This window comes from Thiothrix litoralis, assembly GCF_017901135.1.
GTDB classification, from domain to species: domain Bacteria; phylum Pseudomonadota; class Gammaproteobacteria; order Thiotrichales; family Thiotrichaceae; genus Thiothrix; species Thiothrix litoralis.
The window spans coordinates 284,473-399,815 of the sequence record NZ_CP072801.1 but is presented as its reverse complement, the minus strand read 5'-3'; the positions used below and the strand labels follow the sequence as shown (position 1 = coordinate 399,815).

At 53.2% G+C, this 115,343-nt stretch carries 96 protein-coding genes, 1 tRNA gene, 1 other RNA gene, 2 pseudogenes and 1 riboswitch (2 of these 101 only partly in view); of the genes and pseudogenes, 29 read left to right on the top strand and 71 right to left on the bottom strand.

Annotated elements, in window-relative coordinates:
• The 5 genes from J9253_RS01940 to J9253_RS01920 form a co-directional block, all read right to left on the bottom strand.
• Positions 1 to 112: the 5' portion of a hypothetical protein gene (locus tag J9253_RS01940; RefSeq protein WP_210223062.1), read on the bottom strand. The gene continues 35 nt to the left of window position 1, outside the view; only the first 112 of its 147 coding nucleotides appear in the window; its start codon is at positions 110 to 112; its stop codon lies beyond the left edge, outside the window.
• Positions 113 to 261: 149 nt separating this feature from the next.
• Positions 262 to 2,043, bottom strand: a complete 1,782-nt coding sequence (locus J9253_RS01935; protein WP_210223061.1) for a hypothetical protein — start codon at positions 2,041 to 2,043, stop codon at positions 262 to 264.
• Positions 2,044 to 2,186: 143 nt separating this feature from the next.
• Positions 2,187 to 3,323 carry an ABC transporter permease gene (locus J9253_RS01930; RefSeq protein WP_210223060.1) on the bottom strand — a complete coding sequence of 379 codons (1,137 nt, stop codon included), beginning with the start codon at positions 3,321 to 3,323 and terminating at the stop codon, positions 2,187 to 2,189.
• Positions 3,320 to 4,249, bottom strand: coding sequence for an ABC transporter ATP-binding protein (locus J9253_RS01925; protein WP_210223059.1), 930 nt, complete (start codon positions 4,247 to 4,249; stop codon positions 3,320 to 3,322). Before J9253_RS01925 ends, J9253_RS01930 begins: the two co-directional genes overlap by 4 nt.
• Positions 4,246 to 5,193: an HlyD family secretion protein gene (locus tag J9253_RS01920; protein ID WP_210223058.1), complete on the bottom strand. Its 948-nt coding sequence runs from the start codon at positions 5,191 to 5,193 to the stop codon at positions 4,246 to 4,248. Before J9253_RS01920 ends, J9253_RS01925 begins: the two co-directional genes overlap by 4 nt.
• A 90-nt stretch (positions 5,194 to 5,283) precedes the next feature.
• Here J9253_RS01920 and corA point away from each other — a divergent pair, with 90 nt between their 5' ends.
• Positions 5,284 to 6,339: a magnesium/cobalt transporter CorA gene (gene corA / locus J9253_RS01915; RefSeq protein ID WP_210223057.1), complete on the top strand. Its 1,056-nt coding sequence runs from the start codon at positions 5,284 to 5,286 to the stop codon at positions 6,337 to 6,339.
• 9 nt (positions 6,340 to 6,348) lie between these two features.
• Here the strand turns inward: corA and J9253_RS01910 are convergent, their stop codons facing one another.
• The 7 genes from J9253_RS01910 to aroC all read right to left on the bottom strand — a co-directional run bounded on the left by J9253_RS01910 (position 6,349) and on the right by aroC (position 11,689).
• Positions 6,349 to 6,765, bottom strand: coding sequence for a lysozyme inhibitor LprI family protein (locus J9253_RS01910; RefSeq protein WP_210223056.1), 417 nt, complete (start codon positions 6,763 to 6,765; stop codon positions 6,349 to 6,351).
• Positions 6,766 to 6,786: 21 nt separating this feature from the next.
• Entirely contained in the window at positions 6,787 to 7,137 is a 351-nt protein-coding gene (locus J9253_RS01905) for a hypothetical protein (protein WP_210223055.1), read from the bottom strand.
• Positions 7,138 to 7,251: 114 nt separating this feature from the next.
• The gene (locus J9253_RS01900) at positions 7,252 to 7,896 is read right to left on the bottom strand and encodes an SPOR domain-containing protein (RefSeq protein ID WP_210223054.1); all 645 of its coding nucleotides are present in this window, start codon (positions 7,894 to 7,896) and stop codon (positions 7,252 to 7,254) included.
• Entirely contained in the window at positions 7,881 to 8,639 is a 759-nt protein-coding gene (locus tag J9253_RS01895) for a type III pantothenate kinase (RefSeq protein ID WP_210223053.1), read from the bottom strand. The genes J9253_RS01900 and J9253_RS01895 overlap by 16 nt, the downstream gene beginning before the upstream one ends.
• Positions 8,639 to 9,424 (bottom strand): biotin--[acetyl-CoA-carboxylase] ligase, encoded by a 786-nt coding sequence (locus J9253_RS01890; RefSeq protein WP_210223052.1) that lies wholly within the window; start codon positions 9,422 to 9,424, stop codon positions 8,639 to 8,641. Before J9253_RS01890 ends, J9253_RS01895 begins: the two co-directional genes overlap by 1 nt.
• Positions 9,408 to 10,595 carry an MFS transporter gene (locus tag J9253_RS01885; protein WP_210223051.1) on the bottom strand — a complete coding sequence of 396 codons (1,188 nt, stop codon included), beginning with the start codon at positions 10,593 to 10,595 and terminating at the stop codon, positions 9,408 to 9,410. Before J9253_RS01885 ends, J9253_RS01890 begins: the two co-directional genes overlap by 17 nt.
• A complete protein-coding gene (aroC, locus tag J9253_RS01880; RefSeq protein WP_028490321.1) occupies positions 10,592 to 11,689 on the bottom strand; it encodes a chorismate synthase in 1,098 nt (365 codons plus the stop codon). The genes J9253_RS01885 and aroC overlap by 4 nt, the downstream gene beginning before the upstream one ends.
• 395 nt (positions 11,690 to 12,084) lie before the next feature.
• On the opposite strand from aroC, the gene J9253_RS01875 reads away from it, so the two are divergent.
• The gene (locus J9253_RS01875) at positions 12,085 to 12,693 is read left to right on the top strand and encodes a metal-dependent hydrolase (protein WP_210223050.1); all 609 of its coding nucleotides are present in this window, start codon (positions 12,085 to 12,087) and stop codon (positions 12,691 to 12,693) included.
• A gap of 85 nt (positions 12,694 to 12,778) precedes the next feature.
• On the opposite strand, the gene J9253_RS01870 is transcribed toward J9253_RS01875, so the two are convergent.
• The 14 genes from J9253_RS01870 to ffh form a co-directional block, all read right to left on the bottom strand.
• The gene (locus J9253_RS01870) at positions 12,779 to 31,903 is read right to left on the bottom strand and encodes an IPTL-CTERM sorting domain-containing protein (RefSeq protein WP_210223049.1); all 19,125 of its coding nucleotides are present in this window, start codon (positions 31,901 to 31,903) and stop codon (positions 12,779 to 12,781) included.
• Between the two features lie 146 nt (positions 31,904 to 32,049).
• On the bottom strand, positions 32,050 to 32,433 hold the full coding sequence (trxA, locus tag J9253_RS01865) for a thioredoxin (RefSeq protein ID WP_210223048.1): 384 nt from the start codon (positions 32,431 to 32,433) through the stop codon (positions 32,050 to 32,052).
• A gap of 35 nt (positions 32,434 to 32,468) precedes the next feature.
• A complete protein-coding gene (locus J9253_RS01860) occupies positions 32,469 to 33,080 on the bottom strand; it encodes a flavin prenyltransferase UbiX (RefSeq protein WP_028490318.1) in 612 nt (203 codons plus the stop codon).
• A gap of 12 nt (positions 33,081 to 33,092) precedes the next feature.
• Positions 33,093 to 34,388 carry a UDP-N-acetylmuramate:L-alanyl-gamma-D-glutamyl-meso-diaminopimelate ligase gene (mpl, locus tag J9253_RS01855; RefSeq protein ID WP_210223047.1) on the bottom strand — a complete coding sequence of 432 codons (1,296 nt, stop codon included), beginning with the start codon at positions 34,386 to 34,388 and terminating at the stop codon, positions 33,093 to 33,095.
• Between the two features lie 16 nt (positions 34,389 to 34,404).
• Positions 34,405 to 36,219: a putative bifunctional diguanylate cyclase/phosphodiesterase gene (locus J9253_RS01850; protein WP_210223046.1), complete on the bottom strand. Its 1,815-nt coding sequence runs from the start codon at positions 36,217 to 36,219 to the stop codon at positions 34,405 to 34,407.
• Between the two features lie 197 nt (positions 36,220 to 36,416).
• Positions 36,417 to 36,761, bottom strand: coding sequence for a 50S ribosomal protein L19 (gene rplS / locus J9253_RS01845; RefSeq protein WP_266097368.1), 345 nt, complete (start codon positions 36,759 to 36,761; stop codon positions 36,417 to 36,419).
• A 9-nt stretch (positions 36,762 to 36,770) separates the two neighbouring features.
• Entirely contained in the window at positions 36,771 to 37,520 is a 750-nt protein-coding gene (trmD, locus tag J9253_RS01840) for a tRNA (guanosine(37)-N1)-methyltransferase TrmD (RefSeq protein WP_210224504.1), read from the bottom strand.
• A gap of 5 nt (positions 37,521 to 37,525) precedes the next feature.
• Entirely contained in the window at positions 37,526 to 38,017 is a 492-nt protein-coding gene (gene rimM, locus J9253_RS01835; RefSeq protein ID WP_407701793.1) for a ribosome maturation factor RimM, read from the bottom strand.
• 21 nt (positions 38,018 to 38,038) lie between these two features.
• Positions 38,039 to 38,293, bottom strand: a complete 255-nt coding sequence (gene rpsP, locus J9253_RS01830; RefSeq protein WP_028490312.1) for a 30S ribosomal protein S16 — start codon at positions 38,291 to 38,293, stop codon at positions 38,039 to 38,041.
• A 201-nt stretch (positions 38,294 to 38,494) separates the two neighbouring features.
• Positions 38,495 to 39,187: a DUF1287 domain-containing protein gene (locus J9253_RS01825; RefSeq protein ID WP_210223044.1), complete on the bottom strand. Its 693-nt coding sequence runs from the start codon at positions 39,185 to 39,187 to the stop codon at positions 38,495 to 38,497.
• Positions 39,188 to 39,313: 126 nt separating this feature from the next.
• Positions 39,314 to 40,549 carry a hypothetical protein gene (locus J9253_RS01820; RefSeq protein WP_210223043.1) on the bottom strand — a complete coding sequence of 412 codons (1,236 nt, stop codon included), beginning with the start codon at positions 40,547 to 40,549 and terminating at the stop codon, positions 39,314 to 39,316.
• 238 nt (positions 40,550 to 40,787) lie between these two features.
• Positions 40,788 to 41,159, bottom strand: a complete 372-nt coding sequence (locus tag J9253_RS01815) for a hypothetical protein (RefSeq protein ID WP_210223042.1) — start codon at positions 41,157 to 41,159, stop codon at positions 40,788 to 40,790.
• Between the two features lie 337 nt (positions 41,160 to 41,496).
• Positions 41,497 to 41,778 carry a hypothetical protein gene (locus tag J9253_RS01810; protein WP_210223041.1) on the bottom strand — a complete coding sequence of 94 codons (282 nt, stop codon included), beginning with the start codon at positions 41,776 to 41,778 and terminating at the stop codon, positions 41,497 to 41,499.
• 197 nt (positions 41,779 to 41,975) lie between these two features.
• On the bottom strand, positions 41,976 to 43,358 hold the full coding sequence (gene ffh, locus J9253_RS01805; RefSeq protein WP_210223040.1) for a signal recognition particle protein: 1,383 nt from the start codon (positions 43,356 to 43,358) through the stop codon (positions 41,976 to 41,978).
• A 131-nt stretch (positions 43,359 to 43,489) separates the two neighbouring features.
• On the opposite strand from ffh, the gene J9253_RS01800 reads away from it, so the two are divergent.
• The 5 genes from J9253_RS01800 to J9253_RS01780 all read left to right on the top strand — a co-directional run bounded on the left by J9253_RS01800 (position 43,490) and on the right by J9253_RS01780 (position 48,968).
• Positions 43,490 to 44,293 (top strand): cytochrome C assembly family protein, encoded by an 804-nt coding sequence (locus J9253_RS01800; protein WP_210223039.1) that lies wholly within the window; start codon positions 43,490 to 43,492, stop codon positions 44,291 to 44,293.
• Between the two features lie 2 nt (positions 44,294 to 44,295).
• Positions 44,296 to 45,585: an HlyC/CorC family transporter gene (locus J9253_RS01795; protein WP_210223038.1), complete on the top strand. Its 1,290-nt coding sequence runs from the start codon at positions 44,296 to 44,298 to the stop codon at positions 45,583 to 45,585.
• Positions 45,578 to 46,942 carry a DNA repair protein RadA gene (radA, locus tag J9253_RS01790; RefSeq protein WP_210223037.1) on the top strand — a complete coding sequence of 455 codons (1,365 nt, stop codon included), beginning with the start codon at positions 45,578 to 45,580 and terminating at the stop codon, positions 46,940 to 46,942. The genes J9253_RS01795 and radA overlap by 8 nt, the downstream gene beginning before the upstream one ends.
• A gap of 201 nt (positions 46,943 to 47,143) precedes the next feature.
• Entirely contained in the window at positions 47,144 to 48,757 is a 1,614-nt protein-coding gene (locus J9253_RS01785) for a DEAD/DEAH box helicase (RefSeq protein ID WP_210223036.1), read from the top strand.
• A 7-nt stretch (positions 48,758 to 48,764) separates the two neighbouring features.
• Positions 48,765 to 48,968, top strand: a complete 204-nt coding sequence (locus J9253_RS01780) for a YdcH family protein (RefSeq protein WP_210223035.1) — start codon at positions 48,765 to 48,767, stop codon at positions 48,966 to 48,968.
• 8 nt (positions 48,969 to 48,976) lie between these two features.
• Here the strand turns inward: J9253_RS01780 and J9253_RS01775 are convergent, their stop codons facing one another.
• The 4 genes from J9253_RS01775 to J9253_RS01760 form a co-directional block, all read right to left on the bottom strand.
• On the bottom strand, positions 48,977 to 49,936 hold the full coding sequence (locus tag J9253_RS01775) for a Nudix family hydrolase (RefSeq protein ID WP_210223034.1): 960 nt from the start codon (positions 49,934 to 49,936) through the stop codon (positions 48,977 to 48,979).
• Complete coding sequence (gene argJ, locus J9253_RS01770; RefSeq protein ID WP_210223033.1) at positions 49,917 to 51,125, bottom strand: bifunctional glutamate N-acetyltransferase/amino-acid acetyltransferase ArgJ; 1,209 nt, start codon at positions 51,123 to 51,125, stop codon at positions 49,917 to 49,919. The genes J9253_RS01775 and argJ overlap by 20 nt, the downstream gene beginning before the upstream one ends.
• A gap of 35 nt (positions 51,126 to 51,160) precedes the next feature.
• Entirely contained in the window at positions 51,161 to 53,866 is a 2,706-nt protein-coding gene (gene secA / locus J9253_RS01765; protein WP_210223032.1) for a preprotein translocase subunit SecA, read from the bottom strand.
• A gap of 118 nt (positions 53,867 to 53,984) precedes the next feature.
• A complete protein-coding gene (locus J9253_RS01760; protein ID WP_210223031.1) occupies positions 53,985 to 54,941 on the bottom strand; it encodes a M23 family metallopeptidase in 957 nt (318 codons plus the stop codon).
• A 93-nt stretch (positions 54,942 to 55,034) separates the two neighbouring features.
• On the opposite strand from J9253_RS01760, the gene J9253_RS01755 reads away from it, so the two are divergent.
• Complete coding sequence (locus J9253_RS01755) at positions 55,035 to 55,454, top strand: hypothetical protein (protein WP_210223030.1); 420 nt, start codon at positions 55,035 to 55,037, stop codon at positions 55,452 to 55,454.
• Here J9253_RS01755 and lpxC read toward each other — a convergent pair.
• The 18 genes from lpxC to J9253_RS01665 all read right to left on the bottom strand — a co-directional run bounded on the left by lpxC (position 55,451) and on the right by J9253_RS01665 (position 74,310).
• A complete protein-coding gene (gene lpxC / locus J9253_RS01750; protein ID WP_210223029.1) occupies positions 55,451 to 56,368 on the bottom strand; it encodes a UDP-3-O-acyl-N-acetylglucosamine deacetylase in 918 nt (305 codons plus the stop codon). The two genes, J9253_RS01755 and lpxC, sit on opposite strands and share 4 nt — an antisense overlap.
• A 233-nt stretch (positions 56,369 to 56,601) precedes the next feature.
• A complete protein-coding gene (gene ftsZ / locus J9253_RS01745) occupies positions 56,602 to 57,822 on the bottom strand; it encodes a cell division protein FtsZ (protein WP_210223028.1) in 1,221 nt (406 codons plus the stop codon).
• 18 nt (positions 57,823 to 57,840) lie between these two features.
• Positions 57,841 to 59,091 (bottom strand): cell division protein FtsA, encoded by a 1,251-nt coding sequence (gene ftsA, locus J9253_RS01740; RefSeq protein ID WP_210223027.1) that lies wholly within the window; start codon positions 59,089 to 59,091, stop codon positions 57,841 to 57,843.
• Entirely contained in the window at positions 59,072 to 59,899 is an 828-nt protein-coding gene (locus J9253_RS01735; RefSeq protein ID WP_210223026.1) for a cell division protein FtsQ/DivIB, read from the bottom strand. The genes ftsA and J9253_RS01735 overlap by 20 nt, the downstream gene beginning before the upstream one ends.
• Positions 59,899 to 60,819, bottom strand: coding sequence for a D-alanine--D-alanine ligase (locus J9253_RS01730; RefSeq protein ID WP_210223025.1), 921 nt, complete (start codon positions 60,817 to 60,819; stop codon positions 59,899 to 59,901). The genes J9253_RS01735 and J9253_RS01730 overlap by 1 nt, the downstream gene beginning before the upstream one ends.
• Complete coding sequence (murC, locus tag J9253_RS01725) at positions 60,816 to 62,249, bottom strand: UDP-N-acetylmuramate--L-alanine ligase (protein ID WP_210223024.1); 1,434 nt, start codon at positions 62,247 to 62,249, stop codon at positions 60,816 to 60,818. Before murC ends, J9253_RS01730 begins: the two co-directional genes overlap by 4 nt.
• Complete coding sequence (murG, locus tag J9253_RS01720) at positions 62,246 to 63,376, bottom strand: undecaprenyldiphospho-muramoylpentapeptide beta-N-acetylglucosaminyltransferase (protein ID WP_323128862.1); 1,131 nt, start codon at positions 63,374 to 63,376, stop codon at positions 62,246 to 62,248. Before murG ends, murC begins: the two co-directional genes overlap by 4 nt.
• Positions 63,369 to 64,598 carry a putative lipid II flippase FtsW gene (gene ftsW / locus J9253_RS01715; protein ID WP_210223023.1) on the bottom strand — a complete coding sequence of 410 codons (1,230 nt, stop codon included), beginning with the start codon at positions 64,596 to 64,598 and terminating at the stop codon, positions 63,369 to 63,371. Before ftsW ends, murG begins: the two co-directional genes overlap by 8 nt.
• Complete coding sequence (gene murD, locus J9253_RS01710) at positions 64,595 to 65,944, bottom strand: UDP-N-acetylmuramoyl-L-alanine--D-glutamate ligase (protein ID WP_210223022.1); 1,350 nt, start codon at positions 65,942 to 65,944, stop codon at positions 64,595 to 64,597. The genes ftsW and murD overlap by 4 nt, the downstream gene beginning before the upstream one ends.
• Positions 65,945 to 65,963: 19 nt before the next feature.
• Positions 65,964 to 67,046, bottom strand: a complete 1,083-nt coding sequence (mraY, locus tag J9253_RS01705; RefSeq protein WP_210223021.1) for a phospho-N-acetylmuramoyl-pentapeptide-transferase — start codon at positions 67,044 to 67,046, stop codon at positions 65,964 to 65,966.
• Entirely contained in the window at positions 67,046 to 68,407 is a 1,362-nt protein-coding gene (locus J9253_RS01700) for a UDP-N-acetylmuramoyl-tripeptide--D-alanyl-D-alanine ligase (RefSeq protein WP_210223020.1), read from the bottom strand. Before J9253_RS01700 ends, mraY begins: the two co-directional genes overlap by 1 nt.
• Positions 68,404 to 69,912 carry a UDP-N-acetylmuramoyl-L-alanyl-D-glutamate--2,6-diaminopimelate ligase gene (locus tag J9253_RS01695; protein WP_210223019.1) on the bottom strand — a complete coding sequence of 503 codons (1,509 nt, stop codon included), beginning with the start codon at positions 69,910 to 69,912 and terminating at the stop codon, positions 68,404 to 68,406. Before J9253_RS01695 ends, J9253_RS01700 begins: the two co-directional genes overlap by 4 nt.
• Positions 69,909 to 71,768, bottom strand: a complete 1,860-nt coding sequence (locus J9253_RS01690; protein ID WP_228291475.1) for a peptidoglycan D,D-transpeptidase FtsI family protein — start codon at positions 71,766 to 71,768, stop codon at positions 69,909 to 69,911. The genes J9253_RS01695 and J9253_RS01690 overlap by 4 nt, the downstream gene beginning before the upstream one ends.
• Complete coding sequence (ftsL, locus tag J9253_RS01685; protein WP_210223018.1) at positions 71,765 to 72,037, bottom strand: cell division protein FtsL; 273 nt, start codon at positions 72,035 to 72,037, stop codon at positions 71,765 to 71,767. The genes J9253_RS01690 and ftsL overlap by 4 nt, the downstream gene beginning before the upstream one ends.
• Positions 72,034 to 72,972: a 16S rRNA (cytosine(1402)-N(4))-methyltransferase RsmH gene (gene rsmH, locus J9253_RS01680; protein ID WP_210223017.1), complete on the bottom strand. Its 939-nt coding sequence runs from the start codon at positions 72,970 to 72,972 to the stop codon at positions 72,034 to 72,036. The genes ftsL and rsmH overlap by 4 nt, the downstream gene beginning before the upstream one ends.
• A gap of 14 nt (positions 72,973 to 72,986) precedes the next feature.
• Entirely contained in the window at positions 72,987 to 73,439 is a 453-nt protein-coding gene (mraZ, locus tag J9253_RS01675; RefSeq protein ID WP_210223016.1) for a division/cell wall cluster transcriptional repressor MraZ, read from the bottom strand.
• Between the two features lie 291 nt (positions 73,440 to 73,730).
• Positions 73,731 to 74,085, bottom strand: an RNA gene (gene rnpB, locus J9253_RS01670) — RNase P RNA component class A.
• Positions 74,086 to 74,109: 24 nt separating this feature from the next.
• Positions 74,110 to 74,310, bottom strand: a complete 201-nt coding sequence (locus tag J9253_RS01665) for a hypothetical protein (protein ID WP_210223015.1) — start codon at positions 74,308 to 74,310, stop codon at positions 74,110 to 74,112.
• Between the two features lie 125 nt (positions 74,311 to 74,435).
• On the opposite strand from J9253_RS01665, the gene J9253_RS01660 reads away from it, so the two are divergent.
• The 3 genes from J9253_RS01660 (at position 74,436) to J9253_RS01650 (ending at position 76,164) form a co-directional block, all read left to right on the top strand.
• The gene (locus tag J9253_RS01660; RefSeq protein WP_210223014.1) at positions 74,436 to 74,888 is read left to right on the top strand and encodes a universal stress protein; all 453 of its coding nucleotides are present in this window, start codon (positions 74,436 to 74,438) and stop codon (positions 74,886 to 74,888) included.
• A 171-nt stretch (positions 74,889 to 75,059) separates the two neighbouring features.
• On the top strand, positions 75,060 to 75,266 hold the full coding sequence (locus J9253_RS01655; protein WP_210223013.1) for a hypothetical protein: 207 nt from the start codon (positions 75,060 to 75,062) through the stop codon (positions 75,264 to 75,266).
• Positions 75,238 to 76,164, top strand: a complete 927-nt coding sequence (locus J9253_RS01650) for an RNA-guided endonuclease InsQ/TnpB family protein (RefSeq protein WP_210223012.1) — start codon at positions 75,238 to 75,240, stop codon at positions 76,162 to 76,164. The genes J9253_RS01655 and J9253_RS01650 overlap by 29 nt, the downstream gene beginning before the upstream one ends.
• Before the next feature lie 167 nt (positions 76,165 to 76,331).
• Here J9253_RS01650 and J9253_RS01645 read toward each other — a convergent pair.
• Positions 76,332 to 77,828, bottom strand: a pseudogene (locus J9253_RS01645) (ISNCY family transposase).
• Between the two features lie 287 nt (positions 77,829 to 78,115).
• A riboswitch (TPP riboswitch) is annotated at positions 78,116 to 78,207 on the top strand.
• Between the two features lie 37 nt (positions 78,208 to 78,244).
• Between J9253_RS01645 and thiC the strand changes: the two are divergent.
• Entirely contained in the window at positions 78,245 to 80,107 is a 1,863-nt protein-coding gene (thiC, locus tag J9253_RS01640) for a phosphomethylpyrimidine synthase ThiC (RefSeq protein ID WP_228291474.1), read from the top strand.
• Between the two features lie 54 nt (positions 80,108 to 80,161).
• Here thiC and J9253_RS01635 read toward each other — a convergent pair whose 3' ends face one another.
• Positions 80,162 to 81,178, bottom strand: coding sequence for an esterase-like activity of phytase family protein (locus tag J9253_RS01635; RefSeq protein WP_228291473.1), 1,017 nt, complete (start codon positions 81,176 to 81,178; stop codon positions 80,162 to 80,164).
• Between the two features lie 133 nt (positions 81,179 to 81,311).
• Here J9253_RS01635 and J9253_RS01630 point away from each other — a divergent pair, with 133 nt between their 5' ends.
• The 6 genes from J9253_RS01630 to J9253_RS01605 all read left to right on the top strand — a co-directional run bounded on the left by J9253_RS01630 (position 81,312) and on the right by J9253_RS01605 (position 84,275).
• A complete protein-coding gene (locus tag J9253_RS01630; protein ID WP_210223011.1) occupies positions 81,312 to 81,578 on the top strand; it encodes a GlsB/YeaQ/YmgE family stress response membrane protein in 267 nt (88 codons plus the stop codon).
• A gap of 121 nt (positions 81,579 to 81,699) precedes the next feature.
• Entirely contained in the window at positions 81,700 to 82,623 is a 924-nt protein-coding gene (locus tag J9253_RS01625; RefSeq protein ID WP_210223010.1) for a restriction endonuclease, read from the top strand.
• 76 nt (positions 82,624 to 82,699) lie between these two features.
• Positions 82,700 to 83,035, top strand: a complete 336-nt coding sequence (locus J9253_RS01620; protein ID WP_210223009.1) for a type II toxin-antitoxin system RelE/ParE family toxin — start codon at positions 82,700 to 82,702, stop codon at positions 83,033 to 83,035.
• Positions 83,032 to 83,319: a helix-turn-helix domain-containing protein gene (locus J9253_RS01615; RefSeq protein WP_210223008.1), complete on the top strand. Its 288-nt coding sequence runs from the start codon at positions 83,032 to 83,034 to the stop codon at positions 83,317 to 83,319. The genes J9253_RS01620 and J9253_RS01615 overlap by 4 nt, the downstream gene beginning before the upstream one ends.
• The gene (gene nadS / locus J9253_RS01610) at positions 83,316 to 83,597 is read left to right on the top strand and encodes a NadS family protein (protein WP_210223007.1); all 282 of its coding nucleotides are present in this window, start codon (positions 83,316 to 83,318) and stop codon (positions 83,595 to 83,597) included. Before J9253_RS01615 ends, nadS begins: the two co-directional genes overlap by 4 nt.
• Before the next feature lie 96 nt (positions 83,598 to 83,693).
• Complete coding sequence (locus J9253_RS01605; RefSeq protein ID WP_210223006.1) at positions 83,694 to 84,275, top strand: hypothetical protein; 582 nt, start codon at positions 83,694 to 83,696, stop codon at positions 84,273 to 84,275.
• 54 nt (positions 84,276 to 84,329) lie between these two features.
• Here J9253_RS01605 and clpB read toward each other — a convergent pair whose 3' ends face one another.
• Entirely contained in the window at positions 84,330 to 86,939 is a 2,610-nt protein-coding gene (gene clpB / locus J9253_RS01600) for an ATP-dependent chaperone ClpB (protein ID WP_210223005.1), read from the bottom strand.
• 172 nt (positions 86,940 to 87,111) lie between these two features.
• Between clpB and ung the strand changes: the two genes are divergently transcribed.
• Positions 87,112 to 87,783 carry a uracil-DNA glycosylase gene (gene ung, locus J9253_RS01595; RefSeq protein WP_210223004.1) on the top strand — a complete coding sequence of 224 codons (672 nt, stop codon included), beginning with the start codon at positions 87,112 to 87,114 and terminating at the stop codon, positions 87,781 to 87,783.
• A gap of 122 nt (positions 87,784 to 87,905) precedes the next feature.
• On the opposite strand, the gene J9253_RS01590 is transcribed toward ung, so the two are convergent.
• From J9253_RS01590 to J9253_RS01580, 3 genes are all read right to left on the bottom strand, one after another.
• Positions 87,906 to 87,981: transfer RNA gene (locus J9253_RS01590), tRNA-Thr, on the bottom strand.
• Between the two features lie 132 nt (positions 87,982 to 88,113).
• Complete coding sequence (locus tag J9253_RS01585; RefSeq protein ID WP_210223003.1) at positions 88,114 to 90,150, bottom strand: NHL repeat-containing protein; 2,037 nt, start codon at positions 90,148 to 90,150, stop codon at positions 88,114 to 88,116.
• Positions 90,151 to 90,199: 49 nt separating this feature from the next.
• Positions 90,200 to 90,859 (bottom strand): HAD family hydrolase, encoded by a 660-nt coding sequence (locus tag J9253_RS01580; RefSeq protein ID WP_210223002.1) that lies wholly within the window; start codon positions 90,857 to 90,859, stop codon positions 90,200 to 90,202.
• A gap of 77 nt (positions 90,860 to 90,936) precedes the next feature.
• Between J9253_RS01580 and J9253_RS01575 the strand changes: the two genes are divergently transcribed.
• The gene (locus tag J9253_RS01575) at positions 90,937 to 93,714 is read left to right on the top strand and encodes a toll/interleukin-1 receptor domain-containing protein (RefSeq protein ID WP_210223001.1); all 2,778 of its coding nucleotides are present in this window, start codon (positions 90,937 to 90,939) and stop codon (positions 93,712 to 93,714) included.
• Positions 93,715 to 93,716: 2 nt separating this feature from the next.
• Here J9253_RS01575 and J9253_RS01570 read toward each other — a convergent pair whose 3' ends face one another.
• From J9253_RS01570 to J9253_RS01560, 3 genes are read right to left on the bottom strand one after another with little or no spacing between them, the layout of a single operon-like run.
• Complete coding sequence (locus J9253_RS01570; protein WP_210223000.1) at positions 93,717 to 93,929, bottom strand: hypothetical protein; 213 nt, start codon at positions 93,927 to 93,929, stop codon at positions 93,717 to 93,719.
• A complete protein-coding gene (locus J9253_RS01565; RefSeq protein WP_210222999.1) occupies positions 93,929 to 95,650 on the bottom strand; it encodes a nickel-dependent hydrogenase large subunit in 1,722 nt (573 codons plus the stop codon). The genes J9253_RS01570 and J9253_RS01565 overlap by 1 nt, the downstream gene beginning before the upstream one ends.
• A gap of 10 nt (positions 95,651 to 95,660) precedes the next feature.
• The gene (locus J9253_RS01560; RefSeq protein ID WP_210222998.1) at positions 95,661 to 96,104 is read right to left on the bottom strand and encodes a hypothetical protein; all 444 of its coding nucleotides are present in this window, start codon (positions 96,102 to 96,104) and stop codon (positions 95,661 to 95,663) included.
• A 141-nt stretch (positions 96,105 to 96,245) separates the two neighbouring features.
• Between J9253_RS01560 and J9253_RS01555 the strand changes: the two genes are divergently transcribed.
• Positions 96,246 to 97,397 carry an RNA-guided endonuclease InsQ/TnpB family protein gene (locus J9253_RS01555; protein ID WP_210221241.1) on the top strand — a complete coding sequence of 384 codons (1,152 nt, stop codon included), beginning with the start codon at positions 96,246 to 96,248 and terminating at the stop codon, positions 97,395 to 97,397.
• 41 nt (positions 97,398 to 97,438) lie between these two features.
• On the opposite strand, the gene J9253_RS01550 is transcribed toward J9253_RS01555, so the two are convergent.
• From J9253_RS01550 to J9253_RS01525, 6 genes are all read right to left on the bottom strand, one after another.
• Positions 97,439 to 98,722 (bottom strand): (Fe-S)-binding protein, encoded by a 1,284-nt coding sequence (locus J9253_RS01550; RefSeq protein ID WP_210222997.1) that lies wholly within the window; start codon positions 98,720 to 98,722, stop codon positions 97,439 to 97,441.
• Positions 98,719 to 99,381 (bottom strand): hypothetical protein, encoded by a 663-nt coding sequence (locus tag J9253_RS01545; RefSeq protein ID WP_028490334.1) that lies wholly within the window; start codon positions 99,379 to 99,381, stop codon positions 98,719 to 98,721. The genes J9253_RS01550 and J9253_RS01545 overlap by 4 nt, the downstream gene beginning before the upstream one ends.
• Positions 99,378 to 100,490 carry a hydrogenase small subunit gene (locus J9253_RS01540; protein WP_228291472.1) on the bottom strand — a complete coding sequence of 371 codons (1,113 nt, stop codon included), beginning with the start codon at positions 100,488 to 100,490 and terminating at the stop codon, positions 99,378 to 99,380. The genes J9253_RS01545 and J9253_RS01540 overlap by 4 nt, the downstream gene beginning before the upstream one ends.
• Positions 100,471 to 100,896 carry a hydrogenase expression/formation C-terminal domain-containing protein gene (locus J9253_RS01535; protein WP_051543536.1) on the bottom strand — a complete coding sequence of 142 codons (426 nt, stop codon included), beginning with the start codon at positions 100,894 to 100,896 and terminating at the stop codon, positions 100,471 to 100,473. Before J9253_RS01535 ends, J9253_RS01540 begins: the two co-directional genes overlap by 20 nt.
• On the bottom strand, positions 100,893 to 101,408 hold the full coding sequence (locus J9253_RS01530) for a HyaD/HybD family hydrogenase maturation endopeptidase (RefSeq protein ID WP_210222995.1): 516 nt from the start codon (positions 101,406 to 101,408) through the stop codon (positions 100,893 to 100,895). Before J9253_RS01530 ends, J9253_RS01535 begins: the two co-directional genes overlap by 4 nt.
• 90 nt (positions 101,409 to 101,498) lie before the next feature.
• Complete coding sequence (locus tag J9253_RS01525) at positions 101,499 to 102,764, bottom strand: AI-2E family transporter (protein ID WP_210222994.1); 1,266 nt, start codon at positions 102,762 to 102,764, stop codon at positions 101,499 to 101,501.
• A 94-nt stretch (positions 102,765 to 102,858) separates the two neighbouring features.
• Here J9253_RS01525 and J9253_RS01520 point away from each other — a divergent pair, with 94 nt between their 5' ends.
• Positions 102,859 to 102,999: a hypothetical protein gene (locus J9253_RS01520; RefSeq protein ID WP_210222993.1), complete on the top strand. Its 141-nt coding sequence runs from the start codon at positions 102,859 to 102,861 to the stop codon at positions 102,997 to 102,999.
• A gap of 34 nt (positions 103,000 to 103,033) precedes the next feature.
• Here the strand turns inward: J9253_RS01520 and tnpA are convergent.
• Positions 103,034 to 103,331: pseudogene (tnpA, locus tag J9253_RS01515) on the bottom strand (IS200/IS605 family transposase); the annotation flags it as partial.
• Between tnpA and J9253_RS01510 the strand changes: the two are divergent.
• Positions 103,260 to 103,406 carry a hypothetical protein gene (locus J9253_RS01510; protein WP_210222992.1) on the top strand — a complete coding sequence of 49 codons (147 nt, stop codon included), beginning with the start codon at positions 103,260 to 103,262 and terminating at the stop codon, positions 103,404 to 103,406. The pseudogene tnpA and the gene J9253_RS01510 sit on opposite strands and share 72 nt — an antisense overlap.
• 75 nt (positions 103,407 to 103,481) lie before the next feature.
• Here the strand turns inward: J9253_RS01510 and J9253_RS01505 are convergent, their stop codons facing one another.
• Both J9253_RS01505 and J9253_RS01500 read right to left on the bottom strand, forming a co-directional pair.
• The gene (locus tag J9253_RS01505; protein WP_210222991.1) at positions 103,482 to 104,123 is read right to left on the bottom strand and encodes a hypothetical protein; all 642 of its coding nucleotides are present in this window, start codon (positions 104,121 to 104,123) and stop codon (positions 103,482 to 103,484) included.
• A 336-nt stretch (positions 104,124 to 104,459) separates the two neighbouring features.
• Positions 104,460 to 104,891, bottom strand: coding sequence for a hypothetical protein (locus tag J9253_RS01500; RefSeq protein ID WP_210222990.1), 432 nt, complete (start codon positions 104,889 to 104,891; stop codon positions 104,460 to 104,462).
• A gap of 86 nt (positions 104,892 to 104,977) precedes the next feature.
• Between J9253_RS01500 and J9253_RS01495 the strand changes: the two genes are divergently transcribed.
• A complete protein-coding gene (locus J9253_RS01495) occupies positions 104,978 to 105,436 on the top strand; it encodes a hypothetical protein (protein ID WP_210222989.1) in 459 nt (152 codons plus the stop codon).
• 338 nt (positions 105,437 to 105,774) lie between these two features.
• Here the strand turns inward: J9253_RS01495 and bioA are convergent, their stop codons facing one another.
• Positions 105,775 to 107,088, bottom strand: coding sequence for an adenosylmethionine--8-amino-7-oxononanoate transaminase (gene bioA, locus J9253_RS01490; protein WP_210222988.1), 1,314 nt, complete (start codon positions 107,086 to 107,088; stop codon positions 105,775 to 105,777).
• A 144-nt stretch (positions 107,089 to 107,232) separates the two neighbouring features.
• Here bioA and J9253_RS01485 point away from each other — a divergent pair, with 144 nt between their 5' ends.
• Entirely contained in the window at positions 107,233 to 107,469 is a 237-nt protein-coding gene (locus tag J9253_RS01485; RefSeq protein WP_210222987.1) for a helix-turn-helix domain-containing protein, read from the top strand.
• Complete coding sequence (locus tag J9253_RS01480) at positions 107,453 to 108,121, top strand: RNA-guided endonuclease TnpB family protein (RefSeq protein WP_210222986.1); 669 nt, start codon at positions 107,453 to 107,455, stop codon at positions 108,119 to 108,121. Before J9253_RS01485 ends, J9253_RS01480 begins: the two co-directional genes overlap by 17 nt.
• Positions 108,122 to 108,239: 118 nt before the next feature.
• Here J9253_RS01480 and J9253_RS01475 read toward each other — a convergent pair whose 3' ends face one another.
• A complete protein-coding gene (locus tag J9253_RS01475) occupies positions 108,240 to 111,860 on the bottom strand; it encodes a class I SAM-dependent DNA methyltransferase (protein ID WP_210222985.1) in 3,621 nt (1,206 codons plus the stop codon).
• A 162-nt stretch (positions 111,861 to 112,022) separates the two neighbouring features.
• On the opposite strand from J9253_RS01475, the gene J9253_RS01470 reads away from it, so the two are divergent.
• Both J9253_RS01470 and J9253_RS01465 read left to right on the top strand, forming a co-directional pair.
• Positions 112,023 to 112,226, top strand: a complete 204-nt coding sequence (locus J9253_RS01470; protein WP_028490234.1) for a type II toxin-antitoxin system VapB family antitoxin — start codon at positions 112,023 to 112,025, stop codon at positions 112,224 to 112,226.
• The gene (locus J9253_RS01465) at positions 112,223 to 112,594 is read left to right on the top strand and encodes a type II toxin-antitoxin system VapC family toxin (protein WP_210222984.1); all 372 of its coding nucleotides are present in this window, start codon (positions 112,223 to 112,225) and stop codon (positions 112,592 to 112,594) included. Before J9253_RS01470 ends, J9253_RS01465 begins: the two co-directional genes overlap by 4 nt.
• 8 nt (positions 112,595 to 112,602) lie before the next feature.
• Here J9253_RS01465 and J9253_RS01460 read toward each other — a convergent pair whose 3' ends face one another.
• Positions 112,603 to 113,835: a DUF1615 family protein gene (locus J9253_RS01460; RefSeq protein WP_038141898.1), complete on the bottom strand. Its 1,233-nt coding sequence runs from the start codon at positions 113,833 to 113,835 to the stop codon at positions 112,603 to 112,605.
• Between the two features lie 4 nt (positions 113,836 to 113,839).
• Positions 113,840 to 114,469: a phosphoribosylanthranilate isomerase gene (locus J9253_RS01455; RefSeq protein ID WP_210222983.1), complete on the bottom strand. Its 630-nt coding sequence runs from the start codon at positions 114,467 to 114,469 to the stop codon at positions 113,840 to 113,842.
• 48 nt (positions 114,470 to 114,517) lie between these two features.
• Between J9253_RS01455 and J9253_RS01450 the strand changes: the two genes are divergently transcribed.
• Positions 114,518 to 115,300: a formylglycine-generating enzyme family protein gene (locus tag J9253_RS01450; protein ID WP_210222982.1), complete on the top strand. Its 783-nt coding sequence runs from the start codon at positions 114,518 to 114,520 to the stop codon at positions 115,298 to 115,300.
• Positions 115,301 to 115,303: 3 nt separating this feature from the next.
• On the opposite strand, the gene J9253_RS01445 is transcribed toward J9253_RS01450, so the two are convergent.
• A protein-coding gene (locus J9253_RS01445; protein WP_210222981.1) for a dienelactone hydrolase family protein crosses the window boundary here: on the bottom strand, positions 115,304 to 115,343 show its 3' end. Its footprint extends 743 nt past the window's final position; only the last 40 of its 783 coding nucleotides appear in the window; its start codon lies off the right edge, out of view — the gene reads right to left on this strand; it ends in the stop codon at positions 115,304 to 115,306.

The window sequence follows — 115,343 nt, the reverse complement described above, 5'->3', positions numbered from 1 at the left end:
CTTCCTTCAGGGAGGGGAGGATGTCAACCACATACAGGTAGCCCTCTTCGCGAATGTCGGCAAAGTCCTGAATGCCAATCGGCAACTTGAGAGGTCTGCTGTGCTGGGTCATGGTTCTGGCTATTGCTCACGTTGGTTTTCCCCAGAGTATAACAATTCCCAGTGCTGATTTTTGGCAGAAAATATTGCAGCCGCCTTGTTTGGCAACGCAGTCATGCCCTGACTCATCGCCAGGGCATGTTTCCCAATACCCTCAAGCCATCAATCTTGGCACAGGTTGATCACAAAGCACTTCTCTACCTCAACATGGTGGAGGATGGAGAAGCAAATGCCATCGAAGGACAAACGGTAGTCCTGCCCTATTGCCCCGCGTGTGTACAACACCAACTCCCTTGACACGCAACTGGGTTGGTTCGGACTTTTGCAAGGGCCGAGGCTCCCGAAACAAATGGGGCCAGACGGGAAGATTTGCACGGAAGGTGTACCATCCGGCAACAGCGGCACAGGGTTCCCCGCCATGTCCGTCACGCCGATATGCCCGATCGAGAGGCTGTTAAACGTTACATTGGAATAACAGTTACAGACCGTAACGCATAAAACCTCAACGTCGTTTGTCTCCAGACGGTCGCAACGGCTGTCACCCCATTTGACGGAGATACACGGCACCAGCTCAGGCAGCGTGACCGGCGTACAGTCGCAATGGCAATCATCAGGAGGCAGAGGTTCCGCATCTGGACAATCGCAATGGATGGATGGCAGCAGATTGTATTTACCCGCGCACTGCTTGTGCAGGTAAGCTTCCTGCTCGTGCCTTATATCCATACAGCTTTTGCAGGCAATCTGATAATCATTGTTTTTGCCGACATCAATACCGTCTGGCGCAGCACCGACCAGCATGGTTCCCAAAGAGGTACTGCCGATAGCAAAATGCCCCGTCGCGACAAAATCAAAGCCGCCCAGACTGGCATTCATCCCCGCCAACAATACAGGCGTAATGGCGAAGCAATAGGAGGTTCCGCTAGTCAGCACGCCACTGCTCAGGTTTCCTACCACGACGCCATTCTGGTAAAGATCAAGCGTGATGGTAACACTGCCAGTCAGCTTGTTGACGGTAGGCAGTTCATAATCGAAACACACTTGACCCGAGCCACAATGTGTACTGTTCTCACAGTCGTAAGTGAGATTCCATGAACCGCAACAGTCTCCGCAGAAATTATCAAGGTAGGCATAACCCCAGTGCGCACCATAGCCACAATCGGCGGTGATGAACTCAACCGTCACGACTTGTCCGATCTGGCTTGTCAGGTTGATTTGGGCGCAACTCCAATCCTTATAGACAATCTTCTCGGAACCCACCGTGGTTGTCTGGAAGAACGGGTTGGTGCTATCGGCAATCAGGGTATCCGAGCCGCCACCAAAGTCAAACGCACCTGGTACTACACTGCCACCGGCAGTCACCCTTACCTGAAAGAAAGGCTGGTCACTGGGTGGATGACCGGCGGGATTCTGAAGCACGACCGCATACCAAAAGTTGATCGTGCTGACAGCAGGAGTCACCACGAAGGTTTTGGATAGCAGTTCACAGCCAAACCCCGCGACAGCATTACCAATCCGTACTGCACCTGGAGAACCCTGTGCGGTGGTGGATATGCCAACATTAGGGTCTGTGCCCGCACTGACCCAGGTTTGATGTGAGTTAGGAGCGGTAATTGCTCCGCCCATAATCCCTGCGGTGAGACTGTTAATATTCAGTGGCAATGAGCCATACGCCCCATGCCATTGCGTCACGTCGAGGGCTTTCTCGAAATCGCCGTTGCCGCACGGTGTCATTGCCCCGCACTTCGGCTTGTATTGCAATTCAGGGTTATGTTCCAACGCTTGTTGACGCTGGAATTCGGCTGTTTCATGCGCCAGATAACGCTCGAAACTTACATCCGCGTGTTTGAGTTTGCCGAATTTCTCTTTGGATTTTCCATGAAAATCATCAGGTAGTATGACAGGCTCTGAATGCCCGTCGGGTTTTCCCCATTCTTCATTAGCCATGTTCCTTCTCCAGGGTTGGTATCAGATTAAGCTCACGACCATCAGGTGTTATATATTTAATGAGAATGAAAGCCGCTTATCTATAAATATAGACCATTTATCGTAAAAAACATGACATTTGTCTTTTTTTATTAAAATAAATCTTAATCCAACGTGCGTTTGTAGAATTTTGCACCAAGCGCCACGATCACCAGCGTAAACAGCAATATCGGCCATACATGCGGCCACATTTCATACATATTGTTGCCCTTGAGCAGAATCCCGCGCACCAGCCGCAGGAAATGCGTCAGCGGCAGCACATTGCCAATGACCTGCGCCCATTCTGGCATCCCCCGAAATGGGAACATAAATCCCGACAGTAAAATCGACGGCAGGAAGAAAAAGAAGGTCATCTGCATCGCCTGCAACTGGTTACGCGCAATGGTAGAAAACGTCATCCCCAGCGTCAGGTTGGCGGCGATGAACAGCAGCGACACCGCGTACAGCAGCACCAGACTGCCCTGAAATGGCACGGCGAAAATGAACTTGGCTGCCAGCAAAATCAGCGTCATTTGCACCAGCCCGATCATGATGTAAGGCACAATCTTGCCCACCATCACCTCCAACGGTTTCGCCGGAGTCGCCAGCAAATTCTCGAAAGTGCCGCGTTCGCGCTCGCGGGTCATCGCCAACCCGGTCATCAGCACCATCGTCATGGTCAGGATCACCCCCATCAGCCCCGGCACGATATTGTACTGAGTAACGCCTTCCGGGTTGTAACGGCGGTGGACGCGCACCTCAAACGGCGCATCGGTGGGGCGCAATTTCGCCAACGACCCGCTCAGGTCGCGGTTGAGCACTGATTGCCCCACCGTCACTAACGAAGCCAATGCATTGCTGGTCGCTGCTGGGTCAGTCGCATCCGCTTCCAGCAGGATCGCCGGGCGTTCGCCGCGTACCAGTTGGTGCGAGAAATCGGGCGGGATATTGACCACGAACTGTACTTTGCCTTCTGCCAACAGCCGATCAGCTTCCGCTTCGCTGTGCACTTGCTGCACGATCTGGAAATAGCCCGTGTTTTCCAGACTACGGATAAAAGTGCGGCTAAACACGCTGTTGTCCTGCACATTGATCGCAGTCGGCAGGTGTTTGGGGTCAGAGTTAATCGCGAAACCGAACAGCAGCAATTGCATGATGGGAATGCCGACGATCATGCCAAAAGTTAGCCGGTCACGGCTCAACTGGATGAGCTCCTTCAGGGCGATGCCCCACAGACGGGCGAAAGATGCGCCAAACGTCATGCGGCCTCCTGCTGGCGGATGTTCCTCTCCATCAGGCTGATAAACACGTCTTCCAGCCCGGCGTCGATCTTTTCCCACTGGAAACCGGCTTGCTGGCGGAAGGGCTGTAAGGCTGCTGCCAGCGCCGTCGCGTCGTTGCCGATAATGTGCAGGCGGCTGCCAAAGGCGGTGACTTGCTCCACTGCGGGCAAGGCGCGTAATTGTTCGGCGAGGTCTTGCAAGCCGTTGTCACCGCTGACCTCCCACGCCACCAGTTGCTGGCTGGCAATCACTTCCTTGATCGTGCCAGTAATCAGCAGTTTGCCTCGGGCGATGTAGGCAAGTTTGTGGCAGCGTTCGGCTTCGTCCATGTAGTGGGTGGAAACCAGTACCGAGATGCCTTGTGCGGCGAGTTGGTGGATTTCATCCCAGAAATCGCGGCGGGCGGCGGGGTCGACGCCTGCGGTGGGTTCGTCGAGCAGCAGCAGTTGCGGTTCGTGCATCATGCAGGCGGCGAGGGCGAGGCGTTGTTTCCACCCCCCGGAGAGTGCGCCTGCGAGCTGGTTGCGGCGTTCTTCCAGACCCAGTTTGACCAGCACCTCGTTGACGGCCTGCTTGCGGTTTTTCATGCCGTACATGCGGGCGATGAAATCGAGGTTTTCGCGAATGGTGAGGTCTTCCCACAGCGAAAAGCGTTGGGTCATGTAGCCGACGCGGCGCTTGATGGCGGCGGTTTCGCGGATCACGTCGTAGCCGAGGCATTGGCCTTCGCCGCTATCAGGGGTGAGCAGGCCGCACAACATGCGGATAGAGGTGGTTTTGCCGCTGCCGTTGGGGCCGAGGAAGCCGAAGATTTCACCTTGTTTGACTTGCAGCGAAAGGTCCTGCACGACGTGTTTGTCGCCGAAGTGTTTGTTTAGGCCACGCACGTCAATGGCGAGGGTCATGGGGTTACATCCACTGGCTGCCCAACCTTTAAGCGGGTTGCATCTGCTGCATTCGGCACGGCTTCCACCATCACGACCAGTTTTTCACGCGAATCCTTGCTGTAGATGACGGGTGGGGTGTATTCGGCTTGCGGGGAAATGTAGCTAATTTTCATGGGAATGGAGTCGCCGCAACCGTCGCAACTAACTTGTACGGTTTGGCCGGTTTGCAGGCTGCCAAGTTGTGGTTCGGGGATGAAAAAGCGCACTTTGCGGTTTTCGGGCGGCAGGATGCTGAGCACCGGGCTGCCAGCAGGAACCCATTCGCCCTGCTGGTAATAGGTGTCGTTGACCAAACCATTGCGGGTAGCGGTGACGGTTTTCTGTGCAAGTTGCCAGTCGGCTTGTTGCAGGGTAGCGCGGGCGGCAGCGACATTGGCTTCGGCGACTTTCAACGCATCCGGGCGGGCGGCGAGTTCGGCGACACTCAATTGTGCCTGTAATTCGGTGATTTTGGCCTGATTAAGCTTGTCGTTGGTGCGGGCGGTGTCGAGCTGGTCACTGGAAATGAAACGGCCTTTGACCAGACGTTCGACGCGCTGTAATTCGGTCGCGGAAAGCTGTGCGGCGGCTTGTGCCTGTGTGAGTTGGGCGCGAATCACTTGCAGTTCCTGCGGGCGTTTGCCGGATTGCAGATCGGCAAGTTGCGCTTCGGCAGCGTGCAAGCGGTCGGTGGCGCCTTGGCGGGCGGCGGTTTCGTTCTGCTGTTCGAGGGTAAAGGCGGGGTCGCCCTGTTTGACTTGCGCCCCGCGTTGTACGGCGAGGGTTTGCAGCGTTCCGGCAAATGGAGCGGCGAGGTGTACGTATTCGCCTTCGACGTAGCCTTGCAGGGTATTGGTAGTGCTTTCCTGACAAGCTGGCAACAGCGGCAGGCAGGCGAGCAGCAAGAGGATGGGGACTTTCATGAGGAACTCCGTAAACATACTTAGCATTGTAGCCCTTGCGTGCAATTGCGCTATGATCCCCGTCATAAATCAGCATTCACAGGGAATCACATGGAAACTTTCGGCAAACGTTACCACCCACCGGGCACACCACCGGGAACCCTGTCCCGTCATGGTGCTGAAACCGCTAATGCCACCCGCATTTCCCTACTGGAATACAGCGATAGTCAGTTCAGCGAAACCCTGTCGCCTACCCCGGAACAATGCCGCATCGCGCAACAAAACGCATACGTTGACTGGCTGGATGTCACAGGTGTGAATGACCCCACAGCTATCCGCGAGCTGGGCGAAACTTTCGGCCTGCATCCACTCGCGCTGGAAGATGTGCTCAACAGCGGGCAGCGCCCCAAGATCGACTTTACCGAGCACCATGCTTTTCTGATCCTCAACCTGCCGCATCTGGTAGGCGATGAAATCCTGCTGGAACAAGTCAGCCTGTTCGTCGGTAAAGGACACTTGCTGAGCTTTTGCAGCGGTGATGGCAAGGCGTTTGAGCCAGTGCGGGAACGCTTGCGACAAGGTTTCGGGCGCATCCGTAGCCGTGGGGTGGAATATTTGCTGTATACGCTGGTGGATGTGGTGATCGACTCCGGCTTTCCTCTGCTGGAAGACCTTGGTGAGCAAATCGAAGATCTGGAAGAGCGGGTACTGGAAAACCCTGACAAACGCATCCTCAACACTTTGCACCAGCTCAAGCGCGATTTGTTACTGTTGCGCCGCGCACTGTGGCCGCAGCGAGAGGTCATCAGCCGCCTGATCCAGCACGACGGGGAACTGGTCGATGAAACCCTGCGCCCGTATTTCAGTGACTGTTACGACCATGCGGTGCAAATCATTGACCTGATCGAAACTTACCGCGAAATGCTTAGCGGAATGTTGGACATTTACCTTTCTAGCCTCAGCAACCGTATGAATGACATCATGCGCGTCTTGACGGTGATTGCGACGATTTTCATCCCGTTAACCTTTATCGTCGGGGTATACGGGATGAATTTCACCCATATGCCAGAGTTGCACTGGCAATACGGCTATTTCGGCGTATGGGGCATCATGATCGCGCTCGCTATCGGCATGTTGATTGCGTTCAAACGGCGCAAATGGCTGTAAGCCAATGCCTTAGCGCCCGCCCTCTACCATCAGGTCAATATAGGCTTGCAAGGCTTCCGCCCGTGCTTTAACAACATCGTTGCGTTTACTGGCCATCACCGCGATCCACATCGTCCCATCCATTTGCCCGTGGATGGCATTGATCAGCTCGAATTCCTTGTCACGTTGCGTTATCCACGCCCGTTGCGCCTGTTTCAGCGCATCCTGCCCTGCCGGTTTGAGTTTGCTTTGCAACGCCTTGTAAACACGGTTGAGTTCGGTATCCCACTCCTGTTCTGCACGGGTGAAACATTCCAGCATCCCGGCGGTGGAATCGTTGGTATTGAGGCAACTCTCAGTACTCAGGTCGATGGTATTTTTCACATCCTTGGCTTGCACGGGCAATATCAACGCGAAAGCGAAGGCAAACAGTATGAACTGACGCATGATGATTTCTCCCGAAAAGAGCTACAGATACAGGTTAAGTTTTGCATAAGCATAGACACAACCCAGCAAGGCTGCCAGTGGAATACCCGCTGCCCCCAATACTAACCATGCCACCAAACGCCTAAATGAAGATTCATGAAACCAGTAACGGGTCAAGGTATAAATCCCGATCAGCAACAACTCAATCAGTGCCGTGCCCATGATCAGCACCAGCACCAAATCCACGGTTTCGTTGTAACCACTTAACACCAACGAACCCACCAGCGAAAACCCGTAGCTGATGAAATAACCCGGTATCAGCAATGACAGCCAACCCACCCAGAACAACACCTGTTGCCACGATTTATAGCTTGACGCTTCAACTTTGACCATAAAACACCCCACCTCACGCAAGGAAAACACTACCCAAGGCATTTATATAGGTGAGAAATAGCGGTATTGCTTGGGATTATCACGCCCGGTCAAATTTTTCTGACGAAGCGGAGATTAGCGGCAGGAACGGGGAATCCGTTGTACTTCAGACGTGGCATCGACAGCGGCACTCCACGCCTGCACCGGGGTATTGCTGCCGAAAGGTTCGTCATAATCGACCCAGAAAACTTCACGGGGCGCTTGTTGTTCCGTGTAACGAGCGTCATAGCCAAGGTAGCGGATGTATTCGGCGTGGCGTTTCGCCTTGTTCAAGTTATTGAAAAACCCCAAGGCAATCGCGTTTTGATAAGGGCCATCAGGGATAATTTTCACATCCTGCACATCATTTTGAGCAATATCCCGCGCCATTTTTTCAGCCTGAACATACTCAGTCGCAGGCGGGATGTAGACAAAAAAGTTCAGTGTTTCCATGCTTTTCATGTGACGAATATTAACCGCCAACCCAAAGCCCCGCACCTTGCCCGCCACCTGTTGTGCGGCTTTTTCGCTATTATAAGGGCCAATGGTATAACAACTGCTTTGCGTCTTGGAGGACGTGCTGCGGTAAACCACTTCATCCACATCCTGACGCAATTCCAGCGCCGGAATCGTGGGTTCCACCAGTACAGGCTGAAATGCCTGTTTAGACGGGGCTAATACCGCCGTCCAGGTCAGTGCCGACACATTCAGGAACAGCAGCGCAATCAACAACTGGTACATGCTGTCTGCTCCGTAATGTAACTTAGCCCGTGCATCAACAAATCAGGCTGCACCTGATAATCACCCTGCAACCACGGGCGCAGATGTTCCGCATCACCACCCGTCAATACCCGCACCAACGGGGCAGACATGCGGTGCTGCATCCGGGCGCAAATCCCCTCGATCGCCCCCACTATCCCAAACAGGCAACCGCTGCCAATGGCTCTGTCGGTGCTATCCGCAAAAATACCGGGGTGTTCAAAGGACAAGCTCAAGCGGCCTTGCGCTCGGGCAATCAGGGCATCGGCGGATAGTTGCAAACCGGGCAGGATCAGCCCACCCAAATGCCGCCCGTCGCTTTCCACCGCATCCACCGTAATCGCGGTGCCGCAATCAATCACAATGCTGGCGAATCCATTAGCCTGATGATGCGCAGCCACCAGACCCACAAAACGGTCAGCACCCAAGGCTGCGGGGTTTTGATAGCCATTGGTAATGCCGTAAGCCCGCGCTACCGAGCGCACGCTATGCAACTGAATGCCACGCTGATCACAGGCTTCCTGCACACTATCGGCAAAGAGCTGAGTCAAAACATGCACGAGGGTAATATGCCCGACAGTCGGGTAAGCATCCAGCAAGTCGATAACGCTGGCCAGCGCGGGGCGATCCCCATAGGCGAGCGCCTGCTGGGCAGAAGGATTACCCGCAGCACCAAGCTCCGACCATTTCAGGCGTGAGTTGCCTGCATCTACCAGCAAAACCATTACATCCGTACCGATACATCCGCTGACGACAGATTTTTTATTGATCCATCATTAAATTCAATTATTAATTGTCCCTGATTGTTGATGCCTGACGCAAGCCCTAGCAACACTTCTGTCCCACTTAAGGCTTGCACTTGACGCCCCAACAGCACATCACGTTGCTGCCAATCTGTCTGGAATTGTGCCATATCCAGCCGGGAAAAACCCCTCAAGCGTTTGAGTAAGCGTTGCAATACAGCAGACACCAATACATTACGCTCCACAGGTTTACCGGCAATCTGTTGCAGGCTCGTCCACGGCTGGTCAATCTCCGCCCCGGCTTCCGGCAACATATTAACGTTCAGGCCAATACCAATCACCACCTGCTCCAGTGAACCGACGGCTTCCAGCAAGATACCACCGAGCTTCTTTCCATCATAGTACACATCGTTCGGCCATTTCAGGCCATGGCCGTGAATCGCACAATCTTCGAGTGCCTCCGCCACAGCCAAGCCTGTTACCAAACTCAACAGCGGTAAATGTTCCGGCACAGGGGTGAAACACCAACGCACGGACAGGTACACATTCACACCGGACGGTGATTGCCATTGCCGCCCACGTCTGCCCCGCCCGGCGCTTTGCTGTTCCGCCAGACACACATCACCGCATACACCTTGCTGCAAAGCCCAACGGTTGGTGGAGTCCAATTCCGGGAATACGTGGATATCGTTCAAGGCCAGCAGCGTCGCGCTATCCAATTGACGGCGAATTTCGCTAGCCTGCAACGGCTCAGTGATGGGTAACATGGGTATCCTCCCGCACGTAAATCAAAGCCAGTATCCAGCCCACACCCACAATCAGGGTTGCTATATAAAACGTATCCGCCGCCCCCCAGTATTCCCAAGCATAACCACTCAGCAAGCTACCAACTGCGCCGCCTGCCCCGTAACTCAGGCCGGAATACAAGGCTTGCCCCCTGCCCTGCAATTTCCCCGGAAACTGGTAGTGGATCAAGTGAATTGCCGAAGCATGAAACAGCCCGTAAGTCGCCGCATGAAACAACTGTGACAGCATCAGGATGGGCATATTATCCACCCACGTCCCCAGCACCAGCCAGCGCACCCCGGTCAAAAACATCGCCAGCACAAACAACCGCGCCGCCCCGAAACGCTCAATCAAACCGTGCATCATCCAGAACAAGGCCACTTCAGCCATCACGCCCAGCGCCCACATCCAGCCGGTGAAGTTACGCGAATAACCGTGATCTTCCAGATAAATGCTGAAAAAGGTGTAATACGCCCCGTGGCTGGCCTGTTGCAAGGCACACGCCAGCAGCAATACCCACACCGTCGGTTGGCGCAATACCTCACGCAAACGGCTGGATTGTACCGTGTGTGTCGCGTGGGGTTTGTCCTGCACCAACCATGTCGTCAGCCAAATCCCCATGAACAGCAGCAAAATCGCATCCACTGCCAGCGCAATACCGTAACGTTCCAGCACGTTGGGCAAACTTGCCACCATCACGATGAAACCAACTGAACCCCACAGCCGAATCCGGCTATAACGCCCAATATCGCGCCCCAAATGATTCAAGGTCAGCGCTTCAAATTGCGGCAATGACGCATTCCAGAAAAACCCAAAACCCGCCATCACCAAAGCCATCCAGCCAAAACTTTGCTGCCAATACACCCCGGCGAAACACACCACCGCCAGCAGGCTTGCCACCCGGATAATGCGTAAACGTTCCCCGGTATGATCCGCCAACCACCCCCAAATGAACGGTGCAACGATTTTGGTTGCCATGAACACCGCCATCAACTCACCGATCTGGGCAGGCGAAAACCCGGCAACCTTTTTCAGGTATACCGTCCAATACGGCACGAACACGCCCAAGGCGGCAAAATAGACGAAGTAGAAAACCGAAAGCCGCCCATAAGGCGGCTTCGTGGCAACAGTATCAGCAGACGTTAGTTTCAAGGCGACGCAGGAATATCCGGTAAATCGGTCGTGACATCCGCATTTTGCGCCCGATGCCGCAACGCATGATCCATCAGCGTAATCGCCAGCATGGCTTCGCAAATCGGTGTCGCCCGAATGCCAACGCAGGGGTCATGGCGGCCTTTGGTAATCACTTCCACCGCTTCGCCGTCCAGATTCACCGTGCGCCCCGGCAGACGCATACTCGAAGTGGGTTTGAAGGCGGTATGCACGATGACTTCCTGCCCCGAAGAAATCCCACCCAGAATCCCGCCCGCATGATTGCTCAAGAAACCTTGCATGGTGATTTCATCACGGTGCTCCGTGCCTTTTTGCGCCACGCAGTCGAAACCGGCACCGATTTCCACACCTTTGGCGGCATTGATCGACATCATCGCATGGGCAATGTCCGCATCCAGCCGGTCGAAAATTGGCTCGCCCCAACCCGGCGGCACATGGGACGCTACCGTGGTAATTTTCGCCCCGACGGAATTGCCTTCCTTGCGCAAGGCATCCATGTAATCTTCCATCGGCTGTACTTTGCTGGCATCCGGGCAGAAGAATGGGTTATTGGCGATTTCATCCCAATCCAGCGTTTCCGCGACGATGGGGCCAAGTTGCGAGAGGTAGCCGCGAATCACGACGCCGTAACGCTCAAATAACCACTTCTTGGCAATCGACCCGGCCGCGACTCGCATCGCGGTTTCCCGCGCCGAGGAACGCCCACCACCACGGTAATCGCGGAAGCCGTATTTTTTGTAATACGTGTAATCGGCATGACCGGGGCGGAAGCGATCCATGATGTCGCCGTAATCCTTGGAGCGCTGATCGGTGTTATGGATGATCAGCGCAATGGTCGTGCCCGTGGTTTTACCCTCGAACACGCCAGAAAGGATTTGCACCTCATCGGCTTCGCGCCGTTGAGTGGTGTGGCGACTCTGCCCCGGCTTACGCCGATCCAGGTCAATTTGAATATCGGCTTCCGTGAGGGCGAGTCCGGGCGGGCAGCCATCTACGATGCAACCGATTGCGGGTCCATGACTCTCACCGAAGGAGGTCACGGTAAACAGTTTTCCAAAGCTATTTCCTGACATGGGTGTGATTGTAGCGCTATTCAAAAACCCTTGCAGCCCTTTTCATGTTGATCATTTATCTCCCATTCAGCTTGGTTGTTATAAGATTAATCAACATTATCATAAAAATTATAGTGTCAACCCGACGCAAAAGCCCGAATGGGGGAGCTCGTCTCCCCCTCTTTTTTCGCGGGCATCACTAAGTCACCTGAAAGAATCAATCGCTAGGAGAAAGGTGCGCCTATTCCCCGCTGGCAGCACATTAAATAAATAAAGGGGATGAAGATGGCCGGAACTTATCCGGCCTAATCTTTCTAAGTATAAACAACAAACTGCTTCATGAACGTGGGCACGGACATAAAGCATTGAAAGCATTCGGCGAAACAAAAATAGACAATTATATAGGGGCAAGCATCATGACAGAGTGCAGCACGTACCATCTGGCAGCAGCAGCAACCGGCGTTGGCGCCGCCGCCATTTCATCCATCATCGCACCAGAACTGGGTTGGGAAGTCATCGGCGTCACCGCGCTAAGTGGTTATGTCGGCGGCTTATTACCCGACATTGATAATACCCATTCCAGCAGTTTCCGCATGGTACAGCGCCTTAGCCGCCTTGCTGCCGTGCTAGTTCCTAGCATCCAGTTTGTTTACCGCCCAACGGATTTGTTGCTGGCAATCCCCGTCGCTTCGTTCATGGTGTCGCGCTTCTGGGAAGTGTTGAGCCAGATCATGAAACGTGGCGGGCATACACATTCAGTCATTGCAGCCGTCTGTTTATCGCTGGGTGTGGCGTGGGTTGCTTATTTGACCGTAGGTGCTGCGGCGGCAATACCAGCATTTTTAGCATCCAGCGCCAGTTACTTGCTGCATTTATTGCTGGATGATTTGGATAATATCCGCTTTGTGGAAACCAAAACCGGGGTACGTTCTGCCTTATTACCCGTCGGCAGAGGGCGTGCCATTGAGCTTTACAGCATTCTGGCTATCGGGTTGGTAAGCTTTGTTGCGTTGTGGGGCATTTAACGCTTTCCCGGAAATAACGGCTTCCCGGTAATAAAAAGGGGCGGAATATTCCGCCCCTTTTGCTTTTCAGCCAATCATCACCAACTTAGCGATACCCTCCCCCCTTGCGCCGGTAGCCAAAGGCTACCAACACCATCAGGAAGCTCAACAACCACAGTGCCCATTCACCCAAGGTCGGGATTTGTAACGGGGAACCCAGCGAGATACTGGTGCTATCGCCTGTCGCGTCGGTATCACCATTGTCAGTCATGACATCGGTGTATTCCGGCTGACCGTCTCCATTCAAATCCCAGCTTGAATGTGCTTGGTTGGTAATGGTTCGCTGATCACCTACTTTATCGAGTGCGCTGTAGAAGCGGATCACCACTTCGTTGGCAGCAACCTGCTCAGTCGTATTACCAGCATCCGAGCCAATCGTTCCTGACCAGAATACCCGACCGCGTGGGAAGTCCTGACTCGGCGCTTCGTAGCGGCAGGTAGCCGTGACCGACGTACCCCGTGCTTCACAGTAAACCCCATCAGGGCTGACATTCGCACCCGCTTGCATCGCTGCGTAGTGCGTACCTTCCGGCACACCGTCATAGATTTCCACCCCGGCGACGTTATCACTGCTGCTGTTGATCCATACCATTTGCCACAACATCACCTGTTCACCGGCTGGTGTAACCGTCTTGAGAGCCGTAGGCGGGTCAAACACAAAGCGGATATTCACCGAACTGTTGCTGGTAGCATCAAGCGCACCATCCAGTAGCGTGCCATCTTCCAGCACCGGCCGGGCAGTAACGCTGGCCTTGTTGATGATACCGGCGGTGATTTCATGCTCGTAGTAGTAACGGATACGGGCATTGGCATCCTTGCCTTGCGGCGCAAGGATAGCAGGCACTGTACCCAACGGTTTCAGCTTGTCGGTAGTCAGGCCAAGGGTTTCATCTATCACAGCCACCTGTGTCAGCCAGTTGTCGCCCGTGTTCGTCACCTCGAAACAGTACGTCACGTTTTCACGCTTGTCCTTGTCGATGTCAACCAGCGTCAGCTCTGACTTGGCAGCATCCGTCCCGCACTTCGCACCACCATCATGGCCTTGGTAAGCAGTTTTCAACAACTGGATACCACTATTAAGCTGACCATCCAGGAAGTTGAGGCCGGTACAACTTGCCGTAGCATCCGGTAAACGGCATTGCGTCGCACCATCCGTTGCTGCCACGACGACTGGGATACGGTTATCGTTATCCAGTGCCACATCGGCGGTGGAAACATACCCCGGCTTGTCGACAGCGACGACCACCCAGTTACCCGTAATGACATTGATGAATACGTAATGCCCGCTTGCATCGGTCAGTACAGCATCCAGACGCTCGCCATCATCCGGGTTGCCGTCGCCATTCGGATCACTGAACAGCATGACATTAACGCCTTCCAGACCATTATCAGCATCCTCAAAGCTGCCATTATTGTCCGTATCGAACAACACATAGCCACTCAGACTGCCTTGCGGCTGCGCATCAAGGAACAACGGCTTGGTGGTCACTTGCCCGGAAACCAGCGTCACTGGCACACGGTTATCGTTTTCCCCGCCATTGTCAGCAGTCGACTCGTAGTTAGGCGGATCTTTTTCCACTACCACGTATTGCCCTGCTGGCACACCGTCGAAGGTGAAGTGACCGCTGCTGTCCGTCAGCACCGTTTGCACCGCCGTACCATCCGTCGGGTCGCCATCGCCATTCGGGTCAGTGAACAAGGTTACGCTCACCTCAGCAATACCCAACTCAGCCGTATCCGCCTGAGCGTTGTGGTTATGGTCATCCAGCACCGTACCACTCAGCACCACGTAAGACGCCGGTTCATAGTCGAGGAAGCTAACCCCTTCCACCTGATCATTGCTGACCAGCACAATGCTCACTTCATCATCGCTGATGACGGTGCCATCGTTGGAACCCGCCATGCTGCCCGTGGATACATGACCCTCTGGCTGGCTTTCCGTCACGGTATACGTGCCCGGTGGCAGGATGAACTGGTAACTGCCATCCGCCCCCGTTGTCGTCACCATGCTAAGCGTATTGCCAAAGCTATCCGTACCGCTGATGCTCACCGTCACGTTGGCAATGCCACCATCCGTTGGCTCCAGTGTCCCGTTCGCCCACACATCGTTGACCACTTTACCGCTCAGTGACGCTGGCAAAATCCCCGCATCCAGCTCAGTAGTCACGCTGCCTGAGGCAAACGTGGTCAGTGGCATCATACCCGTCGCATCCACATCCGAATCCAGCGCGGTATTGTCACCCTGATGCGCGGCGGCAAAGCTGCTTTCCAGCGACATCACCTGCACGCTGTACTGACCCGGTGGCACGCTGAACTGGTATTTGCCATCCTTGTCGGTCTGGGTGGTGGCAACGTGTTCACCTTGCGCATCCAGCAACAACACAATCACATTCGCCAACGGCGTTTCATCGGCATCCTGCACGCCGTTACGGTTAGCATCCAGCCAGACATAATCACCCAGTTTCGCAGGCAGGATACCCGCATCCACTGTCTGATTAGCCGATACGCCAGAGCCTACCAGCACCGTCGCCTTGCCCGTTACGGGGTCAGCATCCGAGTCCATAGCATCATCATCGCCCTGATCCGGCGCGGTCAGTTTGAGGGTATCTGCCAGCATGAACTGCACGGTATAAGTACCCGGCACAACATCCCGGAACGCGTAGAAACCCGTGGCATCGGTGGTGGTCAAGGCAACATCCTTGTCATTGCTGTCGATCAGCTTGACACTCACACCTGCCACACCCGGCTCGCCTGTATCCTGCACACCGTTTTCGTTCACATCCACCCACACGCGGTCGCCCAGCGCACCGGCTTGGATACCTGCGTCAATGTCCTTCACCGCCGTGCTGGACGTGATGGTAAACAGTTCCGTGCGCCCCGTTGCCGGGTCAGCATCCGAATCCAGCGTATCATCGTCGCCCACATTCGCAGCCGTCAGGGTCATATTGGCTGGAGTAACGAATTCAACCTGATACTGCCCCGGCAAAATACCGCTGAAGCTGTAAAGGCCATCCGTTCCGGTCGTCGTGGTGGCGACCAGTTTGCCATCCTTATCCAACAGATTGACCACCATCCCGACAGCACCCGGTTCAGCATACATGCCGTCATCCAGTGAATTGCTGCTGTTGTAATCAACCCATACCCGACCTGTCAGACTGGCTGGCAGAATACCTGCATCCACCTCCGGGTTATGCGCACCAGACATAACGTTAGCAACCATCCGCCCATTGGCATTGGCATCACTGTCAAGCGTGTCATCCGTCCCCGCATCCGTTTGGGTCAGCACGAAACCATCCAGCCCTTCCAGTTGCACCTGGTATTGCCCCGGCAACAGGTTGGAGAAGCGGTATTCACCGTTCACATCCGATACCAGACGGTAAGGCTGTGACGGGTTCAACAGGTTCATGACCGGCTCGCCTGCGGCATCCAGCAACAGCAGCGAGACATCACGTACACCCGGCTCTTCCGCATCCTGCTTGCCATTGCCGTTCAGATCCAGCCAGATACGGTCGCCGAAGCTGCCCAACTGGTAGAAACCGCCATCCACGTGGAAGGTATCACCCGATTCCAGCTTGATCGGCAAACGCAGGGTGTGATGAATGTCGCTATCCGTCGTATCATCACCGCCCTGATCCGCAGGCACTGGCAAGTAATCAACAGGCGGCGTCACCACAATGACGTAATCATCCGGCATCAGCCCCGTAAAGTCATAGTCACCGTCAGGATTCGTGACCGTCGTACCGACAGGCACACCGTCAGATGGATCGCCATCACCATTCGGGTCACTGAACAGCGCCACCGTCACACCCGGCAACGCTGGCTCACCGTTGTTATGTTGCCCGTCACCATTGGTGTCTTGCCACAAGGAACCATTGACCGACGCTGGGCGTACTCCGGCATCCACATCCAGATTGTGTTCCCCGGCGGTCAGCGTCACCGTCACGGTACGCTCCAGCATGTCAGAGTCAGAATCCAACGCTTCATTACCCCCCTGATCCGGCAGGGTCAAACGCATCCCCAACGGCAACTGGTACTCAAGCGTGTAAACACCCGGCATCAATTTGTCGAACAAGTATTTACCCGCCGCATCCGTCGTGGTGGTCAGGTTAACCGGTTTGCCTTCACTATCCGTACCGGACAACACCACGGGTACACCCGCAACAGGTGGCTCAGTGCCGTCTTGCAAGGAATCGTTATTCTGATCCAGCCATACCACATCGCCCAAGGAACCCAAGGCACTGGCATCAAGGAAATCATTCCCCGTGTCAGGCGTTGCCGAGAATACTGTCAGCAATATCTGGTTATCGTTAGGGCTATCCACATCCGCTGTTGACTGGTAGCTGGATGGGTCGGTTTCCACGATCACATACGTACCCGGCAGCACATCGACAAAGGTGTAATGGCCTTGCGCATCGGTCTGCACGATTTGCACAGGCTTGCCATCGTCTGGATTACCATCCCCATTCGGGTCAGTAAACAGACTGACAGTCACGCCCGACAGACCGGTTTCGTTATCAGCCAGATCACCGTCGCGGTCGTCATCAAACCGCACCTGACCAGACACAGCCACAGGCTGGACATCAAGGAAATCCTGCGCTGGCTTGTCATCGCCCGATTGCAGCGTAACCGCAATCTGGTTGTCGTTAGCACCTTCCACATCTGCCGTCGACACCCACGTTTCAAGGTCAGCCTCCCGCACACTGTACGTGCCCGGTTTCAGGTTCTCGAAAGCGTAATGCCCGCTTGCATCCGTGGTGGTCATAGCGACTTGTGCACCCTCCAGCCACAGACTGACGGTGACGCCCGGAATGCCGTCTTCTGCATCCAGCAGATTACCATTGCCATCCAGATCGTTACGCACCTGACCGCTCAGACGCGCTGGCAAGTAATCGAGGAAGTCGTTCTGGGCAGATGCCTGACCACTGGTCACGACCACGCTGATCTCATCCGCATCGACAACTGTGCTGCCTTGCGTACCCGCTTCGCTTCCCGTAGAAACCGTGTCCGCCGGATTGGTTTCCTTGAGGCCGTAAGTACCCGGTGGCACGGCAAAGCTGTACTGACCGTCCGCAGCCGTAGTGGTTGACAGCGTCACGGGATTACCGAACACATCCGTACCGGTCAGTGTCACCACGACACCCGCTACCGGTTTGTCGGCATCGTTTTGCACACCGTTGGCATTATCATCACTCAGCACCGTACCGCTGATCAGTGCAGGCTTGATACCCGCATCGACCGTCTGGTTGCCGACGTTGGAAATGACCGTGACCGCGACTTTGCCCGCCGCATCCACATCCGAATCCAGCTCATCATCCGCGCCTTGGTCGGTGCTGGTGAATTGCGCCTTTTCCGGCAACACAAACTGCACACTGTAATCACCCGGCAATACCCCGGTGAAGTTATAGAAGCCGGTCGCATCCGTCACCTGAGTAGCCACGGTGTTAGCGCTGCCATCCAACAGGTTGACAGTAATACCACCAATACCCGCTTCACCTGCGTCTTGCAGACCATTATTGTTTTGGTCGAGCCAGACGTGATCACCCAGTTCACCCGGTTGGATACCCGCATCCACATCGGTCACGCTGTCGGCAGAATGCAGCACAAACACCGGGCTACGCCCATCCGTTACTTGCACATCGGAATCCAGCGTGTCGTCGTCCCCCTGATTCGGGGTAACAAACGCCATGTTGGCAGGCTGCACGGTTTCGATCAGGTATTCACCCGACAAAATGCCCGTGAAGCTGTACTGGCCTTCCGCACCCGTGGTCGTGGTCGCGACTACTGCGCCGGTTTTCGCATCCAGCAAGTTGACGCGCACCCCCGGCACACCCGGTTCTGTAGCAGCATCATCCAGACCATTCGCGTTACGGTCGATCCACACCCGCCCACTGATCGCGGCTGGCAGGATACCCGCATCCACGCTGGTAATGGCTTGCCCGGAGGCCAGTGTCACTGCCACCAGACCATTGCCGTCCGCATCCGAATCCAGCGTATCATCCGTGCTCTTGTCCTGTTGGGTAAACACAATGCCTTCCGGTGCCACAAACTTGACGCTGTAATCCGCTGGCACGAGTGCATTGAAATGGTACAGACCCGCCGCATCCGTGAGGGTACTGACCAGCAATGTTCCCGCCTTATCCAACAACTGCACCGTCATATCGGTAATCGCAGGCTCATCCGCATCTTGCATACCATTGGCATTCGCATCCAGCCACACATAATCACCGATGCTGCCCAACTTGTAGAAACCGGCATCCACCGTCATCAGGCTGTTGCTCAGGTTCACCACGACCAAACCATTGCTATCCGCATCCGAATCCAGCGCGGCATCGCTGCCTTGCTTCGCCGGGCTGCGTTGATAACCATCCGGCTGGCTGAAGGTAACAAGGTAATCCACTGGCAACAGATTGCTGAACAGGTAAGCACCCTTGCTATCCGTCAGCATGGCTTTCAACTGCTCATCTGCTTCAGGAAGACCATTGCCGTTGGCATCACGGTACAAGGCAACCATTACCCCGGCTAGACCCGGTTCATCCGCATCCTGTACCCCGTTGGCGTTCAAGTCATGCCATGCCTGGTCACCGAGTGACATCAGCGTCACGTAACCGAAGTTCACACCACTGGTTTCCTGCGAAGGCAACACGGTGGCACTGCTTTGGTTATCTTTCACACCATCCGGGTCGCCGGTTTGCTGTGAACCCGCAGGCAAGCTAGCAGGGTCAACTTTCACCGTGTAAGTACCCGGTGTCAGGTCAACAGCCGTGTAAGCACCTTGCGCATCCGTCGTCAGCGTAGCCACGACGTTACCGCTGTTATCCAGCACCGTCACGCTGACGCCCACCAACACAGGTTCACCCGCATCGCGTACCCCGTTGCTGTTGGTATCTGTCCACACCACACCACTGAGGCTGCCTTGTTGTTTCGCATCTAGGAAATCATTGCCCGTACTGTGTTGTGCGGAAGCCAATACCACTGGCACGCGGTTGTCATTATCCGCTTGCGTATCGGCGGTGGAATCCCATTTCGGCAGATCCGTTTCCACCACCACGTAATTACCCGGTTTCAGGTTGCTGAACAGGTAGTTGCCGCCGCTGTCGGTCGCGGTTTTTGCTACAGCCACATTATCCAGTAACAAGGTCATGGTAACGCCCGGAATACCTGCTTCCTCATCCGTCAAGGTTGCGTTGTAGTTCGCATCGTCACGCACTTGCCCGGCAATGCTGCCCACACGGTAGTCGAGGAAGTCATTGTGTTCAGCCGTTGTACCGCTGACGGTCGGAGTGGTTAATTCATCTGCATTCACCACTGCCGCGCCTGTTGCCGTACCGGGCTGACTGCCACTGGAGAGGTAATCTGCCGGGTTGGTTTCCTTCAGGTGGTAAGTACCCGCCGGAACGGTGAAGCTATACAAGCCATCCTTGTCCGTCGTCGTCGTTGCCGTCACCGGCGCACCGAAGCTATCCGTACCGCTCAGGGTAATGGTTACGCCAGCGAGACTGGTTTCGCCTACATCCAGCTTGCCATCGGCATTCAGGTCTTCAATCACGTAACCTGTAATCGTGGCAGGTGCAAGCCCCAGATCGAGGCTGATGTCTTGCGCACCCGAGATCAGCGTGACCGCTGGTGTCATTAAAGTTGCAGGGTCAGCATCGGAATCCGCCGCATCATCAGCGCCTTGATCAAGCGTGGTCGCTTTCACACCCTCTGGCAGCTCGAAGCCCACCCGGTATTCGCCCGGCAATACGCTGAACTGGTACTTGCCAGCCTTGTCGGTCGTCGTGATAAGGGCATTGCCACCTGCATCCAGTACTGGATTGCCCTCCTTGTCCAGCAGCTTGACGGTAACACCTGCCACCGCAGGTTCTGCCGCATCCTGCTTGCCGTCGCCATTCAGGTCTTGCCAGACGTAATCACCCAGTTTGGCAGGCACAACTCCCGCATCCACGGTCTGGTTGCCGATACCGGAAACCACCGTGACCGCGACCTTGCCATCCGCTGCCGGATCAGAGTCAATCGTGTCATCACTGCCCAGATTGGCTGTGACCAAGTTCATACCCGCTGGGGCAACAAACTGTACCGTGTAATCACCCGGCAATACTGCCGCGAAGTCATAGAAACCGGTCGCATCGGTCATTTGGGTAGCGACCACCGTACCGCTGCCATCCAGCAAGTTGACTGTGACATTGGCCACCCCCGGTTCGCCGCTGTCTTGCAGGTTATTGCCGTTTTGATCCAGCCAAACACGATCACCGAGTGAACCCGGTTCGATCCCCGCATCCACATCCGTCACCACCTGACCCGAAGTCACGGTAAACGTGTGGCTCTTGCCATCCGTAACCGTTACGTCGCTGTCTTTGGTGTCATCACCGCCTTGGTCTTGTTTGACGAAGCCCATATTGGCAGGTTCAATTACTTGCACCTGATAATCACCCGGTAATACGCCGGTAAACTGGTAAACGCCATCCACACCGGTGGTTGTGGTCGCGACCACTTCCCCGGTTTGGGTGTCGATCAAGTTCACGGTCACGCCCACCACGCCGCTTTCCACTCCATCGTCGGTCGCGTTCGGGGTGTTGTTGTCGATCCACACCCGGCCTGTGACAGACGCAGGTTTCACCCCGGCATCTACAGTACGGATGTCTGCGCCCGAGGTCAGGGTAACAATCGCCAAGCCGTTGCTATCCGCATCCGAATCCAGCGCGTCATCGCTGCCTTGGTCTGCTGTGGTAAACGTCATACCCGCCGGAGCAACAAATTTGACCGTATACGTCGTAGGGGACAAATCCTTGAACAGGTAATGACCGCTAGCGTCTGTCGTGGTGGTTGCAAGCTGTGTGCCTGCACCATCCAGCAATTGCACTGCCACGCCAGCCATCACTGGCTCGCCGTCATCTTGCACACCGTTGTCATTGGCATCCAGCCAGACGTAATCACCCAAACTACCCAGACGATAGAAGCCCGCGTCCACCGTCAGGGTAGAACCGGTTTTCAGGCTTACTGCCACCAGACCGTTGGCATCCGCGTCGGAATCAAGGGAATCATCCGCCCCCTGATTGCTCAGACTACGCAGATAACTGGCAGGCTGGCTGAAGGTCACGAGGTAATCCAGTGGCAATAGCCCGCTGAACTGGTAGGCACCATCCACGCCGGTCAGCACGGTTTTTACCTGCTCATCAACGCTTGGAATACCATCACCATTCGCATCACGGAACAATGTCACCACGACCCCGGCAACACCTGGTTCTGCGGCATCCTGTACACCGTTGGCATTCAGGTCATGCCAGGCACGATCACCGAGGCTGACACTCGCAACATAACCAAAGTCTAAGCCGGACGTTTCCGCCCCCGGATTCACATTGGCCGTCGTTTGATGGTCTTTAGCTGCATCCGGGTCAGCCGTCTGCTGTACTCCGGCGGGCAAGCTGGCAGGATCAACCTTAACCACGTATGTGCCAGGTGGCAGATTGTCGGCTTTGTATGCGCCATCCACATCAGTCGTCAAGGTTGCCACCACCGTGCCACTCGCATCCAACACGGTAACGGTTGCGCCCGGAATAGAGTTTTCCCCCACATCACGCACGCCATCGGTATTGCTGTCTGTCCAGACAACCCCGCTGAGGCTGCCTTTTTGCTTGGCATCCAGGAAATCATTGCCCGTACTGTGTTGTGCGGAAGCCAATACCACTGGCACACGATTGTCATTATCCGCTTGCGTATCGGCGGTGGAATCCCATTTCGGCAGATCCGTTTCCACCACCACGTAATTACCCGGTTTCAGGTTGCTGAACAGGTAGTTGCCGCCGCTGTCGGTCGCGGTTTTTGCTACAGCCACATTATCCAGTAACAAGGTCATGGTAACGCCCGGAATACCTGCTTCCTCATCCGTCAAGGTTGCGTTGTAGTTCGCATCGTCACGCACTTGCCCGGCAATGCTGCCCACACGGTAGTCGAGGAAGTCATTGTGTTCAGCCGTTGTACCGCTGACGGTCGGAGTGGTTAATTCATCTGCATTCACCACTGCCGCGCCTGTTGCCGTACCGGGCTGACTGCCACTGGAGAGGTAATCCGCCGGGTTGGTTTCCTTCAGGCGGTAAGTACCCGCCGGAACGGTGAAGCTATACAAGCCATCCTTATCCGTCGTCGTCGTTGCCGTCACCGGCGCACCGAAGCTATCCGTACCGCTCAGGGTAATGGTTACGCCAGCGAGACTGGTTTCGCCTACATCCAGCTTGCCATCGGCATTCAGGTCTTCAATCACGTAACCTGTAATCGTGGCAGGTGCAAGCCCCAGATCGAGGCTGATGTCTTGCGCACCCGAGATCAGCGTCACCGCTGGTGTCATTAAAGTTGCAGGGTCAGCATCGGAATCCGCCGCATCATCAGCGCCTTGATCAAGCGTGGTCGCTTTCACACCCTCTGGCAGCTCGAAGCCCACCCGGTATTCGCCCGGCAATACGCTGAACTGGTACTTGCCAGCCTTGTCGGTCGTCGTGGTAAGGGCATTGCCACCCGCATCCAGTACCGGATTGCCCTCCTTGTCCAGCAGCTTGACGGTAACACCTGCCACCGCAGGTTCAGCCGCATCCTGCTTGCCGTCGCCATTCAGGTCTTGCCAGACGTAATCGCCCAGTTTGGCAGGCACAACCCCCGCATCCACGGTCTGGTTGCCGATACCGGAAACCACCGTGACCGCGACCTTGCCATCCGCTGCCGGATCAGAGTCAATCGTGTCATCACTGCCCAGATTGGCTGTGACCAAGTTCATACCCGCTGGGGCAACAAACTGTACCGTGTAATCACCCGGCAATACTGCCGCGAAGTCATAGAAACCGGTCGCATCGGTCATTTGGGTAGCGACCACCGTACCGCTGCCATCCAGCAAGTTGACTGTGACATTGGCCACCCCCGGTTCGCCGCTGTCTTGCAGGTTATTGCCGTTTTGATCCAGCCAAACACGATCACCGAGTGAACCCGGTTCGATCCCCGCATCCACATCCGTCACCACCTGACCCGAAGTCACGGTAAACGTGTGGCTCTTGCCATCCGTAACCGTTACGTCGCTGTCTTTGGTGTCATCACCGCCTTGGTCTTGTTTGACGAAGCCCATATTGGCAGGTTCAATCACTTGCACCTGATAATCACCCGGTAATACGCCGGTAAACTGGTAAACGCCATCCACACCGGTGGTTGTGGTCGCGACCACTTCCCCGGTTTGGGTGTCGATCAAGTTCACGGTCACGCCCACCACGCCGCTTTCCACTCCATCGTCGGTCGCGTTCGGGGTGTTGTTGTCGATCCACACCCGGCCTGTGACAGACGCAGGTTTCACCCCGGCATCTACAGTACGGATGTCTGCGCCCGAGGTCAGGGTAACAATCGCCAAGCCGTTGCTATCCGCATCCGAATCCAGCGCGTCATCGCTGCCTTGGTCTGCTGTGGTAAACGTCATACCCGCCGGAGCAACAAATTTGACCGTATACGTCGTAGGGGACAAATCCTTGAACAGGTAATGACCGCTAGCGTCTGTCGTGGTGGTTGCAAGCTGTGTGCCTGCACCATCCAGCAATTGCACTGCCACGCCAGCCATCACTGGCTCGCCGTCATCTTGCACACCGTTGTCATTGGCATCCAGCCAGACGTAATCACCCAAACTACCCAGACGATAGAAGCCCGCGTCCACCGTCAGGGTAGAACCGGTTTTCAGGCTTACTGCCACCAGACCGTTGGCATCCGCGTCGGAATCAAGGGAATCATCCGCCCCCTGATTGCTCAGACTACGCAGATAACTGGCAGGCTGGCTGAAGGTCACGAGGTAATCCAGTGGCAATAGCCCGCTGAACTGGTAGGCACCATCCACGCCGGTCAGCACGGTTTTTACCTGCTCATCAACGCTTGGAATACCATCACCATTCGCATCACGGAACAATGTCACCACGACCCCGGCAACACCTGGTTCTGCGGCATCCTGTACACCGTTGGCATTCAGGTCATGCCAGGCACGATCACCGAGGCTGACACTCGCAACATAACCAAAGTCTAAGCCGGACGTTTCCGCCCCCGGATTCACATTGGCCGTCGTTTGATGGTCTTTAGCTGCATCCGGGTCAGCCGTCTGCTGTACTCCGGCGGGCAAGCTGGCAGGATCAACCTTAACCACGTATGTGCCAGGTGGCAGATTGTCGGCTTTGTATGCGCCATCCACATCAGTCGTCAAGGTTGCCACCACCGTGCCACTCGCATCCAACACGGTAACGGTTGCGCCCGGAATAGAGTTTTCCCCCACATCACGCACGCCATCGGTATTGCTGTCTGTCCAGACAACCCCGCTGAGGCTGCCTTTTTGCTTGGCATCCAGGAAATCATTGCCCGTACTGTGTTGTGCGGAAGCCAATACCACTGGCACACGATTGTCGTTTGCACCCTGAGTATCAGCCGTCGATTGCCATTCAGCGAAATCGGTTTCCACAACCACGTAGTTGCCCGGTTTCAGGTTGCTGAATAGGTAGTTGCCCGCGCTGTCAGTCGTCGCCGTTGTCACGCTGACGCCATCCGCCGGATCACCATCCCCATTCGGATCGGTAAACAAGGTAACGGTAATCCCCGCAATGCCCTTGTCGGCATCGGTCAGCACGCCGTTATAGTTCACATCGTCGCGCACTTGCCCAGCAATACTGCCCAAACGGTAGTCGAGGAAATCGTTATGCTCGGAAGCAGCCCCGCCCGGCGCGGGCGTGGTGACTTCATCTTCATCCACAATCGCCGCGCCCGATGCAGAACCCGCTTTACTAGCGCTAGAGAGGTAATCTGCCGGATTGGTTTCAGTCAGGGTGTAAGTACCCGGTGGTACACTGAAGCTGTACAAACCATCCGCATTGGTGCTGGTTGTTGCCGTCACCGGATTGCCGAACACATCATTGCCGACCAGCGTAATGCTAACACCGGCAATACCCGGTTCGCCCGAATCCTGCACGCCATTGGCATTACGGTCTTCCAGCACGTAACCCGAAACCGTCGACAGGGCCAGACCTGCATCCTGCGTCAGGTTCACATCGCCAGAAACCAAAGTCAGTGCAGGTGTCAGGCCAGTAGCCAAATCTGCATCAGAGTCCGCCGCATCATTGCTGCCCTGATCCAGCTTGGTGAAAGCAGCCCCCGCAGGCAGCACAAAGCCAACCCGGTATTCACCCGGCAGCACAATGAACTCGTACTTGCCAGCCTTGTCGGTGATAGCGGTGACGGCATTCCCCCCCGCATCCAGTACCGGATTGCCATCTTTGTCCAGCAAGTGGACAGTCATGCCCACCACAGCAGGTTCAGACGCACCTTGTGTACCGTCGCCATCCTGATCCAGCCACACGACATCACCCAGTTTGGCAGGCACAATCCCCGCATCCACGGTTTGATTACCGACGCCAGAAACCACGGTGACAGCAATTTTGCCATCCACACCGGGGTCGGAATCAATCGTGTCATCCGTCCCCAGATTGGCTGTGACCAAGGTCATGCCCGCAGGCGGTACGAATTGCACGGTGTAAGTACCCGGCAATACCGCCGCAAAGTTATAGAAACCTGTCGCGTCAGTCAGTTGGGTAGCAACGACCGTACCGCTGCCATCCAGCAAATTGACCGTGACATTGGCCACACCCGGTTCGCCGCTGTCTTGCAGGTTATTGCCGTTTTTATCCAACCAGACGTGATCGCCCAATGCGCCTGGCTCAATGCCAGCATCCACATCTTTCACGGCATCGCCAGAGGCAACGGTGAAGGTATGGCTCTTGCCATCGGTAACAGTAACGTCGCTGTCCTTGGTGTCATCGCCACCCTGGTCTTGCTTGACGAAGCCCATATTGGCAGGCTCCAGCACTTGCACCTGATAGCTGCCCGGCAATACGCCAGGGAAGTTATACAAACCATCCGCGCCCGTGGTGGTGGTTGCTACCACAGCGCCGGTTTTGGTGTCGATCAGGTTAACCGTCACACCTACCACGCCGTCTTCCACACCATCATCCACGGCATTCGGGGTGTTGTTGTCGATCCAGATACGGCCTGCTACGGAAGCGGGCAAAACACCCGCATCCAGCGTCAGGTTGCTGTCACCGGACTTCAGCGTAGCCGTGGCAATGCCGTCACTGGCGACATCGCTGTCTTTGGCATCATCCGCGCCCTGATTCTGGCTGGTAAAGCTCATGCCTGCTGGCAAGCCAAAGGTTACGGTGTAAGCCCCCGGATACAAGCCCTCGAAACGGTAGTTCCCGCTGGCATCGGTTGCTGTACTGCTAGACGCCATCGCGACGCCATCACCGCGTGTACCTGTCAAGGTCACAGTTGCACCGACCACTCCGGTTTCCGCAGCATCCTGCACCCCGTTGCCATTGGCATCGAACCACAACAAATCGCCCAAGCTGGCAGCTTTATACAAACCCGCATCCTTATCACGCAAATTCGTACCGCCTGCCAAGGTAAACATGGCAGTACGCCCGGTTGCCACATCAGCATCGGAATCCTTGGCCTCATCCGCACCTTTATCGGCACTGACAAAACCTGTGTAGCCCTCCGGCTTGGCAAATTCCAGCAAATAATCGCCCGGCGTCAGGTTAGAGAACAGATACAACCCACTGGCATCCGTACTGGTCGTGCCCATCACCGTCGCCCCGGTCTTGTCGAGCAAGCGCACGGTCACGCCCGCAATACCCGGTTCACCACTATCCTGAATCCCGTTGCCATTCAGGTCATCCCACACGAAATCACCGACACTGGCAAAATTGACGAAACCGAAGTCTGCATCCACATACACCTGCCCTTCCGCTAGGGTTACAGTGTGCGGGTCGTTGCTGGTGGTCAGGGTATAACCGACCAAATCAGCATCGGCAGTATCAATGTCAACCTTGTAAACACCCGGCATCAGACCACTGAACAGGTATGCGCCATTGGCATCCGTCTCGGTGGTTTGCAGGGTATTACCCGCGCTGTCTTTCAGCAAAATCGTGACATTGGCAAGGTTGGTCGTTTCCGCCGCATCCTGCACACCATCACCATTGGCATCCAGCCATACGCGGTCGCCAATGCTGGCAGCGCGGAACAAACCGGCATCCACATCCGGGTTATGCATCCCAAAGCTCAGGGTAATCAAGGCAGTGCGCCCGGTGGTCACATCCACATCACTGTCGCTGGTATCATCCGCGTCCTGATCTTGTGGGGAAACGCTATAACCGGCGGGCTTCACCACTTCTACGTAGTAGCTGCCGCCTGCCAAATCCGAGAACTGATACTTGCCTGCGGAATCGGTGCGCATGTTTTTCAGTTCCACGCCATCCTTGTCCAGCAACTTGACCAGCACGTTGGAAAGCCCTTGCTCACCCACATCCTGCACCCCGTTCTGGTTCACATCGTTCCACACCGTATCGCCGAGGCTAGAAGGGGGTGGAATCAGACCAATGTCCAGCGTCAGGTTGGAAAAGTCATCACCGGTCGGGTCAGTAATACCGCCAGCATTATCTCCCGTTGGCTCATTACCTGTCGGTACGCCGCCCGGTGGGGGTGGATTCGCCGACAATTCCATCAAGCCAGTACGCACCCCATTCGCTGTCAACGTCCCGGTCACATAGCCATGCTGGTCAACGGTTTCATTCTTGTCATCGGCTTCGGTTGCCCCGTCTGGAATGACGGATGCCTGCCAACCGTACAACTTGCCCCCGCTTTGGAACTGGCTAGCTGGAATTTTCACATAATAGCTGCCACCTGCCAGCGGCTCGAACAGGAAGCGCCCTGCCCCGACCGTCCCGGTCGTTGTCGTCGCCACTTTCTTGTCGGCGCTGTCATACAAATCAACGACCACACCATCCGGTGCGGATGCATCAATGCCAGCGTCATACACACCATTCTGGTTATTGTCGGCAAACACGAAGTCACCGATGGAGTAAGCCGCCACTTGCACGGAAACGTTGTTGGAGCGCAGGAACTGCGGCGGATCCATCGACGTGGAATCGAAAGTAAAGCGGTTGGTATACAAATCACCCGGCTTGTTGGCATCCACCGAATTCGGATCGTTCGTATCACCTGCCTGTAAGGTAAAGACCGCCTTCATGCCCTGATGCGGGTTGCCGTCTTTTTCCAGATCGTAGTTGGAAACAAACTTGATAGCCGTCACCGCTGCGAAATCAGCCGGACAACCACTGGTAGCGAATGCACTTTCCAGACACCACTGAGTCGTGCCTTCAGCAGTATTTTCATCCGGGTTGTAATTGATGGTCGCGGGCGCTGCCGAGGTGTAATACCACGTCCCCAAGGTTGGGAATGGATCACTGCCACTTGGCACAGAACCATCTACCCAAGCAATCGTGGGTGCTCCCGTCAGCACCAATTTGCCATGGAAATCAGAGGCAGGTAAACGCGCCGACTTGGAGGTGGAACCATCCCCACCGCCTGACATGAACGGGAAAACATCAATAATGGTCGGCTTATCAATCGTGAAAGCTGCCGCAAAGTTCGCCCACGAAATCGTGTAAACCTGATCATCATTCAGGTCATCCAGCGGCATATCGACTTTCTTGGAAACCTGAATAGAACCGGTCTGTTCCAGCTTGATGGTGTGATCATCAGAACGCACCACCACATCAGTGATAATGTTATCAGCGCGGACTTCGGCGTAATTCACCACATCCGTACCGTGTTCGGCCAGTGGATCGGTGTCTGTACAGAAAATGCGCGGTGGAATCAAGGTGTTGGCCGTCACATTGCCAAAGTTCCAAGTCAGACGCGTATAACCGGGGGCTGAATTACCATCCTTGTCGGTATTGTATTCCACCAAACTAGGGGGTGTTGCCCCTGCTTGAGCCGAAGTACAACTACCATTATACGTAGCCTCCGGTGGCAACACATCCACGATACGTAGATTCTCAGCATCCGATGGTAGCGGCTGAGTAGACTGTACCGCTGCATTCACTTTCCAGACAATTTGCTGACCTGCCAAGGTGGAAGCCGTATTACCCGGCGCGGCTTCCGGCGTCAGGGATTCAGAGTCCAGAATCAGCTTAAGACGCGTTAAGGTAATACGGTCTCCATCAATATGACCGGTTTCAGGTGATGCATCATAATTACGGGCTGTCCAGCCGTCAGACCACTGGTCGGAACGTACTCCGGCAAAATTCGGCATGACCGTCCCTACCGGAATGTTTTTGCCATCATGTGGGCCACCGTTAAACTTATCTCTTACCTTTAGCGGAATAACAAAACGGATTTCATGACCTGCTTCAAACTTGATACCTGCGGTCTTTGCTGCATCCGACAAGCGTACCCGTGTTGCATTAACGGCATCCAACCCACCCGACACCGCTGCCGGATCGGTATGCCAACCACCAGCAGGTGCAGCATCATCACAACGGGCAGCACGTGCTTTTGACCAGTCCCCACGGTAACGTCCTGTGCCAATGTCATAATCTTCCGTACCATCATGGTCGATATCCAACGGGTCATCACCCGTCAAATCAATATGCGCGTATTCCACCACATAATTTTTGTAATCAAACCCATTGGGTGCATACGTCCCCACATAAGCGAACTGGCCTGCCGGAGCACCCGTATTACTACGGTCAGTCAATTGCAGGGAAGTATTGTCGAACACATCGCAGGACATCGGGTTTTCCAACCCTAACGTCCCATTATTAGTAAAAAATACAATACTCGCAAATGACTCACCCGGTTCCTTGTCAACCATACCGGTATGCGCCCAGATATAGCCGCCATCAACCAATGATGTGTAATTGACGCCAGTTCCGGTGTCAGTCTTGATATTATATTTGCTGAAACTACCGTTCACTGTCAGTAAAAGGGAGGCTCCGATCACATTGTTACCGCGCTTACCGCTCATGGGCGCACCATTGTAGCCAGGCTCTGTCTCCGCACCATAGTTGGACGTACCGGACAAACCATCCGGGTCAAAACCACTCAAGGTACTATTAAGGTATACGGAACCCTGATTATCCGTCACCCCGTCGGCCAGATCGATGGAACGGAACGGCACCCAGATTTGCACCCGATGACTGACCGCATAGTAGGGGCCAGCCGTCAGGTCAGTATTAGCGAAAGTGCGGGTTGGGTAATGCGTTCCTGACAGATCAGCCTTATCCAAGGTAACGGTAAACAATGTTGAGGTTGGATCAGCCGCATCATCCCGCACATAAGTACAGGTACCAGAATTGGTAGCATGATACTTGAACGACCCACCATCAAAGGTTGGGTAATAGCTCTTGCTACCAAAAATCTCCGCCCCCCACTGACTGGGGTTATCCCGACACTCGGTAATGTAGAATTCCAGTGCATAATCCGGCCCATTCTCCGCTCCAGCATAGGCTTTGATATCATCTTTGATAATCAACGGCTGTTGCAATGCCTCAATGCCTGTTTTCCGGTCTGCCGCCAAGCGTATCAGCATATAGGTATAGAAACCCGGCTCCATGCCATTGCCCACATCACGAGAGCCAATATAGTTGGTATACATGCCCTGAGTAGAGGTAATGGAATGCACCAGATCGAATGCTGGTGCGGCAGAAATCTTGATGGGACCAACCGCTGAACTGGTGCCTTCGGTGGCATTCGGGCTACCATCCGTCCCTAAGGAATACACCCGCTGGATCGAGGTATAATCAGAACCGTTCAGGGAGTTACCGGAGATTTTCACATTAACGGTAACGGACTTCTGCTGACCCTCGGTGAATTCACCCATGTTACAGGTCATCGTCCAGCTACCGTCGCCATTATCCTTGATGCCGGAAGCCGGGCTTGTGCCGCCTCCGCCAATAGACGTACACGAAACGGGCAAGCTCTCAAACAGCACAACCCCATTAGCGGAAGGCGTAATGGTCTGCTCCATGACGATATTTTTGAGGTTTTCAGCACCCAGATCATAGTTGTCGGCCGTTACTGACCAGATATGACTGACCACATCCTGAGTACGCACCACCAGATTGCTTTCGCCGCAATCCTCTCCCTCAATCGTTTGGGTCGCAGTATCCGCACAACTACCAAAAATATTGAATGGCGCACTGCCATCGACAGTACCTGGGCCGAAGGGACCTATACTGAGTTTTGGCTCTGCCATCGCCAGCGGCGAAAACAGCATAAAGACGCATAGCCATAGGACACGCAGCCCAGGCGCAATGGGAGGATGAGACATGGGAACCCCTGTTCTTATCGTTTTACCAGCAAAAAATATCATTAATTTTTATTAACGTGCCGGATTATCCCACAAATCCAACCGTTCAAACACCAAAAAGCCGGGTTTAACCCGGCTTTCTGATAAACGGTACTAATGATAAGTACTTATGCTTGCTGTTCCTGTGCGGCCTTTTCCTGCGCTGCAATATCAGCACGCACTTTATCCATATCCAGCTCACGCACCTTCGCAATCACTTGCTCCAGTTGTGGCTCACTCAACATGCCCGCTTCGGCAAACAGGATGACCTGCTCACGGAAAATCATCAGCGTCGGGATGGAACGGATCTGGAAATGGCGAGCCAATTCCTCCTCTTCTTCGGTGTTCACTTTGGCAAACACGATGTCAGTGTGATTGTCTGACACTTTATCAAAGATTGGCGAAAATGTGCGACAAGGGCCGCACCAAGGTGCCCAAAAGTCGATGATAACGATACCGTTTTCCGTGATCGTTTCTTCAAAACTCTGCGCGGTCATTTCTTCGACTGCCATGGCATACTCCTAATAATATCAAATCAAAAATGCGGTCACTCCGCCTGCGGTTCCCCCCAACGGGGAAGCAGTGCGTGTGGAATGTCCAAATGGTCCAGTACCCGCGCCACCATAAAGTCGACCAGTTCCTGCACGGATGCCGGGCGTTGATAAAAGCCCGGATTGGCGGGCATGATAATAACCCCCATCCGCGCCAGTTTCAGCATGTTTTCCAGATGAATCTCGGAAAACGGGGTTTCACGCACCACTAAAATCAGCTTTTTACGCTCTTTCAGGCACACATCGGCGGCACGTTCGATCAGGTTGCGGCTGCTACCACAGGCAATCGCTGACAGCGTTCCGGTGGTGCAAGGGCATACCACGGTAGCATCCGCCACCCCGCTACCGCTGGCGATGGGGGCAGCCCACTGTTCGCGCTCGAATACCTGTAACTGCCCCGGTTGCGCACCGTACAACTCACTGAAATACTGCTGTATTTCACTGGCACGCCCCGGCAAACGGTGCTCGGTTTCCATATTCACCACCACCTGCGCCGGGCGCGATAGCAGCAAATACACGTGATAACCGTGTTGCAGCAGGAATTCCAGCAAGCGCAGCCCGTATTGCGCACCGGATGCGCCCGTCATGATCAATGTAATGGTTTTCAAGCGTCCAATATCTCAGTCAGCCAATGTCAGCAGTAGCTTGTCATGAATACCACCGAAACCGCCATTACTCATAACCAAAATATGGTCTCCCGCTTGCGCGAGTTTCACCACAGTTGCCACTAAAGCATCAATATCATCCCATTCCGGCAACTGATAAATGAAGGCATGATCCGCCACTTGCAAAGCCGCCGCGACCGCCGCCCCATGCGTGCCCATGCGCATGGTGTTGGAACGCGGTTCCAGCAAGGCAATGATCCGCGCCTTGCCAACTTTTGCCCGCAAACCGGCTAATGTTGTGGTAATCGCCGTTGGGTGATGCGCAAAATCGTCATAAACCGTCACACCACGCACGGTGCCACGCACCTGCATCCGCCGCTTCACGCCTTGGAATTCAGCCAAGGCTGCCACGGCATGTTCAGTGGGAACTCCGGCATGGCGTGCCGCTGCTATTGCGGCCAGCCCATTGTTGACGTTGTGTTCGCCCAGCAAATCCCAGCGTACCACGCCCTGTTCCACAGCCTTGCAGAAGACTCGGAATTCACTGCCATCGGCTTGCAGGTATTCCGCTCGCCAATCGCCATCGGCAAAGGTTTCCACCGGCGTCCAGCAGCCCATTGCCAGCGTATCCTTGAGGTTGGCATCCTGCGCATTCACCACCGCCAGACCACTGCCCGGCACAGTACGCATCAGATGGTGGAATTGGGTTTTGATGGCTTGAACATCGGGGAAAATATCGGCATGGTCGTATTCCAGATTATTCAGGATAACGGTACGTGGGTGGTAATGCACAAACTTGGAACGCTTGTCGAAAAACGCGGTATCGTATTCATCCGCTTCCACCACAAAAAACGGCGAGTCACCCAGACGGGCGGATACCCCAAAATTTTCCGGCACGCCACCGATCAGGAAACCCGGCTTCAACCCAGCGTATTCCAGAATCCAAGCCAGCATACTCGCAGTGGTGGTTTTGCCGTGCGTCCCCGCCACTGCCAATACCCAGCGATCCTTCAGAATGTGTTCGCCCAGCCATTGCGGGCCGGAGGTATAGGGCAGGTTGTGGTCAAGCATATGCTCCACAATTTCCAAACCACGACGCATCACATTGCCCACCACAATCGTCTCGCTATCAGCGGGTAAATCGTGAGGTTGGAAGCCCTGAATAATAGCCACGCCCTGCTCTGCCAGCATAGTGCTCATCGGTGGATAAACGTTGGTGTCAGAACCTGTGACTTGATGCTCTTTCTCGCGTGCCAATAGGGCAATACCGCCCATAAAGGTTCCGCAGATACCCAGAATATGAATATTCATCCGTGTTGTTGTTACCTTAACTGACGTGATTACGCACGGCTTCTTCGATCGGAATCGGTCTGGAGATGCCGTAACCCTGCCCGTAGTCTACACCAATTTCGCGCAAAATTTGTATGACCCGATCATTTTCGACATATTCGGCAATCACTTTCAAGCCCATCAAATGCCCGACCTGATTGACTGAATTCACCATCGCCAGTGCCACGTCATCATTGGCAATGTCTTTGATAAAACTGCCGTCAATTTTCAGATAATCCACCGAAAGGGATTTTAAATACCCAAAGGAGCTGACCCCCGTACCGAAGTCATCCATCGAAAAGCTGCACCCCAGATTTTTTAGGGTTGCAATAAAATGCTGTGCCAACTCAAGGTTGTGGATAGCCACCCGTTCGGTAATCTCGAAGCACAACATACCCGGACTAATTCCCGCTTCCTGAATTTCATCCAGCACAAATTTCAGGAAGGTTGGCTCATCCAAACTCTGACCGGACAAATTAATCGCGAAAATTGGGCGGGGTACTTTCTGGGTAATTTCTTGCAGCGTCTGGAGCAGTTTGCGGATAACCCAACGATCCAGACGCGGCATCATCGAATAATATTCTGCCGCTGGAATGAACTCGTCCGGCGGAACGGGCTGGTTATTTTCATCGTACAAGCGGATCAGTACTTCGTAATGGCTGAACGGCTTTTTGAATTCTGCTGGGCGCAAATCATGGATAGGCTGCGCCACCAGACGGAAATTACCGGCTTCAAAGGCTTTTTTCAGGCGATCCAGCCACACCATATTGCCACGCTGCTTGAGGATTTCCTGATCATCCGGCTTGTAAATATGGATACGGTTACCGCCTTTGGCCTTGGCAACCCGGCACGCGGCATCAGCTTCCGAGAGTATCCGGTTAGGCGTTTTCAATAGCTTGTATAAGGGTACAAAAGCAACACTGGCCGTTACTCGCTGGCGCATTTTATTCCAGTCAAACGCGTATTGTTCTAGTTTGATACGGATTTGTTCCGCCGCTCGAATCGCTACTGCTGGTTCAATTTCCTGAAACAGGATGCCAAACTCATCACCGCCCAGCCGCGCCAAAATATCACGGCGCACATCAATTTCGTCCTTGAGCATTCGTGCAATACGCTCAATCAGCATATCCCCACCACCATGCCCCATCGTGTCATTCACCAGCTTGAACTGATCCATTGAGATCAGGCAAAACGAGTGCTTCACCCCATGTTGCCGCACTTGATCAATCGCCACTTTCAAGCGTAACTCAAAGCTCTTGCGGTTCAACAGCATAGTTTGCGGGTCATGCATTTGAACGTGATCCAGCCGCAATTGCATCGCATGAAGCTCGGTCTGGTCGCGCACCATCACCATGTAGCATGGCTGTTCAGCATCTTCATACAGGATGGGTTGTACGGTGTAAGTCACCTGTAAATCATTCAAGCCATTCGCATTCAGCAAGGCATTGCGCAACAGCGGGCGGTCATTACGCTTGGCAGTATCCAGCCATGGAATCGGGTGGTGGGTCAGAGAATCAATCAGCGTAAACAATTCACCATAGTGCTTGCCACGCGCACTGCGAATTTTGTACTTGAGGATTTTTTCGGCGGCAGGATTGATGAAATCCACCACGCCATTCACATCCACCAGAATAGCCGCTTCCTGGGTGTCCGCCAGCGACGACACCAACATGTTTTGCTGTGCCAAGCGTAACTGGCTTTTGAATTGGCGGCGCATGGAAAATGCCCCCCACACCAAAGCAGCCACGACGGTAAGCCCTAGCAATAAGCCTATCACCGTGCTATTGGATGAAAAATCAACGAAATCGGCCACAAAAGCCCCCGCCTACTCTAGCGTATTATTTTATAAATATTCTTCGGCTTCTATAGTAGGTGCAGAAAACTACCCTGTACAGTTTTCAGCGATAAAACGACAGGTGTAGTTTAGCCCTGATATAAAAATGACGGACACAACAAAGCCGACAGACTGTGCACAGTGCTGTCGGCTCTGAAGCATCAAGCCGGAAAAACTTAAAGTTTTTCTTTGATACGTGCAGATTTACCCGTACGGCCACGCAGGTAGTACAGCTTGGCGCGACGTACATCACCGCTACGCTTGACTGTAATGCTAGCAATGCTGTTGCTGAAGGTTTGGAAAACACGCTCAACACCTTCGCCGTAAGACATCTTACGCACGGTGAAAGCGGAATTCAGACCACGATTTTTCTTCGCAATCACCACACCTTCATAAGCCTGTTGGCGCTCTTTATCGCCTTCTTTCACGCGTACTTGAACGATAACGGTGTCGCCGGGGTTAAAATCCGGGATTACCTTCGTCATTTGCTCTTGTTCAAGTTGTTGAATAATCGTATTCATGATAATCCTCTAAGGCAGCTTTTCACTGCTTTCAAACTCGTTTATATACTCGTTCAGCAACACACGCTCACTGTCGGTCAACTGTCGTGCCTGTAACAATTCCGGCCTGCGTCGCCATGTTTTTCCCAGCGCTTGTTTCTTGCGCCACTTGGCAATATCTGCGTGATTGCCGCTTTTTAATACCGCTGGTATCGCCAACCCTTCCAGTTCTTCCGGGCGGGTATAGTGAGAGCAGTCCAGTAATCCATCAAAAAACGAATCCTGCGCCGCCGACTCATGATGCCCTAATGCCCCCGGCAACAAGCGAGTTACTGCATCAATCAGCACCATTGCCCCCAACTCACCACCGCTGAGAACATAGTCACCAATCGAACATTCCAGATCCACTTCCAAAGCAATAACACGTTCGTCAATGCCTTCGTAGCGACCACACAGTAAAATCACGTTTTCTGCTGCTGCCAGCTCAGTCACCAAAGCCTGATTCAGGGGAACACCCTGAGGGCTAAGATAAACCACTTTCCCCGGATTCTCCTGACGGGCATCACGGATAGCTTGCAACAAACAGTCGCCTTTCATTACCATACCAGGGCCACCACCGTAGGGGCGGTCATCCACGGTACGGTGTACATCGGTGGCGTAATCACGCGGATTCCACTGTTTCAGGGAAATGATACCGCGCTCCGCTGCCCGACCTGTTACACCACTGCTGACAACGGCATTAACCAGCTCAGGAAACAGGGTGATCACATCAAAGCGCATGGGCATCAGAAATCAGGATCCCAGTCCACCGTGATACGTTTTTCAGCCAGCGAAACGGATTTAATGAAATCACCCAGAACCCACGGCAACAACCGTTCCCGCTCGCCCTGCACTACCAAGACATCATTGGCACCGGTTTCAAACAAGTGGTCAACTTTACCCAGCACTACGCCGTTGACTGTCACCACTTCCATGCCGATCAAATCAGCCCAGTAGTATTCATCATCATCCAGCTTGTGCAAGCGCTCACGCGGAACGCCTATCTCGAAGCCTATCAACTTCTCAGCTTGGGTACGATCTGTCACACCATCCAGTTGGGCAACAATACCTTTACCCTGCACTTGTCCATTGAGCAATTTACAGGGCTTCCATTCACCGTCGACTTTCAGAAACCACGGGGCGTAGCCCAAAATTCCGTCCAGTTGATGGGTGTGTGAAAACACCTTAACCCAACCTTTTATACCAAATACAGCGGAAATCTTTCCGAGCGTCACCATATCCGGCTGGGACATAATGTTTTACGCTGCCACAGTTTCAGCAGATTCTTTCAGCAGCTTAGCAACACGTTCAGTGGGCTGAGCACCGCAAGCAACCCAATGGGCTACGCGATCTTGTTCAATGTGCAAACGAACTTCTTGACCACGGGCGACCGGGTTGAAGTAACCAATGCGTTCAATGTAACCACTGTCACGCGGCTTGCGCTTGTCGCTAACGACAATGTGGTAAAATGGATGCTTTTTCGCACCACCTCTTGCCAGACGAATATTGACCATTTGAAAACCTTACAAAATGCGGTTAATACGAAGCAGCGGGTGCTGCCCGAAGTAAACGCGCAATTCTACGTTAATTTCAGAAAAAGTGAAGCCTTGATTAGCATCTTATCCACAAAAAAGCCCCCGGCAAGCGGGGGCTTCCTGATAAAGCGGCTTTTAGCCCTGATTCTACCCGATAGAACCAGGGGCACGACGGTCATATTATGGAAAATAACGGTAATGTCCGGTAATCGGCATCTGGAAAAGCACATCCTCAATTTTTTCGCCTTCACCGATATTATGCACAATCAGTGGACGCCTCGGGTCTGCGGATGATTTACGGTTCACCACAATCCCAATGTGCTCCTGATCTCCACCGAGACTCCAGGTGACCAAATCACCAGAACGATAGTCTTGTGGGTTGCCCGTTACAGGCACGCGACCACCGTGACGGGTGAAAAACGTCTTCAGATTGTGCACACGCCGATGATCGATATTCGGGTCGGGCTTATTCAACCCCCACTTGGTGAGGTTAGGGTAAGCCTGAAAATTCCGTGACATATCCTCATACACCAGCCGCTGGAGATCAACCCCCAACTTCCGGTAAGAACGGATGACGGTATCCGTACAAACACCCATATTGGCAGGTACATCACCATTCGGATAAGAAATGGGGATATAACGCCCATCATAAACCACCTGATGCCGTAACCTATCCAAGGCTGCATACGATAAGCGCTCCGGCGTTGCCACGCTACTACGCGCACTTTGGGAACGTTTCACCTCGGCAGCAGCAGGCTTTTCGGCAACCTGCTGATTTGAGCACCCCGCCAGACCGGATACCACCAGCGCCCCGATCATCACGACCGAACGCCCCCACCTTGGCAAACCTAAAGTTTCAAAAACACCACTCATTTGTCCCACTCCTAATCCTGAGATTCCCAATAAATTGGGATTGCCGCAACAATCAGTAATTATAATGACTCTTTATAGTATTCCAAGACAGAATGCCAGCTTAACCCGGAAGCCTGTCACCTACCGTTAGTAAGTTGGGCATTCAGCACGGTACGGTTCTTTCACAACACCCCAGCGGAATGGCAGCGGTGCATGTGGATCAGAGACCAAGGAATGTGCTTCAACATTCTGGCGCAACTCGCGCAAAGTCATGTAATACTCTTCACCCAGCGTCATTTGCACCATGCAGAAATCATTCAGGCTTTTCAGCTCTTGCGGTGGTGGCTGGTCATTGGAAAACACCGCTTTTGCCCAACGTGCAGGCTGCGAACGTGGATCAAAACGCCCAACATGATCCAAATGACGGCGAATGGAATCAAAAAATAGCGTCAGACGTTTATCACGACCCGGTGTTGAATGATCATCGTACTCTCTGGCATTCATGCAACGACGGCCTTCACCCCTAATTTTTTGCAAATACCACAAAGCATCATACACATAAACAGAACGGTCATTGGCATACATACACAATGCTAACAAGAGACGCTGGGTTTTTTCATCAGCCGTTTCAGGGCGTTTCGCCAACCTGCTGGAAATAACATCGGTAAATTTCACATAATCGTATTGAAGCTCTGCTGCCAACTGGAACTGCTCTTCGCTGTAGCCGGGCTGTTCACGCGCTGCACGCATAATGTTCTGTGGCTGCTTGAAACGACGGTAGCCATCACCCAAACGCTTGTCTTCCGGCACATAAAACGGGAAAGAGGGGGTACGCAACAAGTAACGCGCTTGCTTGGGCGTGGTAGAAGCCATGACTTCCGCGATCCCCGCTTCCGTCACATCTGCAATCTGGTAGGAATGCACGCCAGGGGCAACGTAAATATCACCAGGCTTGATATCTGCTAACGCAATAGGGTAGGTATCATTTCGCAATGCTTCAGTGCTCGTCATGTCAGCGACATAGTCCATGAAGCGCCGAACCCGCTGATCAGGTGATAAATTATCCCACGTAGACATCCCATTACTAATCACTTGCCCTGACTTATCGCGATTCCCTATCACGAACGGCAAACGGTTCTCGAACGAAAAAATGAGACGCATTGCGTATACCGCGTCCGCACAGTCATTCTCAAATTTATAATAAATCGGCTTCGCGGGGTTCATGAAAATGTCGTCTTTCCACTCAGTACGCACCCACTGGCGGTAACGATCTTCCCACGAGCTATCCCACTCATTCTCATTTGGCCACACAGCAGCCGATGCCATAGAGGACATCAAGGAAATGACGGCAAACAACAATGCCAAAACAAACGTTTTTTTCATGAAATTTACAACTTGATATGGTTCACAGAAAGAACACTAGATAAACAAAAGCCCAACAGGTTTCCCCATGCATGATGATCACAAACGAAAACACCCATAAGTTCCAAGAGAACACTAGCGTAGATTGACTTATCAAGAATTTCAATAAAAAACTGCCCAGTTACTTCGTAACTGGGCAGTTTCTCATGACATCAGCGTCTGATACTCGCTTAACAGGCGCTGATAGCACCAACCAGAATTACTTCTGGTATTGCTGCATGACAGATGTGGAAGATTGATCCATGGAAACTGCACCTTTGTAGTTACCCTTGGCTTTAACCCTAGGAATCATTGGGCGCTTGCCTTGACCAGCAACACAACCATAAACATGCTTATGGCCTGGAACAGCGCCTGCATGGCTATGGCATTTATTCGCACAAGAAGGTGCTTCATTATGGCAATGCTGACCCGCAGGAGCAGCAGGAGCAGCGATAACTGGCTCTTGAACAACAGGGGCTGGCGTAGCTTGTTGAGCTGTTTGTTGGCTCATACCACCCATTTGTTGGCAACCAGTAGCAAACATAGCGGCAACAATCAGGGTTGCAAGTGTCAATTGAGATTTCATTTTCATCGTCTTGGTCTCTTTCATTGTTTAAGGAAAACACACAAAGTGTAGCAAAGAATCAAGGCGATCCCGACCACACATACAAGCAAATTTAGCATGAATCAACACAAAAAACCTGTAGAAAACGCAGGTCACTACGGATACAGACTCAGTTGCATCATTTTCAAACTCGAAAATAGATTGCATCAAATGTGCCAAAGGCTAAAGCAAAATCAAAGCTATTTGCCAATAAAAAATACAAATAGACAGAACGGGCAAAAAAAAGCCCCTTGCTAAAGGCAAGAGGCTTTACAGAATAGTATTCTCACTTAAGAGAACGATATCCTATGGGCATACAGACAGATTACTGCTGGTACTGTTGCATAGCACCTTGAGAAGCTGGATCCATTTCAACTCGACCTTTGTAGTTGCCTTTAGCTTTCACTCTAGGAACCACTGGCATTGGTGCTTGACGAACTTGAGGACGAGCAACAGGTGCTGGAGCAACAGGCGCTGGAGCAACTACCGCAGGTGCTTCTGTTACTTGTTGACCAGTAGACTGCTGAGCACCCATTTGTTGACAACCAGTTGTCAACAAACCAGCGAACAACAAACTAGCGATAGCCACTTGAGATTTGATTTTCATAATAGTAAAACTCTCTAAACAATTGATATGGAACGGGAAATCCTGCCATGGCAGAGTTATCTCTGACACAAGCAATCATCCAGGCCATGAATTTTCTGGATGATGCGCATCATACAACCAGACAATCCACTAGGCAAACGCATCTTATCGTAAAATACCTGAATGGATGCCATAAATATCAAAAAAGTCTAATATAGCTATCCGGGGAAACCACCCATCGGCGGAAATCCACCGCCTCCCGGCAACTTTCCTTTCATGCCGCCCATCAGCTTGCGTAGCCCCCCTTTAGAAAACTGCTTCATCATCCTGCTCATCTGCAAATGCTGCTTCATCAACCGGTTTACATCCTGTACCTGCAAGCCACACCCGGCGGCAATCCTGCGTTTGCGTGAAGATTTAATCAGATCAGGATTGCGGCGCTCTTCCAATGTCATGGAATTAATAATGGCGATCATGCGGCGAACTTCCTTGTCATTTGCCTGATCTTTGACGTTGGCTGGCAAGTTACCCATACCCGGCAATTTATCCATCAAGCCTGCCATACCCCCCATCTTCTGCATTTGTTGCATCTGCTCACGCAAATCTTCAAAGTCGAAGGACTTGCCCTTATTAAGCTTTTTCGCCAATTGGGCGGCTTTTTTGTGGTCGACTTGACGTTGCGCATCCTCAATCAGGCTCAACACATCGCCCATGCCTAGAATGCGTGATGCCATCCGATCTGGGTAAAATGGCTCCAAAGCATCCAGCTTTTCGCCCATCCCGATGAATTTGATCGGCTTGCCGGTAATGTAACGCACCGACAATGCCGCACCACCCCGTGCATCACCATCCGCTTTGGTCAGCACCACGCCGGTCAGCGGCAGTGCATCACCGAAGGCTTTCGCGGTATTCGCCGCATCCTGCCCCGTCATGCTATCCACCACGAACAGGGTTTCAACCGGATTAGCCACCGAGTGAATAGCCTGAATTTCTGCCATCATCTCGGCATCGACGTGCAAGCGCCCTGCCGTGTCGATGATCAACACATCCATATACTTGAGTTTGGCTTGTGCCACGGCAGCCTTAGCAATATCCACCGGCTTCTGGGCGACATCACTGGGGAAGAAAACACCACCCGTCTGCCCCGCAATAGTCTCAAGCTGCTTGATGGCTGCCGGACGGTACACATCGCAACTGGCCACCATCACGGATTTATTCTGGCGCTCTTTCAAAAAGCGGGTCAGCTTACCAACCGTGGTGGTTTTACCCGCGCCTTGCAAACCCGCCATCAGAATGACTGCTGGTGGCTGGGCATTCAGTGACAGTGTTTCATTGGCTTTACCCATCAGGTCAACCAGCTCATCATTGACCACTTTGATCAATGCCTGACCGGGGCTAAGGCTTTCCAACACTTCCTGACCAATCGCCCGCTCGCGCACCCTATTGGTGAATTCACGCACCACGGGCAACGCCACATCCGCTTCCAACAGTGCCATCCGCACATCACGCAGGGCATCTTTAATGTTATCGTCGGTCAGACGTGCCTGACCGCGCAGTTTTTTTACCGTCTGCGAAAGACGTTCACTTAAATTCTCGAACATGATATTGACTTCTTGCTAGTCCCATTCAGGCACAAGTTGCTATCATAGCATTAAAGCAAAAGTGAATGCGTTCCCTCACAAGGGTCGTTTTACTGAAATTTTATCGCTAACCCACGAAATCCGTTTGACTAATGACAATAACCCTTAACCTGTTCGCCACACTCGCTTGGCTGTCCACATGGCTACTCATCGGCGTGCGTTTACGCGACCGTTTGCAAACACGTTCGCCTCACTACCGTGGGGTGCTGGTGATGCTGTGGGTAATCGCATTAGCCCTGCATGGCTGGACTATCCTGCACCATGTCTGGCAAGTAGAAGGAGTCGCCATCAGTTTTGCGGCGGCCAGTTCCATTGTGATGTGGCTGTGTAACCTGCTCCTGTTCGTCACCATGTTGAGCCGCCCACTGGAAACCCTCGGTATTTTTGTCGTACCCTTTACCTTGAGTGCCATGCTGTTACCGCTACTCAGCCCGGAACACACGGCGACCATTAACTTGAATAGCGGGCTGGGCGTGCATATTTTTACCTCACTACTCGCTTACAGCATGTTAACGCTGGCAGCACTGCAAGCCTTGTTGCTGGCTTTGCAAAACCGGCACTTACACAACCATCACCCCGGCGGCTTGATCCGCACCTTGCCGCCGCTGCTCGACATGGAAGCCTTGTTGTTCAAATTGATCTTACTCGGCGTTATCCTGTTAACCTTTGGCCTGCTCAGCGGTGCGCTGTATGTTGACAACCTGTTCGCCCAACATTTGGTGCATAAGACCATCCTGTCGATTGTGGCATGGGTAGTGTTCAGCATTCTGCTGATTGGTCACTGGCAATACGGCTGGCGCGGGCGCATCGCCATCCGCTGGACACTCAGCGGATTTTTCATCCTGATGCTAGCCTTCTTCGGCAGCAAATTTGTGCTGGAGTTTTTGGTAAAATAATCGTGAATATTAATGAAGCCCCACTAGGCATACTATTTTTTGTCTTGTTTATCCTATTCCTGCTCTCCGCCTTTTTTTCTGGCTCTGAAACAGCGTTGATGTCACTCAACCGCTACAAGCTGAAGCATCAGGCAGAAAAAGGCCATGCCGGTGCGATTCTGGCACAAAAGCTACTGAGCAAGCCTGACCGTCTGATCAGCCTGATTCTGTTAGGCAATAACTTCATCAATATCCTGATCACCCAACTTGCAACTTTACTGGGCTTACGCCTGTTTGGAGATGCAGGTTTAGCGATTGCTACCGGCATCCTGACCTTCCTGCTGCTGATTTTCGGAGAAATCACCCCCAAAACACTGGCAGCCATGCACCCGGAACGCATCGCTTTCATCGCATCACGCTTTTACGTCGTCATGATGAAAGTCATGTGGCCGTTTGTATGGCTGCTCAACCTGATTACCAATAACCTGTTGCGCTTATTTGGTGCACACAGCGATGAAACCAGCCGCGTCGCCCTCAGCCATGAAGAATTACGCACCGTGGTCAGTTCCGCCGGAACGCATATCCCACAAACTCACCTCGACATGCTGCTACGAGTTATGGATCTGGAAAGCACCACGGTAGAAGACATCATGATCCCGCGCAGCCAACTAATGGGGCTGGATCTCGACGACGACTGGAATGAGCTGGAAGAACAAATCATCCACAGCAACTTCACGCGCCTGCTGGTCTATCGGGAAAACTTCGATAATGTCCTTGGCTTCGTACACTTGCGCAAATTACTACCCATGTTCCGTGACGGGCACCTGGAACGCGAACGTTTTGAAGCCAGCATTCGCCCTGCTTACTTCATCCCCGACAGCACCCCACTCACCCAGCAGCTACTCAACTTTAAAACGGAAAACCGCCGTATCGCGCTGGTCGTGGATGAATACGGCGAACTCCTCGGCTTGGTGGCGCTAGAAGATATTCTGGAAGAAATCGTCGGTGAATTTTCTACCACACCCAGCAGCCAATCGCGTGAAATCCGCCAGATGGAAGACGGCAGCTACTGGGTAGACGGCGCTATGCCGATCCGCGACATTAACCGCGAACTCGGCAGCCGTTTCGCCTCGGAAGAAGCCAACACCCTCAATGGGTTGATTCTGGAATACCTCGAATCTATCCCCGTCCCCGGCATGACGGTGCTCATTGACGATTACCCGCTGGAAATCCGCAAGACTCGCAACAATGCAGTCAAAACGCTGATCATTCACCCCAAAATCCAACGCATACGCGCAGAAGACGATGAGTAAAGCTAAACACCAATACTACTGCTCCGCCTGCGGCAGCGTGCATACCAAATGGGGCGGGCAATGCGGCGACTGTGGCGCATGGAACACGCTGGAAGAAACCCTCAGCCTCCCCGCCAGCAAACACCCGCAAAACGCCCGCGCAGGCGGTTACGCCGGTGAGCAAGCCGTCATCCGTTCCCTGCACGAAGTCAGCTTGAGCGAAGCCCCACGTATCCTTACCCACCAACCCGAACTCGACCGGGTACTGGGTGGCGGGCTGGTGGCCGGTTCCGTGGTATTGATTGGTGGCGACCCCGGCATCGGCAAATCCACCATCCTGCTGCAAACCCTTGCTACTCTGACCGAACTAAAAAGTTTGTATGTCACAGGTGAAGAATCCCTGCAACAAGTTGGCCTACGCGCACGCCGCTTAGGGCTACCCACCGACAACTTGCGTCTGCTGACTGAAACTTGCGTGGAAAACATCCTGAGTCTAGTTTCGCAAGAAAAACCGCATCTGATGGTAATCGACTCCATCCAGACTGTTTTCACCGACAGTCTGCAAGCCGCCCCCGGCTCAATCAGCCAGATCCGCGAATCGGCAGCCAAGCTGGTGCGTTTCGCCAAGCAAACCAATACTGCGATGTTCCTCGTCGGTCACGTCACCAAGGAAGGCACACTCGCAGGCCCACGCGTACTCGAACACATGGTCGACACCGTGTTGTATTTTGAAGGCGACCCCGGCGGACGTTACCGCATTATCCGCGCCGTCAAAAACCGTTTCGGCGCTGTCAATGAGCTGGGCGTCTTTGCCATGACCGAGCAAGGCTTGAAAGGTGTCAGCAACCCCTCCGCCATTTTCCTCTCACGCCACGAAGAGCCGGTTTCCGGCAGTGTCATCATGGTAACGCGGGAAGGCACGCGCCCCTTGATGGTCGAAGTACAAGCCTTGGTCGACCAAAGTCACGGCGCAGTACCGCGTCGTGTTACCCTTGGGCTGGAACAAAATCGTCTTTCCATGCTCTTAGCTGTACTGCATCGCCACGCCGGAATTTCAATGTTTGACCAAGATGTATTCATAAATGTCGTCGGTGGTGTTAAGATTTCAGAAACCGCTGCTGATTTATCCTTGTTGCTGGCAGCACTCTCAAGTTTTCGCAACCGTCCTCTGCCTGCTGATCTAGTGGTTTTTGGAGAAGTTGGGCTGGCAGGCGAGATTCGCCCGGTTCCAAACGGTGAGGAGCGTTTGCGTGAGGCTGCTAAACACGGTTTTAAACAGGCTATCGTCGCGAAAGGCAACAAACCACGTCACCCGATTGAGGGCATGAAAGTGGTCGCCATCGCCAGATTGGAGAAAGCGATAGAAATTGTGATGTAATTTCACAACAATAACGTGCATAATTGTTGACTCACAACAACAGATATAATAATTTTATTATTCGGTTCGGGCCTCACAAACGTTTCAAATACGGGTTACGGGCAGTCGTTGAGGGCATCTTTTTTGCTAACTTTCTCTCTCCAGTTTGATAGTATTTATTAATTACTCTCACCCACATTTCACAGACGGGGAGTATCCATCTTGTCTTTTTCAGAATTAGGCTTAAATCCAGAGTTTTCGGCCAAAATTGAGGCCGCCGGTTACGAGAACCCGACTGATTTACAAAAACAGTTGATTCCTCTCGTGGCACAAAACAAGAGCGTCATCATCTGGACACAATCGGCTTCCGGTAAAACCGGGGCTTTCTTGATACCTGCGATTAACCATGTACTGGCGAATCCCATTGAGGATCAACGACATACCCGCATTTTGGTACTGACCTCGCGCCGTGACCGGGTGAATCAGATCAACTACACCATCAAGCGTTTGATGGGGGATGAGCAGCAAATCCGTTCCGGTTTTATCGTGAGTGGACGCCCTTACCAGCCGCAAATGCGCCTGTTACGCCGCCCACTGGATTTGATGATTGCCACCCCCGGTCGCTTGAACGATCTGGTGGACAACAACAAGGCAGACTTTTCCAAACTGGAAATGCTGATCATTGACGACCTGAGCGCCATCTACCACAAGGGCTTACACGGGCTGATCAACAAAATTCTCGCCGAACGCACCACCGCCTGTCCGGTCATTGCGTTTGTGCGCCCTGAAGGTGATATTGCTGCTTATGCCCGCGCGGTACTCGCCGGAGCAGAAGAGCTGGAAGTGGATGACGACCGCAACCCACTGCGGCTAATTCCACAAGTCGTGCATCTGGCCGATGACTACACTCATAAAATTGCCTTGATGGATCACTTGCTGGATGAATTTTCCGGCGAACCCACTGTTATATTCACCATCACCAGCAAGGTTGCCAAAGCCTTGGCAGAAAGCCTTGCCAACCACGGGCATACCGCTGAAGTGGCGGCTGATTTGCCAGAATCCGAGCGCAACGGCAATGCCAGCCCTATCCTGATCTACGCCGATCAGGACAATTTGCCAGCCAACCTGCATGGTGATGAACACATCATCAACTTTGAATTGCCGCAAAAAGTTGAAGATTACGAAAAACGTCTGCACGGCATCAACCCCGATTCCCGTGAAGAGGCTGTTATCGCCGTGGTACTGCCGCGCGAACGTGACAACCTGAAACTGATCGAAACCTTTCTGGGTGATTCCATCGAGCAATGTAACCTGCCCGGCCTTGCCCCGCTGGAACACACCTCTGGCTTTACCCCGGCAGTACGTTCCCCGCGCAGCAACCGCAGTAACAACAACGGCGGCGGCCAACGCCAGCACAACGGTGGCAATGGTGGACAAGGTGATCGTGGGCGCTCACAAGGTCGTGGTGGCTCTAACCAACAGCGCCCCGCACACCAAGGTCAAGGCGGCGGTGGACGTAGCAACCCCAACCAGCAGCAAAATGCAGCACGCCGCGACAATCGCCCCGCACAAGGCCAGGAACAGCAGCCAACCAATAACGGTGACCGCCAACAGCGCAAAGGCCCTTATGGTCGCCTCAACGGGGGTGCGCAACGCAAACGCGAAGGCGGACCCTACACCGGCGGTGGCAATCCAGCGCCACGCCGTGACCAAGGTGGCTCTTACGAAATTGGCAGTTGGGAAAAGCCCGACTACGCTCAACAAAGCGAAAAACCTAATGCGGACAAAAAAGTCGTTATCCGCTATAAGGAAAAACGCCGTATTCTGACCAAGTAGAGCCATCATGCTGCAAGACACGGAAGAACTGCACCGAAAACTGGCGGAGCTAACCCAGGAACACCGGGAGCTGGATGAGGCACTTGCACAATTGGCGCAAGCGTCTCATTACGACCAAATCAAGGCATCACGCCTGAAAAAACGCAAGCTATTGCTGAAAGACATGATTTCGCGCATCAATAGCCAGTTAATTCCCGACCTGAATGCTTGAGTTATAGGCTAGACGCCATCCCACAAACTGCGGATGGCAGCAATTCCCTGCCCTCCACCCAGCCGCGCCGTTGCAACGTGGCTGCTATCCATGCCACCGAGGGCATACACCGGAAAATTCACCTGCTCAACAGTGGCAGAGAAAACACCCCACCCCAAATGCACCGCGCCCGGATGTGACAACGTAGGCAGAATCGGCGACAGAAAGGCAAAATCCACCCCAATATCTGCTGCCCGCTGCAATTCCCGCTCATCATGGCAGGAGGCTGATAACCACTGCCCATCCCGTAACGGCGACTGGTATATACTCTCTTCCGCCCACAACTGACGGCTGGTCAGATGCAAACCATCGGCCTCTTCCAACATCACTGGCGGCGAATTCAGCATAACCTTAGCACCGAAGGAATGTGCCAAACGGATTGCCTCCTGCGCCAACGCCACATAGTCGTCTGCTGACAATAACTTAGCGCGAAATACCACCAACCGAATCCCCGCACGCAACCGAGCTTCCAACCGTTGTAAAAAATCAGCAGGATTTTGTGGTTCAGGGGTAATCAGGCAATGAGCAGGCAGGCGAGCAGCAGTAATAATGGGGTAATTAGCGGGAGGAAATTCAAGCGTCGGCAACTGCTCAGCCTCAAACCAAGCGACTGGCTGGCCTTCGCGCCCGTGTGCTTCACCACTAAAGGCTGTGACTTCCCACACATCCAGCAAGACTGCACCTTCGGGGTAAACATGCCTGACTTTGATCAGGGGACTGGCTTGCAGTACATGAATCCCAAGTTCTTCATGCAATTCACGGCTCAAACCCTGCAAGGGTGTTTCACCCAACTCGACTTTGCCGCCAGGGAATTCCCATTTGCCACCTTGATGTTTATTCGCGGGGCGTTGCGCCAGCAAAATTCTGCCGTCGCCGCCACGGATAACCGCTGCGACGACATGCAAATAATCAACTACGGTATTCGGCATTGATCTTGACGTAATCGTAAGAGAAATCACACGTCCACGTTGTGGCACTGGCCTCACCGCGCCCTAAATAGATGCGGATATTGATTTCATCACGTTTGGTTTCTGCTGCGCCCAATTCTTCGTAGTAAGTGGGAGCAGGTTCACCATTTTCGATCAGCAGCGTTTCACCCAACCAGATGCTGATACGGCTGACATCCAGTGCATCAATCTGACTGCGCCCAACGGCGGCAAGGATACGTCCCCAGTTCGGGTCACTGGCGAACAATGCCGTTTTGACCAGCGGAGAAAGTGCCACGGTATTGCCGACAATTCGCGCTTCTGCACGGGTGGCTGCACCCTGCACATCAATGCTGATAAACTTGGTCGCGCCTTCACCATCACGCACAATCGCTTGCGCTAGATACAGGCAAACCTCTAACAGGGCTTGACGGAAAGCAGGCAAACCATCACCACCGACATAAATGCCGGAGCTACCCGTTGCCATCACGATCAGCGAGTCATTGGTCGAAGTATCGCCATCTACCGTAATGCAGTTGAAGGTTTCTTCCACCACATCATTCAGCAGGCTTTGCAGCACTTCTTTTTCGATCAGTGCATCGGTAGCGACATACGACAACATGGTTGCCATATTGGGGTGGATCATGCCCGCGCCTTTGGCGATCCCGGTAATTGTTACCGTTTCGCCAAAGATTTCCACCTGACGGCTCATCGCTTTAGCGACCGTGTCGGTGGTCATGATGGTACGCGAGGCTTCCAGCCAACCATCGGCTTCCAGCTTGGAAAAAGCCTCTGGCAACGCAGCGGTGATCTTGTCGACGGGCAGTTGTTGCCCGATCACACCAGTCGAAAAGGGCAACACTTGTTCAGCCCAGCACGCGCCCTGTTCCGCGACCCGTTCACAGCTTTCGCGAGCAGCAGCCATTCCCTGCTCCCCCGTTCCAGCATTCGCGTTACCCGCGTTGATCAGCAGGTAACGGGGGTTGGAATGCAGCAAGTTAGCGCGGCACACGTGCACCGGTGCGGCACAAAACGCATTGCGCGTGAACACCGCAGCCGTATGACTGCCCGGCTCCAGCTCAATCAACAGCAGGTCGTTACGGTTCTTGTAACGGATGCCCGCGTTAACCGATGCCAAGCGCACGCCAGCAATCGGCAATAAAGTATCAGGTGCGTGTAAGTTGACTGCCATGTTACCTACTTCCCAAAAAACCAAACCAAATCATATCAGGCCAATTGACCGTGGCAATTTTTGTATTTCTTGCCAGAACCGCATGGGCATGGGTCATTACGCCCGACTTTTGCGCCGTCGCGTTCGTAAGGGTTATTCTCACCCACGACTGCATCCACCACTTCCTCATCCTCGAAAGCGTTGCCCGCATCAGGGTGAGAAAAAGCCATCGGCTGCGGCTCATGCGTTTCCAGTTCTGCCATCGCCTGTTGCGGCTCTTGCAACTGAATGCGCATCAGGAAAGCAACCACGTCATGCTTGACACGTTCCAGCAACTGCTCAAACATCTCGAAGGCTTCGCGCTTGTATTCCTGCTTGGGATTTTTCTGGGCATAACCACGCAAGCCAACGCTTTGACGCAGGTAATCCATCGCCGCCAGATGCTCTTTCCACTCACCATCCAGTACGTGCAACATCACATCCCGCTCCAAACGGCGCATGTTCGGTTCACCGATCATCGCTTCTTTCTGCTGGATGAATGCCGTCACTTGCTCTTGAACACGGTCATGCAAACTTTCTTCGTGCAGGTTTTTCTCGGTGTCCAACCATTGCTTGATCGGCAAATCCAGCCCGAAGTCGGTGTAAAGTTGTTTGTGGAGACCGTTGACATCCCATTGCTCATCAATGCTGCCCGGCGGAATATGCGCGGAGAACATCGCATCCACCACATCTTCACGGATAGCATCAATGGTTTCCTTAATGTCATCCACTTCCAGCAAATCGTTACGCTGGGAATAAATGACTTTACGCTGGTCATTGGCAACGTCGTCGTATTCCAGCAAATGTTTGCGGATGTCGTAGTTGTGAGCCTCCACCTTGCGCTGGGCATTTTCGATGGATTTGGAAACCAGCCCGGCTTCAATCGCCTGACCTTTTTCCATCCCCAAGCGCTGCATCATGCTTTTCACTCGATCAGAGGCGAAAATACGCATCAGGTTGTCTTCCAGTGACAGGAAGAAGCGTGAAGAGCCGGGGTCGCCCTGACGCCCAGAACGCCCGCGTAACTGGTTGTCGATACGGCGTGATTCGTGACGTTCAGTACCCAGAATATGCAAACCACCGGAAGCGACTACCGTATCATGACGCTTTTGCCACAGAGCACGAATTTGCTTGAGCGCTTCAGGATTCGGGGTTTCACCCAGTTGTTTGACTTCCTCTTCCATACTGCCACCCAACACGATGTCAGTACCACGGCCTGCCATATTGGTGGCAATGGTAACAGCACCGGGGCGACCTGCATTAGCAACAATGTGCGCTTCACGCTCATGCTGCTTGGCATTGAGGACTTCGTGCGGAATCCGCAGTGCCTTAAGCTTGTTGGAAACCAGTTCAGAGGTATCAATGGATGCCGTACCCACCAATACCGGCCTACCCTTGGCAACTTCGGTTTCGATTTCCTTGATGATAGCGTCGTACTTTTCTTGCGCCGTCAGGTAAATCAGGTCGTTGGAATCAATCCGCACCATTGGGCGGTGCGTCGGAATGACGACTACTTCCAACCCGTAAATCTGCTGCAATTCAAACGCTTCCGTATCAGCAGTACCGGTCATACCGGAAAGCTTTTCATACAGACGGAAATAGTTCTGGAAGGTAATGGATGCCAGCGTCTGGTTTTCCGCCTCGATATTCACCCGCTCTTTAGCTTCAATCGCCTGATGCAAGCCTTCTGACCAGCGACGCCCCGGCATGGCACGACCCGTGTGCTCATCAACGATGACAATTTTGCCATCCTTCACCATGTAATCAACATCACGCTGGAACAGTGCATGGGCACGTAAAGCCGCCCCCAGATGGTGTAACACGCTGATGCTAACAGTATCGTACAATCCTTGGCCTGCGGGTAACACGCCCGCATCCCACAACAATTGCTCGGCACGCTCTTGCCCCGCCTCGCTCAGATACACCTGACGCGCTTTTTCATCGACAGAATAATCGCCGGGGCCATCCTCTTCCTTCTGCTTAACCAAGTTCGGGATAAGCTGGTCGATCGCCGTGTAAAGCTGGGAAGCATCATGGCTAGGGCCAGAAATGATCAGCGGGGTACGTGCCTCGTCGATCAGGATAGAGTCGACCTCATCCACAATCGCGTAGTACAAATCACGTTGCACCCGGTCTTCCTTGCGGAAGGCCATGTTATCGCGCAAATAATCAAAACCAAATTCGTTATTCGTGCCGTAAGTGATGTCGGCAGCGTAGGCTTCGCGACGTTGCTCAGAACTCAGCCCATTGACGATAACGCCCGTGGTCAAGCCGAGAAAACCGTACAACTGTGCCATCTGTGCCGCGTCACGTTGCGCCAGATAGTCGTTAACGGTAATAACATGCATCCCGTTGCCCGGCAATGCATTCAGGTAAGCAGCGAGCGTTGCCACCAGCGTTTTACCTTCACCAGTCTTCATTTCAGAGATTTTGCCGTCATGCAACACCATCCCACCGATCATCTGCACGTCGTAATGACGCATTCCCAGTACCCGCTGGCCTGCTTCACGCACCACGGCGAAAGCTTCAGGCAACAGACTCGCCAAGGTTTCATCCTTTTGCAGGCGATTGCGAAATTCAGTGGTTTTAGCTGCCAGTTGATCGTCAGACAGGGATTTGTACTGCTCTTCCAACGTATTGATTTTCTTGACAGCTTTGGAATAAGACTTGACCAGACGGTCATTGCGGCTGCCAAAAATCTTTTTGGCTACGGAACCCAGCATACGTTTACTCTCTTGTATCCTTTCCAAACAGAAAGTCCAGTGTAACGTTGTGCGGGCACATCGCTACACCGGACGGTTTGTATCGCATTATATACGGTTTAACTGGCTGTACGGTGAATTATTCTTCGTAGTCCAGGTATTCACGCGGATTAACCTGCTCACCATTCTTCAATACTTCCAAATGCAAATGCGGGCCAGTAGAACGCCCTGTGCTACCCATCAAGGCGACCAAATCACCTTTTTTGACCACTTCACCTTCTTTAGCTTTGGTTGCACTGAGATGTCCATAACGGCTGACTAAACCATCACCGTGGTCAATTTCTAAAGCAATGCCATAACCGGACTTCTCACCTGCAAATGACACTACACCACCACCGACCGAGTAAATTTCTGTACCCGTAGGGCCTGCGAAATCAATCCCTTTATGCAGGCGCATATTACCCTTGAAAGGGTCACGCCGGAAACCAAACTCAGAAGAAACGTAACCACTGCGCACCGGCCGTCCCGAAGGCATGACTTCCTGCTGCAAGGTCACCCCTGCCAGAATTTGCTCCAGCGTTGCTAACATGCCTTTCTGGCGATCTACGTTATTTTCAGCTTGCTGAAACGCTGCCAACAACTCATTCGATGAGGTTTTATGCTGACCGGAAAACACTTCCGGGTCGACACCACCCCGTCCGGGTTTCTCATCCAGCGAAAACTCTTGCGGATCCAGCTTTGCCTTATCCGCCACACGCTTGCCCAATGCATTAAGACGCGCTATTTCTGCTTCCAACGTTCCCAAACGCACCGACAGCGTGTCCACATCCACTGTGTAGTTCGCGTAGGTCTTTTTGATTTGGTCAACCGTGGATATTTGTTGCTCTAGGGCTGAGAGAAGCTTACCCGCATCTTTTTTGGACAAATCGGTATTTTGTGGGGTAGCATCCAGCCGATAAAGGCCAAACATTTGATTAATGGAAAGCCCCACCAGCAGCAAGGCAACAATGCCAGCCGGGATAATCAGGTGCTTCCAGGGTTGCAGTATGAACGATGTACGGCGCGAGCCATCATCACTAAGACAGATTACCTGCATGATAGTAAATCTCTTGGATTCCTCTCTAACTCAAAAAATGTGACCATAGCGTTTATCATAGTTAAGCTCACAGGTTTGGGGAGAGAAAAAACGATGAAAAAAATCAATCAACTGATTAGTAGGGGTTTTGATGCAAAACTGCACCAAATTGACACGCTCACAGAAGTTATTGCTCACTTTTTTACTATTCCTATCGACAATCGCTTTTGGCCTTTGTTGAAAAACCAACGCATAACACTCCTGACCGATGACCCTCACTTTGCTACACAAGCCCGCTTTCAGCAGCACTCGTTATGCAAATACTTAAGCAAATACTTAAACACTAACATTCGCGGCATTGATATTAAGGTGATAGGCTTGCATCTTGCAAGTGTTGAGCAAAAAACAGACATTTACAAACTCTCTCAGAATGCGGCAGACATCATGCAAAGCATCGCCCAAGGCATTGATGATAAAGAACTTAGGGATGCCATTCTGAAACTTGCCAAGACTGCCAGCCAACCTCACCCCTAGATGCCTGCAAAAGCATAACTGTCAGCAAAAATAGCCTGCGCTTTTTGTTTGCTACCCAGTGAGACCATTTCCCAAGCATCCTGCTGCTGGAGTAGTTCGCGTGCCAGTAAATTATTGATTGCATGACCAGATTTATAACCCTGATAAGCACCAATGATGCCGTGACCCAAGGTATACAAATCACCAATCGCATCCAGAATCTTATGGCGAATAAACTCATCGCTATAACGCAAACCATCCTGATTCAATACCCGGAACTCATCCAGCACAATCGCGTTTTCGAGGCTACCACCCAGCCCTAAATTGCGGGAACGCAGCATCTCCACATCACGCATAAAACCGAATGTCCGCGCCCGCGCAATCTCACTGGCATAAGCCTGACGTGAAAAGTCTATTTCCAACGCTTGGGTAGTAGCACTGACGGCCGGATGGTCAAATTCAATCTCAAAACTGGCCTTGAAACCTGCATAAGGCAACAATTTTGCCCAACCATTGCCACGACTGGCTTCCAGAGGTTTCTTAATACGAATGAAACGTTTAGGCGCTTTAAGTTCTTCAATACCCGTGGATAACAACAGATAGAGGAAAGGCGCGGCGCTACCATCCATAATCGGAATTTCGGCAGCATCCAGATCAACGTACAGGTTGTCGATACCTAGACCCGCCAGCGCTGATAACAGGTGCTCAATGGTTGAAACCTTGACATCCTTATCAATCAAGGCGGTGCACAACATGGTTTCACCTACCCGTTCAGGATGGAGCTCTATCAAAGCGGGGGGATCCATATCAACCCGGCGGAACACAATGCCGGTATTGGAAGGTGCAGGGCGTAAAGTCATTGAGACTTTTTTGCCAGAGTGCAAGCCGATGCCGATAGTCGATACCGTTGCTTTCAATGTCCGTTGCCTTAACAAGATAGACTCCCGTTCGTTGTTGGCTCGTTATTTTTAGATTAAGTGAATTCTAGTCGATTTGACTTGTTATAGTCTGAACAAGTTACAACAAATGTCTAAAATCACCCACAAATCCACCTATACAGGCATCATTTTTAAAAATACCACATAGCCAACACCCCATAGGCATTGGAGAAAATACCCCAATGCCACGACGGGCATGTCGCTTTATCAACGATAATAGGCACGAAACCTTAGTCAGCTTGCTTACGCAAGAACGCCGGAATATCCAAGCTGCTTTCACTGCCACGGGACGTGTAGCTAGAAGAATCCCGACCTGAACCATAAGGCTTCACACCGGGAATATCCCGCGCCAACTCAACAGGGGGTAGATCCCGCACCCGGCTACGCTGTTCATTCAGTGCAGCTTGTTGCTGAGCATGACGATCCACACCACGAGCATGTGGTGGCTGCTGACTAACTACCGATAGCGATGGGCGTGCTACTGATGTTACCCCACCCTCTTCCAAGCCAGTTGCCACAATTGTGACACGGATCCTGTCTCCAAGATCTTGGTTCAAGGTCGTACCAATAATCACATTCGCATCATCTGACGCAAACTGTCCTACCACAGAACCCACTTCCTCAAACTCGTGCATGGTCATATCCAGACCGCCACTGATACTGACCAAGATGCCGTGTGAACCATCCAAACGAATGTCTTCCAACAACGGGCTGGAAATCGCCATCTGGGCTGCCTTAGACGCGCGGTCTTCACCCTGCGCTTCACCAGAACCCATCATGGTGACACCACCGTTACACATGACTGCCCGCACGTCGGCAAAATCCACGTTAATCAGGCCGGGATTGGTGATTAACTCTGCAATACCCTGTACTGCTTTCAACAGCACATCGTTAGCTGCTTCAAATGCTGACATCAAGGAAACATTTTTACCCAAAGAAGTCAGCAGCTTCTGGTTAGGAATAGTGATCAGGGAATCCACATGCTTGTGCAACTCCGTAATACCAGCATCTGCCGACTTCTTGCGACGCGCACCTTCCATCAGGAACGGGCGGGTCACAACCGCAACCGTCAGGATCCCCATATCACGTGCAATTTCAGCAATGACCGGGGCAGCACCCGTCCCTGTACCACCACCCATACCAGCGGTGATGAACAACATATCTGTACCGCTGACCAATTCCTTGATGCGTTCACGGTCTTCAATCGCGGCTTCACGCCCGATTTCAGGGTTTGCACCTGCACCCAGGCCTTTGGTCAGGGAAGTACCCAATTGCAGGATACTTTTAACACCAATCCCTGCCAAAGCCTGGGAATCGGTATTGGCACAAATATATTCAACACCTTCGATACCTGATGCCAACATGTGCTTGACAGCATTGCCGCCGCCACCGCCAACACCGATAACTTTGATTGCAGCACCTTTCGCTGCGCTATCCATTAATTCAAACATGCCCGTACTCTCCGACTGTTAAAAATTACCATTAAACCAGCTTTTCAAACGATCCCACCAACTCTCTTCCGTTGATGACATGACACTCACCGTGGTGGAGCCGTTCCGCTTGGTCCCATATGCCTGCTGTGCCATCCCGTACAGCAGTAGTCCTACCCCAGTGGAATGGATAGGGTTTTCAACTTCACCGCGCAAGCCACCGATATTCCGGGGCATACCGATCCGCACTGGCATGTGGAATACTTCTTCTGCCAACTCACGTACACCCCGCATTTTGGATGTACCACCTGTCAGCACAATGCCTGCACCAATCCGTTCTTCATAACCGCTGCGCCGCAGCTCCTGAAGCACGAGTGAAAATAATTCTTCGTAGCGGGGTTCGATCACCGACGCCAAGGTCTGTACCGACAGACTGCGTGGTTCACGCTCACCCACTCCGGGCACTTCAATCAGTTCATCATCCTCCACTAACTGACGCAATGCTCGCCCATATTTAACTTTAATTTCTTCCGCGTACTGGGTCGGCGTTCTGACCGCCACCGCGATGTCATTCGTCACCTGATCACCCGCAATTGGAATGACCGCCGTATGATGAATCGAACCGTTCATGAATACCGCAATGTCGCTGGTTCCACCACCAATATCAACCAGACAAACACCCAATTCTTTTTCATCCTCCTCCAGCACCGCGTAGCTGGAGGCAACTTGTTCAAGGATAATGTCTTCAACATGCAAACCGCAACGTTCCACACACTTGACCAGATTCTGCGCCGCGCTGTGGGCAGCCGTCACCAGATGCACCCGCGCTTCCAGCCGCACCCCTGACATACCAATCGGCTCGCGGATACCTTCCTGCTGGTCAATCACGTATTCCTGTGGCAACACATGCAAAATGCGCTGATCCGCCGGGACAGCTACCGCACGTGCCGCATCCATGACGCGTTCCACATCGTTGGGCGTCACTTCTTTGTCCTTGATCGCCACAATACCGTGTGAGTTAAGACTACGCACGTGACTGCCCGCGATACCCACGTACACGGTACGGATCTGGATACCTGCCATTAGCTCAGCTTCTTCGACAGCCCGCTGAATCGACTGGATGGTGGATTCAATATTGACCACTACCCCTTTTTTCATGCCCCGCGAAGGGTATGAGCCAATTCCGATGATTTCCAGACCGCCAGCGTCATTGATTTCACCGACCAAAGCCACCACTTTCGAGGTGCCCAAGTCCAGCGCGACAATCACATTATGCTCTTTCTTTGACATCACTCACTCCTGCGACTCCGTTCGTTGAATCCCGCGAGCCGACTGGGGATTTTTTCCATTCCACTGCAAAACCGTTGGTATAACGGAGGTCAACCCGCCGTACATTATTGAGTTTTTTGGCCAACTCCTGTTGAAAACCAACCCTGAACCGCTGCATCCGCAGCCTTTGGTCTTCACTGCCGATCATCACTTCCGGCCCTTCCTTGATCTTGATCCGCCACGAGCCACTTTCATCTTCGGTCAGTTCTGACAACTCCAGCGGTAAACCTTTCAGCCACTCCTTGACTTCTAGGTAACGCTCACCCATCTCTCGACCATTATCTTGAGGGCTGTAGAGCGTTGGAAATACCCCGCGCATGGAAGGTAATTCTGCGGCAAATAATTCACCGTATTGGTTCATCAAACGCTCACGCCCCCAAAAAGCGACGGGGTGCTGTTCCTCAATACCGACAATCAAGTGGGCAGGCCATGCCTTACGCAAAGTAACAGAGCGTACCCAAGGCAAGGTTTCAAGGTCAGTCCGCAAGGTATCCGTATCCAGCAGGTACAGGTTGGTTTGCTTGTATTTCTCAATAACTGCCTGTAAATCTACATCTTTAATAAATTTGCGATCACCCTTAAGATCAATCCGACTAATGGGTAGATTTTCTGGGTTATTCAGCATTGCCCGTCCACCCAGCACGCCAGCCAACAGCATTAACGCCACCACAAACAGCGCACTCAGTTTCAACAGACCCGGCGGAATATCTGCCAGATGGAAGTCGGAATGGGGACGTTTATTGACTGCCGGGCGACGCGCTACTGCCATTACAACGTGGTCTCCAAGATGCGCACAACCAGCGCGTTAAAATCCATACCAAGAGCACGAGCACCCATTGGAACCAAACTATGATCGGTCATACCGGGGTTCGTATTGACCTCAATCAACCATGCATGACCTTGAGCATCACGCATCATATCCACACGTCCCCAGCCACGCCCACCGACAGCGGCAAACGCCTGCTGTGCCAGCAATTGCATAGCCTGCTCTTCTGCCGCCTCCAAGCCGCATGGGCAGAAATAACGCGTATCATTGGAAATATACTTAGCCTGATAGTCATAAAACTCACCCGGCACTTCCAAACGAATCAGCGGGAATGACTCACCTGCCACAATACCAGCGGTATATTCAGCACCTGTCACCCACTGCTCAGCGATCACCACCGCACTGCACTCAGCCGCTTTGCGGTAAGCATCAGCCAAATCATCAGCCAGTTTCACTTTGCTCATGCCAATGCTAGAACCTTCCGTGGCTGGCTTCACCATCAATGGCAAACCCAATTCAGCGACCACTGCGGTAAAATCAGTATCCGCCGTCAACACGCGATAAGCAGGCGTTGGTAGACCTGCACCTGCCCACACCCGCTTGGTCATGAGCTTATCCATACTGATAGCAGAAGCCATCACGCCACAACCGGTATAAGGTATACCAAGCACCTCTAAAGCACCTTGCAACACCCCATCTTCACCACCAGCGCCGTGCAATATATTAAATACACGATCGAAGCCACCTTCTTGAAGTATCTTAATAATGTTACGGTCAACATCAATACCGTGGGCATCCACACCACTTGCCTGCAAAGCAGCCAATACCGCCGCGCCACTTTTCAAGGAAATCGGGCGTTCTGCTGCCCAGCCACCGTAAAGTACGGCTACTTTCCCGAATTTATTATGTAACGTTACACTCATTCAGTATCACTCTTCATGGCAAGTTTTTCTGGTAAACCCGCAGCCAACGCACCAACGCTGCCCGCCCCCTGAGTCAGGATCACATCACCATCCTGCAACACATGCTTGAGGACACCCGGCACGTCTTCCACATCCGTCACGAAAATCGGATCAACCTTGCCTCGGATACGGATGGCACGCGCCAACGCCCGCCCATCAGCGCCGGGAATCGGCTGCTCACTGGCTGGATAAACATCCATCAACACCAACACATCGGTTTCCGATAATACTTGCGTGAAATCTTCAAACAAATCACGGGTACGGGTGTAACGGTGTGGCTGGAATACCTGCACCACACGGCGCGTCGGCCAAGCATTACGCACCGCATCCAGCGTCGCCTTCATTTCACGCGGGTGATGACCATAATCATCCACCAGTGTTGCGCTCTTGCCGGGGGCAAACGTAATATCGCCGTATTGCTGGAAGCGGCGGCCTACCCCGTCAAACTTGCGCAAACCATCCACGATGGCTTGGTCAGACACATCCAGTTCTGCCGCAATCGCAATCGCCGCCAAGGCATTCAGCACGTTATGCCGCCCCGGTAAATTCAACACGATATCTAGGTTGCGGTCGCCTTTCACGCAATGCACGTTGAAATGGCTTTCCGTGCCCACAAAGCGCACATTGGTCGCCTGCACATCCGCTTCCTGATCAATCCCGTAAGTGACGATCGGGCGACCGACCTCCGGCAAGATTTCGCGCACATACTCATCATCCACACACAACACCGCCAATCCATAAAAAGGCAGGTGATGCAGGAATTCGATAAAAGTTTGCTTCAGCTTGTTGAAGTCACCGCCGTAAGTCGACATGTGGTCTTCATCAATATTCGTCACCACCGCAATCATCGGTTGCAGGAACAGGAATGACGCATCGCTTTCATCCGCCTCGGCCACCAGATACTCGCCCGTACCCAGCTTGGAATTGCTCGCAGAACTGTTAAGTTTGCCACCAATCACGTAGGTCGGATCCATGCCGCCCTCAACCAACAGGCTGGTGGTCAGACTGGTCGTCGTGGTCTTGCCGTGAGTACCTGCAACTGCAATGCCTTGGCGGAAACGCATCAGCTCCGCCAACATTTCTGCACGGCGTACAATCGGCAAGCGCTTTTCACGCGCAGCGATAATCTCCGGGTTGTTATTATCAATCGCGGTAGACACCACGATAACATCCGCACCCTCAACGTTTTCCGCCGCATGGCCTTTATAAACAGTGATACCCAGCGATTGCAGACGGCGTGTCATCGCCCCTTCTGCCACGTCAGAACCGGATACTTTGTAGCCCAAATTCGCGACCACCTCGGCAATACCGCCCATCCCCGCACCACCGATACCGATGAAATGTAGCCGGTTAATGCGTTTGCGAGCGAGATCGTCCTTGCCTATCTTCATTGTTGTTTTCCTGCTTGGTTGTCGAAGTCATAACCGGCATAGGCCGCGCAAATGGCGGCGACTTGTGCCGTCGCATGGGGCTTTGCCAATGCACGGGAAGCCTCGCTCATCTGCCGCAAGCTAACGCGGTCAGTACATAAATCTTTCAATACACCTGCCAGCTTTTCCGCCGTCAGATCCTGCTGCTGAATCAGCAATGCCGCGCCATGATCCGCCAGAAACTTACCGTTAGCGGTTTGATGATCATCCACCGCATAAGGGTAAGGCACCAGCACCGCCGCGACACCTGCCGCCGCCAGTTCCGCAATGGTCAACGCACCGGCGCGGCAAATCACCAAATCCGCCCAGCCATAGGCTTCAGCCATGTCCTCAATGAAAGGCATCACCTCCGCATCCACACCCGCTGCGGCGTATTGGCTACGCGCTTCGTCGATATTTTTCACCCCGGCTTGATGACGCACTACCGGACGAAGCGTGCTATCCAGTTGTGCCAAGGCTTGCGGAACCCTTTGGTTCAACGCCTGCGCCCCCAGACTGCCACCGACCACTAGTACATGCACTGGCTCGTCATCACGGTCAGCTAAACGCTCCCGTGGCGCAGGCAGGCTGGCAATATCGAGCCGTACCGGGTTGCCGGTCGCCATCACCTTCTGGCTGCTGGCAAACGTACCCGGAAAACCTTCCAGCACTCGACGGCTAACTCGCGATAGCAATTTATTGGTCAAACCTGCCACTGCATTCTGCTCATGGATCACCACAGGCGTACCCAGCAACGCTGCCACCAAACCACCAGGGCCTGCGACGAAACCGCCCATGCCCAATATCGCTGCTGGCTTGTGCTTGCGCATGATTTGCAGCGACTGCCACAAAGCGCGAATCAAATTGACTGGCGCCATCAACAGCGTCTGCCAGCCTTTGCCGCGCAAACCATTGACCTCCAGCCACGCCATGTCGATACCCGCTTCGGGGATCACCCGTGCTTCCAGACCCTTACGGGTTCCCATCCACACCACCGGAATCCCTTGCGCAATCAACGCCCGTGCCACCGCCAGACCTGGGTAAACATGCCCGCCGGTACCGCCTGCGGTAATCATAATGGGGCGTTGTGTCCTGGTTTTATTAGTCACGGGCAGTCCTCTTGATCGCACGCACTTTTCTCGGTTTAGGCGCACGTTTCTCCAGCACGCCAAACTGGCTGAGCTGAGTCTCACGATGCACCCGCATCAACAAGGCCATTGATGCCAGCGTAATCATCAGGCTGCTGCCACCGTAGCTCATCAGTGGCAAAGTCAACCCTTTGGGTGGCAACACCGCCAGATTTACCCCAATGTGCAGAATGACCTGAAAGCCCATCCAGAAGCCGATACCATAAGCCACGTAAGCCCCAAAGTGCTTACCCGCCTTATCCGCCTGAAAACCGATCACGAATGCCCGCATTACCAACCAGCCGTACAGGCTCAGCACCACCAACATCCCAATAAAGCCGAACTCTTCCGCCAATATCGAGAAAATAAAGTCATTATGGGCTTCTGGCAGGTAAAACAGCTTCTGGATACCGCCCCCCAGCCCATTCCCAAACCAGCCACCATCACCAATCGCCATCAAGGCATGGACAGTTTGATACCCTTTATCCGCCTCATGCGCCCACGGGTTGATCAAAGCATCCCAACGGGCGCTGCGATAACCCATCATCGACACTGGAATCATCACCAGAATGGCCCCACCCAGCAGTATCCCCAGACGTTTCAAGGGCACGCCCCCGAGGAACAATAACGACAAACCGGTCACGAAAATAACAATCGTCGAACCAAAGTCAGGTTCCAGCAACAACAAGCCACCCGTCACGCCCAACACCAACAGCGGAATCAACAGAGGCTGATGCGATTGAGACACGGACAAATCCTTGCCATGCCGAATCAGATAACCGGACAAGTACAGCAACATGATCAGCTTGGCCAGCTCGGATACCTGCACCGCCATGAAACCGAGATTCAACCAACGACGGCTACCGTTTACTTCCTTGCCAATACCGGGAATCAGCACCAACACCAGCAATGCCAACACAATCGGCAGCAGGCGTACCCCGAGTTGTTGCCAAAAATCCACCCGAATCTGGTACATCACGATTGCCAGCACGATCCCCATCGCCAAATAAATCGACTGGCGGTGCAGGTAAAAATAAGGGTCGTTATACTGCTTTTGTGCCACCCACATCGAAGCAGACGCCAGAATCACAATACCAATGCCAACAATCGCCAGTAGCGCAATCAGCAAATCGCGGTCGATATAACGCGCCCACGGGTTGTTATGATCCAGCGTATCCAACGGCATGGCAGGCAGCAGACTCATGGCAAGCTCCTCACCGCATCGCTAAACACCTCACCCCGGTGAACATAGCTTTTAAACATATCAAAACTGGCACAGGCGGGTGAAAGCAAGACATTGTCACCGACTTGCGCCAGTTCTGCGGCGCTCAGCACCGCCTCTGCCATATCGCTGGCGAACACGTAAGGCGCGTAACCTTCCACCACTGCCGCCAGCTTGTCACGGTCTTCACCGATCAATACCAGCGCCCGCGCCTTGTTAGCTGCCACCGGGCGTAACGGTGCAAAATCAGCACCCTTGCCCTGCCCGCCCGCAATCAGCACGGTTTTACCGGGCAACCCCGCCAATGCAGCCAGCGTTGCCCCCACATTCGTGCCTTTGGAATCGTTGTACCAATTCACTCCAGCGCGTTCGCGTACCCACTGGGTACGGTGCGACAATCCCGTGAATTCGCGTAAAGCAGCCAACATCCCGTCTAGCGGAATACCGGCAGCCTCGCCCAGCGCCAAGGCAGCCAGTGCATTGGCATAGTTATGATCCCCCGGCAGTTTCATTTCATCCACCGCCAGCAGCAGGGTTTCACCCTTTGCCAACCAGCGTTTATCCGCGTGACTTCGGATGCCGTACTGACCATCAGCAGGCTCATCAAGGCCAAAACTGACGCTGCTATCATAAACAGTACCATCCGCTAAATTAATGACCACCGTATCGTCACGATTTACCACCGCACATCCACAATGCTGGTACACCACTTGCTTGGCTGCGGCATAATCGGCGAAGCTGGGGTATCGATCCATGTGGTCTTCACTGACGTTTAAAACCACCGACGCAACGGCGCGTAAGGACTGGGTAGTTTCCAACTGGAAGCTGGAAAGCTCCATCACGTATAAGTCTGGGGTGGGTTGCTCCAGCAAATCCAGCGCCGCATAACCGAGATTTCCGCCCGCATACGCAGCCATTCCGGCTTTTTTCGCCATCAGATCCACCAGCGTCGTCACACTGCTTTTACCGTTGGAGCCAGTAATCGCAATCACCGGCACTTTGGCTTCGCGCACAAACAACTCGATGTCGCCAATGAGTGCCGCGCCGCGTTCACCCGCCGCCCGAATTTCCGGGGTAGCAATCGCAATGCCGGGGCTAACCACCAAAGTAGCGGCTGACGCAAACCATTGCGTGACCTCCGCAAACGCCCCAAAGTGGCAAGGCGTCTCCGGGAACTGCGCCAGCAACTCATCCTTACCCGGCGGGTTTGCGCGGCTATCCACCACCGCAAAGGCCACACCCCGCGCCTGCAAATGACGTGCAACCGACAGCCCAGTCTGACCGAGGCCAACCACCAGCGTTTCCCAGTTGAATGCTTGTGTTGTCATGCTTGCGTACCCATTCACCTTAACGAATCTTCAATGTTGCCAAACCGACCATTACCAAAATAACCGTAATGATCCAGAAACGGACAATAACCCTTGGCTCAGGCCAGCCCTTTTTCTCGTAGTGATGATGCAAGGGAGCCATGCGGAAAATCCGCTTCCCCCCCGTTGCTTTGAAATAACCGACTTGCAGAATGACCGAGAGGGTTTCCAGCACGAAAACCCCGCCCATGATCGCCAGCACAATTTCCTGACGCACCACCACTGCGACAATACCCAGTGCTGCACCCAGTGCCAGTGCGCCGACATCACCCATGAATACTTGCGCGGGGTAAGTGTTGAACCATAAAAAGCCTAGCCCCGCACCAAAAATAGCAGCGCAAAATACAACCAACTCACCGACACCGGATACACGCGGCACACCCAAATACTGGGCAATATTCGCGTTACCACTCGCATAAGCAAACACCGCCAAGCCGCCTGCCACCATAATGGTCGGCATAATCGCCAAACCATCCAGACCGTCAGTCAGGTTAACCGCATTACTGGAACCGACCACCACCAAATACACCCACGGGATGAATAACCACCCCATCTGCCAGTGAGCTTCCTTGAAGACCGGCATGAAAAAGGTCGTTTCGGTCGCTGTATCAGCGGCAAAATACAAATAGAAAGCCGCCGCAAACCCGATCAGGCTCAAGCCCACGTATTTCTGCCGGGCAGTCAGCCCCAGATTACGACGCTGCTTGAGCTTGATGTAATCATCCAGCCCTCCCACCAGACCAAAGCCCAGCGTGACAAACAGCACCACCCACACATAGTGGTTATCCAGATCGCCCCATAACAAGGTCGCAACCGCAATAGCCAGAATAATCATCACCCCGCCCATGGTAGGCGTGCCCGCCTTCATCTGGTGCTGAGGGCCATCTTCACGAATGTACTGGCCAATTTTCAAACGGGTTAAAGCGCGGATCATGCCCGGCCCCGTCCACAAGGCAATAAACAAGGCGGTCAACAAGCCCATGATGGCTCGCAAGGTCAGGTACTGGAAGACACTAAAACCACGGTAATATTCACTCAGGAATTCAAACAGCCACACCAACATTACGCGGCCTCCTTGACAGTCACTGCGGTCAAGGCATCGACGACCCGTTCCATCCGCGCAGAGCGGGAACCCTTTACCAGCACCGAATCACCGGGTTGCAAATCCTTATCCAAAGTATTCAACAAAGCGTCCAGCTCACTGAAAGCCCGTTCCGGTTGACCGAATGCCGCACTGGCGTGAGCGCTCAGCTTACCCAGCGTGTAAAGTGCATCAATACCGACTTGCGCAGCCTGCTGACCAATGGCTGCATGGAGTTGCTCGCCTGTATTGCCTAATTCGCCCATATCACCCAGTACCAGAATTTTTCGGCCATGCAGACCTGCCAACACACCCAGGGCTGCGGCGGTAGAGCTAGGGTTGGCATTGTAAGTATCATCAATCACCGTGCCACCGTGCTTGCCTGCTTTCGGGTTTAAACGCCCTTTAACCGCTTGCAGGGATTCCAGCCCCCGGCGGATCGTATCGAGCTTTACACCCAGTGCCAGCGCGGCGGCGGTTGCTGCCAAAGCATTCAACTTGTTGTGATGCCCCGGTAATTTCAGGTTGACGGGAAGGGTTTGACCCTGCACTTGCAGGTAGAACGGCGTACTGGCATCGCTACCGCCACGCACATCTGCCACATTATCCATGCCAAAACTGATGACCTTGCGGCCTTGGTTCAGCCCACGCCAGTAATCGGCATAAGTGTCATCGGCATTGATAATGGCAACACCTGACTCATTCAGGCCGTTGAAAATTTCACCTTTGGCACGAGAAACCCCCTCAATACTACCGAAACCTTCCAGATGCGATGCCCCAGCATTGTTGATAATGGCCACATCAGGGCAAGCAATCCGCGTCAGGTAGTCAATTTCACCAAAGTGATTGGCACCCATTTCGATCACGGCATAATCGTCAGAGTCACGCAAACGCAGCAGGGTCAGGGGCATACCGATGTCATTATTGAGATTACCAGCGGTAGCAAGGGTATTGCCCTGCAAGGCCAGAATCGCTGCCAGCATTTCCTTCAAAGTCGTTTTGCCGTTACTGCCGGTCAAACCCACCAGCGGGCGTTGGAAGCGCTTGCGCCACACGGCTGCCAGCCTGCCTAATGCCAGACGTACATCGTCCACCACTACTTGCGGAATATTGGCATCCACCACACGCGACACCAAAGCTGCACTGGCCTTACCCGCCACTTGCGGCACAAAGTCGTGCGCATCAAAGCGCTCACCTTGCAACGCGAGGAATAAGTCTCCCGCCTGCACCTGACGGGAATCACGCTCCAGACGTTCAATCGCCGTTCCCTGAGCGAAGTCGAAGGGAACATTCAACGTTCCACCCGTCACCTGGGCAATGTCTGCTAAGGTCAGCCAAGTCATGCAGCACACTCCTGCAACGCTTGCGCTGCCTGAATGCGGTCGTCGAACGGCACTGTACCGTGTGCCAGAATTTGTACGGTTTCGTGGCCTTTGCCTGCGATTAACACCGTATCACCGGGTTGTGCCTGCCGAATGGCGAGGCGAATGGCTTGTGTGCGGTCATGCTCAAATGTCATGCCTGCTTTATTGTTGATGCCTTGCATAATGTCCTCAAATATCTGCTGCGGATTTTCCGAGCGCGGATTATCGTCGGTTATGATAACCACGTCAGCATCAGATTCTGCTATTTTTGCCATTAAGGGGCGCTTACCACGGTCACGATCGCCACCACAACCAAAAACACACAATAATCGACCGCGCGTATGAACACGCACTGCCCGCAACACTTGCTGCAATGCACCGGGCGTGTGCGCATAATCCACCACCACCAACGCTTGCTTGCTGAGCGCAGTCGAAGTAACCCGCTCCATACGTCCCGGCACCACCCAAACGTGTTGCAAGCGCTGCAAGGCATCTGACCATTCCAGACCTTTCGCCAACAACACACCCAAGGCCGCCAGTAAATTATGCAAATTGAACTGCCCTAGCACAGGTGCTTGCAGAGTGCCGCTGCCCTGAGCACCGTGAACCGTGGCACGAATACCCGCATGATCAAATACCGGGTCAGTTGCCACTAGTGTTCCCGCAGGATAATCCTCAACCTTGCCAACCCCGTAACCGATGATATTAACGGGCTGAGCGGATAGCTCATCCGCCAAACGCCGCCCGAAAGCATCATCCAGATTCAGCACCACGGTTTTAAGGTCAGGCCAGTGGAACAGCTTGCGCTTGGCTTCCGCGTAGGCTTCCACCGTACCGTGGTAATCCAGGTGGTCGCGGGTCAAATTGGTGAGCACCGCCACATCGAAACGGATACCGTTCACCCGCCCCTGATCCAGCGCATGGGAGGATACTTCCATCGCCACCGCCTCAAAGCCCGTGTCCCGCAAGTCGCGTAACAGTGCATGAACAGTCAAGGCATCCGGCGTGGTATGGGTGGCAGGCTGCAAAGCGCCCGGCGAACCAATGCCCAAGGTGCCAATCACGGCGGTAGAATGAGTGCCTGCGTGAGTCGCTGCATTCAAGGCTTCCGCAACGAAATGGCTGACGGAGGTTTTACCATCCGTACCCGTTACACCCACCATGAACAACTCGGCACTGGGGCTAGCATTAAAACGGTCGGCAAGCGTACCCAAGTGCTCCCGTAAGGAAGGCACGGGTACTAACTCAACCGACAAGGGTGGCTGTTGTAAACCGTCTTCTGGCTCGAACAGTACGACTGATGCACCGGCACGTACCGCCGCTTCCGCGTAGCTCAGGCCGTGTTGACGGGTTCCGCGCAAAGCAACAAAGGCCATGCCTGGTTGAATATGACGGTTATCCAGTGTCAGTCCACTAACCTGAACATCAGGTGTAGATTCGACAATACCCGCCAGTAAGGTACGAAGGGACAGCGTGCGATTCATGTTGCCCCTCCTGTTTTGGGTTCAGATTGCTGCACAGCCTGCTTTGTATTGGGCAAATCATCCGGCGGCACATCCAACAAACGCAAGGCTTCCGCCATCACTTTGGCAAACACTGGGGCAGAAGCGCGGCCACCACTGTCATCAATTTTTGGCTCATCAATCTGCACTGCCACCACCAGACGTGGGCTACTCGCGGGTGCAACCCCAATAAAACTGGTTAGATAACGGTCATCACGGTACTTACCATCAATGTATTTGTAAGCTGTGCCCGTTTTACCGGCGATACGGTAGCCATCGACCATGGCTTTTTCGCCCGTTCCACCTTTTTGCACCACGGCCTCCATCATACGTAACACGGCACGGGCTGTATCCGGGCTCATTACTTGCTGCCCCAGATTGGGTTTATCCAGCTTATAGATGGTAGCGGGCATAAGCACACCATTTGCGGCGAATGGTGCATAAGCGTGGGTAATTTGCAATAAGCTGGCTGACAAACCATAACCATAACCGTGTGAAGCACGGTCAACTTTGCCCCACTGGGTATAACTGCCAAGCTGCCCCGACGTCTCCCCTGAAAAACCTGCTCCTGGCACTCGCCCAAAGCCGACACGGCTCAGAAACATCCACTGGTCACGGGCATTCATTAACAGCGCTACCCGGCTTGCACCCACATTGCTGGACTTTGCCAGCAGTGTGGGCAGGCTGATGGAACCGTAATCTCTAGGGTCTTTGACTCTGTATTTACCGAAATTGATATACCCCGGCGAGGTATTGATTTCAACTTCAGGCCCAATAACGCGAGCCTCCAGCGCTGCGGCAATCGTCAGCGGCTTGATGGTAGAGCCTGGCTCGGATTTATCTGTCACTGCCCGGTTGCGATACAGGTAGGCTTGCAGTTCCTTACGGTTATTAGGGTTGAAGGAAGGCACATTCGCCATCGCCAGGATTTCGCCGGTATGCGCATCCAGCACCACCACGGAACCTGCTTTGGCATTCAGCAGCGATACCTGAGTTTTCAACTCTTTGTACGCCAGATACTGGATACGGCGATCAATGCTGAGCTGTACATCCTGCCCCGGCTGTACTTCTTCCATACTGATGACACTTTCGACCAGTTTGCCTTTGGCATCACGCACGACCCGCGTCTTGCCTCTTTTGCCAGCCAGTTGCTCGTTGCGGGCTTTTTCGATCCCTTCAATGCCTGCGCCGTCAATATTGGTCATACCGACCACGTGGCCTGCGGTCTCCGCCAGTGGGTAATAGCGGCGGTATTCACGGGTCACAGCCACACCGGGCAAGTCCAGATCCAGAATGGACTGTGCTGTTTCCAAAGACAGTTGCCGCCCCAGATAGAAAAACTGTTTGTCGCTGGCTTCTGCCAGTTTCTTTGACAATTCACCGGGCTGCATTTCCAGCTCCTGCTCAATGTGACGCAACCCTTCATCCAGTTCGGCCAGCTTCTCGGCAGCAACTTCGCGCTCACCCCGTGCGGTATTGTAAGCCTCCTTCACCGCTGCTTTGGCTTGTGCAGAAGGCGCATCCCCCATCACTTGAGCCGCCTGATGGCGCAAGTCTTCCTGCGCTTTCAGTAAATCCTGCGGGTTACACCATAACGAGGAAACCGGGGAACTGATGGCCATCGGCTCACCGTTGCGGTCAGTGATCATGCCACGGTAAGCAGGCACAGTGACAACGCGCATCTGGCGTTTATCCGCCTGCTGTTGCAGCCATTCCTGCTGAAAAATTTCCAGCCATGCCGCACGTAACATCAGGATGCCAATGACCACCAGCAATGCCAGCATCAAGAACAGGCGTCTGCCCTGAAACACAGGTGATTTCAGTTGTTTGCGCTTCACTCGTGTATCACCTTGATATTATCAGCAGTAGGCTTTTGCATCTTTAGCACCTCTTTGGAACGGCTTTCCACGTGCACCTGATTCAACAATGTACTTTGCTCCAATTTCAAACGGCTCCAGTCAGCGCTCAGTTCATCCCGTTCTTTTTCCAGACGTTGTAACTCCGCAAACAATTCACGCGAATGGTGGCGGTTAGCCACCACCAGCAGCGCCATGCCAATCACCAGCAAATACAGCAGTAACAAGCCTAACAAGCTGCCACGACTCATGCAGTACGCTCCCCTATACGCATAATGGCGCTGCGGGCGCGGACATTGTCTTGCACTTCCGACGCTGAAGCACGGATGGCTTTACCAATGGTACGCATGGGGGGCTGGATAAACTCGGGCATTACCGGCAAGCCCTTCGGCAAGCGCGGCGGCGAAGAAACGTCGCGGAAAAAATGTTTGACGATGCGGTCTTCCAGTGAATGGAAACTGATGACGACCAAACGTCCGCCGGGGGCAAGGGACTCAAGGGTTTGTTGCAAACACGCTTCAACATCATCCAGCTCCTGATTTACCTTGATGCGTATGGCCTGAAAACTACGGGTAGCCGGATTTTTGCCCGGCTCGCGTTTGCGTATCACACTGGCGATCAACTCTGCTAGTTGTGTCGTGGTTTCTAGGGGGCTTTGTACACGGGTGCGGACAATTTCCTTGGCTATTTGACGTGAGAAACGTTCTTCACCGTAACGCCAGAGGACATCCGCAATATCCGGCTCATCTGCCCGGTTTAACCACTGCGCGGCGCTCTCACCACGGGAGGTATCCATCCGCATGTCCAACTGTCCTTCACGCATGAAGCTGAAACCACGCCCTGCATCATCCAATTGTGGGGAGGAAACCCCGAGATCCAGCAAAATACCCTGAATGTTTCCGGTAATACCGGCATCCACCAGCGCTTCCGGGAAATCCCGAAACGAACCATGCCACACATGAACGCGCGGATCGCCCGCATGGCGTTGGCGAGCGTGCTCAATGGCCACGGGATCCTTATCGATCACAATCAAGCGACCGTTGACACCCAGATATTCCAGAATAAGGGCGGAATGCCCCCCCCGACCATAAGTGCCATCAATATAAATGCCTGCACTTTGGACATTCAAGGCCGACACGGCTGCCTGCAACAGCACCGTGTCATGTTTCCACTGCGGATCAATCACTATATTTATCGTCCTTACATGGAAACCTGATTCAAAATGTCATTCGCCTCATCATCCTGTGCTTCCTGCAACCAAGAAGCGCGAGCAACATCCCAAACCTCAGCATCCCACAATTCTAGTTTATTCGCCTGTCCCACCAAGACTGCTTTTTTATCCAGACCAGCGTACTCACGCAGCGGTGCAGGCAGTAAAATCCGCCCTTGCGCATCGAGTTCCAGTTCTGCTGCATGACCTAAAATCAGGCGTTGCATATTGCGTACCCGGCGGTTCATATTGGGAAGTGACATGAGGGTTTTTTCCACCTTCAGCCACTGATCCATGGGATAGATGAGCAAGCATTTATCTGTGTGGTCGACGGTGATGACAACCTGTCCACCAGACGCCTCCATAACGGCTTCCCGGTATTTCGCTGGCATAGCAAGCCTGCCTTTGGGATCAATAGATAGACTCGAAATACCACGAAACATGCTGCCTGATTCCACTCAAAATGGGAAAATCACCCACTTTCTTCCACTTTTTTCCACTTATGGGAAATATAGGCAGACATCCCCATGCTGTCAATAAAATCAGGGAGAAATGGCTTCAAATAAAATAATCAAGAACAAAAACAAAACAAATACTCAAAAATCAATTGGTGATTTTGTTAAAAAAATCAGTTTCTTGAGAGATATTTGTGAGAATTTTAATTAACAGTTAAATTGCCGTTATATTTTTTTAAATATTAGATGTACGACAAATAAACAAAAGATGTAAAGAAAAAGTAGAGCTGATCTGTAAGCCGGGTTCTGTCGTGGACAATCATTCATCTGGGATATACGTCACCGTATACCTCTAGCAACCTACCCGGATGCAGTGCGGGTCACACCAATGCATCCCTATTTGGTCTTGCTCCGAACGGGGTTTGCCGTGCCATCGACTGTTACCAGCGACGCGGTGCGCTCTTACCGCACCCTTTCACCCTTACCGATGAGCAAGCTCAAAGGCGGTTTACTTTCTGTTGCACTTTCCGTCAGCTCACGCTGCCCAGGCGTTACCTGGCGTTCTACCCTATGGAGCCCGGACTTTCCTCCACCGCCTGCTTGCGCAGGAAACAGCGATTGCCCGATCAGCTCTGGGGCGCAACATAACAGATAAAGGTTAGCGTTGCACCTGTGCAACCGCAGAAACCTGCTGTGAAGTTGCTTCTTGCGCAGCATAGGGATTAGTCACCGTCCAATATTTGAAAAAATGCTGCGGAAAAACTTCGGGATGACTCATCACACCATACAGCAACAACAATGTCGCTAAGGCAAACGCAATCAGAATATCGGTAACACTACTGACAAACCACTTGAACACAGACACTCCTTCAACACACCAATCAGGGCAACTAAAAATATAGCTCAAACTCCCCATCTATGCCGCCAGATAGACTAAAATAATAGTAACGCCAGACAAAAAAATTTGTAAAGGAGAATATGGTTATGCTCGATTATCAACATATACTTGCCCCCATTGATTTTTCCGATAGTAGCACCCCGGTGGTTGAACGAGCACGTGAGTTGGCAGAACACTACGATGCCCGACTGACCCTGTTGCATGTTGTCGAGAACGTACCGCTAGGGACAGAGCCTTTTGGTGAACCGTCCAGCCTGATCCTCAACGAAGAACTGCGTCAGCAGCAACTCAGCAATGCCACCACCAACATGCAAACGTTGGCAAAGCAATTTACACTGCCACTAAACGTTGAACAAGCGATAGAGGAAGGCTTCACCACCAGCACCATTCTGGCATTTTCCCAGGACAAGCAGATTGACCTGATTGTGATTGCCCACAGTGGTAAAAAAGGCTTTCTTGGGTTTTTGGGTTCGACAGCCGATGCCATTGTCAAATCGGCGGATTGTGATGTCCTAGTAGTCAAACCTCGTTATCCATGAGGGCGTACCGGGATTTGATCAGGTTGCGCGGCAAACCCCGTCCTTCAGGTCGGGGAGGATAGCGCGGGTGGCGAAGCCGCCCTATGTTCGGAGTGTTTAGTGTGGTGTCTGCTGCTGCTCAATGTATTGGCGAATGAGAGAAATAGGTGCACCTACAACAAGGCATTAGCGTTGCAGCAAGCCAATCATGAAGCGGGTGAAAAATTCATCGGTTACGTCGCAATGGCCAAGCACCTGACCGCATGGCGCAACGGTGTGGAAACCCCGTGGCTGAAAGATGCCCCTGTCCATCCCCTGCAACACGCGCTCAAAGATCTCGACAAGGCTTACCAAAACTTCTTCGCGAAACGTGCTGATTTCCCCCCGCTTCAAGCGTAAAGGCAGCGGTGACAGCTTCCGTTACCCCGACCCCAAACAAATCAAGCTCGACCCAGGCAATAGCCGACTTTTCTTGCCGAAACTGGGCTGGATACGCTACCGCAACAGCCGCGATGTGCTGGGAGAACTGCGCAATGTCACGGTTTCCAGCAAGGGCAGCCAATGGTTTGTCAGCATCCAAACTCAGCGGGAAGTGGAAAAAATCGCCTCTCAAGCCACGACAGCCATCGGCATCGACCTGGGTATAGCGCGTTTTGCCACGTTCTCCGACGGTACGTACCTCGAACCACGCAATAGCTTCAAGAACAAACAAGCGAAACTCGCCAAATACCAACAGCGCATGGCGCACAAACAGAAATTCAGCAACAACTGGAAAAAGGCACAAGCCAACGTTCAAAAAATTCACACGCAAATCGCCAACGCCCGCCGCGATTTCCTGCACAAGGCGACGACCACGCTCAGCCAAAACCACGCGCTCGTGTTCATCGAAGATTTGCAGGTACGGAATATGTCGAAGTCAGCGTCAGGCACAGCGGAAAACCCCGGCAAGAACGTTGCCCAGAAATCCGGCTTAAACAAAGCCATTCTCGATCAAGGTTGGGGTGAATTTCGACGGCAACTGGATTATAAAATGGCATGGAAGGGCGGTATATTATTCGCTGTTCCACCGCATTACACCAGTCAGGAATGCCCCGAATGTCACCATGTAGCGGCGGACAATCGTCAGACGCAAGCGCGGTTTGTGTGTGTGCAATGCCATTACGAAAATAACGCCGATCATGTCGGCGCGATCAATGTTTTAGAGCGGGGATACCGCTTGTTAGCCTGTGGAGATGCGGCCTTAAGCCGCTCTGTGAAGCAGGAACCCACCGAAGTCAGTCAGCTATCTAGTGTCTGACCGAAAAAGCCTTCCTGCCGCCACGAGTGCCCAATTTTAGTCCATGCAGCCGTTTTCCCCGCCACCTTCTGGCAAGCACGAGGGTAAAACGCTGGGTTTCAAGGCATGGCTGGCAGCGCAGGCTTGCCTTCGGTGCAGGGGCTGCCCTGCCTTCCCGGCATTTTCCCTCATCGGTCGGCGTTGTGGGGTGGTTCAGGCGGCTTGGCGCTGTCGTCGGCGTTCATCCTTCTGCAAGGCCTCCAACGCCCTGGCCTGTAAAATGGCCCGACCTTTTGCAGGTTCCTGCCCACCACCGCCAGTGCCACATAGCGCTTGAAGCGTTCCAGCCCCCGGTCGGGGCAATAGTCCAGCCCATGGACTTCCAGTGCGTTGATGCCGGATTCCACCGCTGAGTGCTGGCGTCTGGCCTGGACAAACGCCGGGTCGGTTTCACGGGCAGTGTCCGCCTGGCTCCAGCGGCCTTTTTCGGCAACACCACCCGGTCGAGCAGTTCGGCCAGTTCGCGCTGGTCTGCCGGTGAGTGGAACCCCTTGTCAAAGCTGCACGCGCTCAGGGAGGGGAACAGCGCTTTGGCTTGCTTAACCATGGTCACGGCAATCTCACTGTCGGGGCAGTGTTGCATCACTTGGTGGTGGAGGATGAAGCCGTCAGCCGATTCCATCACGCACACGTTCAGGCCCAGCTCCACCGGCACACCGGCTTTGCCCTTGCTGAGCCATTCGCTGTAATCCTCGAAGAGGGAGAAGATCTTGTCGCCGTGGGGGATGGTTTCCCCGTCCAGCACCCGCCGCCGCACCAGGTCAACCTGATGCCACCCGTACCCCAGCCAGCGCTGGAGGTCGTTGCCCGACCGGCTGTCCAGCAGGCTGAGGGGCAGGTCAGCCACCGTTTCCTCCACTTTCGACAACAGCGCGGCGCACAGGCCCAGGTAGGTGTGGTGGGCGTCACGGATGGCCTGTTGCCGGGTGGCCTGCTTGTCCGGGTCTTGGGAGCTGGAGTGCTTGAGCTTCTGCGCATGACGGCAGGCTTTCTTCACCTGGCGGAGATTGTACTGCCATTGCCGCCAGCGGCTGTCGCCGTGCCCTTCACACCAATCGGCCACCGTGCGCACCGAACAACGCACCGCGTCGTACAACAGGTTGATGTCGGTCGGGTAGTGGATGTTGCTTTCCACCACGAAGGAGTCACAACGGGCGCTCAGCGGCGCGGCTTTTTTTTAGCAGCTTGTGACCGGCCTCCACCACCAACTGGTTGATGCGTTGCAGGCTGGCTTCGTCCACCAGAGCGGCGTTGTCCTTGACCGTTTGCAGCTTGTACTCATCGTCATCATCCCAGAAACCATGCCCCAGCATCTGACGGATGCTGCGGTGCTGGTTCGCCATCTCCAGCAGCCGGTCATAGTCCCAGTTCAGGTTCACCCGCAATGTCGCCAGCACCAGCGCATTCCACAGATCCATGCCGGGGCGTCCACGGCTGGCGTCCACCTCCGCCGGAACCCGCTTTTCCAGCACCGCAAACACCGCCTCACGCAGTTCGTCTGTCACATAAATGTATTGCAGCCCTTGCAACACCTGCGGGATGTCGTCCCGCGAACGTGGGTTGAAGGTCAGCCTGCCGATGTCAGCGTGACCCAGGCGAAGTTGGCGGGCGATCACTTCACGCATCGTGTGTCTCCTGCGAAGTTTGGCGGATGGATGCCCTATTTTGCCCTATTTTGGGCGCTTTTGCAGCTTTCTGGCCTGCTTCCGGGAAATCTTAGGGCAAGGAAAACGGGCGTAGCATCTTGATCGGAAAAGGGTTTTAGGGTTTCCGGTCAGACACTATCTAGCTGAATGCAGTAGGAATCCCCTTCCTTTAGGGAGGGGAGGATGTCAACCAGATTAAATAACGCTATTCTGCCGACAGTTTGCCGGGTTATACCTGATTCGTGTTGAATCTGTTACAGTGTAACTTGATGAGCCGGGGGTGCCTTAGCAGGCTGAGATCATACCCTTGGAACCTGATACGGACTATACCGGTGTAGGGAGGCTCCAGCGCTTGCCGTGGAGTTTTTACTACACTTCATGGAGAAATGAATTACATGAGCGCAATACCAGCAGCCTTCCTAAAAAAAACCGCTGAACTATCCAGTGAAGTGACCCAACCTTTCCCCAATTCCCGTAAGGTTTATGTGCAAGGTTCACGCCCTGACATCCGCATCGGGATGCGTGAAATTGACCAAGACCCCACCGCAGCAAGTTTTGGCGTGGAAGAAAACCCACCGATTCCCGTCTATGACACCTCCGGCCCCTTCACCGACCCTACGGTTAAAATTAACCTGTTAGAAGGTATTCCCGACGTGCGCCTGAACTGGATTCTGGAACGCAACGATACCGAACAGCTCGATGCACCCACCTCAGATTTTGGGCTGGCACGCCAAAACGACCCGGCGCTGGCACACTTACGCTTTGCCCACTTGCGTGCCCCACGCCGCGCCAAAGCAGGCAAAAACGTCTCGCAAATGCATTACGCCCGCCAAGGCATCATCACACCAGAGATGGAATACGTCGCCATCCGCGAAAACCTGAAGTTGCAAGAACTGCGTAAAGACCCACGTTACGCCAAACTATTGCGCCAACACACTGGTCAAGCTTGGGGTGCAAACCTTCCCGCTGAAGTCACCCCTGAATTCGTGCGCAAAGAAGTCGCGGAAGGCCGCGCCATCATCCCCGCCAACATCAACCACCCGGAACTGGAACCGATGATCATCGGCCGCAATTTCCGCGTCAAAATCAACACCAATATCGGTAACTCTGCGGTTTCCTCCTCGATTGAAGAAGAAGTCGAAAAAATGGCATGGTCAGCCCGCTGGGGCGGCGATACCTTGATGGACTTGTCCACCGGCAAAAACATCCACGAAACCCGCGAATGGATTCTGCGCAACGCCCCCATGCCCATCGGCACAGTGCCCATTTATCAAGCGCTGGAAAAAGTAAACGGCAAATCCGAAGACCTGACGTGGGAAATCTTCCGCGACACCCTGATCGAACAAGCTGAACAAGGCGTTGACTACTTCACCATCCACGCTGGCGTGCGCTTGGCTTACGTGCCGATGACCGCCGACCGCGTGACTGGCATCGTTTCCCGTGGCGGCTCGATCATGGCGAAATGGTGTCTGGCGCATCATCAAGAAAGCTTCCTTTACACTCACTTTGAAGACATCTGCGACATCATGAAAGCTTACGACGTAAGCTTCTCGCTGGGTGATGGCCTGCGCCCCGGCTCTGCGGCTGATGCCAATGACCCTGCACAGTTCGCAGAACTCGAAACCTTGGGTGAATTGACCAAAATCGCGTGGAAGCACGACGTGCAAGTGATGATCGAAGGCCCTGGACACGTTCCCTTGCACATGGTCAAAGAGAACATGGACAAGGAATTACAGGACTGTTTTGAAGCACCGTTCTACACATTAGGGCCGTTGGTAACGGACATTGCCCCCGGTTACGACCACATCACCTCCGGCATTGGTGCAGCGAATATCGGCTGGTACGGTTGCGCCATGCTGTGCTACGTCACCCCCAAGGAACACCTGGGCTTGCCCAACAAGGAAGACGTGCGCGTCGGCATTATCACCTACAAAATTGCCGCCCATGCCGCTGACCTTGCCAAAGGCTGGCCGGGTGCACAGGTACGCGACAACGCCATGTCGAAAGCCCGTTTCGAGTTCCGCTGGGAAGACCAGTTCAATCTGGGGCTAGACCCTGACCGGGCGCGTGAATACCACGACGAAACTTTGCCGAAAGATTCCGCGAAAGTCGCGCATTTCTGCTCCATGTGTGGCCCACATTTCTGCTCGATGAAAATTACGCAGGATGTACGCGATTACGCCGCCAAACAAAAAGGCATGGAAGAAAAAGCCGTGGAATTTGTAAAAATGGGTAGCAAACTCTACCACGAGGCTTAAGCCGACCCTAAAAATGCCCCCGAAATCGACAAGATCAGGGGGCATTGGGATGCATCACGTCCCTTCATCAAGGGTAAACAACATCAGTTTGGTTGACAAGAACTCCTCATCGGCATCATCACTGACCATTAAATACTGATTGCCCTGAAGATAAGTTAGCCCCTCAAAGTTATCCACCAGCAAATAATTGGACAGCACTTTCAAGTTCTGCACCTCGCACGCCCCGGCCTTGGAGCACTGTTTGAAATCGAGGTAACGCAAGCTCACCACCAACGGGTTAAGAATGCCCGACCACGCCCGCTCCAGAATCAGCAGATTACCATTTGGCAGGGTTTCCAAGCCACTGATGCCGCTATTTTTTGCAGGGTAAGCCATAAAAGACCAGCGCTGCCCCTTAGTGGAATACAAGGTATGTAAATTGGGTGGCTGCCCCTTGAGCGGTTGCTCCGGCGCGGTAATGAAACCATAACGTGGGTGAAACGTGACCGATTCCAGTGACTCATTCCCGTGCTGATAGGCACTTCTGTCACGCAATGCTGTCGGTAATTTAATATTTTTAATCGCACGACCTTCCGGGGTGAAACGGATAATGCGCGGATCGCCTTCAAAGGAAACGACCAATTGCGTATCCCCGCGCTTGCCATTGGTAGCATTGAGCAAGGTCAAACCTTCAGAATCACGCCGCCCTTTTTTCACCTGTTCCCCCGCTGTGTCAGTCAGATTCGCCGCATACAGCGGTTCAGCCGCCACCATACGATTCTCCTCCAGTTCCAAGCGGAAGTGAAAAATGTGCCCTTTATCGGAAAGTGCGTAGAGTAATTGCTCATCTTTATCCCACGCCAGCCCCGACAGCTCGGCAATTTTGATGCCATTGACCGTGTGTGGCGGAATAACGAAGCTGCTTTGCACTTCCAGTACCGGCGCAGCCATCAAGCGGGCAGGTATCGCCACGCCCTGTAATACCAACAACAGGATTAACCCCAAACGCTTCATGCCGACTCCTATCCTTTGCAGGCCAATGAATTGCAGGGCGCATATTAATTCGCCCACCCGCCCCTGTAAACCTGTCACTCATCGACTGAACACCACCGTTAATAGCCCTAATAAATACAATTAGATAATCAACCCTGAAATTAACACCTATACTGTGTTTTGGCAGTTGCCGAATATATAAATTTACCACGGTTAAAAAGGAGTCTATTTTATGAGCGCGGAAATTACTCAAATTCTAATTATGCTCGGCATTGGCGCAGTCGCTGGCTGGTTAGCGGGGATCATCATGAAAGGCGCAGGCTTTGGCCTGATTGGTAACATCATTGTGGGTATCGTTGGTTCCGTCATCGGCACGTTTGTTGGTGGCATTCTGTCAGTGAATCTGGGTGTTGGCCCCTTGCTAGGAACCCTGATCTGGGCGGTTATTGGTGCGGTTATCCTGCTGTTCCTCATCGGATTGGTGAAAAAAGCGGTGTAATTACCGGACTCCTCCGACGTACAAACAAAAAGCGCGACACCCGTTGCGCTTTTTTATTGAGGCATGAAACATCGGCGGATTCATGGCATGATCATGGTAAGCCCTCTAGTGACCAAAGCCCATGCCCATACCTGATTACCAAACCTTGATGCGCCCGCTGTTACAATTGGCAGCCGATGGACAGGAACACAAATTACGTGATGCTGTCACGCTGCTGGCTGACCATTATTGCCTGAGCGAAGCCGAGCGCAGTGCCATCCTCCCCAGTGGCACGCAATCGGTTTTTGGCAATCGGGTAGGCTGGGCGCGTTCCTACCTCAAACAAGCGGGGGCATTGCGTTCGCCCCGACGCGGCCATTTCGTGATTACCGAACGCGGGCGGCAATTGCTCCAAACCAACCCGCTCAGCATCCGCGTTGCCACCTTGGCACAATTCCCCGAATTTCAGGCATTCCGCAACCGTCGCCAGACAAATAAAATCGATAACGGCACGATGCTGGACATGGATTCCGAGGTCATTTTCGATGACACCCCCGAAGACATCCTCGCCTCCGCGCACCGCCTGTTATGCCGCAACCTTGAACAGGAAGTGCTGGAAACCGTCAAAGAAGCCTCCCCCACCTTCTTTGAAAAACTGGTAGTCGATCTGCTGATCAAGATGGGCTACGGCGGCAACCGTCAGGATGCAGGCCGCGCCATCGGCAAAAGCGGCGACGGTGGCATTGACGGCATCATCAACGAAGACCGGCTGGGCGTGGATGTGCTGTACATGCAAGCCAAACGCTGGGAGGCCACGGTGGGTCGCCCCGAAATCCAGAAATTTGCCGGGGCGCTACAAGGGCAACGGGCAAAGAAAGGCATTTTCATGACCACCTCCACCTTTTCCCGCGAAGCCAAAGAATATGCTGGCTCGATTGAGACACGCATCATCCTGATTGACGGCGAAAAACTCGCGGCGTTGATGGTGGAATACAACGTAGGCGTGTCGGTGGTCGAGCATTACGAAGTGAAGAAGGTAGATACGGATTATTTTGAGGGTGGCTGAAACCCATTACCATGCCGACTTGCATTTAATATCAAACTTGATATATTTCAGCAATAATGTTCAGATGAAGGATCATATGAAACAAGCTATTTTTCTGGGTGACTCGCTGGAAACCATTATCCAGTTTCCAGAGGAAGCACGCCGTGAAGCTGGTTATCAGATAGGCAAAGTGCAAAATGGACTCATGCCGAGCGACTGGAAAGCCATGCCGACGGTCGGGCAAGGTGTCTACGAAATCCGTATCAAAACAGACTTACCCAAAGAGCAGTATCGGGTTTTCTACGTTGCCAAATTTGATGATGCCATTTATGTGTTACATGCTTTCCAAAAGAAAACCCAGCAAACTGCTCCGAAGGACATTGACAGGGGTAGAGACATTTACAAAGAACTGCTTAGGGAGTTGAAATCATGACATTAAAAATGCAGGCATTCGCCAATGTGTGGGATGCACTCGAACCTGATCCCGTCATCCGCGCCAACCTCAAGCTGCGCTCGGCTCTGATGTTGGAAATCACCAAGTGGTTTGAAGCCAGTGGTTATACCCAGAAGGATGCAGCTAACGTGTTGGGAACAACTCAGCCACGTTTGAATGATGTTCTCAAAGGCAAGATTGACCGTTGCACCATCGACAGGCTGGTTAACATGCTGGAAGCGGTGGGGCAACATGTTTCTTTCAGTTTGGCAAAAGCGGCATGATCGCTTCAAGCATCAAACAAGGCTTGGAAGAAGCCATCACTTTCGCAAAGGGCAACTGCCCACAAGCAAAAGTGCATCAATTCTCACCTGTTGATGTGAAAAACGTCCGCGCAAAAGTTGGCATGACTCAGGTGGAATTTGCGGCAACTTTTGGTATCAGTGTCAGCACTTTGCGGCATTGGGAACGCGGGGATCGTACCCCACATGGTGCGGCGAGGGTATTGCTCCATGTGGTGGCGAAAGAACCGCAAGCGGTACTACGCGCATTGGCACAGTAACACAAATGCCGACATTATTTTATTTATCATAAACTGTACAAATAGATTGTTCTCGCAGCATAATGGCGACACCTGTAATCTGCTCAAGGAATGCTCATGCGCGAATACCTTTACCCTGCTCACCCCTGCAACGATTGGTTTCAAATCAAAGTAATTAATGCTTGGCAAGCCAGCGAAAAGCCTTTTTTTGCTTTTTCATTCTGCAAATACACCCCTCATATATTGATTGATAATGAGAGCAATCATAATGACCAGCAACCTTTCTGGCTCTATATCTATTACTCAGACAAAAAAATTAGAGAAGGTATAACAGACGGATGGTGTGATGATGAAGATTCAAGAGTAGCCATGCAGGTAGAGCACCGTATTCGAGTACTCACATTCACACCCGGAAATCACAACCCCTTTTCTCCTACTGACACCCATGACTCCTCACCTTGTGATCATGGCGAAGAAAAAATTTGGTTCAAGTGCGATAGAATTGAGAAAATTAACAAGTTAGATCAACATGGGAAGCTTGCAAACCTCCATTTTTATGACTTTAAACATACGAGAGGACTATCTGTCGCTCAAGCAATGATTAATTCAATCCCTCCTGTATGCAGAACATCACCATTGATCATACGAAAGTCTTGGCAGTACACCGATGAGCCTGCAAGCTGTAGCTCACAACCTTGATAAGTAGAAACGCCGCCTACTGGGGCGGCACTTCTCTTTCAACACCAAATATTTTTACGCTTCGGCAGCTTCCACCAACGCTGTAAACGTCAGCTTGCCCTCTTCCACCCCCACCATAATCGTATCCCCCGGCATGAACCTGCTGCTGAGGATTTGCTGTGCCAGCGGGTTTTCGACCTGCTGCTGAATTGCCCGTTTCAACGGACGTGCGCCATACACAGGGTCAAAACCCGCTTCTGCCAGTAAGTCGAGTGCCGCGTCGCTGATCTGGATGCCCAAATCACGCGCCACCAAGCGCTTGCGCAGCTTGTTGAGCTGAATATCGGCAATCTGGCGAATTTCAGCCTGATCCAGTGGGTGGAATACCACGGTTTCGTCGATCCGGTTGATGAATTCGGGGCGGAAATGCGTGCCAACGACTTCCATCACCGCTGCTTTCATCTGGTCGTAGTTATCCTCGCCCGACAGCTCCTGAATGATGTGCGAACCGAGGTTCGAGGTCATGATGATAACGGTGTTACGGAAGTCCACCGTGCGGCCTTGCCCGTCGGTCAAACGCCCGTCGTCCAGCACTTGCAGCAGCACATTGAACACATCGCTGTGGGCTTTTTCCACCTCATCCAGCAGGATCACGGAATACGGGCGACGACGCACGGCTTCGGTCAAATAGCCGCCTTCCTCATAACCAACATAGCCGGGAGGCGCACCAATCAGGCGTGCCACGGAATGCTTTTCCATGAATTCGGACATATCAATCCGCACCATCGCCTCGTCAGTATCGAACAGGAAGGTCGCCAACGCCTTGGTGAGTTCGGTTTTGCCCACGCCCGTTGGCCCCAAGAACAGGAACGAACCGCTGGGGCGGTTGGGGTCGGAAAGCCCGGCACGCGCCCGGCGGATGGCGTTGGAAACCGCCACCACCGCTTCGCGCTGCCCGATGACGCGCTTGCTGAGGGCGTCTTCCATGTGCAGCAGTTTGTCCTTTTCACCTTCGAGCATTTTGCTGACGGGAATGCCTGTCCAACGCGACACGATGTCGGCAATTTCTTCTTCCGTCACTTTGTTTTTCAGCAACTTGGTTTCTTGTGAGCCTGAGCCTGCAATGCTGGCATCGGCTTTTTCCAGTTGCTGTTCGAGTTCGGGAATTTTGCCGTATTGCAGTTCGGCCATGCGTTGCAGGTTGCCTGCGCGGCGGGCGGTGTCCATTTCCAGACGCGCTTGGTCGAGCGCCTCCTTGATATGGGTCGTGCCTTGCAGGGCGGCTTTTTCGCCTTTCCAGATTTCTTCGAGGTCGGAAAACTCGCTTTCCAGTCGGTCGATTTCGGCCTGCAAGTCAGCCAAACGCTTTTTGGAGGCGTCGTCGCTTTCCTTTTTCAAGGCTTCGCGTTCGATCTTGAGCTGGATCAGGCGGCGTTCGAGCTTGTCCATCACTTCGGGCTTGGAGTCGATTTCGACGCGGATGCGGGAAGCAGCTTCGTCGATCAGGTCGATGGCCTTGTCCGGCAATTGGCGGTCGGTGATGTAACGGTGTGACAGCGTGGCGGCAGCGACCAGCGCGGGGTCGGTGATGTCGACGCCGTGGTGCACTTCGTACTTTTCTTGAAGGCCACGCAAGATGGCGATGGTGTCTTCCACCGTTGGCTCTTGCACCAGCACTTTTTGGAAGCGGCGTTCGAGGGCGGCATCCTTTTCGATGTATTGGCGGTATTCGTCGAGCGTGGTTGCGCCGACGCAGTGCAATTCGCCGCGTGCAAGGGCGGGTTTGAGCATATTGCCAGCGTCCATCGCGCCATCGGCCTTGCCTGCACCGACCATCGTGTGCAGTTCGTCGATGAACAGGATGACGTTGCCTTCGGCTTTGGCGATGTCGTTGAGTACGGCTTTGAGGCGTTCTTCAAAGTCGCCACGGTATTTTGTGCCTGCCAGCAATGCGCCGAGGTCGAGGGAGAGCAGGCGCTTGCCTTTCATGCCTTCGGAAACTTCGCCGTTGACGATGCGTTGCGCCAAGCCTTCGACCAGCGCGGTTTTGCCCACGCCCGGTTCGCCGATCAGTACCGGGTTGTTTTTGGTACGGCGTTGCAGGATTTGCACCATGCGGCGGATTTCTTCGTCACGCCCAATGATCGGGTCGATCTTGCCCTGTTCGGCGCGTTCGGTGAGGTCGATGGTGTATTTTTCCAGCGCCTGACGTTGCTCTTCGGCGTTGGGGTCGTTGACGGTTTGACCGCCGCGCATTCCTTCGATGGCTTTGTCCACTGCCCCTTTGGTCGCGCCGGTTTCACGCAACAAATTGCCGAGTGTGCCTTTGTCTTCCAGTCCGGCGAGGATGAAGAGTTCGGAGGAAATGTATTGGTCTTTGCGTTGCTGGGCGATTTTGTCGGTGACGTTCAGCAGTTTGCTGAGGTCGTTGGAGACATGCACGCTACCTGCATCGCCACCGGAAACGCTAGACATACGGTCAAGCGCTTCGCCGAGTTTGGAGCGTAGCTGGTTGACGTTGACATCGGCCTTGGTCAGCAAGCCACGTGTAGAACCGCCTTCCTGATCCAGCAAGGCAATCATCAAGTGCGCAGGTTCGATAAATTGGTGATCATGCCCCAGCGCAAGCGATTGCGCGTCTTGCAGGGCGAGTTGAAACTTACTGGTGAGTTTGTCCATTCTCATGTGGGCTACCTATCTATTTGGTTGGACGCGAGTGCGTCGGATGGGACGAATTTGGGGTGGCCTGTAGGGGAATTCAAGGTGGGGGTGTGGATAAGTTTGATGTAGGTCAGGATTTGCTTGACTCCATACGGTTCTGGTAAACCACATCAAGTATCAAGTATGATCTGGTCTAATGAAAAATATGCATACCACTTGGCAGTCAGCCCTTGCCGCTGAATTTACCCAACCTTACTGGCAAACCTTGCAGGGCTTCCTTGCACGCGAACAAGCAGCGGGAAAAACCCTCCTGCCGCCGCAAGCAATGCGTTTCAATGCCTTGCAAGCCACCGCGCTGGACAAGGTGAAGGTGGTTATTTTGGGGCAAGATCCCTACCCGACTCTGGGTCATGCACACGGCTTGTCGTTTTCAGTGTTACCAGACGTGAAGCCCTTGCCGCGCTCCTTGCAGAACATTAACAAGGAGTTGCTGGAGGATGTGGGTGTGGACAATCGCCAGACAGGTTGCCTGCAAGCATGGGCAAATCAGGGCGTGTTACTGCTGAATACCGTGCTGTCGGTCGAAGTAGGTCAGGCAGGCAGTCACCAGAAACGAGGTTGGGAACGTTTTACCGATGCGGTGATTCAAGCGGTTAACCAACAAACGCAGCCGGTGGTATTTGTGCTGTGGGGCGGTCATGCGCAGAAAAAGGCGGCATTGATTGACGAGTCCCGTCACTTAATTATTCAGAGCGCTCACCCATCACCACTGTCGGCACGGCGCGGCTTTTTTGGTAGCAAGCCATTTTCGCGGGCGAATGTGTTTTTGCAGGCTGAGGGACGTGAGGGGATTAACTGGCAGTTGTGATAAAGAAAGTACCTCACAATGACCTAGGAGATCGAGATACAAATCAATTTAATGGTATAGATGCAGAAATTTTCCGATTACCAGTCAACATCAAGAGATGCTGACTGGATCGAACTTTAATTTGGTGCCGGCACCACGAATCGAACGCGGGACCTACTGATTACAAGTCAGTTGCTCTACCAACTGAGCTACGCCGGCTTTGAAGCTGCGCATTCTATAAAATCTTATAGGGGTGTGCAACTATTTTTTCAACTTTTTGCCTGACTTCCAAACAATCGGCTCATTCTTGGCGATGTGCGGTTAATGGATACTTACTCGCGCCAAGCTGAATCAGTAAGATAAAGCAATGGACTCTGGGGCCGTAAAGCTCAAAGCCACATCCGCAGCCTTATCTATAGCGCCACTAAGGTTGTAGATACCATTAATGCGCTGAAGCTGATTATTGCTCTTCTCAGCAACATACAAGTTAGCACCATCGAACGCCAAGTCCACCGGATTACCCAACTGACTGAGTGGCCCGGAAATTTCCAGCCGCAACGCTGTCAGACCATTAGCCTTAGCTGCATTATCAATGATATAGATACGCCCATCGGTGGCATTGGCAGCATCACCAACATCGGAGACAATCAGACGGTCAGTCTTGGTATCGTAGACAATCCCATGAAGATTGCTGACCGCAAACCCGGATTTGTCATCAGGATCAATAGTACGGGAAGGGGCCGTCGGCATACTACCAAGGTAATTGTCGTACACCAGAATCGAACCATTCGTCGCCGCCACATACAGACGATCAGCGCCCGCATCATAGTCAACATCCCAAGGGCGAGCACCCGCAGGCAACGTCGTTGTCATCAGGGGCGTATGATCACCTGCGGAACAAAGACTAAACACCTTCACCGCACCTGGAGCAGCAGCATTCAAATCAGCCACCAACGCAACCCCTGCGCTATCAACGACTTTCATACCCTTAGGTGCAATCAGTGTCGTAGACGCCCCCATCACCTGCCGGTCACGATTCACACTCAACATGTCATCTGCCGCCCGAGTAGCCAAGCGATTGACGAAACTAATACCCCCAGTACCAGGCGAACCCGCATCATCAAAGCTCACCAGTGCATCACCATTGTTATCCAGCGCAATACTTTCCACAAACTGGCTGGTCATCACCGGCGTGAACACATTGCCCTTAGTATCCAGTGCTGGGGAAACTGCCGTCACCTGCGTGCCCATATTCGCCGCATTGGCACTAACCAACAAACGGCTAAGCGCAGGTGTTACCACCGTTGCATTACCCGTAGCCGCAGAAGCCATTAAGGATTCCGGGGCAGCCAGATCGTAAACACGATCCGGGGCAATATCACCACTCCCACCCCCTGCAATATCCAGAAAGACCAGAATACGCCCGCCACCATTGGCTTTTTCCGCGACAAACAAAGCACCGTTTTGCATGGACAAATCCACCGGATTACCCAGTAAAGTAGCCGCACCCCGTAAAGTACGCTCAGGTGCTACCGCTCCAGATAAACCTGAAGCCCCCTCAAAAACATAGAGACTCCCGTCATCTGCCGAGGTGGCACTGCCCACATCGCTCACGATCAAACGATCACTGGCAGCGTCATACACAATGCCATGCATATTACTGGCGGGCAGCGGGTTATTGGGTCGAAAAATAGCGGTTGGTTCCACCTCAGCGCCTGTCATTGCCAGCGCCAGATACCCCTTGAAATAAGCAACACTACCGTTGGTCAGTGCGACAAACAGCTTATCGCTGTCCTCATCATAGGCCACATCCCAAGCGCCACTACCGCCCATTGCTGTACGCGAAATGGTGTACAAAGGCATACTGCCCTCCCCAGCCGTCGCACTCACCACACTAACGGCTGCCGCTGGCGCACCCGTTTCTGCGGTCATGATCAAACCCGCTTTCTGGGCAACAGTAATCCCTTTCGGGCTATTGAGTGCGGAAGTCACCACTCGATCAATACCCACATCAAACACACTGCCACTCGCCCTTTTCGGCAAATGACACACCGCTTTCACGGTACCAAAACCATCAATACCCGCCTGATACAAATGATCGGCGTGATCGGTGGCAATCCCTTCCGCCAAACCGGCTGCGAAGGTTTGCACCGCGCTACCTAGACCCGTGGCAGGTTGGATAGACGCGTCGTAGCGGCTAATCAAGCCAGTTTCGTCACCACCATCAGCCGCCACCAGTAGCGAAACCTTATTCTCAGGGGGAGTTTCACCACCACTATCCGCCGTATCGGTAGTATCGTTGCTGCTACCATTACAGGCGCTCAAAACTACTGCCGAAAGGCTTAAGGCAATAATGGGGAGAACTGCGTATTGCTGTGAACTTTTCATGGTCTTTTCCTCATTCCAGTAACAGGCAAAACACTTGCCGCTAAAAAGGTTACGGAATGGTTCCATGATCTGGTTTTGGCAACCCTAGAAAAACAGGGTTATCTTTGTGAAAAATCTGCAATACCTCGCCCAAAGAGCTGATGGTGTAATCTGGCTCAAACGCGCACTGATCGGGTTCACGCTGGTAGTGGATCGTGGTCATGCCAAAACGTTTGGCCACTTCCAGATTTTCGCGGCGGTCGTCGATGAAAGCGATGTGCTCACCCCCTACCCCGCTGGCACGGATCAGCGCTGCGTAAATCGCTGGTTCCGGCTTCTGGCACTTCACCGCACCGCTGATAATGCGTGGCTCAAAGCGTTCACTGAAGGCAAAACGTTCTTCCAACATCTCGCCCCATTCCGCGCCCAAATTGGAAAGGATGCCGAGGCGGTAATGTTTTGACAGGGCATAGGTCACTGCTGCCAAATCTGCATCCAGCTCAAAAACATTGAGGAATTGATTGCGGATGGGGGAATCAAGCATCAGGCCGATACCTTGCCAGAAATCCGCCTCAGAAATTTGCCCACCGGTATAAGCGTCGTAATACGGCTTTACGGCGGCCTTGGTAATACCGGGCGGCAGCAGCGGCATCAATCCATTGGTAACGAGGTGTCCGTCAGTGATGACGACACCGAAGAGGTCGAAGGCGATGAGTTCGAGGTCGTCCATAAGCTGTATCTGAATTGTGGTGCTGGAATTGTAACGGTATGATCAAACCCACCGCAACGTGAACAGGCTCTGTCCGCATGACCAAGGTTTTCATCAGCTACAGCCACGATTCCGACGCCCACCGCGAACGAGTACGGAAATTATCCGATCGCCTTCGCACCGAGGGTATTGATTGCGATATAGACCAATACGACCCAACACCGAATGAAGGCTGGCCGCTGTGGATGCTCAAGCACATGCAGGACGCCAACTACGTTCTGCTGATCTGCACCGAAACCTACCAGAAACGGGTTGAGCAACGCGAAGAACCCGGCAAGGGGTTGGGCGTCAGATGGGAAGGCATGTTGCTGCTGAACCAGCTTTATCGCAATCAATCACTCAACACCAAATTCATCCCCGTCATTTTCAGGCCAGAAGACGAAGCTTTCATCCCTGACCCAGTGTTTGGTTTCAGCCGGTATAATCTGAGCCATCCCCGCGAATACGACAACCTCTACCGCCATATTCGCGGCGAACTGGGCGCAGACAAACCACCTTTGGGTGCACCGCATTTCATCCGCACCATCCACAGCAACTCGCTACCGACCGTTGAAGGCAAACTGTTCGGGCGCAAGGATGAACTGGCGCTACTGGATAAAGCCTGGGCAGACCCGCAAACCCGCGTGGTGCAATTCATCGCCCCCGGTGGAACCGGCAAAACCAAACTGCTGCGCCACTGGCTCGACCACACCGACAATATCGAAGCCCTGATCGCCTGGTCGTTCTACTCGCAAGGCTCATCCGAAGACAAACAGATTTCCGCCACCCCATTTTTCAGCCATGCCTTCAACGCGCTGCACTCCGATAAAACCACCTTCAGCACGGAAGAAGAAAAAGGCGAACACCTCGCCCACCTGCTGCGCCAACAGCGTTGCCTGCTGGTGCTGGATGGGCTGGAACCCTTGCAACATGCCGGGCGCGGGATGCGCGGCGAACTCAAGGATCGCGCCATCCGCCAGTTGCTGAAAAATCTTGCCGGGGAACACACCAGCCTGTGTATCATCACCACCCGTCTGGCGGTGCATGAACTCTGCGACCGCGCCCACACCGTTTCCCACGACCTGCAAAACCTTGCGGTGGAAGATGGCATCGACTTGCTGAGGTATTGGAAGATACGCGGCAGTGACGAAGAACTGAAAAAGGCGGTGCAGGAATACGGCTGCCATGCGCTCGCCCTGCATTTATTGGGCAATGCGTTGCACACCTATCTGGATGGGGATGTACGCAAACGCGACACGCTGGATGAATTGATCGACGATTACGATGACGCAGGCCGCCATGCCTTCAAGGTGATGCAGGCGTATCGCGAATGGCTGTCCGGCACACCCGAGTTGCAACTGCTGCATTTGCTGGGGCTGTTCGACCACCCGATCGAAACCGATGTGTTGCAAGTATTATGGCAATCGCAAATCCCCAACCTAACCGCAGGCATCGCGGAAAAAGCGTGGAAAGTCGCCATCCGCGATTTGCGCGAAAAACACCGGATGCTGTCCGCACATGAAGGCCGCCCCGGCCTGCTCGACTGCCACCCGCTGATCCGCGAATACTTCGGCAAGCAACTGCAAACACAGTACCCCGATGCATGGCAACAGGCACATGAGCGGCTGTACGAATACTACAAAGCCCTACCAGAAGAGGAGTTTCCCGACACGTTGGAAGAAATGCAGCCCCTGTTTAGTGCGGTGGCACATGGCTGTGCTGCGGGGTTGCATCAGCAGGCCATGTGGATCTATTCCTACAGAGTTCAAAGAGGATGGGAGCAATATTTGTTTTACAAATTCTCGGCGAGCAGCGATAGCCTTTCAACGCTATCAAGCCTTTTCAGCATACCTTGGTCACACACTGCCAATTCTATAAGTCAAGATGCGAAAGCAGCCTTATTCAATTGGGTGGCAAATGATCTATCGAGCTTAGGTAGGCTTAATGAGGCGGTTATTCCCATGAGTTTGGCGGCAGAATTACGTTTTAAGCAGCGTCATTGGGAGGAGGTTGAGCTAAATTTTAGGAATCTCAGTGAACTACATCTTTTCTTGGGAAATATTAATGAATCTATAGAGTATGCAGAAAAATCAATCTATTACGGTAAGCGGCATGGAAGTATGTTTAGCCAGATGGCGAGTCTCACAACGCTTGCACATAGCCTGCACCAAGCTTCAGAAATGAACAAAGCTAAAAGACTGTATCAGCAAGCAGAACAAATCCAAAAAAATCAGCGATCATACGAACCGTATTTATATTCCATCCAAGGATTCCATTACTGCGATTTATTGTTAGAGCTTGAAGAATCTAAAGAAGCTTCAATCAGGATCACAGAATCCTTAAGGATAAATCAAATACATAGGGAAATGTCTTTGGTATCAATAGCATTAACTAAACTTTCACATGCCCAGCTATTTTCTAAGCAACAGAAGTGGGTTAAATCCTTAGAGAAAAGTGATGAAGCTATATCTCATCTACATTTATCGGGGGTGCAGAAATATCTACCTTATGGGCTGCTCGCCCGCGCTGCCTTGTTCCGCAAAACCCACGACTTCGACCGCGCCCGGCAGGACTTGCAGGAAGTATTCGAGATTGCCGATTACAGCGGAATGCGGCTGCATTTGACGGATTATCATTTGGAGATGGCGCGGTTGATTCTGGCGGAGGAAGAAGAGGGCGTATGCAATACGCCCCTACAGGAGACGGACGTAGGGGCGTATTGCATACGCCCTCTTTCTCTTCAATCCCACATTGCCGCGGCAGCCCGCCTGATCACCGAAACCGGCTACCACCGCCGCGACGCGGAACTAGCCAAGTTACAACAATACATCGGCTAGCCTTATTTCTTTTTGACGGCTACCCGCCTCACTACAAAAAACACCACCGTCGCCACCACGCACGCAAACACATACTCCAACCCACTCCCAATCAGCCAAAAATGCTCGGTATTCGAGTCAGACAAGAAATGGTGCGGAAACCCATCCTGATGCGCCGCCACAACGTCACTCGCGACCAGCAAACCACCGGCAACCAACCGTTTCACTTTACTCATTATTGAATCTCCACTTTAATCAGCTCTTCCCCATCCGGGTCGGTCACATGCACGGCGCAAGCAATGCACGGGTCGAAACTGTGGATAGTGCGCAAAATCTCCACCGGCTGTTTCGGGTCATGCAGCTCGTGGCCTTTCAGTGAAGCTTCATACGCCCCCGCCTGATTTTGCACGTCACGCGGCCCAGCGTTCCAAGTACTCGGCACGACAGCCTGATAGTTGGCGATCTTTTCATCCTTGATCACGATCCAATGCGCCAGTGCACCACGCGGGGCTTCCATATAACCGACGCCTTGCGCTTTGGATGGCCAGCTTGACGGCTCCCACAAGGTTTCGTTGAACGTTTTGGTATCACCCGCCTTGATATTGGCGATGAGATTGTCGAACCAGGTTTGCATCTTGTCGGCAACGATCTTGGTTTCCAGCGTGCGGGCAGCGGTGCGCCCCATCGTGGAATACAGCGCCTCAATCGGCAGATCCAGATATTTCAGCGAGGAATCAACCAGCGCCTTGGTGTGTTCGTGCCCGGTGGCGTACAGCATCAGCACACGGGCAAGTGGTCCAACTTCAACCGCCTGACCTTTCCAGCGCGGCGATTTCATCCACGAATACGACTGATCAACTTCGAGTTGGGTGTAAGGCGGTTTCGGGCCCGTGTAATTCAGCTCAGTTTCGCCCGCGTAAGGGTGCAAACCCTTATCCTTGCCCTCGCTGTAGTCGTACCACGAGTGGGCAACAAACTCCTGAATCTGGTCTTCGGCATTCAAATCAACCGGGTGGATTTTCGACAAATCGCGGTTGAGAATCACGCCGGAGGGAATCAAAAACGAGGCCGGATCATCCATACCCTTTTCCGGGAAATCACCGTAAGTCATGAAATTGCCCAAGCCTTCGCCCTGCTTGAACCAGTCCTTGTAGAAGCTGGCGATGGCGAGCGTATCCGGCACGTACACCTGATCGACGAACACCTGCATTTTCTTGATGATGTCCTGCACCTTCGACAGCTTTTCCATGTTGAGGGCGGAATCAGAATTCAGGTCAATCGGGCACGGCACGCCACCGACGAGGAAGTTGGGGTGCGGGTTTTTCCCGCCGAAAATGGTGTGCAATTTCGCCACATCGCGTTGCCACGCCAGCGCTTCAAGGTAGTGTGAAACTGCCATCAAATTGGCTTCCGGCGGCAGCTTGTAGGCGGGATGCCCCCAATACGCCTTGGCGAAAATGCCCAATTGCCCGGCTTCAACAAATTTCTTCAGCTTGGCCTGCTGATCGGCGAAATAACCGGCGGAGGAATTCGGCCAGCTTGGCGAAACCTTTTGCGCAAGGTCGGAAGTCGCCTTAGGGTCGGCCTTGAGCGCAGACACCACATCCACCCAGTCGAGCGCGTGCAAGTGATAAAAGTGCATCACATGATCATGCACGTATTGCGCCGCGATCATCAGGTTGCGGATCAGTTGCGCATTGGGCGGAATGCTGTAATTCAGCGCGTTTTCCACCGAGCGCACCGAGGCAATGCCGTGTACCAGCGTGCACACGCCGCAGATGCGTTGCGCATATGCCCAAGCGTCACGCGGGTCGCGCCCACGCAGGATGATTTCAATACCGCGCACCATCGTTCCGGCGGAATACGCCTGTTCGATGGTATTGCCATTCATTTGCGCTTCGATACGCAAGTGGCCTTCGATGCGGGTGATGGGGTCAACAACGACACGTTCAGTCATGTGGGTATCCTCAAATGTCGTTCAGGAATTGCTCAAGGAGGCGGTATTGGGCTTCGCTTTCCTCGTGCATGGATTCGTCGGCGGATTCAATCATGCCGCAGGTACGCGCCAGCCGCGCATTGGCGGCAGCTTCCCACGCGGGCGATTTGGCCTGTTTCGCCGAAGCAACCAGTGCGGAAGCAGCGCGGGCGACGAAATAGCCAGCCTGCGCCTGCCAGTCGCTGTCAGCACCGCAGCGGGTGTGGCTTTCCAGCGCGGCGGCCTTGGCATTTTTGAAGGCCAGCGCCAGTTCGTCGTCAGCCACAGTTTCAGCGTTGGAGGCCGTATCCAGCACTTTCGCCACCGCCGGGTCAGCGCTCAGTGCCAGCACATTGCGCACAAAGGCAGAACCTACCCGGCGTTGCTGTGCCAGCGGCAATTGTTCCAGCGCCTGTTTGAAATCAGCGTCATTCATCAGTCGTGCGCGAGATACCCCTGCCTTTAGGCATGGGGAGGGATAGCGCGTCGGCGACAGCCGACCCTCTTCTCGCTCCTCCGTTTGGTTTGCTATCTTCGGTTGTTGACTCTTCACGAAATATACGATATTTTGTGAATAATGAAAACTAAACGCGCCTACCAATTCCGATTCTACCCAGACCCACAACAAGAAACGTTGCTGGCTCAGACGTTCGGTTGTGTGCGCTACGTTTACAACAGCATCTTGCGTTACCGCACGGATGCCTACTATCAGGCTCAGGAAAAAGTTGGGTACACGAAAGCGAGTTCCCAACTGACTGCCATCAAAAAACTGCCTGAAGCTACTTTCCTGAACGACGTTTCCAGTGTTCCGCTGCAACAATGCTTGAGGAATCAGCAAACGGCGTTCAAAAACTTCTTTGAAGGTCGGGCAAAATACCCTGTCTTCAAATCTAAAAAGCACCGCCAATCGGCTGAATTCACGTACCGCGCGTTCAGCTACCGTGACGGTGAATTGAAACTGGCGAAGTGCGATAAACCGCTGAATATCAAGTGGAGTCAGGCACTTCCGGCTGACCCCACCACGGTTACTGTTTCCAAAGATCAGGCCGGACGCTATTTTGTGTCTTGCTTGTGTGAATTTGAACCCACGCTGTTGCCCGTCACCGATAAAAAGGCAGGCATTGACGTGGGCATCAAGGATTTGTTCGTTACCTCTGACGGTTTTAAATCCGGTAATCCCCGCCACACCGCACAACATGCGGCTAAACTCGCGAAGTACCAACGCCGTCTTGCCAAGAAGACACTCGGCAGCAAGAACCGGTTGAAAGCTAAACGCAAGGTCGCCCGTGTTCACGCGAAAATTTCCGATGACCGTTCGGACAACTTGCACAAGTTGTCCCGCAAACTGATTAACGAGAACCAAGTGGTTTGTGCTGAAAACCTCGCCGTGAAGAACATGATTAAGAACCCAACGTTAGCCAAGCACATTGCGGATGCAAGTTGGGGTGAGTTCACTCGCCAGCTTGCGTACAAAGCTGGCTGGTACGGGAGGACATACGTTGAGATAGGGAGATTCTTCCCGTCCACTAAACGCTGTTCCTGCTGTGGGTTCGTGAAAGAAAACATGCCGCTGGACGTGCGATCGTGGGAGTGCCCCGAATGCGGCACAACCCACGACCGTGACGTGAATGCAGCACGTAACATTTTAGCCGCCGGGCTGGCGGTGTTAGCCTTTGGAGAGAATGTTAGTGGCGATGGCATTTCGGTGTCGTCGTCCTGTTCTCGGTGAATTAGGAATCCCCCGGCTTTAGCCGTGGGGAGTAGTCAAGATCATGCTGCACCTCCCTTGTCTTTGCGTTCCACCAGATGTTCGGCGATCATTTCGGTCAAGCCGACTACCGGCATATCCATCTGGTTTACTTCCAGCCCTTCCTCCAACTGGATGCGGCAGTTGGCGCAAGCCGTTACCAGCGTGTCGACCTTGAGTTCATCGAGCTGCTTTTTCTTGCGCTGGAAGGCTTTCATCTTCACTTCTTCCGCATCTTCATTGGCGCTGACACCACCGCCTGCGCCGCAGCACCAGTTCATGGTGCCGTGGTCGGCCATTTCCACGAAGTTTTTCGCCACCATGTTCATCAGGTTGCGCGGTTGTTGCACCACGCCACCGCGCCGTACCAACTGGCAAGGGTCGTGGAAGGTCATTTTGGCGTCCTCGAAACCTTCGGTTTCCAGCAAGCCTGCTACCCGTAATTCATCCAGCACTTCGACAATGTGCTTAGCGGCGAAGGTGTACGGGCGACCAATCAGGTTGGGCCCTTCCCAACGCAAGGCGGTGTAAGCGTGCCCGCATTCGGGGCTGATCACGGTTTTGACTTTGAGCTTTTCGGCGGCAGCGACCACCCGGCTGACCAACTCCCGCGCAATGTCGGACGAGCCGATCTGGATACCGGAATTGGTGGCCTCGAAACACTCTGAACTCAGCGTCCAAGTCTTGCCTGCGTTGGTAAGGATTTTGGCAACCGCTTCCAAGTACTCGGGGTAATTCATGATTTCCATCGAGGACAGCATCAGCAAGTATTCCGCGCCTTCCTTGTCGAAGGGAACTTCCATGCCAGTGTGTTTTTCGACGTGTTTGACCTGTGCTTGCAGGGCAGGCAGTTTCACCCCCATCGGGCTGCCGATCTGTACGGCACGGGTGGATGCGCCAATCAAGCCTTCCGGCGCGTGACCGGAGGCAACCATGCCCTCACGCATTTTGCGGATCATGTAGGTGATGTCGTTACCGACTGGGCAAACTGCCGAACAACGTCCGCACAGTGAACAGTTGTTGTAGACCAGTTCCTGCCATTCGGCGAGTTCTGCGTCGGTCACGGGTTTGCTCAAGCCCAGCTTGGCTTTGAGTTTGCCGATCAGGGTGTATTCCTGTTCCCACACGCGGCGCATCGGCTCCAGCTTGTAGATGGGCGTGAACTTGGGGTCAGGGTTTTCGGTGTAGAACAAACAGGCTTCCGCACACATCCCGCAGGAAACGCAGGAAGAAAAGAAGCTCGCCATTGGCGCGTCGATTTGCGCCTTGAAGGCGTTGATACCGCGTTCGAGTGTCAGTACGCTCATGATTTAACCCCCCGCATTCCCATTGTCGCGCCGTTATACCAGCGGGACAGAAACAGTGTGAAAGCGTGCATCAGCTTGGTAAACGGGAACAGCACCAGCAGCAATTCCACGCTGAGAATATGCAAGCCCAGCATCATCTGCGGCGACAGCAACAAGTGGTGGTAAGCCATGTAGCCCGTCAGCAGCGGCAGAAACGTCACTGCCCACACCACGTAATCACCCGGCTTTGACAAGAAGCGTTTCACCGGATGGCGCAGGCGATGCACCAGCACCGCAATCAGCGCAATCATGGTCACGACCGCAAACGCATCCACCACCGGGGTAGGCAAATTCGGCCAACCAAACCCAATCACGCTCTTGATCAGCGCAATATGTGCCGCCAACAGGAAGATCACCACAAACAGGCCAATGTGGAACACATACCCCGCCACAATAGTGAACAGGGAACGCTCAAACGTGGCCTTGTCCGCCGGGATGGAACGTCGCCACATTTCACGCAGGCCGCCCTGCATCGGGTCACCTTTGCTCACGGCGAAATTGTGTTTGCGCCCCAGCGAGAGGATTTCAAACAGACGTAACACCAAACCCGCGACAAAGATCACCACGGCAACGGTAAACGCTGGCCCTTTTACCCATAACAGGAAATCGACTTCATTCATGACGGTGACTCCTGATTCAATTCATCGACGGTGACGGTTTTGTGCAAACCAGCAGCATCCGTCTTGGCTTTCTTGTTCATCGCACCAGCGGCGACCCCGACGGCAATCCCGGCAGCAGCGGCATAAACAGCCGTTTGCCCCGTCATACCGGTGGGAATGGATAGCGCCTTATAGAAGCCGCCGAAATCCCAAAAGTTGGGTTCGGAACAGCCAATGCAACCATGCCCGGCTTCAATCGGGAAGCTAGTGCCTTCGTTCCATTTGAGGGTGGCGCAAGCGTTGTAAGTGACGGGCCCTTTGCAGCCGAGCTTGTACAAACACCAGCCTGCTTTTGCGCCTTCGTCATCGAAAGTTTCCGCAAACAGACCGCGTTCGTAAAACGGACGGCGGTAGCAACGGTCGTGGATATTTTGCCCGTAAAACGCTTTCGGACGCCCCAAACTGTCCAGCTCAGGTATACCAAACGTCAGAATGTGGGCAATCGTACCGGTAATCACCACCGGAATCGGCGGGCAACCGGACACGTTAATGATCGGCTTGTCCTTGATGATGTCGGCAACAGAGACCGCGCCCGTCGGGTTCGGGTCAGCTTTCGGCAAACCACCGAAGGCAGCACACGTCCCCACCGCGATAATCGCTGCTGCGCCTGCGGCAGCTTCTTTCAACATATCCAGATTGCTGATACCGGCGATGGTGGAAAAGCCGGGGTTGCCGATTGGAATAGAACCATCCACGACCAACACGTACTTGCCGTAGTGTTCTTTCATCGCCTCGGCACGCGCTTCTTCCGCGCCATAACCAGAGGCGGCTTGCAGGGTATGGTGGTAATCCAGCGAGATGGCATCGAAGATCAAGCCTTCGATACTAGGGCTGTGGGAACGGGTCAGGGATTCGGTGCAACCGGTGCATTCCTGAAAGGAAAGCCAGATCACTGAAGGGCGTTTGGCCTGTTCCAGCGCTGCCGCGATTTTCGGCACCATCGCCGGGGCAAGCGCCATGCTGGATGCCAGCAGGCCGCAGAATTTCAGGAAACCGCGCCGCGAAATACCTTGCGAGCGTAGGCGTTCGCCTAAGGTTTCCTCGTGGGGTTCATGTTGCGTCGTCCTCATTATCATTTTCCTCCATCGCGAGAATCGTGGTCATGGTCGCCAAGCCTTCCTTAATGTCGTCGCATTGGGAACGCAGGATTTCCGGCACATGACCAATTTCGATGAAATAACCGATACGTTTGTCGTTGTCGTCAAAGTGTTCAACACGCCAGATGCCAGCATAGCTGCTTTCACGCAAGCGGGTTTTGCCCAGCACATTGAGGGTCAGGTCGATTTCGCCTTCACCCAGAAAATCATCCAGTGCCGCATATTCCTGTGGTGAAAATGGCAAGCTGTGCAAGTCGATCATGCCGTGCGTGCCATGCGCAATCAGCTCACTCAGTGCTTGGCGGATTTCGTGCTGCACGGGGCGCAAGTTGCCCGTGACGGCGGCTTCGGCGTGAACAGGAATAGCATGTAGACTCATAGCGCGATCTCCAACTTGGGTGCTTGACGGAGAGGTCGGCACGGCGGATGCGCCTCGAACTCCCACTTTTGTAAGACATTGGCAGCCAGACGGCCTGCCAGCGGAATATTGTGCTTTACCCGCAGCGTCGGCTGCTCGCCCCACCCAAAGGTCTGGTACTGGATACCGACCAAGGCGCGGTGTTTGGGTAAGTGATCGGTCAGGCGGGCAATATCCATCAAATCCAGCAAACCCACTTCGTGGGCGCTGCGCTTGGCTGTACCGAGAAAATGATCCATCGCCTCATTTTCGTAACAGCATAAGGTACCGGGGGCTGCATTCAATTCCACCGCATCCAGCACCAGCAAGTGATCGTGTTCTTCGATGTCGCTGGCGAGGGTAAAGCTCAAGGTACCACCATCCAGATAGGTCACATCCGGGAACGCGGGAAAACACCTTTCCATGAAGTTGAGAAGATGGATGCCGATCCCTTCATCCTGTAACAGGATATTGCCAATACCTAACACCAACATAATGATTCACTTATTAAGTTTAATTGCCATGACAGACATTGTGGCGTGTTTCGGCAATAAGTGCTTGATATTGGTCAATACAAATGAAAATCACATCTTACGGTAACGAATAGCATGACCAAACAGGTAAATGCACACCGGCAACCCCAGGATCAAGCCCCAGATATGGAACAACTTACCACCAACCGTGAGAATAATCAGCACGATCACCGGGTTAACCCGCAGACGTGCGCCATAAATCAGCGGGTTCAAAACATAGCCTTCCACTAGATGAATAACGATGATCATGCCAATGCTCAACAACATCAGATTCGCGCCGCCGGTATTCAGCGCGATCAGGCAAATCGGCACTGAACTGATGAAGACGCCCGCCACCGGCACAAAACTAAACAAGAAGACCAGCACGGCAAGGAATGCCATGTGCTCGCCCATCCCTAAAAATGACACCCCAATCGCAGTCAACACCGTATTCACACACGCAATGTAAAATTGTGCCTGCATGGCATGACCCAATACTTTACCGAACTGGTAGATATTATCCGCCACTTCCACGTAGATAAACCGTAAGCGGGTATTTTCCAAATCGCGCACACTTGCCACCAAATGCGGCAGATCCAGCACAATCAGGAAAGCAAACAACAGCGCCAGCAGAAAAGTGGTTAAAATTCCCAGCGCTTGACCACTGAAATGGGTCAACTGATCCAGACCCACTTTCACTGCTTCGCGCCCATCGACAGGCTTATCCGATCCGGTAAAAAACCCCAACAACAGGCTGGTGGGGGAATCCCGAAATGTCCGGGGCATCGTATCGGCAGCGCCGTTGGCAGAGTTAGCAACGGCAGTATCATTTATTACCGGGGCGGCGGGCGCAGCCCATGTAGGAATAGCCGGTGCAGGTGTCGTGGGCGCAGGCGGGCGACGTAATTCCGGGATAGCCTCTTGCAGCACCGGGTAACGTTCCGCCAGATCCAGCACTTCCGTATCAATGCGTTCCATGTAGACAAAGAAGCCTTTCGCAAACCCCGTCGCCTGCTGATACACCTGTGGCGCAAGAAACAAGCTCACGGCAATAATGGCCCCCAGAAACAAGGTGCCGACCATAATCACCACGGGCACACGCAGCCAGCGCATCCGTCGGGTCAGCATATCCACAATGCCTGATTGCAAGTAAGCGAACACAAACGTCAGGAAAATCAGGGTGAAAAAGGAGCTGAGTAAGGCCAACAAACCGAAAATAATGCCCCACACCAACAAACGGCTCAACAACGGCAGCACATGCTCCCAACGAGCCTTGGGTTGTAGCGGGGGTGAGGGAAGAAACAAGCCTTCGTTAGTATTGTCATTATTCGGCAGCATCAAACGGCTCTCTGCAAGGGTAAATCGGGTCAGTATAACATCATCCCACTAAAGTATAATGACATCCAGAAACCGTTCAACTGAGCTAAAAACCGTGCCAACAACCATGACTCAACCCACCATCCTGCCCATTGCCCAACAGGGCGAAATCATCCTGCAACAACGGGCGGCGGACGTTCGTCCCCCACTGATCAGGTTGCGCGGCAAACCCCGTCCTTCAGGTCGGGGAGGATAGCGCGGGTGGCGAAGCCGCCCTATGTTCGGAGTGTTTAGTGTGGTGTCTGCTGCTGCTCAATGTATTGGCGAATGAGAGAAATAGGTGCACCGCCACAGCTACCCGCAAAATAACTGGGCGACCATAAAGCACCGCGCCAGAGTTTCTTATGGAGGTTAGGGTAATTTTTCTTGCGTATCACTCGGCTAGAAACCCCCTTTAAACTATTGACCAAAGCCGAGACTGCCACTTTTGGCGGATAGTTTATCCAGTAGGTGAACATGGTCATCCTCGCCATCGAATTCCAGCAATTCCGCTTCAAAGTCGGTACACACGCTGGAAAAAATACCACGTTAGCCTGTGGAGATGCGGCCTTAGGCCGCTCTGTGAAGCAGGAACCCGCCGAAGTCAGTCAGCTATCTAGCTGAATGCAGTAGGAATCCCCTTCCTTCAGGGAAGGGAGGATGTCAAGGAACCACTGGCGATGTTGAGACTGGACACAATTACGGCAAAATTGGGGTAGCCAGCAGCGACTCATTAACAACGGGTACAGGCGCATTGAGTGAAATGGAAGGTGCCATGTTGATACCCCCCATGCCCGACTGATCAACGGCTTTAGCACTACGTACCGCCTGGTTGGCTTCAGCAGCAATATTACCCGGCATACATAAACGAATGTAGCCCTGCAACGCATTGAATGCACCAACACGGTTGGTATACTGGTTAGCATGGATACGCTCCACGTACTGTTGCTGCATGGTATGCACCACAGTGCGTACCGAAGACGCCTCCAAACCCGCCAACACATCCTCATTCAAGGTATCAAACCCAGCGCGGGCATAACCAAACGCAGCAGCAGTCAAGGCCAGCTCACGCGCACTCGCCTTGGAAATTCCCATTATGCCGTTGGTGAATGAGCCAGATTGCCCCAATAAACTACTTTCGCGCTGACTACCTTGCTTTGACCAATTCACAGCGTCCAAGTAATTTTCACATTTCTGATTGGAGTACTGCACGCCCGCCATAATCAACTGATTCCACTCTTCAGTACTGGCTGGCTGGTCAGGCAATCCAGCCAAGGTCAGCAATGCCTGATAGACCGCTTCCTGATTAGCCGCATAGGCTGCAATCTCATTAGAACTCATAGTGGCATCCATCCCACCATTTAAAGCATTCATGTGATTTAGAGTGGAACACCCGGTGACACCGGACAGGCTAATCATGGACAACACAACAACATGCTGAATTAACTGAAATTTTTTATTATGCATAAATCAATAATCCTTATTGATAAATAAAACTCGAAACTCGCGCTTTATTTATAGCATAAATCATAACAATAACAGGTAATGAATCAGCGACATTTGGCTTATATTTAATTTATGGCTTATAACAATTAGCACTAATAATTCCAATTAATGCTGGAGCAATGAATAACTCCATTAGCTCCAGCCTATAAATATTATTAGAATAATTTTTTATTATGGATTACTAATGCTTAATACGCGGCACTCGAAATCATAATCTTTCATGTCGACACTCAACAGATCTTGTAAATCAGCACCCGCTGGCACTTCTAATCCAAAATGGAAACCTAGGTAGCGCCCAGGTGTTGCCTTGGTAATGCAGTAAGGCAAATCAGTATTCACAGAAAATGCCGCAAGATTAATATGTGGAGGCGCATCATGTGGCTCAGCAATTCCAGCCATATCACTAGCCGCAGGCAAATGCCAGTTTGTTTGACCACAGACCGCATAGGCATTCATCGTCTCTATGTAGGAAATCGGGTTACAAGCGAACACGCCCACACAAGGGTAATCCGTACCCGCAGGTGATAAGCCGGAAGAACCGTTGTACTGATAACGCCAGTCTTTATCACGCAAACCGCCGTCATCCGTTTTTACTTCCCACACGGATCCTGTTCTGGTATCCAGAATACAACTCCAAGAACTCGCATCGTCTGACAGTGGTAAGCCGTCGTTACCCAGTTTGGTGAAGTATGGAGGGAAACCAGTACCATCACTTGTTCCCGTTGTATCCGTTCCCGTTGTATCCGTTCCCGTTGTATCCGTTCCCGTTGTATCCGTTCCCGTTGTATCCGTTCCCGTTGTATCCATTCCCGTTGTATCCGTTCCCGTTGTATCCGTTCCCGTTGTATCCGTTCCCGTTGTATCCGTTCCCGTTGTATCCGTTCCCGTTGTATCCGTTCCCGTTGTATCCGTTCCCGTTGTATCCGTTCCCGTTGTATCCGTTCCCGTTGTGCCTGTTCCCGTTGTGCCTGTTCCCGTTGTGCCTGTTCCCGTTGTATCCGTTCCCGTTGTGCCTGTTCCCGTTGTATCCGTTCCCGTTGTATCCGTTCCCGTTGTGCCTGTTCCCGTTGTGCCTGTTCCCGTTGTATCCGTTCCCGTTGTGCCTGTTCCCGTTGTATCCGTTCCCGTTGTGCCTGTTCCCGTTGTAGCAGACGCTCCTGTTGTGTCCGTTGTATTATCCGCTGTTTCCGTCGATCCATTATTGGCACTGCAAGCGCCTAATAACGCAGATAATAGAATACTGGACAGTAGTACATTGACTTTTTTAACGCTTAAATTGCCATTATTGAATTTAGTTGTATATTGTATATTACGCATAAGTAATTTCCTCAATCATTCTCAAGCCAATAAGATTAGTTATAATAAGTATAAGCCTAATATGTTACGGAAATACACAAATAACATAAAAACTGCAATATTATTTATTTATATAAACAATAAATAATATCAATTTGGTATAAAAATAAACATAATAAACCTGCCAGTATCATGCAGGCGGTGAAAGGGTCATTAATGACAAAAAAATAACCTTATAAGCATGACGAAGTTCGGACTCAGCAATACAATAAGGCGGCAACAAGTAAACTACATTCCCCAACGGGCGCAACAACAACCCCCGCTCGTGGAAAAAGGCTTTGAGCTGCGCCCCAATCTGCGAGGTATAGCCTGCATCCGTTGCTATAACATCAAACGCGGCAATCGTCCCCATCACCCTTACCCGTTGCACCAGAGGGTGCGCTGCCAATGTTGCCAAGCCTTGCCGATGCCAAGCCTCGATTTGCGGCAATTTCGCAAGGGTTTGCTCGTCTTCAAACACTTGCAACGAGGCCAATGCCGCCGCACACCCCAGCGGATTAGCGGTGAAGGAATGCCCATGCACAAAAGCTTTATCAAACGTATCCCCCAGGAATGCCGCGTAAATTGCTTCACTGGCTACTGTCACCGACAGCGGCAGAAACCCTGCTGTCAGCCCTTTCGACAAGCAAATAATATCCGGCGTCACTTGCGCTTTGAGGCTGGCAAACATCGCACCCGTGCGCCCAAATCCCGTCATGACTTCATCAAAAATCAGCAGGATACCCGCTGCACGCAATCGCGTTGCCAAGGCTTGCAGAAATTCAGGGCGGCACATGCGCATTCCTGATGAACCTTGAATCAGCGGCTCCATGATCACGGCTGCGAGGGTATTGCCGTGGTCGGCGAGGTACTCATCCAGCCGCGCCAGTGACGCCTGTTCCTTCGCCTCTACCTCGGTATCGCCATCCCACGTTTCCGGGAAAGGCAGCAACCCGACTTCAAACAACAGGCTGCCGTAGGTATCGAAAAAGCCACAGCCCTTCCCCGCTGACATCGCGCCGACGGTATCGCCGTGATAGCCGCCCTCAAACGCAAGAAAACGGGTACGCTGGGTTTCACCCTGGTTGTGCCAGTATTGCAACGCCATTTTTAACGCCACCTCCACCGCTGTGGAACCGTCGTCGCTGAAGAACACACGCGTCAGCCCCTTGGGCAGGCGTTGTACCAGCTCATACGCCAATTGCGCGGCGGGTTGGTGGGTAAATCCGGCAAAAATCACTTGTTCCAGCGTTTGCGCTTGCTTGGCAATCGCGGCAGCGATGGTGGGGTGCGCGTGCCCGTGAGTATTCACCCACCATGAAGAAATCAGATCGAGGAATTCACGACCGTCTTCGGCGTAGAGGCGAATGCCTTTGGCCGAAGCGATGGGAATAGCGTCGGGCGCGGTCTGGGCTTGGGTGAAGGGATGCCAAACGTGGTGGCGGTCGAGATCGGTAAGGGTCATCCATCTTGCGCGAGATACCCCGTCCTTCAGGGCGGGGAGGGATAGCGCGTCGGCGTTAGCCGACCCTCTTCTCGCTCCTCTTTTTGGTTAAGCTATCTTGATTAAACACACAGAAATCACACGGTATGAACTACACTGTGAGTCATGCCAACGAAACGCGCCTACCAATTCCGGTTTTACCCAGACCTGCAACAAGAAAAGTTGCTGGCGCAGACGTTTGGTTGTGTGCGTTACGTGTACAACAGCATCTTGCGTTACCGCACGGATGCTTACGATCAGACTCAGGAAAAGGTCAGTTACCTGGGTGCTAATGCGCGGTTGACCGCCATCAAACAATGGCCTGAATCAGGCCGGACGCTATTTCGTGTCTTGCTTGTGTGAATTTGAACCCACGCTGTTGCCCGTCACCGACAAAAAGGCAGGTATCGACGTGGGCATCAAGGATTTGTTCGTCACCTCTGACGGTTTTAAGTCCGGCAATCCCCGCCATACCGCCCAACACGCGACTAAACTGGCGAAGTACCAACGCCGTCTTGCCAAGAAGAAATTCGGCAGCAAGAACCGGCTGAAAGCTAAACGCAACGTTGCCCGTGTTCACGCGAAGATCTCCGATTGCCGGTCGGACAACTTGCACAAGCTGTCCCGCAAACTGATTAACGAGAACCAAGTCGTTTGCGCTGAAAACCTCGCCGTGAAAAACATGATTAAGAACCCGACACTGGCCAAGCACATTGCGGATGCGAGTTGGGGGGAATTTACCCGCCAGCTTGAATACAAGGCCAATTGGGCAGGTAGGACGTATGTCGAAATCGACAGGTTTTTTCCTTCCAGCAAACGCTGTAACGGCTGCGGGTTCGTGAAAGCAAACATGCCGCTGGACGTGCGGTCTTGGGAATGCCCCGAATGTGGCGCAACCCACGACCGTGACGTGAATGCAGCACGTAACATTTTAGCCGCCGGACTGGCGGTGCTAGCCTTTGGAGAGAATGTTAGCGGTGATGGCATTTCGGTGTCGTTGTCCTGTTCTCGATGAATTAGGAATCCCCTTCCTTTAGGGAGGGGAGGAAGTCAATCCTCGGCCTCTGTAATGCTAGACGGGAGGAGACGCGCAGCAACAGCGCATCCAACGGGGAAGATTCTAGCACAAGCTCTCACACCATCCTATAAACCTCGCCTTCACACGCCACCATGCCCAAATCCTGCAAAGCATCCAGTACTTCTTGCAGGTTGGAGGGCTTGCGTTTGAATTGTTTGCTGAGTGCTTGAGCCGATAGCGGTGTCAGCGCCAGCAATTCGCGTACCAAGCGGGTTTGTTCACGTAATACTTTTGGCCAGTCGCGTTTGACGGCGGGGGTGTTCCCTTCGGCTGCGCTCAGGGAACCGGTGTCGTCGTCGGCAAGCGCGAGGTCTTCCTGTTGGCTGGGCATCCCGTCCCGTGGGCTGAGCGGAGTCGAAGCCGGTGCTTGGAAGTCGGGGCGTAACCAGCGGATAGTGCCTTGGGCTTCTTCGGCGGCGCGTTGGGTGTTGAGGTCAACGAGGCGGCTGAGGAGTTCTTCTTCGGCTTGCGCTTGGGCTTCGGGTTTGTCGGGGAGTGGCGTGGTTGCGCCGGGTTTGCCGACCAGTTCGGCGGCGAGGTCATCCCATCCGTAAGCGGCGAATACGGCACGGTCGAGCTTGTCGTGGAGTTCTTGCAAGATGCTGGTTAGGGCTTGCGCGTGAATCTCTTTGTCTTTGGCGTTTAGTGCTTCGCCGCTACGCAACTTTTCCAGCACGTTGTACATATTGGTTAGCGTCAGGGTTGGGTGTGCGGCTTGCTGGCGCTTGCGGTGCGCGTCAATTTGCTCGGCAATCGTCCGAATCTGCGCTTTCTGCGCGTCACTCGCATCAGGAAACGGAAATGCATCAAAACACATGGATTTGTTGTAAACAGGGTCATTGCCAACACCTAACCGCGCACCCGAAACCAAACTCCAGAATATATGCAAGCGACTGGACAACACTCCCAAGAAATACGCATCACTCAAAGCGATAGCAATCAATTTATCATCAGGCAGAACACTACCGTCCAAAAACACAAATATTTTGTGCTTTGATGTCTGCACTGTTGCTACGTAATGTTTAAGACCAGCCAAAGAACGGCGCATATCCTCATTATTACGACGATGCAACCACCAATTTTCTCTAAGACTCTTATCTTTGTTTAGCAATCGTTCTGGTTTCACGTTATCAATAAGCCACTGGTACAGGTTGGGAAACTTAGACAACACCTCTGTTTCTTTCAGTGGGTATAGATCAATAACTTTGACTCCACGAGGTATCTGCATAATGTCCTTACCATTTCGGTAATCTTTAATATGCTGTTCAATACCTGAAACGCTACCATAACCAATGAGTTTGGCTTGTTCTGGGGAAAGCGTCATGCCTTCGCCGTGTGGGATCACGCCACGGTTACTTAACGCTGAATTTGCTACCAATTGTTTGGCGGCAGCAATGTTTGCCCCGATGCGCAAATCAGAAAATAACTTGCCGGTTTGCGTACTGAGTTCAACTTGAACTTCATCCTCACCAGTATCTGTTTCAAGCGTTACTTGCTGCAATTGCCCAGTCCAATCGCCTGCGGCACAGGCGGTCATAGCAATACGCACCGCTGCCCCATCTTCATTGTCTACCCACGGATGATCAGGAATCGCAAAAATCAGCGATACAGGGTTTTGTGCTTCAAGATGATGTTGTAAAACTTTGCGATTGAATGTCTGGCGCAAACTGTTAGTAGTGATAAAACCGAAACGCTGTGTTTTACCACTCCGAGTTGCTTCCGCCGCTTTGTGCCACCAATACATCACAAAATCGACCGAATCGGGAACATCCGTCCATGCGGTGCGCAAAGGATTCACATAGCCATCACCCAGCAATTCACGCATACGCTTGTTGCCAATAAATGGCGGATTGCCGATGATGTAATCGGCGGCAGGCCATTCAGCCTTGCGCGGCTTGAGGTAGCGCAACACTGGCACTTGCGCGGTTTCGTCCGGCACATCTTTGCCTGTGACCGGATGCGTTTTGACCGTGCGCCCATCCCAGCGCGTCACGGGATTCCCCGCCGCATCCAGCACGTTTTCAACGCCGTCATACGCCAACACCGCATCACGGTTTTCGATATTGTGGAAGTCACGCAAAATCGGCTCGGCAGGCGACACATTGCCATGCGTGCGGAAATGCCATTGCAAATAGCCAATCCACAACACCATTTCCGCAATCGCCGCCGCCCGTGGATTCACCTCCAAGCCCAAGAACTGTTGCGGACTCACCGACACGCCTTCCATTTCCAGCGTTCGCGGCGAAAAACCCAACGCCTGCAAAGTATTCAACACCTCACCCTCCAACCGCTTGAGATGTTCCAAGGTCACGTACAAAAAATTACCCGACCCACACGCCGGGTCAAGAATCCGCAAACTGCACAAATGGGCATGAAAGGCGCGGACTTCATCAATCGCCGCCTTCTTGAATGACTCATCCGCCGTCAGCACTTTCTTGGTTTTTTTCACCTTGCGCTGCCCCGACAACTCCAGCGAAGTCGGCGCAGACTCATCATTCACCACAGGCAACACAATCCGCTGCGATGCTTTTTCCGCCTTTTCCAAGGATTTTTGGTATTCAGCCAATAACACGGTCGCAGCGGTTTGCACATCCGCCCACTGCTGACGCAACGGCGCAAGCACCGTCGGCAACACCAGCCGCTCCACGTAAGCACGCGGCGTATAATGCGCCCCCAACTTATGCCGCTCTTTCGGGTTCAACGCCCGCTCCAGCAACGTCCCGAAAATCGCCGGTTCAACGTAACGCCAATCCGCCTTTGCCGCTTTCAACAACAGTTCAATTTGCGCCTTGTCTAACGCCAGCGCCGTCGCCCCCGCAAACAGCCCACCGTTAAAGCGTTTAATCTCAACATACTCGCTATTGTCATAACCGCCTTTATCCATCATCAACCACAGGTTTTCCACCGCTGCTTTAAAGCGTTCTGGCTTATCTAGCATCTTTTCCAGCAAGTGCGTGAAACGGTCTTTCGGCAATAGCTCCACATCTTCCGCAAACATGGTAAACAGGCAGCGCATCAAAAACGTGCCGACCGTTTCCGCCGCGTGCGCCGCTTCCAGCGATTTCGCCAACGCAGCCAATTGCGTCGCAATCTGCTTGGTGACTTTAGCGGCTTTTTTGGATTCATCCAGACTATGCGGATCAGTCCAAACCGCCGCCAGCCGCGCACGGATGTCCGGCTTACGCAAATCATCGAGTTTAATGCGGTACGAACTGCTATCAGGGAACTGGGTATAGGTTGAATTGGAACAGGAAAATTCCGCATACAACTCAAGCACATGCCCTACATCGGTCAAAATCATGAAAGGCGGCTTTTTCTCAGTAGCAGGCAGATTTTCAATGTAATTCTTAGCTTGCCGATGAGCGCGGATCATCGCCGTATCTAATCCGGTAGAACCGTACTTCTTACCCGTCGATTTGCCTTCCAGCACAAAACAATCACGGCAATACAGGTCGATAAACCCCGTATTGGAACTGTGATCCACCTTAAGCAGATCAATACGCCGCTCAAACACATAAGCATTCAACTTGTTATCCGCCTGCGCAGGCTGCGGCTTTTCCACCCCCAACAATTCGCACAATTCACCGAGGAAAAACTGAAGATTGGCTTTTTCCGAGCCGTCTTTGCCCTGCCAACGTTGGATGAAAGCGTCTGCGGGCGTGTCGGTGGTGATCATGAAAGCCCCTGTTCCCCATTAGATGGGCATGGAATGTAACCTAAACACGACGCACAGGCAGTGATAAGTATCACTACAGATGTAAACTTCACATCAAACAGTTGTCGACAGCATCAAAACAAGCATAATATGATGCATATATTTGATGCCTTGGAGACAATCATGCGTACTACATTAAACCTTGATGATGAACTATTACGTCAGGCATTTGAGCTGACAGGCATTGCCGAAAAAGCAGCCCTGTTGCGTGAAAGCCTGAAAGCCCTGATCGAACGCGAAAGCGCCCGCCGCCTCGCTTTATTGGGAGGTTCCGAACCACAACTGGAAGCCCAGCCCCGTCGCCGTTCCACGGAAGAAGCCCTGTGATTCTGGTTGATACCTCGGTCTGGATTGATCACCTGCGGGTAAAAGACGAACGTTTAGCCATTCTTTTGAATGAAGTGCAAGTTTGTATGCACCCAATGGTGTGGGGCGAACTCGCGTGTGGCAACCTGAAAAACCGCCCAACCCTGTTGCGTTTATGGCAAGGTCTGCCCGCCATCACCCAAGCCAGCCATGCTGAAACCATGTACTGCTTAGAACAACGTAAACTGATGGGCAAAGGCATCGGCTATGTGGATTTGCACCTTTTAACCACTGTCCTACTATCACCGGGAACACAGATTTGGACGCGGGACAAGCGTCTACATAACATTGCCACCGAATTAGGCTGTGGCTGGCAGGAATCACACTAAGCTACCCATCACCGTGCCGCCAAACAGCGCTGATACCGCCCATACACCGTATTAGCAAACTTCCCCGTTGTCAGTATCCGTGAGGTTTTCTCACTATGCAGTTGGATATTAGGCACTTGCGCATAGACCGCCGCCTTCCCCGTCGCCTTAGCATACGTTGCCCGAATCAGCTTATAGGTCGTGGTATTGTTAAAACTCAGGGTTTTTTCCTGCATCAAATCCCGGCGGATTTGTGATTCTTTCAAATTCAACGCAAACGCCTGATTAATATAGCGTAACGCCTGCTCCGTACCACTAACCTTTGACGCCACGCTGCCATCGGCTTTGTACATCAACAAATCGCCATCAGTTGCCAACGTTTGCTTACTTAATACGCCAATCACCGCCTGAAACGCGGCATTGCGGCTGCTGTAACGCCCCGCATTAAAATCAGCAAAACGGTAAAGTTTCTTGTCGTAGCCCGACTCATAACCCAACAATAATAACGCCCCGTAAAACAACCCACCCTTACGGGTATAAAGGCTATCGCGAACTTGGTAAATCTCTTGCAGCGACAATGCCTTGCCACCGCGCCGCTGGGTTTCATACTGCACCGCAAAATTCACGGCCACCTGCATGGAACCGATGGTGTCGATTTCATTGCTACCTTCAATCAGGTCGCTAGCAAAATGGTTATCCAACAACAAACCCAGCTTGTAGCGACGCGCATAATCTTCTAGCCCCGCCACCAGAGCGCGGTAAGCCAGATCAAGATCACGCTCGGTTTTAGCCCGACGAATACGCTGCATAAAGCTATCAGCAGGATCAGGAAAACGGTTGAGAAACGTGATCGCCCCACCGCGCAGGATCGATAATTTACTGAGCTTCTCAATCACCGCTTTTTCAGACGATTTACCCAAATTCGGCACAGTGGGATTAGCGACAAACCCGGACTCTTGATCAGCTACCGCAATAATCGAACACACATTCTCACGACTTTGTGGCAAGCCATGCAGCTTAAGCACATCCAGCACATCACTTGCCCAGCCACGCGGATCAGCCACCGCAGGTTCCGCTGCCTTAATCAACATAACCGTCGGCAGCAAACCAACAGAAGGTGGCGCTGACACAGCCACCGCTTTGGCTGGTTCACCCATCCAGTATTGCTTGAAGGCTGGGTAAACCCACATACCAACCCCTACGACCGCCCCCAGTACAGTGGTAGCCATTAGCCAGCGTGCTAAACGTTTCAGCATATCCATGAACTCAGTTTACCAACAGCACGCCGTTCATGAAGGCTTGCACCTTCGCGGCATCCTTCACCCCCGGCGCGGATTCCACCCCGCTGCTCACATCCACCGCATACACGCGGCTGGTGCGGATCGCTTCCGCTACGTTCTCCGGGGTCAAACCACCTGCGAGGATAATCGGCTTAGGGTAATCCTGTGGCACTTGCGTCCAGTCAAAAGTTTCGCCCGTGCCACCTGCCGCGCCCGGCGCATGGCTATCCACCAGAAACGCTTGCGCATCGGGGTAATGGTCAGCGTAAGCGGCAAAACCACCGCTGGCTGCCAAGCCCTTCATCCCCACCGCCTTCATATACGGGCGCGGAAACTGGCGGCAATACTCCGGTGTTTCCGAACCGTGGAACTGCAACACATCCAGCGGCACTGCGTCGAGCACGTCGCGCACAAAATCCGCTTCCGCATCCAGAAACAGACCCACCACCGTCACAAACGGCGGCGCAGCCCGGCAAATGTCCGCCGCCTGCGCAATGCTCAAATTACGCTTGCTCTTGGGGTAAAACACCAAACCCATCGCATCCGCACCCGCTGCGCCGACCATTGCCGCATCCGTAACTGAAGTGATCCCGCAAACTTTAACCCGGCAGCGCATGGTGATGATTCCTTTGGCGTAAAAAACCGTAACGCTACCACAGACAGCTTGTCAGCCAAACAGGAAAGCGCCGCTACCTTGTTTTACGATAAGCGCATGTACCCAGCACTACACCCACACAGCCTCGCCCTACCCTTGCCGCGCATGGTCAACATTCCAGCGGGACGCTTCCTCATGGGCGGGCAAGACGGGCGCGATGACGTGGAAGGCGGCTGCACCGCCAACGAACGCCCGACCCGCCACGTTTACATTGCCGCGTTTGCACTGAGCAAATACCCAGTCACTTTTGCCGAATACGACGCCTTTTGCCACGAAACCAACGCGCCATTGCCGGACGACAAAGGCTGGGGACGCGACAAACGCCCGGTCATCAACGTGAGTTGGGAGGATGCACAAGCCTATTGCACTTGGCTGTGTGAATTAAACGGCACAGGCTATCGCCTGCCTTCCGAAGCAGAATGGGAATACGCCACCCGTTGCGGCACAAACGCGGCTTACCCGTGGGGAATGCAGGCAGACGCTCAACACGCCAACCACCAGATGCAACACGGCATGACCACACCCGTCGACGCTTACCCGCCGAACGCTTTCGGCTTACACGACTTGTGCGGCAATGTTTGGGAATGGGTGCAAGACTGCTGGCACGACACCTACCAAGGCGCACCCAGCAACGCGCAGGCATGGGAAGAAGCCGGAAGCCACCACGAGCGCGTGCTACGTGGTGGTTCGTGGAACGACAGGCCGCGCTATTTACGCGCCGCCTACCGGGTCAAGGATTATGCCAACGGTCGCCAGATATTCCGGGGCTTCCGCGTGGCACGTTCGCGGTAAGACTTACTTGAAAATTTCGTTGAAAAACGTCTGCATTCCTGCC

Coding starts and splice junctions, on each gene's coding strand:
- J9253_RS01935 (WP_210223061.1), bottom strand. CDS start 2,043: ATGGCTAATGAAGAATGGGGAAAACCCGACGGGCATTCAGAGCCTGTC.
- J9253_RS01930 (WP_210223060.1), bottom strand. CDS start 3,323: ATGACGTTTGGCGCATCTTTCGCCCGTCTGTGGGGCATCGCCCTGAAG.
- J9253_RS01925 (WP_210223059.1), bottom strand. CDS start 4,249: ATGACCCTCGCCATTGACGTGCGTGGCCTAAACAAACACTTCGGCGAC.
- J9253_RS01920 (WP_210223058.1), bottom strand. CDS start 5,193: ATGAAAGTCCCCATCCTCTTGCTGCTCGCCTGCCTGCCGCTGTTGCCA.
- corA (WP_210223057.1), top strand. CDS start 5,284: ATGGAAACTTTCGGCAAACGTTACCACCCACCGGGCACACCACCGGGA.
- J9253_RS01910 (WP_210223056.1), bottom strand. CDS start 6,765: ATGCGTCAGTTCATACTGTTTGCCTTCGCTTTCGCGTTGATATTGCCC.
- J9253_RS01905 (WP_210223055.1), bottom strand. CDS start 7,137: ATGGTCAAAGTTGAAGCGTCAAGCTATAAATCGTGGCAACAGGTGTTG.
- J9253_RS01900 (WP_210223054.1), bottom strand. CDS start 7,896: ATGTACCAGTTGTTGATTGCGCTGCTGTTCCTGAATGTGTCGGCACTG.
- J9253_RS01895 (WP_210223053.1), bottom strand. CDS start 8,639: ATGGTTTTGCTGGTAGATGCAGGCAACTCACGCCTGAAATGGTCGGAG.
- J9253_RS01890 (WP_210223052.1), bottom strand. CDS start 9,424: ATGTTACCCATCACTGAGCCGTTGCAGGCTAGCGAAATTCGCCGTCAA.
- aroC (WP_028490321.1), bottom strand. CDS start 11,689: ATGTCAGGAAATAGCTTTGGAAAACTGTTTACCGTGACCTCCTTCGGT.
- J9253_RS01875 (WP_210223050.1), top strand. CDS start 12,085: ATGACAGAGTGCAGCACGTACCATCTGGCAGCAGCAGCAACCGGCGTT.
- J9253_RS01870 (WP_210223049.1), bottom strand. CDS start 31,903: ATGTCTCATCCTCCCATTGCGCCTGGGCTGCGTGTCCTATGGCTATGC.
- trxA (WP_210223048.1), bottom strand. CDS start 32,433: ATGGCAGTCGAAGAAATGACCGCGCAGAGTTTTGAAGAAACGATCACG.
- mpl (WP_210223047.1), bottom strand. CDS start 34,388: ATGAATATTCATATTCTGGGTATCTGCGGAACCTTTATGGGCGGTATT.
- rplS (WP_266097368.1), bottom strand. CDS start 36,761: ATGAATACGATTATTCAACAACTTGAACAAGAGCAAATGACGAAGGTA.
- trmD (WP_210224504.1), bottom strand. CDS start 37,520: ATGCGCTTTGATGTGATCACCCTGTTTCCTGAGCTGGTTAATGCCGTT.
- rimM (WP_407701793.1), bottom strand. CDS start 38,017: ATGGTGACGCTCGGAAAGATTTCCGCTGTATTTGGTATAAAAGGTTGG.
- rpsP (WP_028490312.1), bottom strand. CDS start 38,293: ATGGTCAATATTCGTCTGGCAAGAGGTGGTGCGAAAAAGCATCCATTT.
- J9253_RS01825 (WP_210223044.1), bottom strand. CDS start 39,187: ATGAGTGGTGTTTTTGAAACTTTAGGTTTGCCAAGGTGGGGGCGTTCG.
- J9253_RS01820 (WP_210223043.1), bottom strand. CDS start 40,549: ATGAAAAAAACGTTTGTTTTGGCATTGTTGTTTGCCGTCATTTCCTTG.
- J9253_RS01815 (WP_210223042.1), bottom strand. CDS start 41,159: ATGAAAATGAAATCTCAATTGACACTTGCAACCCTGATTGTTGCCGCT.
- J9253_RS01810 (WP_210223041.1), bottom strand. CDS start 41,778: ATGAAAATCAAATCTCAAGTGGCTATCGCTAGTTTGTTGTTCGCTGGT.
- ffh (WP_210223040.1), bottom strand. CDS start 43,358: ATGTTCGAGAATTTAAGTGAACGTCTTTCGCAGACGGTAAAAAAACTG.
- J9253_RS01800 (WP_210223039.1), top strand. CDS start 43,490: ATGACAATAACCCTTAACCTGTTCGCCACACTCGCTTGGCTGTCCACA.
- radA (WP_210223037.1), top strand. CDS start 45,578: ATGAGTAAAGCTAAACACCAATACTACTGCTCCGCCTGCGGCAGCGTG.
- J9253_RS01780 (WP_210223035.1), top strand. CDS start 48,765: ATGCTGCAAGACACGGAAGAACTGCACCGAAAACTGGCGGAGCTAACC.
- J9253_RS01775 (WP_210223034.1), bottom strand. CDS start 49,936: ATGCCGAATACCGTAGTTGATTATTTGCATGTCGTCGCAGCGGTTATC.
- argJ (WP_210223033.1), bottom strand. CDS start 51,125: ATGGCAGTCAACTTACACGCACCTGATACTTTATTGCCGATTGCTGGC.
- secA (WP_210223032.1), bottom strand. CDS start 53,866: ATGCTGGGTTCCGTAGCCAAAAAGATTTTTGGCAGCCGCAATGACCGT.
- J9253_RS01760 (WP_210223031.1), bottom strand. CDS start 54,941: ATGCAGGTAATCTGTCTTAGTGATGATGGCTCGCGCCGTACATCGTTC.
- J9253_RS01755 (WP_210223030.1), top strand. CDS start 55,035: ATGAAAAAAATCAATCAACTGATTAGTAGGGGTTTTGATGCAAAACTG.
- ftsZ (WP_210223028.1), bottom strand. CDS start 57,822: ATGTTTGAATTAATGGATAGCGCAGCGAAAGGTGCTGCAATCAAAGTT.
- ftsA (WP_210223027.1), bottom strand. CDS start 59,091: ATGTCAAAGAAAGAGCATAATGTGATTGTCGCGCTGGACTTGGGCACC.
- J9253_RS01735 (WP_210223026.1), bottom strand. CDS start 59,899: ATGGCAGTAGCGCGTCGCCCGGCAGTCAATAAACGTCCCCATTCCGAC.
- J9253_RS01730 (WP_210223025.1), bottom strand. CDS start 60,819: ATGAGTGTAACGTTACATAATAAATTCGGGAAAGTAGCCGTACTTTAC.
- murC (WP_210223024.1), bottom strand. CDS start 62,249: ATGAAGATAGGCAAGGACGATCTCGCTCGCAAACGCATTAACCGGCTA.
- ftsW (WP_210223023.1), bottom strand. CDS start 64,598: ATGAGTCTGCTGCCTGCCATGCCGTTGGATACGCTGGATCATAACAAC.
- murD (WP_210223022.1), bottom strand. CDS start 65,944: ATGACAACACAAGCATTCAACTGGGAAACGCTGGTGGTTGGCCTCGGT.
- mraY (WP_210223021.1), bottom strand. CDS start 67,046: ATGTTGGTGTGGCTGTTTGAATTCCTGAGTGAATATTACCGTGGTTTT.
- J9253_RS01700 (WP_210223020.1), bottom strand. CDS start 68,407: ATGACTTGGCTGACCTTAGCAGACATTGCCCAGGTGACGGGTGGAACG.
- J9253_RS01695 (WP_210223019.1), bottom strand. CDS start 69,912: ATGAATCGCACGCTGTCCCTTCGTACCTTACTGGCGGGTATTGTCGAA.
- ftsL (WP_210223018.1), bottom strand. CDS start 72,037: ATGAGTCGTGGCAGCTTGTTAGGCTTGTTACTGCTGTATTTGCTGGTG.
- mraZ (WP_210223016.1), bottom strand. CDS start 73,439: ATGTTTCGTGGTATTTCGAGTCTATCTATTGATCCCAAAGGCAGGCTT.
- J9253_RS01660 (WP_210223014.1), top strand. CDS start 74,436: ATGCTCGATTATCAACATATACTTGCCCCCATTGATTTTTCCGATAGT.
- thiC (WP_228291474.1), top strand. CDS start 78,245: ATGAGCGCAATACCAGCAGCCTTCCTAAAAAAAACCGCTGAACTATCC.
- J9253_RS01630 (WP_210223011.1), top strand. CDS start 81,312: ATGAGCGCGGAAATTACTCAAATTCTAATTATGCTCGGCATTGGCGCA.
- J9253_RS01625 (WP_210223010.1), top strand. CDS start 81,700: ATGCCCATACCTGATTACCAAACCTTGATGCGCCCGCTGTTACAATTG.
- J9253_RS01620 (WP_210223009.1), top strand. CDS start 82,700: ATGAAACAAGCTATTTTTCTGGGTGACTCGCTGGAAACCATTATCCAG.
- J9253_RS01615 (WP_210223008.1), top strand. CDS start 83,032: ATGACATTAAAAATGCAGGCATTCGCCAATGTGTGGGATGCACTCGAA.
- nadS (WP_210223007.1), top strand. CDS start 83,316: ATGATCGCTTCAAGCATCAAACAAGGCTTGGAAGAAGCCATCACTTTC.
- J9253_RS01605 (WP_210223006.1), top strand. CDS start 83,694: ATGCGCGAATACCTTTACCCTGCTCACCCCTGCAACGATTGGTTTCAA.
- clpB (WP_210223005.1), bottom strand. CDS start 86,939: ATGAGAATGGACAAACTCACCAGTAAGTTTCAACTCGCCCTGCAAGAC.
- ung (WP_210223004.1), top strand. CDS start 87,112: ATGAAAAATATGCATACCACTTGGCAGTCAGCCCTTGCCGCTGAATTT.
- J9253_RS01585 (WP_210223003.1), bottom strand. CDS start 90,150: ATGAAAAGTTCACAGCAATACGCAGTTCTCCCCATTATTGCCTTAAGC.
- J9253_RS01580 (WP_210223002.1), bottom strand. CDS start 90,859: ATGGACGACCTCGAACTCATCGCCTTCGACCTCTTCGGTGTCGTCATC.
- J9253_RS01575 (WP_210223001.1), top strand. CDS start 90,937: ATGACCAAGGTTTTCATCAGCTACAGCCACGATTCCGACGCCCACCGC.
- J9253_RS01570 (WP_210223000.1), bottom strand. CDS start 93,929: ATGAGTAAAGTGAAACGGTTGGTTGCCGGTGGTTTGCTGGTCGCGAGT.
- J9253_RS01565 (WP_210222999.1), bottom strand. CDS start 95,650: ATGACTGAACGTGTCGTTGTTGACCCCATCACCCGCATCGAAGGCCAC.
- J9253_RS01560 (WP_210222998.1), bottom strand. CDS start 96,104: ATGAATGACGCTGATTTCAAACAGGCGCTGGAACAATTGCCGCTGGCA.
- J9253_RS01555 (WP_210221241.1), top strand. CDS start 96,246: ATGAAAACTAAACGCGCCTACCAATTCCGATTCTACCCAGACCCACAA.
- J9253_RS01550 (WP_210222997.1), bottom strand. CDS start 98,722: ATGAGCGTACTGACACTCGAACGCGGTATCAACGCCTTCAAGGCGCAA.
- J9253_RS01545 (WP_028490334.1), bottom strand. CDS start 99,381: ATGAATGAAGTCGATTTCCTGTTATGGGTAAAAGGGCCAGCGTTTACC.
- J9253_RS01540 (WP_228291472.1), bottom strand. CDS start 100,490: ATGAGGACGACGCAACATGAACCCCACGAGGAAACCTTAGGCGAACGC.
- J9253_RS01535 (WP_051543536.1), bottom strand. CDS start 100,896: ATGAGTCTACATGCTATTCCTGTTCACGCCGAAGCCGCCGTCACGGGC.
- J9253_RS01530 (WP_210222995.1), bottom strand. CDS start 101,408: ATGTTGGTGTTAGGTATTGGCAATATCCTGTTACAGGATGAAGGGATC.
- J9253_RS01525 (WP_210222994.1), bottom strand. CDS start 102,764: ATGCTGCCGAATAATGACAATACTAACGAAGGCTTGTTTCTTCCCTCA.
- J9253_RS01510 (WP_210222992.1), top strand. CDS start 103,260: ATGGTCATCCTCGCCATCGAATTCCAGCAATTCCGCTTCAAAGTCGGT.
- J9253_RS01505 (WP_210222991.1), bottom strand. CDS start 104,123: ATGAGTTCTAATGAGATTGCAGCCTATGCGGCTAATCAGGAAGCGGTC.
- J9253_RS01495 (WP_210222989.1), top strand. CDS start 104,978: ATGGAGGGAAACCAGTACCATCACTTGTTCCCGTTGTATCCGTTCCCG.
- bioA (WP_210222988.1), bottom strand. CDS start 107,088: ATGACCCTTACCGATCTCGACCGCCACCACGTTTGGCATCCCTTCACC.
- J9253_RS01485 (WP_210222987.1), top strand. CDS start 107,233: ATGCCAACGAAACGCGCCTACCAATTCCGGTTTTACCCAGACCTGCAA.
- J9253_RS01475 (WP_210222985.1), bottom strand. CDS start 111,860: ATGATCACCACCGACACGCCCGCAGACGCTTTCATCCAACGTTGGCAG.
- J9253_RS01470 (WP_028490234.1), top strand. CDS start 112,023: ATGCGTACTACATTAAACCTTGATGATGAACTATTACGTCAGGCATTT.
- J9253_RS01460 (WP_038141898.1), bottom strand. CDS start 113,835: ATGGATATGCTGAAACGTTTAGCACGCTGGCTAATGGCTACCACTGTA.
- J9253_RS01455 (WP_210222983.1), bottom strand. CDS start 114,469: ATGCGCTGCCGGGTTAAAGTTTGCGGGATCACTTCAGTTACGGATGCG.